The sequence below is a fragment of the Bradyrhizobium neotropicale genome (assembly GCF_001641695.1).
Classification (GTDB): domain Bacteria; phylum Pseudomonadota; class Alphaproteobacteria; order Rhizobiales; family Xanthobacteraceae; genus Bradyrhizobium; species Bradyrhizobium neotropicale.
Map to the genome: position 1 here is coordinate 1 of NZ_LSEF01000080.1, position 94,263 is coordinate 94,263.

At 64.7% G+C, this 94,263-nt stretch carries 91 protein-coding genes and 1 pseudogene; 40 read left to right on the forward strand and 52 right to left on the reverse strand.

What is annotated here, in order from left to right; genetic code table 11:
* Positions 1–11 precede the first annotated feature (11 nt).
* Positions 12–1,142 (reverse strand): IS630 family transposase, encoded by a 1,131-nt coding sequence (locus AXW67_RS25185; RefSeq protein ID WP_063675747.1) that lies wholly within the window; start codon positions 1,140–1,142, stop codon positions 12–14.
* A gap of 38 nt (positions 1,143–1,180) precedes the next feature.
* Here AXW67_RS25185 and AXW67_RS25190 point away from each other — a divergent pair, with 38 nt between their 5' ends.
* Entirely contained in the window at positions 1,181–1,462 is a 282-nt protein-coding gene (locus tag AXW67_RS25190) for a LexA family protein (protein ID WP_063675745.1), read from the forward strand.
* Between the two features lie 40 nt (positions 1,463–1,502).
* Positions 1,503–2,618, forward strand: a complete 1,116-nt coding sequence (locus AXW67_RS25195) for a DUF1311 domain-containing protein (RefSeq protein WP_063680042.1) — start codon at positions 1,503–1,505, stop codon at positions 2,616–2,618.
* Positions 2,619–3,134: 516 nt separating this feature from the next.
* Here the strand turns inward: AXW67_RS25195 and AXW67_RS25205 are convergent.
* From AXW67_RS25205 to AXW67_RS25235, 8 genes are all read right to left on the reverse strand, one after another.
* Positions 3,135–3,395, reverse strand: coding sequence for a hypothetical protein (locus tag AXW67_RS25205; RefSeq protein WP_245283824.1), 261 nt, complete (start codon positions 3,393–3,395; stop codon positions 3,135–3,137).
* Between the two features lie 442 nt (positions 3,396–3,837).
* Positions 3,838–4,068, reverse strand: coding sequence for a hypothetical protein (locus AXW67_RS42170; RefSeq protein ID WP_145927851.1), 231 nt, complete (start codon positions 4,066–4,068; stop codon positions 3,838–3,840).
* Between the two features lie 337 nt (positions 4,069–4,405).
* The gene (locus AXW67_RS25210; RefSeq protein WP_063680044.1) at positions 4,406–5,605 is read right to left on the reverse strand and encodes an ABC transporter substrate-binding protein; all 1,200 of its coding nucleotides are present in this window, start codon (positions 5,603–5,605) and stop codon (positions 4,406–4,408) included.
* 94 nt (positions 5,606–5,699) lie between these two features.
* Positions 5,700–7,538: an AMP-dependent synthetase/ligase gene (locus AXW67_RS25215; RefSeq protein WP_063680045.1), complete on the reverse strand. Its 1,839-nt coding sequence runs from the start codon at positions 7,536–7,538 to the stop codon at positions 5,700–5,702.
* Between the two features lie 76 nt (positions 7,539–7,614).
* On the reverse strand, positions 7,615–8,403 hold the full coding sequence (locus AXW67_RS25220; protein WP_027549631.1) for an ABC transporter ATP-binding protein: 789 nt from the start codon (positions 8,401–8,403) through the stop codon (positions 7,615–7,617).
* A 4-nt stretch (positions 8,404–8,407) separates the two neighbouring features.
* Positions 8,408–9,166 (reverse strand): ABC transporter ATP-binding protein, encoded by a 759-nt coding sequence (locus AXW67_RS25225; RefSeq protein ID WP_063680046.1) that lies wholly within the window; start codon positions 9,164–9,166, stop codon positions 8,408–8,410.
* Complete coding sequence (locus AXW67_RS25230) at positions 9,163–10,314, reverse strand: branched-chain amino acid ABC transporter permease (protein ID WP_063680047.1); 1,152 nt, start codon at positions 10,312–10,314, stop codon at positions 9,163–9,165. The genes AXW67_RS25225 and AXW67_RS25230 overlap by 4 nt, the downstream gene beginning before the upstream one ends.
* Before the next feature lie 5 nt (positions 10,315–10,319).
* On the reverse strand, positions 10,320–11,195 hold the full coding sequence (locus tag AXW67_RS25235) for a branched-chain amino acid ABC transporter permease (protein ID WP_027549634.1): 876 nt from the start codon (positions 11,193–11,195) through the stop codon (positions 10,320–10,322).
* Between the two features lie 260 nt (positions 11,196–11,455).
* Here AXW67_RS25235 and AXW67_RS25240 point away from each other — a divergent pair, with 260 nt between their 5' ends.
* On the forward strand, positions 11,456–12,205 hold the full coding sequence (locus AXW67_RS25240; protein ID WP_063680195.1) for an ABC transporter ATP-binding protein: 750 nt from the start codon (positions 11,456–11,458) through the stop codon (positions 12,203–12,205).
* Complete coding sequence (locus AXW67_RS25245; protein WP_063680048.1) at positions 12,202–13,725, forward strand: hypothetical protein; 1,524 nt, start codon at positions 12,202–12,204, stop codon at positions 13,723–13,725. The genes AXW67_RS25240 and AXW67_RS25245 overlap by 4 nt, the downstream gene beginning before the upstream one ends.
* Before the next feature lie 83 nt (positions 13,726–13,808).
* On the opposite strand, the gene AXW67_RS25250 is transcribed toward AXW67_RS25245, so the two are convergent.
* Positions 13,809–15,008: an acyltransferase family protein gene (locus tag AXW67_RS25250; RefSeq protein WP_245315723.1), complete on the reverse strand. Its 1,200-nt coding sequence runs from the start codon at positions 15,006–15,008 to the stop codon at positions 13,809–13,811.
* Positions 15,009–15,268: 260 nt separating this feature from the next.
* Between AXW67_RS25250 and AXW67_RS25255 the strand changes: the two genes are divergently transcribed.
* Complete coding sequence (locus AXW67_RS25255) at positions 15,269–16,084, forward strand: MBL fold metallo-hydrolase (RefSeq protein ID WP_063680050.1); 816 nt, start codon at positions 15,269–15,271, stop codon at positions 16,082–16,084.
* Positions 16,085–16,149: 65 nt separating this feature from the next.
* Positions 16,150–16,671: a hypothetical protein gene (locus tag AXW67_RS25260; RefSeq protein ID WP_063680051.1), complete on the forward strand. Its 522-nt coding sequence runs from the start codon at positions 16,150–16,152 to the stop codon at positions 16,669–16,671.
* A 247-nt stretch (positions 16,672–16,918) separates the two neighbouring features.
* On the opposite strand, the gene AXW67_RS25265 is transcribed toward AXW67_RS25260, so the two are convergent.
* Positions 16,919–17,374 carry a cupin domain-containing protein gene (locus tag AXW67_RS25265; protein ID WP_027549639.1) on the reverse strand — a complete coding sequence of 152 codons (456 nt, stop codon included), beginning with the start codon at positions 17,372–17,374 and terminating at the stop codon, positions 16,919–16,921.
* Positions 17,375–17,611: 237 nt separating this feature from the next.
* Between AXW67_RS25265 and AXW67_RS25270 the strand changes: the two genes are divergently transcribed.
* Entirely contained in the window at positions 17,612–18,166 is a 555-nt protein-coding gene (locus AXW67_RS25270; RefSeq protein WP_063680052.1) for a hypothetical protein, read from the forward strand.
* Positions 18,167–18,281: 115 nt separating this feature from the next.
* Here the strand turns inward: AXW67_RS25270 and AXW67_RS25275 are convergent, their stop codons facing one another.
* Together AXW67_RS25275 and pcaB are read right to left on the reverse strand one after the other, a co-directional pair.
* Positions 18,282–19,538, reverse strand: a complete 1,257-nt coding sequence (locus AXW67_RS25275) for an aminopeptidase (protein ID WP_063680053.1) — start codon at positions 19,536–19,538, stop codon at positions 18,282–18,284.
* 111 nt (positions 19,539–19,649) lie between these two features.
* On the reverse strand, positions 19,650–21,011 hold the full coding sequence (gene pcaB, locus AXW67_RS25280; RefSeq protein ID WP_063680054.1) for a 3-carboxy-cis,cis-muconate cycloisomerase: 1,362 nt from the start codon (positions 21,009–21,011) through the stop codon (positions 19,650–19,652).
* Positions 21,012–21,610: 599 nt separating this feature from the next.
* Here pcaB and AXW67_RS25285 point away from each other — a divergent pair.
* Positions 21,611–23,170 (forward strand): winged helix-turn-helix domain-containing protein, encoded by a 1,560-nt coding sequence (locus AXW67_RS25285; protein ID WP_063680055.1) that lies wholly within the window; start codon positions 21,611–21,613, stop codon positions 23,168–23,170.
* 186 nt (positions 23,171–23,356) lie between these two features.
* Here the strand turns inward: AXW67_RS25285 and AXW67_RS25290 are convergent, their stop codons facing one another.
* Together AXW67_RS25290 and mddA are read right to left on the reverse strand one after the other, a co-directional pair.
* Entirely contained in the window at positions 23,357–23,779 is a 423-nt protein-coding gene (locus tag AXW67_RS25290; protein WP_063680056.1) for a GFA family protein, read from the reverse strand.
* 267 nt (positions 23,780–24,046) lie between these two features.
* Positions 24,047–24,835 carry a methanethiol S-methyltransferase gene (mddA, locus tag AXW67_RS25295; RefSeq protein WP_063680057.1) on the reverse strand — a complete coding sequence of 263 codons (789 nt, stop codon included), beginning with the start codon at positions 24,833–24,835 and terminating at the stop codon, positions 24,047–24,049.
* A 133-nt stretch (positions 24,836–24,968) separates the two neighbouring features.
* Between mddA and AXW67_RS25300 the strand changes: the two genes are divergently transcribed.
* Positions 24,969–26,519 (forward strand): winged helix-turn-helix domain-containing tetratricopeptide repeat protein, encoded by a 1,551-nt coding sequence (locus tag AXW67_RS25300; RefSeq protein WP_063680058.1) that lies wholly within the window; start codon positions 24,969–24,971, stop codon positions 26,517–26,519.
* Positions 26,520–26,535: 16 nt separating this feature from the next.
* Here the strand turns inward: AXW67_RS25300 and irr are convergent, their stop codons facing one another.
* From irr to AXW67_RS25320, 4 genes are all read right to left on the reverse strand, one after another.
* On the reverse strand, positions 26,536–27,027 hold the full coding sequence (gene irr / locus AXW67_RS25305; RefSeq protein ID WP_063680059.1) for a Fur family transcriptional regulator Irr: 492 nt from the start codon (positions 27,025–27,027) through the stop codon (positions 26,536–26,538).
* Between the two features lie 216 nt (positions 27,028–27,243).
* Complete coding sequence (locus AXW67_RS25310; RefSeq protein ID WP_063680060.1) at positions 27,244–27,813, reverse strand: DUF2147 domain-containing protein; 570 nt, start codon at positions 27,811–27,813, stop codon at positions 27,244–27,246.
* A 31-nt stretch (positions 27,814–27,844) separates the two neighbouring features.
* The gene (locus tag AXW67_RS25315) at positions 27,845–28,507 is read right to left on the reverse strand and encodes a DUF3313 domain-containing protein (protein ID WP_063680061.1); all 663 of its coding nucleotides are present in this window, start codon (positions 28,505–28,507) and stop codon (positions 27,845–27,847) included.
* 245 nt (positions 28,508–28,752) lie between these two features.
* Positions 28,753–29,388 carry a TetR/AcrR family transcriptional regulator gene (locus AXW67_RS25320; RefSeq protein ID WP_027549651.1) on the reverse strand — a complete coding sequence of 212 codons (636 nt, stop codon included), beginning with the start codon at positions 29,386–29,388 and terminating at the stop codon, positions 28,753–28,755.
* A 198-nt stretch (positions 29,389–29,586) separates the two neighbouring features.
* Here AXW67_RS25320 and AXW67_RS25325 point away from each other — a divergent pair, with 198 nt between their 5' ends.
* From AXW67_RS25325 to AXW67_RS25340, 4 genes are all read left to right on the forward strand, one after another.
* Positions 29,587–31,137, forward strand: coding sequence for an ABC transporter substrate-binding protein (locus AXW67_RS25325; RefSeq protein WP_063680062.1), 1,551 nt, complete (start codon positions 29,587–29,589; stop codon positions 31,135–31,137).
* Between the two features lie 234 nt (positions 31,138–31,371).
* Positions 31,372–32,343, forward strand: a complete 972-nt coding sequence (locus tag AXW67_RS25330; RefSeq protein WP_063680063.1) for an ABC transporter permease — start codon at positions 31,372–31,374, stop codon at positions 32,341–32,343.
* Positions 32,340–33,179 carry an ABC transporter permease gene (locus AXW67_RS25335; RefSeq protein WP_063680064.1) on the forward strand — a complete coding sequence of 280 codons (840 nt, stop codon included), beginning with the start codon at positions 32,340–32,342 and terminating at the stop codon, positions 33,177–33,179. The genes AXW67_RS25330 and AXW67_RS25335 overlap by 4 nt, the downstream gene beginning before the upstream one ends.
* 2 nt (positions 33,180–33,181) lie before the next feature.
* Complete coding sequence (locus AXW67_RS25340) at positions 33,182–34,801, forward strand: ABC transporter ATP-binding protein (RefSeq protein WP_063680065.1); 1,620 nt, start codon at positions 33,182–33,184, stop codon at positions 34,799–34,801.
* 1 nt (position 34,802) lies between these two features.
* Here the strand turns inward: AXW67_RS25340 and AXW67_RS25345 are convergent, their stop codons facing one another.
* Genes AXW67_RS25345 through AXW67_RS25355 form a run of 3 tightly spaced genes read right to left on the reverse strand, consistent with a single transcriptional unit; the run spans position 34,803 to position 36,514 of the window.
* On the reverse strand, positions 34,803–35,582 hold the full coding sequence (locus AXW67_RS25345) for a sulfite exporter TauE/SafE family protein (RefSeq protein ID WP_063680066.1): 780 nt from the start codon (positions 35,580–35,582) through the stop codon (positions 34,803–34,805).
* Between the two features lie 29 nt (positions 35,583–35,611).
* Positions 35,612–36,160 carry a rhodanese family protein gene (locus AXW67_RS25350; protein WP_063680067.1) on the reverse strand — a complete coding sequence of 183 codons (549 nt, stop codon included), beginning with the start codon at positions 36,158–36,160 and terminating at the stop codon, positions 35,612–35,614.
* Between the two features lie 24 nt (positions 36,161–36,184).
* Positions 36,185–36,514, reverse strand: a complete 330-nt coding sequence (locus tag AXW67_RS25355; protein WP_063680068.1) for an ArsR/SmtB family transcription factor — start codon at positions 36,512–36,514, stop codon at positions 36,185–36,187.
* A 93-nt stretch (positions 36,515–36,607) separates the two neighbouring features.
* On the opposite strand from AXW67_RS25355, the gene AXW67_RS25360 reads away from it, so the two are divergent.
* The 4 genes from AXW67_RS25360 to AXW67_RS25375 all read left to right on the forward strand — a co-directional run bounded on the left by AXW67_RS25360 (position 36,608) and on the right by AXW67_RS25375 (position 39,192).
* Entirely contained in the window at positions 36,608–37,495 is an 888-nt protein-coding gene (locus AXW67_RS25360; protein ID WP_063680069.1) for an MBL fold metallo-hydrolase, read from the forward strand.
* A 204-nt stretch (positions 37,496–37,699) separates the two neighbouring features.
* Positions 37,700–37,876, forward strand: coding sequence for a hypothetical protein (locus AXW67_RS43285; RefSeq protein WP_201723714.1), 177 nt, complete (start codon positions 37,700–37,702; stop codon positions 37,874–37,876).
* On the forward strand, positions 37,873–38,082 hold the full coding sequence (locus tag AXW67_RS25370; protein ID WP_063680071.1) for a hypothetical protein: 210 nt from the start codon (positions 37,873–37,875) through the stop codon (positions 38,080–38,082). The genes AXW67_RS43285 and AXW67_RS25370 overlap by 4 nt, the downstream gene beginning before the upstream one ends.
* 168 nt (positions 38,083–38,250) lie before the next feature.
* The gene (locus AXW67_RS25375; RefSeq protein WP_063680072.1) at positions 38,251–39,192 is read left to right on the forward strand and encodes an AEC family transporter; all 942 of its coding nucleotides are present in this window, start codon (positions 38,251–38,253) and stop codon (positions 39,190–39,192) included.
* Here AXW67_RS25375 and AXW67_RS25380 read toward each other — a convergent pair.
* The 4 genes from AXW67_RS25380 to AXW67_RS25390 form a co-directional block, all read right to left on the reverse strand.
* On the reverse strand, positions 39,156–40,577 hold the full coding sequence (locus tag AXW67_RS25380) for a hypothetical protein (RefSeq protein ID WP_063680073.1): 1,422 nt from the start codon (positions 40,575–40,577) through the stop codon (positions 39,156–39,158). The two genes, AXW67_RS25375 and AXW67_RS25380, sit on opposite strands and share 37 nt — an antisense overlap.
* A 184-nt stretch (positions 40,578–40,761) precedes the next feature.
* Complete coding sequence (locus AXW67_RS40860) at positions 40,762–41,052, reverse strand: hypothetical protein (protein WP_082908046.1); 291 nt, start codon at positions 41,050–41,052, stop codon at positions 40,762–40,764.
* A 111-nt stretch (positions 41,053–41,163) separates the two neighbouring features.
* Positions 41,164–41,304 carry a hypothetical protein gene (locus AXW67_RS44305; protein ID WP_245315719.1) on the reverse strand — a complete coding sequence of 47 codons (141 nt, stop codon included), beginning with the start codon at positions 41,302–41,304 and terminating at the stop codon, positions 41,164–41,166.
* A gap of 104 nt (positions 41,305–41,408) precedes the next feature.
* Positions 41,409–42,137, reverse strand: coding sequence for an ArsR/SmtB family transcription factor (locus tag AXW67_RS25390; RefSeq protein WP_063680074.1), 729 nt, complete (start codon positions 42,135–42,137; stop codon positions 41,409–41,411).
* Between the two features lie 113 nt (positions 42,138–42,250).
* Here AXW67_RS25390 and AXW67_RS25395 point away from each other — a divergent pair, with 113 nt between their 5' ends.
* The 5 genes from AXW67_RS25395 (at position 42,251) to AXW67_RS25415 (ending at position 47,890) form a co-directional block, all read left to right on the forward strand.
* Positions 42,251–42,655, forward strand: a complete 405-nt coding sequence (locus tag AXW67_RS25395; RefSeq protein ID WP_063680075.1) for a RidA family protein — start codon at positions 42,251–42,253, stop codon at positions 42,653–42,655.
* Between the two features lie 74 nt (positions 42,656–42,729).
* Complete coding sequence (locus tag AXW67_RS25400) at positions 42,730–43,050, forward strand: helix-turn-helix domain-containing protein (RefSeq protein ID WP_063680196.1); 321 nt, start codon at positions 42,730–42,732, stop codon at positions 43,048–43,050.
* A gap of 223 nt (positions 43,051–43,273) precedes the next feature.
* Entirely contained in the window at positions 43,274–44,002 is a 729-nt protein-coding gene (locus tag AXW67_RS25405) for an outer membrane protein (protein WP_063680076.1), read from the forward strand.
* Between the two features lie 175 nt (positions 44,003–44,177).
* On the forward strand, positions 44,178–46,319 hold the full coding sequence (locus AXW67_RS25410; RefSeq protein WP_063680077.1) for a methyl-accepting chemotaxis protein: 2,142 nt from the start codon (positions 44,178–44,180) through the stop codon (positions 46,317–46,319).
* Positions 46,320–46,828: 509 nt separating this feature from the next.
* Entirely contained in the window at positions 46,829–47,890 is a 1,062-nt protein-coding gene (locus tag AXW67_RS25415; protein WP_063680078.1) for an MBL fold metallo-hydrolase, read from the forward strand.
* Between the two features lie 40 nt (positions 47,891–47,930).
* On the opposite strand, the gene aroQ is transcribed toward AXW67_RS25415, so the two are convergent.
* The gene (gene aroQ, locus AXW67_RS25420) at positions 47,931–48,362 is read right to left on the reverse strand and encodes a type II 3-dehydroquinate dehydratase (protein WP_063680079.1); all 432 of its coding nucleotides are present in this window, start codon (positions 48,360–48,362) and stop codon (positions 47,931–47,933) included.
* A 338-nt stretch (positions 48,363–48,700) separates the two neighbouring features.
* On the opposite strand from aroQ, the gene hemA reads away from it, so the two are divergent.
* Both hemA and AXW67_RS25430 read left to right on the forward strand, forming a co-directional pair.
* The gene (gene hemA, locus AXW67_RS25425) at positions 48,701–49,930 is read left to right on the forward strand and encodes a 5-aminolevulinate synthase (RefSeq protein WP_027549667.1); all 1,230 of its coding nucleotides are present in this window, start codon (positions 48,701–48,703) and stop codon (positions 49,928–49,930) included.
* A gap of 397 nt (positions 49,931–50,327) precedes the next feature.
* A complete protein-coding gene (locus AXW67_RS25430; RefSeq protein ID WP_063680080.1) occupies positions 50,328–53,840 on the forward strand; it encodes a PAS domain-containing hybrid sensor histidine kinase/response regulator in 3,513 nt (1,170 codons plus the stop codon).
* 134 nt (positions 53,841–53,974) lie between these two features.
* Here AXW67_RS25430 and AXW67_RS25435 read toward each other — a convergent pair whose 3' ends face one another.
* Positions 53,975–54,646, reverse strand: coding sequence for a response regulator (locus AXW67_RS25435; protein ID WP_063680081.1), 672 nt, complete (start codon positions 54,644–54,646; stop codon positions 53,975–53,977).
* Between the two features lie 329 nt (positions 54,647–54,975).
* Here AXW67_RS25435 and AXW67_RS25440 point away from each other — a divergent pair, with 329 nt between their 5' ends.
* The gene (locus AXW67_RS25440; protein ID WP_201723715.1) at positions 54,976–56,601 is read left to right on the forward strand and encodes an MFS transporter; all 1,626 of its coding nucleotides are present in this window, start codon (positions 54,976–54,978) and stop codon (positions 56,599–56,601) included.
* 68 nt (positions 56,602–56,669) lie between these two features.
* Here the strand turns inward: AXW67_RS25440 and AXW67_RS25445 are convergent, their stop codons facing one another.
* Both AXW67_RS25445 and AXW67_RS25450 read right to left on the reverse strand, forming a co-directional pair.
* A complete protein-coding gene (locus tag AXW67_RS25445; protein ID WP_063680083.1) occupies positions 56,670–57,134 on the reverse strand; it encodes a secondary thiamine-phosphate synthase enzyme YjbQ in 465 nt (154 codons plus the stop codon).
* 170 nt (positions 57,135–57,304) lie between these two features.
* Positions 57,305–57,838, reverse strand: coding sequence for a hypothetical protein (locus AXW67_RS25450; RefSeq protein ID WP_063680084.1), 534 nt, complete (start codon positions 57,836–57,838; stop codon positions 57,305–57,307).
* A 371-nt stretch (positions 57,839–58,209) separates the two neighbouring features.
* On the opposite strand from AXW67_RS25450, the gene AXW67_RS25455 reads away from it, so the two are divergent.
* The 5 genes from AXW67_RS25455 (at position 58,210) to AXW67_RS25475 (ending at position 60,847) form a co-directional block, all read left to right on the forward strand.
* The gene (locus AXW67_RS25455; RefSeq protein WP_063680085.1) at positions 58,210–58,584 is read left to right on the forward strand and encodes an AtpZ/AtpI family protein; all 375 of its coding nucleotides are present in this window, start codon (positions 58,210–58,212) and stop codon (positions 58,582–58,584) included.
* 104 nt (positions 58,585–58,688) lie between these two features.
* Positions 58,689–59,438 (forward strand): F0F1 ATP synthase subunit A, encoded by a 750-nt coding sequence (locus AXW67_RS25460; protein ID WP_027549674.1) that lies wholly within the window; start codon positions 58,689–58,691, stop codon positions 59,436–59,438.
* Positions 59,439–59,492: 54 nt separating this feature from the next.
* Complete coding sequence (locus AXW67_RS25465; RefSeq protein WP_007599451.1) at positions 59,493–59,723, forward strand: F0F1 ATP synthase subunit C; 231 nt, start codon at positions 59,493–59,495, stop codon at positions 59,721–59,723.
* Between the two features lie 66 nt (positions 59,724–59,789).
* Positions 59,790–60,356 carry a F0F1 ATP synthase subunit B gene (locus AXW67_RS25470; RefSeq protein ID WP_063680086.1) on the forward strand — a complete coding sequence of 189 codons (567 nt, stop codon included), beginning with the start codon at positions 59,790–59,792 and terminating at the stop codon, positions 60,354–60,356.
* A gap of 5 nt (positions 60,357–60,361) precedes the next feature.
* Positions 60,362–60,847, forward strand: a complete 486-nt coding sequence (locus AXW67_RS25475) for a F0F1 ATP synthase subunit B family protein (RefSeq protein ID WP_063680087.1) — start codon at positions 60,362–60,364, stop codon at positions 60,845–60,847.
* 208 nt (positions 60,848–61,055) lie between these two features.
* On the opposite strand, the gene AXW67_RS25480 is transcribed toward AXW67_RS25475, so the two are convergent.
* From AXW67_RS25480 to AXW67_RS25500, 5 genes are all read right to left on the reverse strand, one after another.
* On the reverse strand, positions 61,056–61,709 hold the full coding sequence (locus AXW67_RS25480; protein WP_063680088.1) for a hypothetical protein: 654 nt from the start codon (positions 61,707–61,709) through the stop codon (positions 61,056–61,058).
* A gap of 144 nt (positions 61,710–61,853) precedes the next feature.
* Entirely contained in the window at positions 61,854–62,441 is a 588-nt protein-coding gene (locus AXW67_RS25485) for a GNAT family N-acetyltransferase (protein ID WP_063680089.1), read from the reverse strand.
* A gap of 40 nt (positions 62,442–62,481) precedes the next feature.
* Positions 62,482–63,771, reverse strand: coding sequence for a M16 family metallopeptidase (locus AXW67_RS25490; protein ID WP_027549679.1), 1,290 nt, complete (start codon positions 63,769–63,771; stop codon positions 62,482–62,484).
* Positions 63,768–65,186 carry a threonine synthase gene (gene thrC, locus AXW67_RS25495; RefSeq protein WP_063680090.1) on the reverse strand — a complete coding sequence of 473 codons (1,419 nt, stop codon included), beginning with the start codon at positions 65,184–65,186 and terminating at the stop codon, positions 63,768–63,770. The genes AXW67_RS25490 and thrC overlap by 4 nt, the downstream gene beginning before the upstream one ends.
* A gap of 556 nt (positions 65,187–65,742) precedes the next feature.
* The gene (locus AXW67_RS25500) at positions 65,743–66,387 is read right to left on the reverse strand and encodes a response regulator transcription factor (protein WP_063680091.1); all 645 of its coding nucleotides are present in this window, start codon (positions 66,385–66,387) and stop codon (positions 65,743–65,745) included.
* An 85-nt stretch (positions 66,388–66,472) separates the two neighbouring features.
* Between AXW67_RS25500 and AXW67_RS25505 the strand changes: the two genes are divergently transcribed.
* Positions 66,473–67,816 carry an ATP-binding protein gene (locus AXW67_RS25505; RefSeq protein ID WP_063680092.1) on the forward strand — a complete coding sequence of 448 codons (1,344 nt, stop codon included), beginning with the start codon at positions 66,473–66,475 and terminating at the stop codon, positions 67,814–67,816.
* 124 nt (positions 67,817–67,940) lie between these two features.
* Here the strand turns inward: AXW67_RS25505 and AXW67_RS25510 are convergent, their stop codons facing one another.
* The 9 genes from AXW67_RS25510 to coxB all read right to left on the reverse strand — a co-directional run bounded on the left by AXW67_RS25510 (position 67,941) and on the right by coxB (position 75,021).
* Positions 67,941–68,306, reverse strand: coding sequence for a nuclear transport factor 2 family protein (locus AXW67_RS25510; protein WP_063680093.1), 366 nt, complete (start codon positions 68,304–68,306; stop codon positions 67,941–67,943).
* A 131-nt stretch (positions 68,307–68,437) separates the two neighbouring features.
* A complete protein-coding gene (locus AXW67_RS25515) occupies positions 68,438–69,190 on the reverse strand; it encodes an SURF1 family protein (RefSeq protein WP_063680094.1) in 753 nt (250 codons plus the stop codon).
* Positions 69,187–69,588 carry a DUF983 domain-containing protein gene (locus tag AXW67_RS25520; protein WP_063680095.1) on the reverse strand — a complete coding sequence of 134 codons (402 nt, stop codon included), beginning with the start codon at positions 69,586–69,588 and terminating at the stop codon, positions 69,187–69,189. The genes AXW67_RS25515 and AXW67_RS25520 overlap by 4 nt, the downstream gene beginning before the upstream one ends.
* 100 nt (positions 69,589–69,688) lie before the next feature.
* A complete protein-coding gene (locus AXW67_RS25525) occupies positions 69,689–70,585 on the reverse strand; it encodes a cytochrome c oxidase subunit 3 (protein ID WP_027549686.1) in 897 nt (298 codons plus the stop codon).
* Between the two features lie 78 nt (positions 70,586–70,663).
* Complete coding sequence (locus tag AXW67_RS25530; RefSeq protein ID WP_027549687.1) at positions 70,664–71,302, reverse strand: cytochrome c oxidase assembly protein; 639 nt, start codon at positions 71,300–71,302, stop codon at positions 70,664–70,666.
* A gap of 5 nt (positions 71,303–71,307) precedes the next feature.
* Entirely contained in the window at positions 71,308–71,472 is a 165-nt protein-coding gene (locus tag AXW67_RS25535) for a hypothetical protein (RefSeq protein WP_027549688.1), read from the reverse strand.
* 7 nt (positions 71,473–71,479) lie between these two features.
* Positions 71,480–72,424, reverse strand: a complete 945-nt coding sequence (locus AXW67_RS25540) for a heme o synthase (RefSeq protein ID WP_027549689.1) — start codon at positions 72,422–72,424, stop codon at positions 71,480–71,482.
* A 61-nt stretch (positions 72,425–72,485) separates the two neighbouring features.
* The gene (gene ctaD / locus AXW67_RS25545) at positions 72,486–74,099 is read right to left on the reverse strand and encodes a cytochrome c oxidase subunit I (RefSeq protein ID WP_027549690.1); all 1,614 of its coding nucleotides are present in this window, start codon (positions 74,097–74,099) and stop codon (positions 72,486–72,488) included.
* A gap of 82 nt (positions 74,100–74,181) precedes the next feature.
* Positions 74,182–75,021, reverse strand: a complete 840-nt coding sequence (gene coxB / locus AXW67_RS25550) for a cytochrome c oxidase subunit II (protein ID WP_063680096.1) — start codon at positions 75,019–75,021, stop codon at positions 74,182–74,184.
* A 448-nt stretch (positions 75,022–75,469) separates the two neighbouring features.
* Between coxB and AXW67_RS25555 the strand changes: the two genes are divergently transcribed.
* From AXW67_RS25555 to AXW67_RS25575, 5 genes are all read left to right on the forward strand, one after another.
* Complete coding sequence (locus AXW67_RS25555) at positions 75,470–76,003, forward strand: invasion associated locus B family protein (protein WP_027549692.1); 534 nt, start codon at positions 75,470–75,472, stop codon at positions 76,001–76,003.
* Between the two features lie 345 nt (positions 76,004–76,348).
* Positions 76,349–77,776 (forward strand): metalloprotease TldD, encoded by a 1,428-nt coding sequence (gene tldD, locus AXW67_RS25560; protein ID WP_063680198.1) that lies wholly within the window; start codon positions 76,349–76,351, stop codon positions 77,774–77,776.
* Entirely contained in the window at positions 77,773–78,582 is an 810-nt protein-coding gene (gene lepB / locus AXW67_RS25565) for a signal peptidase I (protein WP_063680097.1), read from the forward strand. Before tldD ends, lepB begins: the two co-directional genes overlap by 4 nt.
* A gap of 10 nt (positions 78,583–78,592) precedes the next feature.
* Positions 78,593–78,940 (forward strand): MmcQ/YjbR family DNA-binding protein, encoded by a 348-nt coding sequence (locus AXW67_RS25570; RefSeq protein WP_063680098.1) that lies wholly within the window; start codon positions 78,593–78,595, stop codon positions 78,938–78,940.
* An 8-nt stretch (positions 78,941–78,948) separates the two neighbouring features.
* Positions 78,949–79,515: a nucleotidyltransferase family protein gene (locus AXW67_RS25575; protein WP_063680099.1), complete on the forward strand. Its 567-nt coding sequence runs from the start codon at positions 78,949–78,951 to the stop codon at positions 79,513–79,515.
* A gap of 193 nt (positions 79,516–79,708) precedes the next feature.
* Here AXW67_RS25575 and AXW67_RS25580 read toward each other — a convergent pair whose 3' ends face one another.
* From AXW67_RS25580 to AXW67_RS25590, 3 genes are all read right to left on the reverse strand, one after another.
* Positions 79,709–80,272, reverse strand: coding sequence for a PAN domain-containing protein (locus AXW67_RS25580; protein WP_063680100.1), 564 nt, complete (start codon positions 80,270–80,272; stop codon positions 79,709–79,711).
* Between the two features lie 233 nt (positions 80,273–80,505).
* Positions 80,506–81,876, reverse strand: coding sequence for a glutamate--cysteine ligase (locus AXW67_RS25585; protein ID WP_063680101.1), 1,371 nt, complete (start codon positions 81,874–81,876; stop codon positions 80,506–80,508).
* Between the two features lie 99 nt (positions 81,877–81,975).
* Entirely contained in the window at positions 81,976–82,464 is a 489-nt protein-coding gene (locus AXW67_RS25590; protein WP_027549699.1) for a MarR family winged helix-turn-helix transcriptional regulator, read from the reverse strand.
* Between the two features lie 125 nt (positions 82,465–82,589).
* On the opposite strand from AXW67_RS25590, the gene gstA reads away from it, so the two are divergent.
* Positions 82,590–83,204, forward strand: a complete 615-nt coding sequence (gstA, locus tag AXW67_RS25595; protein WP_027549700.1) for a glutathione transferase GstA — start codon at positions 82,590–82,592, stop codon at positions 83,202–83,204.
* A 210-nt stretch (positions 83,205–83,414) separates the two neighbouring features.
* Positions 83,415–83,723, forward strand: coding sequence for a hypothetical protein (locus AXW67_RS25600; RefSeq protein WP_063680102.1), 309 nt, complete (start codon positions 83,415–83,417; stop codon positions 83,721–83,723).
* A 527-nt stretch (positions 83,724–84,250) separates the two neighbouring features.
* Here the strand turns inward: AXW67_RS25600 and AXW67_RS25605 are convergent.
* The 4 genes from AXW67_RS25605 to AXW67_RS25620 all read right to left on the reverse strand — a co-directional run bounded on the left by AXW67_RS25605 (position 84,251) and on the right by AXW67_RS25620 (position 90,161).
* The gene (locus AXW67_RS25605; protein WP_063680103.1) at positions 84,251–86,467 is read right to left on the reverse strand and encodes an FAD-dependent oxidoreductase; all 2,217 of its coding nucleotides are present in this window, start codon (positions 86,465–86,467) and stop codon (positions 84,251–84,253) included.
* A 145-nt stretch (positions 86,468–86,612) separates the two neighbouring features.
* Positions 86,613–87,821 (reverse strand): acetyl-CoA C-acetyltransferase, encoded by a 1,209-nt coding sequence (locus AXW67_RS25610; RefSeq protein ID WP_063680104.1) that lies wholly within the window; start codon positions 87,819–87,821, stop codon positions 86,613–86,615.
* 63 nt (positions 87,822–87,884) lie between these two features.
* Positions 87,885–89,675 carry an acyl-CoA dehydrogenase C-terminal domain-containing protein gene (locus tag AXW67_RS25615; protein WP_063680105.1) on the reverse strand — a complete coding sequence of 597 codons (1,791 nt, stop codon included), beginning with the start codon at positions 89,673–89,675 and terminating at the stop codon, positions 87,885–87,887.
* A 102-nt stretch (positions 89,676–89,777) separates the two neighbouring features.
* Positions 89,778–90,161 (reverse strand): nuclear transport factor 2 family protein, encoded by a 384-nt coding sequence (locus AXW67_RS25620; RefSeq protein WP_035683540.1) that lies wholly within the window; start codon positions 90,159–90,161, stop codon positions 89,778–89,780.
* 183 nt (positions 90,162–90,344) lie between these two features.
* Here AXW67_RS25620 and AXW67_RS25625 point away from each other — a divergent pair, with 183 nt between their 5' ends.
* On the forward strand, positions 90,345–90,935 hold the full coding sequence (locus AXW67_RS25625) for a PadR family transcriptional regulator (protein ID WP_063680106.1): 591 nt from the start codon (positions 90,345–90,347) through the stop codon (positions 90,933–90,935).
* A 9-nt stretch (positions 90,936–90,944) separates the two neighbouring features.
* Here AXW67_RS25625 and AXW67_RS25630 read toward each other — a convergent pair whose 3' ends face one another.
* Positions 90,945–91,703, reverse strand: coding sequence for an outer membrane protein (locus tag AXW67_RS25630; RefSeq protein ID WP_063680107.1), 759 nt, complete (start codon positions 91,701–91,703; stop codon positions 90,945–90,947).
* A 349-nt stretch (positions 91,704–92,052) separates the two neighbouring features.
* On the opposite strand from AXW67_RS25630, the pseudogene AXW67_RS44310 reads away from it, so the two are divergent.
* A pseudogene (locus AXW67_RS44310) lies at positions 92,053–94,263 on the forward strand (hypothetical protein); the annotation flags it as partial.

Consider the following 94,263-nt stretch of genomic DNA (forward strand, 5'->3'; position numbering starts at 1 on the left):
CTAGTGGTTCATCACAGTGGTTTTGACTCTTTGGCGGCAACTGGATAGGCGCGACCGAGTTTGGCGCGGGCTTTGTCGGTTGTGAACATCCATTTGATGCGGTCTCGCGCCTTGTTTCGCTGCCGTTGCCATGCTGCGATTTCTTTTCGAAGCCTTTTGGGATCGTCGATGCGACGGCCGAGACACTGGCGCTGCAGCACGCTGATCTCGCACTCGACCATATTGAGCCAGCTGGCGTGTTTCGGGGTGTAGTGGAACTCGAGGCGGCGCAGGATGCGACGGGCCTCGGCAGGCGCAAATGCCTGATATAGCGCGCCGGCCGTATGAATCGACAGATTGTCCTGCACCACACGGATGCAGGCGGCATTGGGATAGTGGACGTCGACGAGTTCGCGCATGCAGTGCGCGTAGTCGACCGCGGCGCGGTGGTCTGTAACCTTGACATTGCGCCAGCCGCGATGCGGATCGAAGGTGACGAAGAGATTGACGGTACCGTTGCGGCGATATTCGTAATCGTAGCGCTCGCGCTGTCCCGGTTGGGCAGGGATCGGCTGGCGTACCTCGCCGATCAGCTGGACTGGGGTCTCGTCGAAGCAAACCAGGGGCCGCTCGGGATCCGGCGCCTCGGCGTAGAGATCGAGCACATCCTCCATCCGGGCGACGTATTCGCCGTCGACATGAGGAATGCACCACATATCCCGGCGCCACGGCTTGAGGTCGTTGTCGGCCAGCCGGCGGCGCACGGTCTCGCCCGACAGGCTGGCGTGATCGGTGAGCTTGACCATCGCGTCGGCCAGCAATGTCAGCGTCCAGCGTTTGCGGCCGGCGGGCGGCTTGGCGCATGCCGTCGCCACCAGCAGGGCCTCTTCCTTGCCTGTCAGCTTGCGTTCCGCGCCCGGACGCGGCTCCTCACTCAAGGCCCGCTCCAGATTGCCTTCTACGAAACGGCGTTTGGTCCGGCCGACGGTGGAAAGGCTGACCCGGACGGTTCGGGCAATCTCCGCGTCGCAGCTGCCTGAATCGGCCGCCAGCACAATCTGAGCCCGTTTGAGTTTGCGGGCGGAATGCGTGCCGCCGCCGAGCATTGCCGTCAGTTCGTCCCGCTCGGCTTGGCTCAATTCGACCCGATAACGTACATTCATGCTTCGCCTCCTTGTCGGAGGCCGGGACGAATCCAGCTATGAGTCAAAAATCAGGCGCGCACTTCACCGAGAAGCAGGGACACTATCTCGCTTTCATCCATACCTACTCGTACATGTTCGGACAGCCGCCCGCCGAGGCCGACATCCAGCGGCATTTCCGCGTCAGCCCGCCGTCAGTCCACCAGATGATCCTCACCCTCGAACGCAACGGGTTCATTCGTCGCCAGCCCGGCGTCGCTCGAAGCATCGAGATCCTCTTGCCACCCGAAAAGTTGCCTATCCTCGGATGGCTCGGTATCAAAACGTCAAAATCACTGTGATGAACCACTAGCATGGTCCGACCATGCGGGGGCGAGTGGAATGCGACTCATCGTGCTGACTGTGCTTGCGCTGCTGGCGTCGCCGGCCTGCGCGCAATCCGGCAATTCCGACCGCTCCATCACCGACAAGCTGCCGCTGTTCGCCAAGAACAACTGCGCGCAGAATCGCGATCCCGCCAATCAGATGTTCTGCGGTGACGCCGAGCTCGCCGCCGCCGCCGAAAAATTGAGCGGAGCGATCGAAGCGCGGCTGGCCCGCCTGCCCGATCGCCTGCCGGCGATCGAGGAGAACGCGATCTGGATCCGGCAGCGCAGTCTCGGTTGCGGCATCATCGGCCAGGCCGCGGTCCGCTACGAGGATGTCGACCGGGTCAAGGCCTGTCTCCTCAAGGTGACCGAGGAGCGCACCGCCATCCTGCGCGATCCCGATTTCGATTGCCTCGCGGCCAACACGGCGGCGGGCGCGCTGATCTGTGCCGATCCGTCGCTGGCGCTGACCGAAACGGAGCTCAACGGCCAGGTCCTCGGCCTGATCAACAAGCTGAACCCGACCGAGGCGCGCTTTGCCTTCGCCGAATATGGCCGCTGGACCAGGGAGCGCGACCGCAAATGCAATCTGGTCGGCAAGGAGAACGTGCCGCTCCAGGAGCTTTCGCCTGCGGAAGACTGTCTGACCGAGTATCTGAACCGCAAGACCGCTGAGATCTTCGCCGCCAAGGGCGATCCGAAGAAGGTGTTCGGCCGGCAGGTCGCGGCGCGGCTGCCCGACACCGATGCCGTCGACTTCTGCGCCGCGCGAATTCATGCGGCCAATGCCTGCGGCAACTTCATCCGGATCAACCGCGTCTACGCGGTCGACAGCCAGGTGAGCGAGCAGGAGGCGCAGGTCATGGGCGAGATCGAAATGGTCGTGCTGGCCCCCTTCACCGCCTGCAGCAAGATTGCCTCGACCTGCACCGGCACCTGCTGGGACACCAGATCCGGCCGGCCGCAGCCGGGCGCCGCCAACAAAGAGCGCTCCGCAGAAGCCTTCAACGTGACACGCCGCTTGAGGATCCAGCGGACCTTCGCCTTCGTGAAAGCCGCCGACGGCTGGCGATGCCGGGAAGACGAACTCGCGCCGGTGAGCTCGGGCGTCGCCACGGGCGGGTCTTAGCCGTTTCCTCTTCCTTCTCCCCTTGTTGGCGGTGGGTCCGAAGGGGTTCACCGCCAAGTCTCATTGCCAAGTCTCATTCAGCGCGCAAATGCTCCAGCATCCGATTGCAGGCCTCCTCGGCCTCACCAAAGGTCTCGAATGGTGATCCGCTGATCTTGATCGCGCCTCTGGTCTCATAGAGGGGTCGCCAAGACGCGACATAGCCGGGGCTTCCGTGAAAGCCGGTCCCGGTCCGACTTTCGAAGCTGATTGCAAACGAAAAGCCGTCGCTGCTCGCGCTCCATACGTCCATGTGCTCGACGGCACGGTGGAATTGCAGAGACACGAGCCAGTCGCTCTCCTAAGGCCAACGCGCGACAATGCAGCCAATCATCTCCGCTCCCGCGCGGTGGCCCCTGCCGGGATGTTGAGTTGTCATTTCAAAGCATGACCTCACTCGGGACTAGTGTACTTTGGGGCATAAACGATCGCGATGGCGATACACTTTCGGGTAGCGGATGCGGTCGTTGCCCGCCACTACCGCATTTCGAGCTCCTTGATCGCCAAAGCCGCGATTTCGGCCGGGTGATGGACACCGCTTTGGGCGATCTCGATGATCTTCTTCGCGACCATCTCCGCAAGCGGGTCGTCGCGATCCTTCACGCAAAGTGTATGGAGCGCCTGGCCGTACGCTGCCGTGATGCGGCTGACCATTTCCGCGTCCAAATCGAGGGTGTGCGATCCCAGGTAGGTAGACATGTTCTTGGCCTCCCAAGCCCGCGCGGGTACCAAGGGCATGATATCACGGAACTCAGTTGGCGATCGGAGAACTACGGGCCCTCAGAGAGCCGCGTCAGCGCCAAGCCGGGGGCGGTCGCGCTTTTGGTCCTGCTCGCGATGGGCAGATTGCTCGCCCACGACCACGGGAATGAGAAGACCGCCAACTTGGGGCGGCCTAATTCTTACTTCGGCTGTAGGCCCGGCGTGGCCAGCCATTCTCTCAGGTGAGAAGCGGTCTTGGCTCGTCGAGCCTGGCGAACAAGCCGCTCTCTGCCAGGCGGAACGCCTTGAGCCTCTTCCCTCAGACGCTGCGCATCCTCTACGAGCAGTTCTTCCAAAGTGGTATTCTTGAAACGAAGTCTTCTCAGCATGGCCTTGCTCCCTGGAATGCAGCGCGATCGCTCTCTCAGCTACCGGCGCCTACAGAAAGTCGGTCTTGGCTGGTTCAGTCTTGGCTCGTTCAGTCTTGGCCGGTCATGCAGGGCAACGCCTCCACACGGCCAAGGTTGCTAAGCCGGCTCGAGCTGCACGCCGCCTTGAAGCGACGAGCAGCCACGATAAATTCACCGATGACAAAAGATTTCGGTTCCACCGGATCGGGATAAGTTCGATGCGCGTTGTCATGGCGGCGGCAGGAAGGCCGTGCACATGCAAGGAGGCTGTGCACATCAGGGCTAACGGTGGCAGCCATGGTGGACCCTCCTCCAACCCGTGCCCATGATCCATTCCCCGGTTTGGAGCCGGAGCACCGCCGAGCGATTTGCGACGAAATTGGCGGGCAACTTCGCGGCGCCCTCGCGGAGGATGCCGCGCCGTTACCATCACGACTGCAAGGACTGGTCGAGCGGCTTACCGAGGTGGACGGCACGCCCTCAATCGCTCCGGGCCGTCAAGACGATCCCGCATCCCTGCCGCTCTGGAAGCGGGTATTGAGATTTTGGCGGTTCACCTAGGGGCGATGCCGCGAAGACGAACTCGCACCGGTAAGCTCCGGCATCCCCCTCAAGGGCAGGGTGAACAACACCGCATCAGAACATCAGATTGTCCTTCACCAGAACCCAGCGACCGCCCTTGACCTGCTGCACCTGGGTAATGGTGTTGGCGAGGTGGTCGGTCTTGGAGAACTTGGTGGGCGGCGAGCTGAAGATGTCGAGGAATTTGTCGCCCGACTCCAGCGAGTCCAGCATCTTCTGGCCCGTGAGATCCTTGCCCGCCTTCTGCGCATAGAAGGCGAAGGTCATCACCGCGTTGTAGCCGATGATCGCCTGGGTATTGGCATCGGTGTTGAACATCTTCTTGTAGTTGACGAGCCAGTCGTGGACCTTGCCCTTGGCCGTGTCCTCGTACGGTATCTCGAATCCGCTCGCGGCATAGAGCCCTTCGACGGCCTCCTTGCCGAGGGTGGGCACTTCCAGCACGTTGGTCGGGGTGGCGCCGAGGAAGGTGACGTCCCAGCCGAGCTTCCTGGCTTCCGTCATCGCGCCGATGGTCTCGCGGATCACGGTGCCGAGCACGACGAGATCGCAGCCGTCGGACTTCATCTTGGCGACCTGCGCGCTGAAATCGGAGGCGCCGCGCTTGTAGCTCGTCACCGAAGCCGGCTGCACCTTCATGGCCGTGAGCTGCTGGTTGAAGCCGTCGAGCACGTTCTTCCCGTATTCGTCGTCCTGATGCATGATGCAGGGCTTCTTGAAGTTCTTCCACTCCATCATGTATTTGAGCGCGGCGCGCGTGCTCTCGACGTAAGGCAGGAGGTTGTTGAACTTCAGCCGCTCCTGCGGCTTGGCCGGATCGAACTTGAAGGTGAACTCGGCCGCCGTCAGAGGGAAGAGCTGTAACACGCCGGCGTCGAACAGCGTGTCCTGCGCCGCCAGCACGGTCGGCGAGCCCATCGGCCCGATCATCGCGAAGATCTTGTCGCGCTCGACCATCTTCTGCGTGGCGAGCACCGCCTTCTTCGGATCATAGCCGTTGTCCTCGAGGATCATCTTGATCTTGCGGCCATTGATGCCGCCGGCCGCGTTGACCTCCTCGACCGCCATCTTCATGCCGTTGGAGACCGGCACGCCCCAGACCTTGATCGGCCCCGATAGATCCTGATGGGTGCCGATGACGATCTCGGATCCCGAGATGCCCTCATTGGTGACCTTGGTTTGCGCCGCGGCCGGCAGACAGGTGAGCGCCACCGCGCCTACCGCAAGGCCGAACGCTCTCAACGATTTCGACATTGACGTCTCCTCTCCCTTAAGGCCCGTGTTGCGCGAAGGCGGGGCCACCGTTCCTTCTTCTTTTCTGCGCATGCCCCTTCGGGGACACGCGTCTTCACGCCACCGCGCGCTCGCGATACATCGCGTCGATCTCGGCGGCATAACGCTTGTTCACGAAGCTGCGCTTCAGCTTCATGGTGGGCGTCAGCTCCTCATCCTCGGGGGTGAGCTGACGCTCGATCAGGTAGAACTTCTTGATGGCCTCGACGCGGGCGAAGTTCACATTGACCTGCTCGATCTCGCGCCAGATCAGATCCTGGATCTCCATCGCCCGACACAGGCTCGCATAATTGGTGAAGGGGATGTCGTGGTCCTGGGCGAATTTCTCGACATTCTCCTGGTCGATCATGACGAGGCAGGTGAGGTATGGCCGCTTGTCGCCGATCACCACGGCGTCGGAGATGTAGGGCGAGAATTTGAGCTGGTTCTCGATCTCCGACGGCGTGATGTTTTTGCCGCCGGAGGTGATGATGATGTCCTTCATCCGGTCGGTGATCCTGACGAAGCCTTCGTTGTCGATGCTGCCGACGTCGCCAGTGTGCAGCCAGCCGCGCGCATCGATCGTCTCGGCCGTCTTCTCCGGCTGGTTCAGATAGCCCATGAACAGGAAGTCGCCCCGGATCAGGATCTCGCCCTCGGGCGAGAGCGACACCTCGCCCCAGGGCACCGCCTTGCCGACAGAGCCGAGCTTGATGTGCTCGCCCGGCATCATGGTCGCGACCCCGCAATTCTCGGTCTGGCCGTAGACCTCGTGCATGTCGATGCCGAGCGCGAGATACCATCGGATCAGGTCCGGCGCGATCGGCGCCGCACCGGTGAACGCGGTGTGGCAGCGATCCAGTCCGATCATGCGGCGGATGTTGCGGAACACCAGGCGATAGGCGATGCGGTTGGCAATCCGAAGCAGGAGCGGCGGCGCCTTTCCCTCGAGCCGGCAATCGGTCATGCGGAGGCCAACGTCGATGGCGCGGCGATAAACCCATTGCTGAAGCGGCGTCGCGTCCTTGAGCGCAATGGTGATGGCGGAGTAGAACTTCTCCCAGATGCGCGGCACCGCAAAGAAGACGGTGGGCTGCACCTCGCGCAGATTGTCCGGCACGGTCTCCGGGCTTTCCGCGAAATTCATCACCGAGCCGAGCGCGACCGAGATGTAGTAGCCGGCGACCCGCTCGGCGACATGGCAGAGCGGCAGGAAGATCAGCCGGTCCTCATCCTCCCGAGAAGGAATGAACTCGTTGGCGTGGCGCATCTGATGCGTCACGCTGCGGTTGGAATGCATCGCCCCCTTGGGCGGGCCGGTCGTGCCGGAGGTGTAGACGAGAATGACAAGATCGTCCGCGCTGCGGCTGTCAGTCATCTCCTGCCACAGCGCCTCGCGGCCGACCATGTGATTGCGGCCGAGCGCGCGAAACTCGTCCAGCGACATCACCATGTCGTCGACGAAGCCGCCGAGGCCCTCCATGTCGAACACGATGATCTTCTGCAAGCTCGGGCAGCGCGCACGGCAGGCGAGGATCTTGTCGAGCTGCTCCTCGTCCTCGGCGAAGATCACCTTCGTGCGGGAATCGTTCACGAGATATTCGACCTGGGCCGACGCGTCGGTCGGATAGATGCCCGAGGAGACGCCGCCGGCGCACAGGATGCCCATGTCGGCATAGACCCATTCCGGCACGGCGTTGGCGATGATGGAGGCGACGTCGCCGGGCCGGAAGCCAGTCGCATGAAGCGCGTAGGCGATCTCCTTGGAAATCGCGAGCCACTCGCGCCAGCTCGTCGGCTGCCAGATACCGAACTTCTTTTCGCGAATCGCAGGCCGGTCTCCGCGCGTCGCAACCGCGCGCAGAAAGCTCCTCGCGATCGTGTCAGCGACCGTCAGCACCGCCGGTCGGGCCATGCCATTCCCTCCTTGTCGCTTTCCCTCCGCTGCCTGCCTTGCCGGCGGTCTATGTCTTGCGGACGGGCAACCTCATTTAACGCCACGTTTTCTTCTTTTTCCAGCGCCGTTCGCCCCGCGCGCCCTGCTCTTTGGCGCCAAGGTAGAATTCCTGGATGTCCTGGGAATGCATCAAGCGGTCGCAGGTGTCGTTCATCACGACACGCCCGATCTCCAGCACATAGCCGTAATGCGCCGTCTCCAGCGCCACCTTGGCGTTCTGCTCGACCAGCAGGATCGACATGCCCTGCTCCTCGTTGACGCGGCGGATGATCGTGAAAATCTCCTTCACGAGGATCGGCGACAGCCCCAGCGACGGCTCGTCGAGCAGCAGCAGCGTCGGTCGGTTCATCAAGGCGCGCCCGATCGCAAGCATCTGCTGCTCGCCGCCGGAGAGCTGGCCGGCCGGCTGGTCGATGCGCTCCTTCAATCGCGGGAAATAGCCGTAGACCCGCTCCAGATCCTCCGCGACGCCGTCGCGATCCCTGCGCGGATAGGCCCCCATCATCAGGTTCTCGCGCACCGAGAGGAACGGGAACACCTCGCGCCCCTCCGGCACGTGGCTGAGGCCGAGGCGCACGATGCGGTCCGCCTCCATGCGCTGGATCGGCTTGCCCAGGAACTCGATCGTGCCCTTCTGCGGATCGAGAATGCCCGAGATGGTCTTCAGCACCGTGGTCTTGCCGGCGCCGTTGGCGCCGAGCAGCGCGACGATGCGGCCGCGGGGCACCTCCAGCGAGATGCCGCGGATCGCCATGATCGGCCCGTAATAGCTCTCGACGTTGGAGAGCTTCAGGATGATGTCGGGCGTCGCGGTCGCATCCATCGCGTCAGGCTCCGAGATACGCGGCGACGACGTCGGGATGCTGCTGTACCTCGGCGGGCGAGCCCATCGCCAGCACCCGGCCGTAGTTCAGCGCGATGACACGGTCGGAGACACGGTTGACCAGCGTCATGTCGTGCTCGACCATCAGCACGGTAATGCCGAGCTCGCTCTTCATGTCGCGGATCCAGAACGACATGTCGTCGGTCTCCTCCACGTTCAACCCCGAGGACGGCTCGTCCAGCAAAATCAATTTCGGTTCGGAGCACAGCGCACGCGCGAGCTCGATCACCTTGCGCACGCCGTAAGGCAGGCCCGAAATCAGCTTGTCGCGATAGGGCTCGAGATCGAGGAATTCGATGACCTGCTCGACGCGGCGGCGATGCACCTTCTCATTGGCCCGCACGCTCGGCAGGAACAGCAATTCCTGCCATAGCTGCGTGGTCGAATGCCGGTGGCGTCCGACCAGGAGGTTGGAGAGCACGGTCGCATTCTCGAACAGTTCGATGTTCTGGAAGGTGCGGGCGATTCCGAGTTTTGCGATGTCGTAGGGCGGCTGCTCGGTGATGTCCTGGTCCTCGAAGAAGATCCGGCCCGAGGTCGGCCGGTAGATCCGCGAGATCAGGTTGAAGATCGAGCTCTTGCCGGCGCCGTTCGGCCCGATGATCGAGAGGATCTCGCCCTTCTCGACCGCGAACGAGACCGCATCGACCGCCTTCAGTCCGCCGAAGTGCAGCGACAGGTTCTCGGCGCGGAAATAGCTCATCGGTTCCGCTCCGATTTGACGTAGATCTTCTGCCGCTTGAAGGTGGCGCGCTTGTAGAGCGGGAAGAGCTGGAAGAAGAGCTTGATCTTGAGCCAGCGGCCGTAGAGCCCGAGCGGCTCGAACAAGACGAACAGCATGATGATGATGCCGTAGATCGCGCCTTTGAGGCCGTTCAGCGAGGCGAAGGCCGCAACCTTGGACTGGATGTTTCCGGCCGTCTCCGTGCCCGCCCCGAGCGTCGCGGCAACGCCGGCGATGATGCCGGGCATGTCGTCCTTGAGGTAGGTCAGGAACGGGTCGATCATCACGATGAAGATCGCCCCCAACACCGCGCCGTGCAGGCTGAAAGTGCCGCCGATCAGGATCACGATGATGAACTCGATCGAGAGCTGGAGCGTGAACATCTCCGGCGAGATGAAGGAGAGCTTGTGCGCGAACAGCACGCCGGCAAATCCGGTGATCGCCGCCGAGATCGCGAAGGATTTCACCTTGTAGAGCGCGACATTGACGCCCATGCTGCGCGCCGCCGTCTCGCTGTCGCGGATCGCGACGAAGGCGCGCCCCGTCGGCGAGCGCAGCAGATTGAGCGTGCCGACGATGGTCAGCACCAGCACCCCAAGGCAGAGGAAATAGAACATCGGGCTGTCCCGCGGCACCGCGACGCCGAAGAGCGACAGCGTCTTGATCCGCATGCCCTCATTGCCGTTGGTGACGCTTTCCCAGCGCGCCAGGATCTCCTCGACGATGAAGGCGAAGGAAATGGTGGCTATGACCAGATAGATGCCCTGGAGCCGCAGCGCCGGAAAGCCGACCAGCGCGCCGATCAGGCCGGTCAGGGCGCCGGCGGCGAGGAAGTAGATCGGGAACGGCACGTTGTATTTCTGCAGGTAGGCCGCCGTGTAGGCCCCGATCGCAAGGAACGCGGCATGGCCGAGCGAGGCCTGCCCGGTGAAGCCGGTCAGGATCAACAGCGCCACGCCGACGGTCGCATAGATGCAGACGAAGACGAGCTGGCTCATCAGATAGCTGGAGAGCACGTAGGGCGCGATCAGCAGCACAGCGATCAGCAGGCCATACGAGACTGCGTAGCCCGAATGCGGAAAAAGCCTGATGTCGTCCTCATAGTCGGTCTTGAACAAAAAGCGCATGGCGTTCAGACCTTCTTGCGGACGTGAAGGCCGAACAGGCCTTCGGGCTTGAGCAGCAGCACGGCGAGCAGCACGATGTAGGGCGCGACGTCCTTCCATCCCTCGGGCAGATAGAAGCCGGCCATGCTCTCGATCACGCCGATCAGCACGCCACCGACGACCGCGCCGGGAATCGAGCCGAAGCCGCCGAGCACGGCGGCGGGAAACGCCTTGAGGCCGAGCACGAGGCCGACATTGGAGTGGATGAAGGTGATCGGTGCCAGCAGCACGCCGGCGCAGGTCGCAACCGCGGCGCTGATCGCCCAGACGATCGACACGACGCGCTTGACCGGGATACCCATGTAGTAGGCGGCCAGCATGTTCTCGGAGCTGGCGCGCATCGCGGTGCCGAGCGTCGTCTTGTTGAAGAAGAGATAGAGCAGCGTGCAGAGGATGATCGTCGCGGCGATCACCGAGAGCTTGTCATAGGCGAGCACCAGCGAGCCGATACGCAGCACGCCCTGGCTGAACGGGGTGTCAATCTTGAAATCGTCGGTGCCCCAGATCATGCCGGCGACCGAGCGCAAGAAATAGCCGAGCCCGATGGTCGCCATGATGATGGAGAATTGCGGATAGCCGAGGATCGGCCGCACCACCACGCGCTCGGCCAGCATGCCGAACAGCGCCATCGCCGCAACCGCGCCGGCGAAGCCGACCCAGTAGTTCAGGCCCATCATGCCGATGAAGGTGAAGGCGAAGAAGCCGCCCAGCATCATCAGGTCGCCCTGGGCGAAATTGACGACCTCGGTGGCCTTGTAGACGAGCACGAAGCCAAGCGCGATCAGGCCGTAGACGCAGCCGAGCGCAACGCCGCTGACCAGCTGCTGAACGAAGTCCAGCATCGCCGTGCATCCTCCCGATGCAACCAGCGGTTCTTTTGACCGCCTCGTCGCATCTTGTGTCCAGTCGCTACGCAGTCGTTTCACCGCGTTAGCGCCACTTGTCCCTGCGCCAATTCAGCCTGAACCGTCCAGCGCTGTCAACAAACGGTGACTTGCCTTTAGTCGATACCGGATGACGAAATTTGCGGCCGTAGATTCACGGTGCCGAAACATCTTCGGGCCATGGTCGCGGCAGTGCAAAACCGGATGGTATGGCCGTCATGAAGCCGGACAACTCGGCACTGGAAGTCCGAGGGTTAACGAAGCGTTTTGACCGTTTGGCGGTCGATAGCCTCGATCTCACCATCCATGCCGGTGAATTCTATGCGCTGGTCGGCCCCAACGGCGCCGGCAAGACCACCACCCTGCGCATGGTTGCGGGCCTGCTCAGGCCCGATGCCGGCGCGGTGTCGATCTTCGGTATCGATGCGCTCGCAAGTCCCGTCGCCGCCAAGCAGGTGATGGCGTGGGTGTCCGACGAGCCCATGATTTATGACAAGCTGACGCCGCTCGAATATCTCGAATTCGTCGCCGGCCTCTGGGGCATCGCCCCGTCGGTCTCGGAACCGGTCGCGCAGGAGCTGTTGAGCTCGCTCGGTCTCGACGCGCACCGGCACGAGCGCTGCGAGGGCTTTTCCAAGGGCATGCGCCAGAAGGTGGCGCTCGCCGGCGCGCTGGTGCACGATCCCCGCCTCATCATCCTCGACGAGCCGCTGACCGGATTGGACGCCGTCTCCGCCCGCCACGTGAAGGGGCTGCTGAGCGAGCGCGTCCGCGCCGGCTGCACCGTCATCATGACCACGCATATTCTCGAGGTCGCCGAGCGCATGGCCGACCGCATCGGCGTGATCGCGTCCGGCCGTCTGGTCGCCGAGGGCACGCTTGCCGACCTGCGCCGGCAGAACGGTCATGCCGATACCAGCCTCGAGGAGCTCTTCATCGCGCTGGTGACGCTCCAGGCTGCGGCATGAGCTCGGCGACGGCCCTCTCCTGGTTCGCGCGCCACGAGCTCCGGCTCGCCTGGCGCGAATGGCTCGCGATGATGACGGGCGGGCGCAAGCGCCGGCGCGCCGCGGTCATCGGCCTCATCCTCTTCGCCGCATTGCTGCATGTGCCGGCCTGGGCAGTGATCGGCCGCTTCGCCGACCTGCAACTGCCCCTCGACAAGTCGTCGCTGATCGTGATCACGACGACGATCGTGCTGGCCTGGACGTTGATGCTGTCGCAGGCCATCGAATCGGTGACGCGGGTGTTTTACGCCCGCGCCGACCTCGATCTCATCATGTCCTCGCCGGCGACGCTCACCAATTTGTTCTCGGTGCGCATCGCCGCGATCGCGCTGGCGATCACGGTGATGGCGCTCTTGTTCTCGACGCCGTTCATCGACGTGTTGGTGTTCGGCGGCGGCGTGCGCTGGCTTACGGCGTTCGGCGTGGTCATTGCCATGGGCCTGTCGGCCGCGGCGATCGCGATCGCCGTCACCATCCTCCTGTTCCGGCTGATCGGGCCGGCGCGGACGCGGTTCGTTGCCCAGATCCTGGCCGCGATCATCGGCGCGGGCTTCGTGATTGCGCTCCAGATCGCCGCGATCATGAACTACGGCACGCTGTCGCGCTTCACCATATTGACGTCCGATGCCAGCGCCGCCTACGCGCCCGATGTCGACAGCATATTGTGGTGGCCGGCGCGCGCGACCATGGGCGACAGCGCGGCGCTATTGTCTCTGCTTGCCCTCGGGCTGGTGCTGCTCGGAAGCGTGATGGCGCTGTTCTCGGGCCGCTTCGCCGACACCGCGATCGACGCCGCCGGCTACGGCACCGCCGGCCGCCGGCGTGCCACGGAGCGTCCCTTCCGCGCCGGATCGCGCCAGCAGGCGCTGCGGCGCAAGGAGTTCCTGCTGCTCTGGCGCGATCCCTGGCTGATCTCGCAGACCTTGATGCAGTTGCTCTATCTCGTGCCGCCGGCGCTGCTGCTCTGGCGCAGCTTTTCCGACAGTTCGGCCGCGCTGACGCTGATCGCGCCGGTGATGGTGATGGCGGCCGGCCAGCTCGCCGGCGGGCTCGCCTGGCTGACCATTTCGGGCGAGGATGCGCCGGACCTGGTTGCGACCGCACCGCTGTCGCCGGCGCGCGTAATCCGCGCCAAGATCGAAGTGGTCCTGATCGCGATCGCCGTCATCTTCACGCCGCTGGTCGCAGCGCTCGCCTTCGCATCACTGTTCCAGGCTGCGATCACCGCTGGAGCCATCATCGTCGGCGCGGCCTCCGCCACCGCGATCCAGCTCTGGTTCCGCGTGCAGGCCCGGCGCAGCCAGTTCCGCCGCCGCCAGACCTCCTCGCGGCTTGCGACCTTCGCGGAAGCCTTCTCGTCGATCGGCTGGGCCGCCACCGCCGCGCTCCTGCTCGCCTTGCCCATTGCGGGCCTCGTCAGCGGACTGATCACCGCGGGCCTCGTCGCCATCACCTGGAAGTTCAGCCCGCGCAGGGAGTGAGAGCTCATGCTCCAGAGCGCGATGAGCCTGGAATGAATCGTCGTCGCGCTATGGGTTGTTGGTTGAGCATGATCTTTCGGACGTTAGGTATCGAAAGCCGGTTGTGCACTGCGTACCGCGCCGACCTTCCGCCGATCCATCAAGCGCCTGACCCAGTTACGTCCGGGCTCTTCGACAAATCGATACGTTGCTACCGACAGCAGGACGGTCAACAGCAGCATCGCAATTTGCAGGAGATCACCGAGCCAAAGCGATCCATTTATGGAGACCACTTTCGTCGGTTCATGGCCCGAGCTCAACGCATAAGAGACAAACAGGTCCATATGTCCGTGGCGCTCGACGACCATGAGGACTGCCCGCGCAACCGCCCTGACGAGCGGATGCAGCATGTAGATCGAATAGGTCAGCGTCCCGATCATGAGCATGAATGGCACCGTCAACCGGCGGCTGACCGCGCCAGCTTCACGCGCGAACACCAGAACGACCAGCGTAAACACCAGTGGCGATGCCACCTGTAGAGTGACGCTGCTTCCGGCGACCGAAACATAGCCCACGACGAGCATGAAACTCGCAGTCTCCAGCCATGTCTCGTCGGACGGCACTAGGCGTGCGCGCAACACCGGAAAGCGCTCTCGTAAATCGAAGGAGACAACGCCAAGCGCGAAACCATAAAGGCAGCGCACGAGGCCATAGTCATAAGTCGCATTCATCCCATCCGGGCTGATGGTGGCGAGCACGGCCGGCCCGGCAATGATCGGGAGCAGCCAAGGCCAGATCGTCGGCCCGATCCTGCTTACGACCGCGGCGAAGATCACATAGGCTGAGAACTCGGCGCTGATGCTCCAGCTCGCAAAGTTCAGCCAGTTCTGCGGATTAACGCCGAGTCCCTGGAGGAGAAGAATGTTGGTGACGATGGCCTGCAGGAGGTTCGGGCCGATACCGTCCTTCGCAGCGTCGATAGGAATGAACAGCAGCAACGTCAAGAGATGCAGCGGATAGATCCGCCCAAGCCGCAGGGCGAGGAAACGGCCCGTGCCGAAGCCCTCGGCAAGACGCGAACGATAGTTCGACGCAATGACAAAGCCGCTCAACACGAAGAAGAAATCTACGAACAGGTACGCATTCCTGGTGAGCGGCAGGAAGGACAGATGGCTGATCACGTCGAAGTGAAACATCGCGACCATGCAAGCGCAAATGCCACGCCAACTGTCGAGTGCATGATATCGGGTGATATTTTCAGCCGAGTCCATTGCGAACGGGTAGGCAAGATACCCCACCGTCACAAGCAACGGTTGAATCTATGCTTAATGTGGGACGCGATCCCGGCACCAAGCAGCACTCCTCGTGGCTGGGCCAGCATCGCTCCCGATGTCTCGACCTATACGTTGAGCATCCAGAACACCAGCGCCGCGATCCACTGTGTCACCGCCCAACTCTCTTGAGCTGGCCTCACTTTTCCGGATCATGCACTCGACGGCATGACGCCAGAACAATTCGAAGATACACTGACTGGATTGTCGACTGAACGGCGGGCGGATCTGTGATGTCGCGACTGTTGCTGACGGCTTTTGCGTTCCTCGGTTGGCTGCTGGCACCTGCCCTCGCCCAACAGCAGCCGCAGCGCAGCGAGTGCCTGGCGATGGCGAACGCGGCGCCGCGCCCGGTGCCGGTCGCGTTTCGGCAGGCGGCGAATGTGGCCGAGGTCGAGATCACCTATGCCGGTCACTCCACCTATTTCATCGACACGCCGGCCGGCCTGCGCATCGCGACCGACTATAGCGGCGCCTATCAGGTCGGCCGCCTGCCCGATGTCGTCACCATGAACCGGGCCCACAGCACCCACTACAGCCTATTCCCCGACAGGCGCATCCCGCATGTGCTGCATGGCTGGGGCGAGGACGGCAAGCCGGCGCTGATCTCGGAGCGTATCGGCGACACCTTCATCCGCAACGTCACGACCGACATCCGCCGCTATTTCGGCGACGATATCGGCGCCGACATGATCCGCGACGGCAATTCGATCTTCATCTTCGAGGTCGCGGGCCTCTGCATCGGCCATCTCGGCCATCTCCACCACAAGCTCGACGACAGCCATTTCGCCCAGATCGGCCGGCTCGACATCGTGATGGTGCCGATCGACGGCACCTACACCATGTCGCTGGAAGGCATCTCGGAGATCACCAAACGGTTGCGCGCCTCCGTGGTGCTGCCGATGCACCGCTTCGCCACCCCGCTCGACGACTTCATGCGCCGGATCGGCAAGGAGTTCGAGATCGACCGGCGGCTCGAGCGCAGCTTCCGCATGTCGCGCGATGCGCTGCCGGCGACGCCGACGGTGATCATCCTCGACGGGGTCTGACGCGCAATTTTCTCCAAGTCGCCGGCCATCCGTTCGTGCTGATCTGCCCTTGACGGGAGATCATCATGAGCGACTTTGCGCGATTTCTGCACGCGGACGGACCGCACCCCGAGCACGCCGCTGCACTCCAGCTTTACGGACAGTTCGTCGGCGACTGGGTCGCCGAGATCACCGCCCATGGGCCCGACGGCACCACGCACACCGCGCCCGGCGAAATCCATTTCGGCTGGGTGCTCGAAGGGCGCGCCGTCCAGGACGTCTGGATGATTCCGCGCCCGGCGGGCGCGCCGGCCTTTCCGATCGCCGGCAACTGGTACGGCACGACGCTGCGGGTCTACGATCCCTCGATCACGGCCTGGCGGATCTCCTGGTTCGATCCCGGCCGCAGCGTGTTCCGCCAGCAGATCGGCCGTCCCCGAGGGCCGGATATCGTGCAGGAAGGCACGACAGACTCCGGTGACCTGACGCGCTGGAGCTTCACCGAGATCACCGAGGATTCCTTCCACTGGCTCGGCGAAGCCAAGCCCGCCACGGCGCCGGGCTGGCGGCTGCTCGTCGACGTCCGGGCGCGGCGCCGCAAGGACTGACGAAGGCGGCCGCATGGTTCGGGACGCGCCGCAGGGCGGCGCTCGTCGCCATGAGAGCCTAGGATTTCATCGCGCAACAAGACCTCGTCCGGAGGAGCCCGTCTACTGAAGGCGTCTCGAAGGATGAACCGCAACGAGGCTGCCTGCTAAACTTCCTTTCATTTGCGATTGCCCTGACGTGAAGAGGGGCCGGGATGAATTCCCGGCCCCTCTTCCGTCGCGGTCGCTGGGAAGCGTCTCGGAGAGACTAGCTGGCCCCCATGAGAGTCGCGGGGCGACGCTCACCGGGCGAGAGGAACATCTTCTTGAGCCTGTTGATGACGCGGACCATGAAGCCGATCAGCACCGGGTTGGTCTTGCGGCAGAAGGCGATCTTCTTGACGTGGCCTTCGACATGCCATTTGGCGTGGGCGCCCTCGCGGAAGAACACCACGTCGCCGACGCCGTAGCGCTTCGGCGGCATGCCTTCGCTCTCGAGCACGATCGATCCTTCCAGGATCATGATCGTCTCGTCGATATCGTAGTACCAGTTGAAGCGCCCTTCGGTGCACGACCAGATGATGGTCGAAGCGGTGCCGTCGCTGCTGATCGACAGCATGTGCGAGCGCGACACCGGATTGCCCTCGATGATCCAGGCCGGCTCGATCGGCCGCAGCTCCAGATCCACATTACAGCTTCCAGTTTCAATCAACGCGCGCGACATCGGCTTCCTCAATAGATACACTATGGTGGCCGGGTCGTTAGGCCCGGACGTTTCAAAAGATGTCCGAGACGCTAGTCGGGGGCTTTTAATTCTTCCTTACGCGAGCACCGACAATCAGCCGTAAGTTGCATGTGCGAAGCGCCTAACGTGCAGATTTGCCTGCAGATTCGCGCATATGAACCCGTCTTTTCCAGGGTGCGACAAAATGCGCGGAACAATAGAGACGGAGCGACGCCGATGCCCCTGAGTCCCGAGGTCCTGAGCAGCAACAGCGAAGCCGTCGCGTGGCTCAGGGCTTTCGATCTCTCGCTCGAGCCGGACGACGAGCCGTGGTTCTCCGTCGACGGCGTCGAAAAGCCCCGGCAGATCGGCAGCGACGGGGCCGGCGGCGCGTTCGTGCTGCTGCCCTCGCAGAATGTGCTCTACGTCTCATCGGGAGGCCGCGCCGGGATCATCGCAGGTACCTTCGAGGCATTCGTCCAGCTCGTCGTCGCCTGCCCCTATTGGCTCGATATCCTCAAATTCTCCGCGGGCGGCGACCTCGTCGAGATGCGGCGCGCGGCGATGGCGCTGGAGGCGACGCTCGACGACGAAGACGACATCAATGGCGCGCGCGACGGGGTCCGCGCCGCGCTCGACCTCTCCGAACTCGATGATCCGGTCGGCGCCCTGTACGACGCGGTCGCGGCTTCCGACACCATCGTGCGAGCCACCGATGGCAGCCCGTTCACGACGCTGTTCAACCGCTTCAGCGTCGACAGCAATCCGATGCTGCGCGACGCCGCGGCCTGAGGCGATACGCTCGATGTGAAGAAGTCAAGCAGTGCCCTTCGCCGGGAGTTTACCTCTCCCCAGCGGGGAGAGATGGAACGCGTTCCTTGGCTCGCACCCACGAATTCATCGCGCGTTACTTCGCCCACTCGCCCTTGCGGAACACCGGCTCCTTGCTGCCGTCGGAGAGGATGCCGTCGATGTCGGTCTCGGCCGAGCCGATCATCCAGTCGATGTGGATCAGGCTCTGGTTGCCGCCCTGCGCCGCGATCTGCTGCGGCGTGAGCTTGGCGCCGTTGACGAAGCATTTCGAGTAGCACTGGCCGAGCGCGATGTGCGAGGCCGCGTTCTCGTCGAACAGCGTGTTGAAGAACAACAGCCCGCTCTGCGAGATCGGCGAGGAATGCGGCACCAGCGCCACCTCGCCGAGACGCCGCGCGCCCTCGTCGGTGTCGAGCACCTTGTTCAGCACCTCCTCGCCGCGCGAGGCCCTGGCGTCGACGATCTTGCCGTCCTCGAAACGCACCGCGATGTTGTCGATCAGCGTGCCTTGATAGGACAGCGGCTTCGAGCTCACGACATGACCATAGACCCGCCGGCAATGCGGCGTGGTGAAGACTTCCTCGGTGGGGATGTTGGCGTTGCAGCTGATGCCGTTCTTGGCGAGTGAGGCGCCGCCTTCCCACTCATGTCCATCGGCGAGGCCGATGGTGAGATCGGTGCCCGGCCCGGTGTATTGCAGCGCGCGGAAACGCTTGCCGTTGAGCCAGTTGGTGCGCTCGCGCAGCACCGCATTGTGGCTCGCCCAGTTCGCGATCGCATCCTCGCGGTCGACGCGGGACGCCGCGAAGATCGCATCCGCCAGCTTGCCGATCGCGACCTCCTCGGCATCGCCGGGGAATACCTGCTTGGCCCAGGACGGGCTCGGATAGGCAATGATGTTCCAGTTGGTGTCGAAATTGACGATTTTCTCCAGCGCCGGCTGATAGGCCATGGAGTTGGCCTTGCTGGCGCGTGCGACTTTCGTCGGGTCCTCGCCCGAGAGCAGCATCGGATTGTCGCCGACGATGGCGAGCCGCGCGGTATTGTCCGAGAATGCCTTGGCCATGCCCTCATAGAGCCAGCCGGCGGCGCGATCGAAGCTGCTGTCGTGGCCGTTGCGATAGCGCGCCAGCGTCATCTCTTCATCCGACAGGATCGGCGTGACGATGCCCGCGCCCGCCTTGTAGGCATGCACGGCGATCCGCCGCACCAGGGGCAGCGCGATCGCCGGCGCCGTCAAAAGAAGGTCCTGTCCAGGCCGCAAGCCCAGGCCCACCTTCACCGCCACCTCGGCCAGCCGGTCGAGTTTTGCGGGATCGATGGGAGTGGCGGAATTGCGGTGATCGGTCATGCGTGGTCCTCTGTCAGAGTCTCTGTCTCATCTAAGTCTAGCATCGCGAGGCGCAATAGCGCGAGCGTCTTGCGACACCTGGAAGATACGGAGTTTCACGCATCCTGGTTTTCAACGCATTGACGATTTCAGCACCCGATCGACCATGGCCGGAGCAAGACCAAGGTAATTTTTCGGTGAAATGAGCGCCTCGATGGTGGCACGATCGATTCTGCTCGAAACGCGCGGGTCGGCCGAGAGCGCGTCCGCGAGGCTCAGGCCCTTGTCGTTGGCAAGCCGGCAGGCGTCGTAGACGACGTCATGTGCCTCCTGCCGGCCGATCTGCGGCGCCAGTCCCATCATCACCGCCTCCGCCACGATCAGGCCGCGGCTGATGGCAAGATTGTCATCCATCTTCTTTTCGTCCACGATCAGGCCCGCGAGCGCGAACTTCGCCTGATGCAGCGCACCGGCGGTCAGCACGAAGCTGTCCGGGATCGCCATCCACTCGGCATGCCACGGACCGGTGGCGCGCTCGAAATCCTGCACCATCGCATCCAGCATCAGGCCGGCATGCTGGCGCACCGCCTTGGAGGCGGCGAGCATCAGTTCGGAGGAGATCGGGTTGCGCTTCTGCGGCATGGTCGAGGACGCGCCGCGCCCCTTGACGAAGGGCTCGTAGACCTCCGCGAACTCGGTCGAGGCCATGATCATGATGTCGAGCGCGATCTTGCCGAGCGAGCCGGTGACGAGCGCGAGGAAGTTCACGGCCTCCGCAAAACCGTCGCGGGCGACGTGCCAGGTCGAGGCCGGAACGCCGAGCTTCAGCTCGGCGCAAAGCGCCTCCTGCACCTCGAACCCCTTGTCGCCGAGCGAGGCCAGCGTGCCGGCGGCGCCGGCGAACTGGCCGACCAGGACGCGCGGCTTCAGTTGCGCGAGCCGCTCGGCGTGGCGGTCGAACATCGCAAGCCAGATCGCGGTCTTGTAGCCGAACGTCACCGGCAGCGCCTGCTGCAGATGGGTGCGGCCGGCCATCGGCGTGTCGCGGTAGCGCTTCGACAGATTCGCGAGGATGCCGCGGAGTTCGGTGATGTCGCGTTCGATGATCTCGAGCGCCGCGCGCAATTGCAGCACCACGGCGGTGTCCATGATGTCCTGAGTGGTCGCGCCCCAATGCACATAGCGGCCGGCATCGCCGCATTGTTTCACCATCTGATGCACCAGCGGCAGGATCGGATAGCCGACGATGTCGGTTTCCTGGCGCAGGAGATCGAAATCGAGCGCGGCAACATCGGTCCGCGCCGCGATCGCCTCGGCCGCATCTTGCGGAATCACGCCGCATCTGGCTTCCGCCTTCGCCAGCGCCACCTCGACCTCGGCATAGCGCGAGACCAGCGCCAGATCCGAAAACACCTCGCGCATGGCCGGCGTGCCGAAGGCGTCGCGGAACAGGATGGAATCGAGCACGGTCGTGGAGGTCGGAAAGGCGGGCATGGGGCGTTTTCTTCGCGGTTGGTGTGCTTTGTCCGGGACAGCTTACGCAGGCCGCGCTGTTCGGCAATGGACATTCGCCGTTCGCCCCGTGTTCGATGTCGTCCTGGAAACAGCCTGGCCCCGTCATCCCGAGGGCTCGCGAAGGATGAACGGCCGAGAGCCGGGCCGTCGCCCTTCGAGGCCTCCGCTTCGGTCCGGCGCCTCCAGCGACGATGGCTTCGCCATTGCGCGCGGGTGACGGTGATGGATTGATGTTCGCGGCAATGTCCAGGTGATTGCGCGCCCAGACTTGTGGCCCGCAGCCCGCATGAGCGAAGCGATATCCGCACATCTACGAGTTCATCGCCGCGCAGATCGCATGCAGTGCGCGACCACATCACCGCGATCTGACGTTCGCGTGATTGACGCGGCGTCTCCCGACAATTCGCGCAGAACCGCCACATTCTCTTCGAGGTTGAATTCCTATCCGCAAATGGCATGGCAGGCATCCCTCAATAGGATGAACCAGGCATGCCCTCCAATGGACTCACAGACTTCAAGCCGGAATCCATTTTGACATTTCATTTGCGTGACTTTGTCGTGAGGCCAGAGATTTCGACGTGCAGTTTGTGTTCAGGGACCACCTTCTCGATACCGACCGGCGTGAGCTGAGCCGCGAGCAGGTTCCTGTTTCCGTGGAGCCGCAGGTTTTCGACCTCGTCGTCCACCTCATGGAAAATCGTGACCGGGTCGTCAGCAAGGACGAGCTGATCGACAAGATCTGGCATGGGCGCATCGTCTCGGAATCCACCCTGACCAGCCGGATCAACGCGGCCCGCAAGGCGATCGGCGATGACGGCGCGAGTCAGGCGCTGATCCGCACCGTCGCGCGCAAGGGCTTTCGCTTCGTCGGCGACGTCGCGATGAAGGCGGGCACGATGACCTTGGAACCCGGCCGGGAACCCGGACAAGCGCAGGCCGCGCCGGCGCTGCCCGACCGGCCCGCGATAGCCGTGCTGCCCTTCACCAACATGAGCGGGGATCGCGAACAGGACTATTTCTCCGACGGGATCAGCGAGGACATTATCACCGCGCTGTCGAAGCTACGCTGGTTCTTCGTCGTCGCGCGCAACTCGTCCTTCGTCTACAAGGGCCGCGCCGTGCACATCCACGAGATCGCACGCGAGCTCGGCGTACGCTACGTGGTCGAAGGCAGCGTGCGCCGGAGCGGCGAGCGCTTGCGGATCTCGGCGCAGCTCAACGACGTCTCGACCGGGAGCCATCTCTGGGCCGAGCGCTACGACCGCGGCCTTGCCGACGTCTTCGCCGTCCAGGACGAGATCACCGAGGCGATCGTTTCGGCGATCGAGCCTCAGCTCTACGCCGCCGAAAGCTTTCGCGCACAGCAGAAGCCGCCGGGCAGCCTGGATGCCTGGGACCTCTTGATGCGTGCGCTGTCGCACTATTGGCGCATCACGCGCGAGGACAATGCGGTTGCGCAGACGCTGCTCGCGGACGCGATCGCGATCGACCCCGCCTATGGCAAGGCGCTCGGCCTGCTCGCGACCAGCCACATGTTCGGCGCGCATATGGGCTGGGCCGACATGGACGCGACCATCCCGATCGCCGAACGCGCCGCGCTGGCGGCGGTCGCGGCCGACCGCGACGATCCCTGGGCCCATCACGGCCTCGCCTACACCTACCTGTTCCGCCGCCGCTTCGACGACGCGCTGGCCGAATTCGAGCTGGCGCTGCGGCTCAACCCGAATTTCGCGATGTCGCACGCGTTCTACGGCGTCACGCTGTGCTACGCCGGCCGCTGGCAGGACGGCGATGCCGCAGCCCGCCGCGCACTGCGGCTGAGCCCGCGCGACCCGTTCGCGGCGATCTATTGCGGTGTTGCCGCCTACGCCCAGTTCATCGGCCGCAACTATGACGAGGCCATTCAAATGGCGCGCGAGTCGCTCAGGCAGCGCAGCGATTTCGTCGGCGCGCATCGCGTGCTCACGGCCTCGGCCGGCATGCTCGGCAATCGCGAGCTCGCCGCCTCCGCGCTGCAGGGCTTGCGCCGCGCCCAGCCGAACATCTCGCTCGGCTGGATCATGAACGAGCTCCCGATGCAGCAGGAGAAGGACCGCAAGCACTATCTCGAGGGATTCCGGCGCGCGGGATTGAGGTAGGTGTTGGTGCTTGGTTCACCCTCCCCTGGAGGGGGAGGGTCGTTGCGCATGAAGCGAAGCGGAATGCGTAACGGGGCGGGGTGACGGTCCCCCCGCATCGAACACTGCCGACGTGGAGAGATCACCCCACCCCGCCCGCGCTTCGCGCGGTCGACCCTCCCCCTCCAGGGGAGGGTGAGAGCGCCCCTACTCCTGCATCGTCTCGCCGCTGCCGCCGAACTCGGCGGGAAAATCCTTCAGCTTGGGCAGGCCGTCGCGCATCGGGAGCACGGCCTCGGCATAATTGACGTGGACGCCGGGCGCGAAGGCGAGCGTGGGAATGGTGGCGGCGAACACGTCGATCATGTCGAGCGGCGGATGGTTGGCCATGAGATGACCGCCGCACTTCCTGCACCATTTGCGCTGGCTGAGCGGCGTCTTGGCGTAGGTCTCGACGTTCTCGGCGCCGGCCGTGATGCGCACGGCTTCCGGCTTCCACAGGCTGAAGGCGTTGACCGGCCCACCCGACCACGAGCGGCAGGAGCGGCAATGGCAATAGCCCATCGCCTCCGGCGCGCCCGTGACCTCGACCGTAACAGCGCCGCAGAAGCAATTTCCGACATGTTTCATCTTTATCTTCTCCTTGGGTGAAACTGAAATTCGTGAGGCGAGCAATCTGCTTCTAGCCCTCTCCCCGTCCTTACGGGGCCGCGACGAGCTTCGCTCGCGCTGAGAGCGTCGGGGCGAGGGCCTGCTTCCGCAGTGACGGGGGCAGAGGAACTCGCGGTGGCTCCCCCTCACCCGCCGCGCTCCGGACGATGCTTCGCATCGCTCGGCGCGCGTCGGCCTCTCCCCGCAGGCGGGGAGAGGCGAAGTGGCGCCGCCCGCATCTCAAGCTTACGCCGATCTGCGCCAGGGAATAAGCATCGACACGCGTTGTTTGTACTGCCGGTACTCGTCGCCGAAGAGGGCGACGAGGTCGCGCTCCTCCAGCGCGATGCCGACGAGGATGTAGAGCGTGGTCACGGCCGCGAACAGCAGATGGCCCACGGTCATGGTCGGCGCCGCCCAGAACGCGATGATGAAGCCGAGGTAGATCGGATGGCGGACGAATTTGTAGAACAGCGGGGTCCGGAAGCGCGGCGGCGGCGCTTCCTTGTCGAGCAGATGATTGGTCACCTGGTGCAGCCCGAACAGCTCGAAATGATTGATCACGAAAGTCGACGTGAACACTAGCACCCAGCCTGCGAACGAGACCGTGACCAGCGTCACGGCGAGATCGGGATCCTGGACATCCCATACGATCGCGGGCAGCGGACGCCACTGCCAGAACAGAAGGAGCAACGACAGGCTCGCCAGCAGCACATAGGTGCTGCGCTCGACGGCCTTCGGGATCACCTGCGTCCACCACGCCTTGAAGCGCTGGCGCGCCATCACGCTGTGTTGAACGGCGAATAGCGCCATCAGGAGGAGATTGATGATGACGGCCTCTGCCGCGGACGCGTCGGTTCCGGTGTCGATGCTCTTGGGCACCACCAGCCCCATGACGAAGCCGATGGCATAGAGAATGGTCACGAAAAACACGAGATAGGCCGCAATTCCGTACAGAAAGGCGAAGAATTTGAATATCCGCGGGCCCGCAATCTCCGGGCCGATAGAATGCACCTGGTGATCAATTTGGGTCATAGACAGCTCCGTTGTGCCGGGTTGCCGGCACTATTTGGTCGCTGCACCATGCCGCATTGGACGGGTCTAAGCTTTTGCGGACGATTGATTTTAGCCTGAGACGACTTTGATTTTTGCTTGAGACGACAGAGCCGTGCGATTTCGCCTCGAAAACAATGTCCTCGATGCTGACCGTCGCGAGTTGACCTGCGACGGCGCCGCCGTGCCGCTGCAGCCGCAGGTGTTCGATCTGCTGCTCTATCTCGTCACTGAGCGCGCGCGCGTGGTCAGCAAGGATGACCTGATCCGGCATGTCTGGGACGACCGCGTCGTCTCGGATTCCGCCCTGAACAGCCGCATCAACGCCGCGCGGAAGGCGCTTGGTGACGATGGCGCGGCGCAACGGCTGATCAAGACGGTTCCGCGCAAGGGCTTTCGCTTCATCGGCGACGTCGTGGAGGAAACCGCGCCCTCGCCCGCGCCGGCCGAGGCGCGATCCGCATCCGCGCGGCCGGCGCCCGGCCGCCCGGCGATCGCGGTGCTCGCCTTCGAGAACATGAGCGGCGACCCCGAGCAGGAATATTTCGGCGACGGCATCAGCGAGGACATCCTCACCGCGCTGTCCAAGCAGCGCTGGTTCCTGGTGATCGCCCGCAATTCGTCCTTCACCTACAAGGGGCGCGCGGTCCATATCCGGCAGATCGCCGCGGAGCTCGGCGTCCGTTACGTCGTCGAAGGCAGCGTGCGCAAGGCGGACAACCGCGTGCGGATCACCGCGCAGCTCAATGACACCACCACCGGCAGCCATCTCTGGGCCGAGCGCTACGACCGCGAGCTCGTCGACGTCTTCGCCGTGCAGGACGAGATCACCAATGCGATTGTCGCGGCGATCGAGCCGCAGATCCATGCGGCGGAGAATTTTCGCGCGCATCGCAAGCCGCCGGCCAGCCTCGATGCCTGGGACCTGGTGATGCGGGCGCTGTCGCACTACTGGCGCGTGACGCGGCAGGACCACATCGCGGCGCAGGCGCTGCTCGAACGCGCGATCGCGATCGACCCGGCTTACGGCCAGGCGCTGTCGGTGCTGGCGGCGAGCCACATGTTCGGCGTGCATCTCGGCTGGGCCGAGCTCGCCAAGGCGGCACCGGTCGCGGAAGCCGCCGCGCTCGCCGCGGTGCGCTGCGACCATGAGGATGCCTGGGCGCATACCGCGCTCGGCAGCGTCTTCTTCTCGACGCGCAGGCTCGCTGACGCGCTGTCCGAGTTCGAGCAGGCGCTCACGCTCAATCCGAACTTCTCGCTGGCGCAGGGCTATTACGCGCTGGCGCTGTCCTATGCCGGCCGTTCCGGCGATTCATTCGAGGCCGCGCAGAAGGCGATCAGGCTCTCACCGCGCGATCCATCGCTGGCGATCTATCACGGCATCGCCGGCTATGCGCGCTTCACCGAGCGGCGTTATGACGAGGCCATCGCGCTTGCGCGCGAGGCGATCCGCCATCGCGGCGACCTCACCGGCGCCTATCGCGTGCTCGCGGTCTCCGCCGGCATGACCGGCGATGTCGCGCTCGCGGAGGTGGCGCTGCGCGAGCTCCGCCGCACCCAGCCCAACATTTCGCTCGACTGGATCGCGACGCAGCTGCCATGGAGGAACGCGGCCGACCGCGAGCACTATCTGGAAGGGTTTCGGCGCGCGGGGTTGACGTGAGGTGCGGCCGACACCGCTACGCGGTCTTCCTGCGCAGATGGACGATGACGTCGAGCCGCGCGATCTCGTGGCCGGGAAGCGGCTCCGGCACTCGCGTGAAAGTGAGCCCGCCGGGGACATCCACCAGCATGTCCTCACCCTCCAGATAGAAATGCGGATGTACGCTGATATTGGTGTCGAAGAACGACTTGATGCCGTCGGCCGCGATCCGGCGCAACAGGCCCGCATCGGTGAACTGATTCAGCGTGTTGTAGACGGTCGCCAGCGACAGTCGCATATCGGAGGCGACAGCTTCCTCATAAAGCTGTTCCGCGGTGACGTGACGATGGCCGCCGAGAAACAGCAGACGCCCGAGCAGCAGACGCTGGCGCGTCAGACGCAGGCCCGCATCGCACAGCAATTGCGCGCAGCGCGTCATGCCGTCATCCGCGGGCAGGTGCAGGCCGGACGCCTCAATCTCGACGTCGCTGGCATCGCCCGCAGGCGTAGTTGTCGCGTGATTGTCCATCGATCGTCTCAGGGCCGGGGACCGGACGCGCAGCTCCTCGTCCGCCAGTTGCCAGTGGATCGCAAAAGCGGCGGGTTGGCTTTGATCCCGATCAAATCCGGACCCGCTTCTGACCTATCGCGAATCGGGCACGTTTATTCCCGGCCGGAATGCACAGACATCGATGATGTTCACGTCAGGCGCTGAAGGCGCCTGAAGATGGCGGCTACTTCGCCTCTACTTCGCTTTGGCCTGGGTCGGCTTCGGGGCCGGCATGGCCGCCCATTCCTTGTCTGCGCGGGGGCCGTTGAGATCGCCGGTCAGGCCGACGAGCTGGCCGGGCAGCACGTCGAGGGTCTGCCGCCAGGTCTGGGTCTGGCACAACAGCCTGATCAGGCAGCCCTTGAGCTTGAGGCGGTCGGTGGCGTCGCGCCACAGCGAGACCGAATAGAGCTTGCCGTCCTCGGCGTTGTAGATGTCGCCGGCAAACCGACCCTCGGGCGTCTGCTGCAGTCCCATGATGAGCTGGTGACCGAGCAGCGCGCGGGCGCGCTTTTCGGTATCTGGATTTTCGCTGTCACGATAAGGCTGGCCGCGCTTGTCGACCGGTTCCTTCATCCAGACGATGAAGCCACAGATGCGATCGCGCGATGCGCCGCAGCGTTCGAGCCTGACGCGTGCGCGACCGTCTTCGACGAGCCATGTGCCCGTGGGATCGGCAAGCGTCGCCGCTCCCGCGCGGCCGCCAAAGCTCATCATGATGATGGTGATCGCGACGCGCAGGGCGAAGCGAAGGAGGAAGTTCATCTGCGACACCTTTCGTTGGAGGGATTGCGCGTCAGTTCAACTGCGCGAGCAGCGCATCGGCGCCCTTGTCGACGCCGGCGGTGGCGGCCGCGAGCGAGCCGACGCTGGCCTTGATGTCGTAGGCGGCCGGATATTGCTTGGTGACGTAGGCGCTGAGCAGGCGCGAGGTCGTCGCGTCGAAGATCTCGACACCGTAGACGACCGAGCCGGTCATCATCCCCTCGCCGTCGCGCGCGGCCTGCACGCCGTTATAGACGGCGCCGGCGAGATCGAAGCGGGAGAGCGTGCCGAGCACCGGCGTATTGGCGACGGCACCGGTGAGCGTCAGCCTGATCCGCAGCGTGCCCGGGCCGCGCTCGCGCACGAGCGCGAAGCGGCCGCGCAGCCGGTCGGCGAAGCGGGTCTGCATGTAGGCGGCGAGTGTCGCCTTGTCCTTGTCGGACATGTCGCCGAACTGATGATCCCTGCCGCGGTAGATCACGACGGGTTCGAGGATGACCTTGTTGTAAGCGCGCCAGTCGGCCGCGGTGGAATAGCGGTAGGGCACGCGGCCGGAGGCGTCCGACTTGTCCGGCGCCATGTAGGCCGATGATGCCATCTCCGAATAGGGCACGGGCGCGACCGAAGCGCAGCCGACCACGACGGCGCACAGCAGCAGCATTCCCAGACCGCGCAGGGCGATCGAGCGATCCATTCTAGACTCCTCTTGCGGCTTTTCGGGTCAGGCGATGGCGACCGCAGCCGCGTACGGGACCAGACGCGGCTGCGGGGCTCACCATCGCCGGCCCGAAGGCATCGTCCGGGGCCATCTCGGATGCCTTGGGCCGCCTCAGTGCCCCTGTCTATAAAACCGACCAGTTGGTTTGTAATAAAGGCCTGGCGCATTTGGCCGCAGGCGCGGATTTGGGCAGTGACCGGTGGACGATCGTTAACGACGAATCAGGCGCGCTTGCGCGCCGTCGCGCGCTTCAGCGCCGGGGCGCCGGCCTTGGCGGTGCGTGATTTCGCGGGCTTTTCCAGCGCGCCCCACTGGCTGTCGTCGAGCAGGCGCGCGAAAAGGCGCTGATGCTCGTCCTTGCTGAGCGGCGACATACCGAACAACGAACTCAGCAGCAGTCCCATCGCTCCGGCCCAGCGCAGCATCGCGAGATCCGGGTCGGCGGCCTCTTCCCTGATCGCCGCCATCCTCTCCATCTCGCGCTCGCGCGGCAGCGCCATCAGGCGGGGATTCTCGACCATGGCGGCAACCAGTGCCAGCGCGGCGGAATTCGGCGAGGTTGCCGCTTCGCGCACGGTCGCGAGCTGAGTCGCCAAATTGGGATTCGCGGAGGTCTCACTCACCTTCGCCATGTAGCCGGTCGAGAACTCCTCGAAATACGCCATCTGCCGCTCCAGCAGTGCCTTCAGCACCGCTTCCTTGGTGCGGAACTGATGCATTACGCCGCCCTTGCTGAGGCCACTCTCGCGCGCGATGGCATCGAGCGTCAGCCGGCCGGGCCCGTCGCGCGCGATGATCGCGATCGCCGCTTCGAGCGCAGCATTGCGGGATCGTTCGGAGCGCGTCGCATTGTCCATGGCCGACTTGTCTCCGTGACAAGCGAATGAATCAAGTGAAAACAGGACGCGCTGTACATTTTTTGTGCGATCGCTGTCGCGACTTTCATCTTGCGGCGCCGAACGGGACCATGTGAGCCTCGATATCGGATGGGGACTGGGATGGGCCGGCCGTAGCTTTGCGCGTCTACGGCTGGTCTCGCTTGAGAAAGATACGACATGCCGAAACGAGTGTTGCTTGGTCTCCTCCTGGCTTGCGGCCTGACGGCCTCGGCGCTGGCGCAAGAGCCGAAGACGGGAGGCGTGATCAATGCGGTGATCCAGCCCGAGCCGCCCGGCCTGATGCTTGCGATGATCCAGAACGGCCCGACCCAGATGGTGTCGGGCAATATCTTCGAAGGCCTGCTCCGCTACGGCCCCAAGCTCGAGCCGCAGCCGGAGCTCGCCGAAAGCTGGAGCGTCAGCGAGGACGCCAAGACCTACACCTTCAGGCTCAGGAAGGGCGTGACCTGGCATGACGGAAAGCCCTTCACCTCCGCCGACGTGCTGTTCTCGGTCGAGATGCTGAAACAGACGCATGCCCGCGCCCGCAACAATCTCGGGCAGGTCGACAAGGTCGAGGCGCCCGACGACACCACGGTGGTGTTCACGCTGAAGCAGCCGTTCGGTCCGTTCCTCGGCATCTTCGAGGTCGGCTCGATGCCGATGGTGCCAAAACATCTCTATGAAGGCACCGACTGGAAGACCAATCCCTACAACAACGCGCCGGTCGGCACCGGCCCCTTCATGTTCAAGGAGTGGCAGAAGGGCTCGTTCATTCGCCTGGTCAGGAATCCGAACTACTACGAGAAGGGCAAGCCCCATCTCGACGAGATCTACTGGCAGATCATCCCGGACGCCGCCGCGCGCTCGGTGGCGTTCGAGACCGGCAAGGTCGACGTGCTGCCCGGTGGCTCGGTCGAGAATTTCGACGTGCCGCGGCTGTCCAAGCTGAAGGACACCTGCGTCACCGGCGCCGGCTGGGAGTTCTTCTCGCCGCTGGCCTGGCTGTGGCTCAACAACCGCCAGGGTCCGCTCGCCGACAAGCGGGTGCGGCAGGCGATCCTGTATGCGATCGATCGTGACTTTGCGAAGGACGTGATCTGGAACGGGCTGGGCAAGGTTGCCACTGGGCCGTCGGCCTCGACCATCAGGTTCTACACCGACGACGTGCCGAAATATCCATATGACCCGGCGAAGGCCAAGGCGCTGCTGAAGGAGGCCGGCTACAAGGGCGAGAAGATCCGCCTGCTCCCCCTCGCCTACGGCGAGACCTGGCAGCGCTGGGGTGAGGCCGTGAAGCAGAATCTCCAGGACGTCGGCATGAACATCGAGACGATCGCAACCGATGTTGCCGGCGGCAACCAGAAGATCGGCGACTGGGATTACGACATCGCCTTCACCTATCTCTACCAGTACGGCGATCCCGCGCTCGGGGTGGGGCGCAACTACGTCTCCAGCGCGATTGCCAAGGGCCAGGTGTTCAACAATGTCGAAGGGTACTCCAATCCGGAGATCGACAAGCTCTTCGCCGACGGCGCGGTCGCGACGCCCGACGCCAAGCGCAAGGAGATTTACGAGAAGGCGCAGAAGATCCTGGTCGAGGACGTGCCGGTGGCCTGGATGCTCGAGCTGCAATTCCCGACCATCACGCACTGCAAGGTCAAGAACCTGATCACCACCGCCATCGGCGTCAATGACGGCTTCAAGGACGCATGGCTCGACAAGTGAGGGCGCACTCGACTTCACCTCTCCCCGCTCTTGTCCCCCGAAGCTTAAGCGAAGGCGGATGCGGGGAGAGGTCGACGCGCTCGGAGAGCGCGGCGGGTGAGGGGGTACAGGTCCATCAGCATTCTCATGCGTGGAGAGAGGCCCCTCTCCCCAACCCTCTCCCCGCAAGAGCGGGGCGAGGGAGCGCACCGCATCAATGGCTAAAGGTCACGTCACCCCATAAGATTCTCTAAGATGCTCTCCTTCATCGCTCAGCGTGTCCTCAAGGGCGTGATCGTCCTGCTTGCGATCGTCGTCCTCAATTTCGTCCTGATCCGGCTTGCGCCCGGTGACCCCGCGGTCGTGATGGCGGGCGAGGCTGGGGCCAGCGACCAGGTCTTCGTCAAGCAGCTCAGGGAGAAATTCGGCCTCGACAAGCCGCTGCCCGAGCAGCTCTTCATCTACGTCAAGGGCATCGTCACCCTCGACCTTGGCTTCTCCTTCCGCCAGCAGGCGCCGGTGTCGAAGCTGATCCTCGAGCGGCTGCCGGCGACGCTGCTGCTGACCCTGACGGCGTTCGCGATCTCGCTCACGCTCGGCATCCTGTTCGGCACTTGCGCCGCGCGCTTCGCCGGCACCTGGCTCGATACCGCCGTCACGATCTTCGCGCTGATCTTCTACGCCATGCCGCTGTTCTGGGTGGCGCTGATGGGCATCCTGCTGTTCTCCGTCACGGTCGATTGGCTGCCGAGCTTCGGCTACGAGACGGTCGGCGGCAACTACACCGGCTTTGCCCGTGTGATCGACGTCGCAAAGCACCTGATCATGCCGGCGATGACGCTCGGCCTGTTCTTCATGGCGACCTACACCCGCATGACGCGGGCCTCGATGTTGGAAGTGAAGCGGCTCGACTTCGTCAAGACCGCGCGCGCCAAGGGCCTCTCCGACGCCGTGATCCAGCGCCGCCACGTGCTGCGCAACGCGCTGCTTCCCGTCGTGACGCTCGCCGGCGTGCATTCCGGCACGCTGATCGGCGGCGCCGTCATCACCGAGACCGTGTTCGCCTGGCCCGGCATCGGGCGGCTGATGTACGACGCGCTCCTCCAGCGCGACTACAACCTGCTGCTCGGCGTCTTCGTGATCTGCTCCGCCATGGTGCTGATCTTCAATCTCATCACTGACCTGGTCTATCGACTGGTCGACCCGCGCATCGAATTCGCCTCATGAAACAGTTCTGGACATCGATGCTGCGCAGCCCGAGCGGCGTCATCGGGCTCATTATCCTTCTGCTCGCGATCTCGATCGCCGTGTTCGGGCCGATGCTGTTCCCGAATTCGCCCTGGCGCATGGTGCAGCGGCCGTTCCTGCCACCCTTCACGCTCTCGGCCGTGCCGCTCGGCACCGACGCGCTCGGCCGCGACGTGTTCGCCGGCATGATCTTTGGCGCACGCGTCTCTCTGCTGGTCGGTCTGGTTTCCACGTTCGTCGCGCTGGTCCTCGGCGTGCCGATCGGCGCCATGGCCGGCTATTTCGGCGGCAAGGTCGACGACGCCCTGATGCGCTTCACCGAATTCTTCCAGACCATTCCGAGCTTCGCGCTCGCAATCGTGCTGGTCGCGATCCTGCAGCCCTCGATCTATTCGATCGTGGCCTCGATCGCGGTGGTGAGCTGGCCGCCGGTGGCGCGCCTCGTGCGCGGCGAGGTGCTGTCGCTGCGCACACGCGAATATGTCCAGGCCGCCGTGGTCACAGGCCAGAGCAACACCTGGATCATCCTGCGCGAGATCCTGCCCAATGCGCTGTCGCCGGTGATCGTGCTGGCCTCGCTGATGGTGGCGACCGCGATCCTGCTGGAATCCTCGTTGTCCTTCCTCGGCCTCGGCGATCCCAATCTGATCTCCTGGGGCTACATGGTCGGCGCGGGCCGCACCGTGATCCGCCAGGCCTGGTGGATCACCGTGTTCCCCGGCGTCGCCATCCTGATCTCGGTGCTCGGCCTCAACCTGATCGGCGAAGGCCTCAACGACGCGCTCAATCCGCGCCTGTCGCGGGAGGGACGCTGACGATGACCGCGCTGGCCGTCGTCTCCATCAGGAACCTCAAGATCGCGCTGCCCAAGGGCGCCGAGCGGCCGTTCGCGGTCGACGGCGTCTCGCTGGATCTGAAGCCCGGCAAGATCGTCTGCGTCGTCGGCGAATCCGGCTCCGGCAAGTCGATGTGCGCGCATGCGCTGATGGGCCTATTGCCGGACACGGTCAGCGTCACCTCCGGCGAGATCCAGTTCGAAGGCCGCGATTTGCTCAAGCTCGACGACGATGCCTGGCGCGACCTGCGCGGCCGCAGGCTCGCGATGATTTTTCAGGAGCCGATGACCGCGCTCAATCCGTTGATGCGGATCGGCGACCAGATGACGGAGATGTTCGAGGCGCACGGCCTGCTCACGCCGAAGGAACGGCGCGCCAAGGCGCTGGCGCTGGCGCGCGAGGTCGGCCTGCCCGACCCCGAGCGCATCGTGCGCGCCTATCCGCATCAGCTCTCGGGCGGCCAGCGCCAGCGCGCGATGATCGCGATGGCGCTCGCGCTGGAGCCCGCGGTGCTGGTCGCGGACGAGCCGACCACCGCGCTCGACGTCACCACCCAGGCGCAGATCCTGAAGCTGATCCGCAACCTCCAGCGCAATCGCAACATGGCGGTGATGTTCATCACCCATGATTTCGGCGTGGTCGCAGACATCGCCGACCAGGTCGTGGTGCTCAGGCATGGCAAGGTGGTGGAGGAAGGCCCCGCCGCGGTCGTGTTCAATGAGCCCCAGCACGACTACACCAAGGCGCTGCTCGCCGCCGTGCCGTCGATGGATCCGCCGGCGCGCAGCCCCCTCGACGATCAGGCCAGGGCCGTCGAGGTGATCGGCCTGGACAAGACCTATGTCACCTCGGGCGGCTGGTTTCGCGAGGACCGCCGCGTCGAGGCCGCGCGCGCGGTCAACTTCACCATCCTGAAGGGCGAGACACTCGGCCTCGTCGGCGAGTCCGGCTCCGGCAAATCCTCGGTGGCTCGCCTCGTGATGCGGCTAGTCGAAGCCGATCGCGGCACGGTGCGGATCGGTGAGACCGATCTCACCTCGCTGTCCGGCAAGGCGCTACGCGCCGAGCGCCATCGCATCCAGATGATCTTCCAGGATCCGTTCGCCTCGCTCAATCCGCGCCGCAAGATCGGCCACATCATCGCCGACGGCCCGATCGCGGCCGGGACCGCGCCGAAGGTGGCGTTCGATCGTGCCCGCGATCTCCTCAAGATGGTCGGGCTGGATGCCGGCGCGCTCGAGCGCTATCCGCACGAATTCTCCGGCGGCCAGCGCCAGCGCATCGGCATTGCACGCGCGCTTGCGCTCGAGCCCGAGATCATCGTCGCCGACGAGGCCGTCTCCGCGCTTGACGTCTCGGTGCAGGCCCAGGTCTTGAGGCTGCTCGAAGACCTCAAGGCGCGGCTCGGCCTGTCGATGCTGTTCATCACCCACGACTTGCGCGTCGCCGCGCAAATCTGCGACCGCATCGCGGTGATGCAGCGCGGCGCGATCGTCGAGCTGAAGCCGACGGCACAGCTCTTCGCCGCGCCCGAGCACGCCTATACGCGCGAGTTGCTGGCCGCGGTGCCGGGGCGGAAGGAACGCGTGCCGGCGGCCTGAATCACGTCAGGCCGAGGTTGCGGACCAGCATATAGATCGCCACCGCGAATATGAGCGCAGCGAACACGGTGTTCAACGCACCTTTGCGCTCGGCGAGCAAGCTGGCGGAGCGGGCGCCAAAGAGCCCGCCGAGAACTCCGCCGGAGACAAACAACGCGGCAAGATACCAATCCACGAGACCGGACAGAGCGTAGTTGGCCGCCGTCGTCAGCCCGAAGGCGGTCACCGCTACAAGAGAGGAGCCGACCGCATAGAGGATCGGCATGCCGGTGGCCGCGATGAGCGCCGGCACGATCAGGAAACCGCCGCCTATGCCGAAGAAGCCGGACAAAGCTCCCGTGGCAAGCCCCAAGGCAAGAAGCTTCGGCAGATTTCCGCGGTTGAGCCGGACCGATGGCTCGCCCTCGCCGGAGCGGCCCTTCAGCATCAGTGCGCCCACGACCATCATGACAATGGCGAACAACGCCAGCAGCTTCTGGCCCTCGACGATCTTGCCGAGGGTGGAGCCGAGAAAGGCACCGGCCACGCCTGCGGATGCGAACACGGAGGCGCAGCGCCACTTCACGTTGCCGGCGCGGGCGTGGTTGACGAGGTTCGCGGCGGCGTTCGCCGCGACGGCGATCGCGCTGGTGCCGATCGCCACGTGCGGATCCGACACGCCGACCAGATAGACGAGGAGCGGCACGGCCAAAATCGAGCCGCCGCCGCCAACCAGCCCTAACGAAAATCCGACCAACGAGCCGGAGGCGAGGCCGAGCGCACCTTGGGTCAGCGCCAGCATAGTGGACGACTCCTGATTTTAAGCCCCGCTCACGCGGCCCGCGCGGGCGAGCCGTACACGCTGCGGTTCCAGGGCGCCCGCATGAGAATACGGGCCATGCCGCAAAAGCCGGTGACACCGGCTGTGATCAGCCCGGCGCCGACGAAGGCCGGCACCGCGAAGAACCACGGCGACACGAAGAGGCCGAGCAGCGTACCCATGACAGCAAGACTGCCGGCGCCGATCTGCACCTGGCGCTGAAGCTCCAGCGGCTGGCGCCGATCGGTCACGACCGGCAGGCCCGCCTTGCGCCAGGCGTCGAGCCCGCCTTCGACGATGAAGGCTTCACGGGCGTCGCCGAGCTTCCGGGCGAGCCGCGGCGCGTTGGCCTGAGTGCGGGCGCCGCTTTTACAGTGGAAGATGACCGGCTTGCCCTGATGCACGGCGAGGTCGATCTCGTCGAGCTTCGACAGGGGGAGATGCCGCGCGCCTGGGATCTTCTCGCGGGCGTGCTCATCGGCTTCGCGGATGTCGATCAGGAGGGCGCCGCTGTCGAGAAGGCGGCGCGCGTCGGCTGGCTTGATTGCGGGTAGTGACATGATTAGCTCCTCTACTTTCCTGAATTAGTTCTTCGCCTTGGTGGGCTTGCAAAAGAGCCTGTGCAGCGTGGCAAAGAGTTGCTCGATGCGCGGATCGGCGATGCGATACCAGAGCGTCTGGCTTTCGCGCCGAAAGGTGACGAGGCCCTCCTCGCGCATCCTTGCGAGGTGCTGCGACAGGGCCGATTGCGACAGACCCACGGCTTCCGCGAGGGCACCCACGTTGCTCTCGCCGCATTCGACGAGTTGGCACAGGATCATCAGCCGACGCTCGTTGGCGAGCGCGCGCAGAATGCCGGCGACCTCAACCGCCTGCTTTTCGAAAGTCTCCAGATCGAAGGCCTGGGAGGCCATTGGCCGATTCCTTATTTTAGACATTGCTTATTTAGTGGCTGCTAATATATCCGTCAAGACCGACCGAACCGGTGGCATCAGGAGGTTCAAGCCATGTCAAGACAACCCATCATCCGTGCGTTCTTCGACGAGCCGACCAACACGGTGAGCTATCTGGTCGCCGATCCGGCGACCAAGAAGGCCGCCATCATCGACCCGGTATTTGACTACGACCACAACTCGGGCGAGGTGGACACGCGCTCGGTCGAGGCGATGTTGAAGGCCGCGGAAGCAGCAGGCTACACGATCGAATGGGTGCTCGAGACGCATGCCCATGCCGACCACCTCTCGGGCGCCCCTTTCATCAAGGCGAAAACCGGCGCCCAAATCGGCATCGGCGAGCACATCAAGGACGTGCAGCGCATCTTCCGGCCGATATTCAACGCCACCGACCTGAAGACCGACGGCAGCGACTTCGACCGCCTCTTCCGGGACGGCGAGCGCTTCAAGATCGGCCAACTCGACGTCGAGGTGATCTACACGCCAGGGCACACGCCTGCCGACGTCTCTTACAAGATCGACGATGCCGTGTTCGTCGGCGATACCCTGTTCATGCCGGACTACGGCACGGCTCGCGCCGACTTCCCCGGCGGCGACGCGCACCAGCTTTACCGGTCGATACGGCGGCTCCTGGCGCTGCCGCCCGAGACGCGGCTGTTCATGTGTCACGACTATAAGGCTCCCGGCCGCGACACTTACGCCTGGGAGACGACGGTGCGCGAGGAGCGCGAGAAGAACGTCCAGGTCAGGGAGGGCGTCACGGAGGATGAGTTTGTGGCCCTGCGCCAGGCGCGCGACGCCAAGCTCTCGGCGCCGCGATTGCTGCTGCCCTCCATCCAGGTCAACATTCGCGCCGGCAAATTCCCGCCGGCCGAAGCCAACGGAGTACGCTATCTCACCATTCCCGTGACGCTGAAGGGAGGAGCGGAGACCTGCGTCTAAGCGCAGGCCAGTCGGTATCGCCTGCGCGGCGCTTTGACCCGGAACCGAGATGGGACCGAATCGGACCGGGCGCACCGGCGCAGTCACGGGCTTTTTATCCTTCGTGACCGCCGCACAGCTTCAAAGCCGCAAGCGACACCCCACTTCAACATCGAATGATATCCATCATCTCATGATGGACGTCAGCTAATGTTTGGAGTCGACATGGGCGAAGTTATTCAGTTTGTCTCGCGGTCCGAGCGCGAGCGGCTGCGCCTCATCAAGGAGGCGCGCGCGATCTACGACAGCATCTTCCCGCCGGCTGATCCGGCGAGCGCGCAGCAGGGCAGCGCAACGATCACTCGGGCGGTCAGCGGCAACGACGGGGGCAACCTCGCGTGATCAAGATCATCGCCGTGCTTTGCAGTCTCTCCTCTCCGGCAAACTGCCACGAGCAGATTGTCACCACCTCGGACTTCGCCAACGTCTCGGTGCAGTCCTGCCTGATGGGCGCACCACAGCTCGCCGAATGGATGAACCAGCATCCGGCCGAGCGCCTCGCGGCATGGCGCTGCGTGATCGGTCAACAGAACGGCAGGGGAATTTAGGGTCGCGCGGCCGCTTTCCCTGGGCGATTCGATCCGCTTCGTCGCAACAGCCGTGGTGACTGACGAGGACCTATCGAGCCAAGACCGGCTCAAGCAAATCGAACGGTGACGACAATCCATCATCGGAGTAACCTGCCGTGCAGCCGTTTGGCAGCAGGGGGAAACCGGATGGAAGTCGCCAGCCTCGTCCTTCCCGTGTTCGCGATCATCGTCACCGGCTGGCTCGCCGGGGAGCTCGACTATCTCTCGCGCTCGCTTGCCGACGCGCTGGTGCATTTTGCCTACAACGTGGCAATGCCGGCGCTGCTGATCGTCACGATCGCGCAGGAGCCGGCACGCAATCTCCTCGAATGGCGCTTTCTGCTCGCCTTCGGCGGCGGCTCGCTGCTCTGCTTCGCGCTGGTCTTCCTGACGGTTCGCGCCGGATCAGAGCATGATCTCGCCAGCAGCACGATCCATGGAATGGCCGCGGCGATGACCAATACCGGGTTCGTGGCGCTGCCGATCCTGCACGCCATCTACGGCCAGCCTGCCGTCCTGCCCGCCGCGGTAGCGACCGTGTTCGTGGCAGCCGTGATGTTTCCGATCACGGTCATCCTGCTTGAACGGCAGAACGCGCACGGGCGATCTTCGCACCCCGCCGGATTGGCGAAGCAGATCCTGCTCAATCCGATGGTGCTGTCGACCCTCATCGGTCTCGTGTGGGCAATCACAGGCTTGCCGATTCCGAAGCCGGTCGCAGCTTACCTGAACATGATCGCGGCCGCGCTCACGCCCTGCGCGCTGTTTGCCATCGGACTTGGTCTGTCGGTCGAAGGCCTGCGTTCCAACCTCAGGGCATCGTTCGCGCTCGCGGCCGTGAAGCTGGTGATCATGCCGCTGATCGTCTACGGACTTTGCGTCGTCTCAGGCCTCAATCCACTCTACACCGTCGCCGCAGTCGTCTGCGCGGCCGTGCCGACGGCAAAGACCGTGTACGTCCTGGCCCACGAGCATAAGGTCGAGGAGAAACTGGTCGCGGCCACGGTTTCGATCACGACGATGCTGTCGGTCGGGACATTGCTGGTCGCGCTCTACCTGCTTTCCGGACTGGCGACGGTCGCGAGCTGACGCGCACGCCAATCGCCCAAAGACGGGACCTCCTCTGGCGCGAGACAGGCATCATCGCAGGATGCGGCCAGCGATCTCGGCGCGAGCCGGTCGCCAGAACTCGCGGCCTGCACAGCGCCGAAATCAAGCAACATGGTGCCGTAGCAAATGACGGCGGCGCTCAGGGGCCCGAAACTGTCCATGAAGGCGTATCCGAACAGGGAGGCTGACGCAGGAAGGCCGATGGCACAGACCAGAATGATCGCGATCGATGCCGGCCTGAGACCCGCAATCAACACTGCGGCGTAGATCGCCAATTCGAAGAAGGCATATTCCTTGAGGCGCGGCGAACACAGATAGAGGGCGTACATCGCGATCGCTGTCAGCCGCGCTGCCTGACGCGGGTGTTCGATCAGCCAGCAATCAAGCCGCATCAGGAAGAAGATGCGGCGGGACTTCCCGTAGTCTCCCATCGATCGCACCACCGTCATGACGAGAGGCGCGACAACGCCCAGTACGCAGGCCGCATACAAGGCGAAAACGACCGGTCGTTGATCGGCCAACCCGAGACGCGTGGCCAGATCCATAGCCAGGACGAAGAAGGACGGATTTCTCTCGCCCAGGGCGACGCTATGTTGCCCCTGTATTTGACCCGAGATCGCGCTGAGCCAGCTGTGGAACAGATCGGCGTACAGAGTCATGGAGATGACAATGGGGAGCGCGAACATTGCCGAAGCCGTCGCGATCAAGGTGACCTTCCTGGCGCGAGACAACGGCAGCAGGTAAAGGGCAGCCACGACCGGAAAGAAGACGAGCTTGAACGACAGGAGCAGGCCCAGCAGCGCCGCACCGAGCAGACGGAATGGGAAGTCGAGCTCGCTCTCGCCTGCCGGACGTTCGGAAGGCAGGAGGAGCGCAAGCGATACTGCGGTCAGGAGCCCGGTGAAGATAACGAAGTTCCCGGAGGCCCAAGTCCATTCGAAGCCGAGGAAGCCGCCGATACAGAGTACGCGCAGAGACACATCCCGAACAGTCGAGCGACCGGAAGCGACGCCGGGCAGGAGCAGACCGCAGAGAAGTGCGATCGCCAGGAACAGACCTCGGTAGTGCGTTAAAAGGAGTCCGCCGGCGCAGATCGGGCGAAAGGCATCGAGCGTTACCGGCAGGTAGGGATAGGAGAGCTTCGTATCCTTCAGATTATTGACGTAGTACGGATCCAGGCCCGCGGCATGTGCATCGACGGCCGCGCAGTTGACCCGGGTATCCCAGCCGTACTGCGCATCCAGGCTAGCGTCGGAGACGAGGCTTCCCAAAAGGAGCGCGGCGACGACACCGATCAAGAATGTCAGCCAGATCTTGGATGGCTGTCGGGCAAGCGGGTGCGCCGAGAAGTTTCTTTCGGCCATGAGACTGCCTTCGCGCGAGAGCGTCGCGCACCCGCGTCAGGAGGATCGTCGGCAGGCGTGATGACAGCGATTAGAGCAACACGATCTAAAGTGGAGTAAAGGGCGGCTGCGCAAGCATCTTTTCGCGATCGAAAAGCAGCCGTGGTTAACGGCCAGTTGCCAGTTGGCGCGCCGGGCTGAGCCTCTACCTGATCGGCGGGTTGGTGTTGCTCCAGGTGGGGACGGCGTTGGTCACGCCGACCGACGGCCAATTGTATGTGCCGATCGATGGCGCCGTGACCGTCCCGATCGCCGGTCCGGAGCTGCCGTAGGTCCTGGGTTGCGCTGCTGCGGACACTCCGACGCTCCCGTAGCTCGGAGCCACCACACGCGTGGCATGGTGTCGGACAGACCTGCTCTTCGCCTCGGCGGCGAAGGGTGCCGCAAGCAGCCCGACAGTGATGATTGCGGTAATGGCGAGTCTGGTGCTTGTCATGGCTGATCCTTTCGTCGGCGCGCCTGCCGCTCATCGATGCAATGGATGCGTGCAGGCCAGACTTACAACGCCGCGCAACTCGAAATGTGCCGGAGTGCAACGACGTTGTGATCAGCGGCGCTTGGGGCGGCACGGCTTGCGGTTATGCCGCTCCTTCACGGTCGCGACCGCATGCATCATATCCTTGAGGGCCGCGACCGCCTTGCCGTCGCCGATCACGTTGTCGGGATGCGTTTCCAGACGCTCGATCACGGCGAGCAACGCGTCGGCGATCTGGCCGATCTGCTTTCCATAGCTGGCGACATCCGACAGGACGTCGCGCTCGACTTCCGGCGGCGAGAGATCAGCACGCGAATTCAGGGGCGCGCATTCGACAAGCCGCGCCGATTGCCATCGCCCAGATCAATGCCGAATGTCCTGCGCAAGCCGATTTGGCCGGCCGGCGTGATGCGCACGATCCGCGTGTCGCGATCCCGCCTCAGCCAGCCACGCTCCAGGCAGCACCGGTGAATTTCCGCACCGACGTGACCGGCGACGTGATAGCGGCGCTCGCTCCAATCCAGGCATGGTCGGCAGAAGATGCGCCTGCTCCCGGGCTTCGGCGCCAGCTCGGCACCAAACGCGGTGAGGAAACGTGCCCCCGAAACCGTCAGCTCGCCGCCGTCATCGGTGAGGACGACGTGCCCCTTGGCAAGGAGGCCGTCGGCGATGGCGACGCCCAGATAGCCGGCCAGATGGTCATAGCAGGTGCGCGCGAAACGGAGCCGGTCGTCGGCGATCGAGCGCGGCTGGTGGCGCTGCGGGACTTCGATCGCGGCAACGGCCTTGATGCCCTCCAGCATCCTGGCGACCAGGGGCGAGGCAATGCGGTAATAGCGGTTGCGGCGCTTCTGCGTCACGTGAAGCAGCCGCGCGCCGACCAGCTTGCCGAGATGTCCGCTCGCAGTGGATCTCGATATTCGTGCGCGCGCGGCGAGCTCGCTCGCAGTCAGCGCCTGTCCGCCCATCAGCGCCGCCAGCATGGTGGCGCGGGCGGTGTCGCCAACCAGCGCCGCCACCTCGACCATGTTTGCCGCCGCGACCATGGAGAAATCGTATCGCGGCGATCCCGGCGCGACAACGGGAATGGTTTGGCGCCGGCCGAACCATTCGGTGCTGAGCGCGCCCTATCGTAGCCTTCCAAATCCGGAGGAGCCGCATGAAACGAATCCGCGTGGAGCCGCTGTCGACCTATCTGGAGCGTCGCCGCAAAGGCCCGATCTATCCGGTCGTCGTCGCCGAGGGCCTAGTCTATCTGTCCGGCCTGCCGCCGTTCGACCCTGATACAGGCGACATCAAGCGGTTGCCGTTCGAGCGACAAGTCGAGATCGTGTTCGATCAGATGAAGCGCTGCCTGGAAGCGGCGGGGTCCTCGCTGGCACGGGTCATCAAGTGCAATGTCTATTGCACGCCAGATCCGGCGCACTTCATCGCATTCAACGAGGTCTACGCCCGCTACTTCCAGGAGGAATCGCCCGCGCGCATCTTCGTGCATGTCCCGTCATGGCCCGGACCGTTCGACGTGGAGGTCGACTGCGTCGCGCTGGCAGGTCCCGGCGGCTGAGACCGGCCGCCTTCGGATGGACCCGAATCAGCGCTAGTGCATTGCCTTCAGCGACTTCCCTGGACGCGATGGACATGACAGGCCCCGAACTGAAGCAACTCCGCACCGACCTCTCCGACGCCATCGAGCGGAAGCTGACCGCGGCCGACATGGCAAAACTGTGCGGATTGCCGGAGAAGGGCGGCGCCGACACGATCCGGCGCTGGGAGGTGAGCGGCCCGACGCCGTCCGCGACCAAGGTGCTGCGCGTGCTCGCGATGGCGAGCGAGCGCCATCCGATCCTGGACAACTTCAACGTCTTCGATCGGCACGACGTGCGCGAGGAAGACCGCCCGGCGCGGCGCGCGGCATTCCGCGCGCAGATGTGCGACGAGGTGCGGCGCCGTCTTGGTTAACGAAAGGCGCACACCAGCTGCTCGAGGCTTGCAATCTTAAGCCTTCCTTCATCACTTCTTAAGTCGCCATTAAGCACGAAAAGCATTTACAGCCCAATAAGTTACGTTGGCTGCTGCTGTGCCACGGATGTGACAGCATTTTCTTCAAAAGCAAGCTATCTGCGAAAGCAACGACGGCGCGGCAAGCGCGCCTGCCGGGAATGAAGTGTTGGAGTTTAGGACGATGAAGAAGATTCTGTTTGCGACCGTGGCGCTGCTCGTGGTGGGCGCGGCCGCGCCGGCCGTCGGTGCCGATCTGGGCGCCCGCAACTATTACAAGTCAGCCGCGCCGGCCTATGTCGCGCCGATCTACAACTGGACGGGATTCTATATCGGCGGGCATGTCGGCGGCGCATTCTCCAGCGACAACAATTTCAACGGCCTCTCCACCGGCAACAACGGCAATGGCCGTTTCCTCGGCGGCGTGCAGGTCGGCGCCGACTGGCAGCTCAACCCGAATTTCGTTGTCGGCCTCGAAGGCCAGTATTCCTGGCTCTCCGGCAATGTCGGCGCGGTGTTCCCCGGTGGCTTTGCCTACACCAACGACCAGCGCGGGCTCGGCTCGATCACCGGTCGCGTCGGCTACACCTGGGGTCCGGGCCTCGTCTACGTGAAGGGCGGCTACGCCTATTCCGACAACAACGAGAAGGTGACGCTCGTCGGCACGCCGGTCGGCTTCCTCATCGATGGCGATCACCGCAACGGCTACACCGTCGGCGCCGGCATCGAATACATGTTCGCGCCGAACTGGTCGGCCAAGGCCGAGTACCAGTACTACAATTTCGGCGACGCGCATTTCGTCGCACCCGCGGGTCCGCTCGTTGCGGCCGGCAACTTCACGACCGACGACCACACCGTCAAGGCGGGCGTCAACTACCGCTTCAACTGGGCAAGCCCGGTCGCGCGCTACTGATCGGTTAGCAAAACCTTACCGTATTGAAGGGCCGGCAATATTGCCGGCCTTTCTTTTTCGCCCTGCTTTTTTCGCTCTGCGGAACGCGCGCAAGCAATTGCGCAAATTGCGATTTTTTAACCGGCCCCGTCGATACTGCGCCCCGAAAACAAGCAAGAGCGTTGGGGGAATATCGATGGCGATCCGTCTGGGCCTTGGCCGTTTCCGGCCTCGTTTCTCGTTGCCGAAATGGGGCGTGCGCTTCAGCCTGTTCGCCGCCTTCGCGGTGATCGCGGGCATGGGCCTCGTGATCTCGGCCGGCGCCGGCTTCGTGCTGCAGAATCTCGGCGGACGCATGACCGAGCTGAGCGGGCGGGACATTCCACGCCTTGCCGCAAGCCTGCAATTGTCGGCACTGAGCGCGAGTCTCGCGGCACAGGGACCGGCGCTGCTTGCAGCTCAAAGCGAGGACGCCCTGAACGAGCGCACCAGGAAGCTCAGGGAATTGCAGGAGCAGACACAGCAGAAGCTTGGCGAGATCATCGAGCTCGGCGCCGACAAGAGCGTCGTCTCCGGGCTCAGCGAGACCATCAAGAGCATCAACGAGGCGGCCCAGAGCCTGGCCAAGGCCGCCCGCGAGCGGCTGGATATCGCCGCCCTCCATGACAAGCAATATGACGCCCTGCGCAGCGCGCAGAGCGAGTTCGTCGGCGCGGCCAGTCCGGCGATGCTGAACGCTCAGACCCAGGTCAACGCCATTCTCGGGTCGGCCAACCTCTCCGCCGAAGATGCCACCGAAGCCGCGCAGACCGTCGGCCAGCTCGGCAACGTCGTCGCCAGCGGCAATCTCGCAGCCGCCGACATGAGCGCGGCCCTGTCGGCGAACACGAGCGACAAGCTCGACGACATCCAGAAGGAATTCAAGACGGCACAGGGGCGCCTGCGGTCCAACCTCGATCTGTTGCCGAACAATCAGGGCACCAAGATGCTGCGCGAGACGGCCGAAAAGCTGCTCGCGCTCGGCACCGGCAAGACCGGCGTGTTCAACCTGCGTGAGAAGGAGCTCGATTCCGTCGACTACGGCCAGACCATTCTGGACGAGACGCGCAAGCTCAATGTCGGCCTCAGCATCAGCGTGCAGCAGCTCGTCGACGGCGTGCAGAAGGAGACCAACGTGTCGACCTTCCAGGCGCGCCAGGAGATCTCGCTCGCCACCGCCGTCATGCTGGCGCTCGGCGCGCTGACGCTGGTCGGCTCGGCCCTGTTCGTCTGGCTTTATGTCGGCCGCAACATCCTGCGCCGGATCGGCTCCCTGCAGCGCGCGATGCAGCTGCTTTCCGCCGGCGATCTCGACACCGAGATCGCGCGCTCGAAACACAATGACGAGATCGGCGCGATGACCGATACGCTCCAGGTGTTCCGCGAAAGCATGCTCGAGGCCCGCGCGCTGTCGGGCGAGCAGGACAAGGATCGGGTCGCCAAGGCCGAGCGTGCCGCACGCATGGAGGCGAAGATCGCGGAGTTCGAGGGCACGGTGCGAACCGCGCTCGACAACCTCGCGCTGTCAGCCAATTCGATGCAGGCGACTGCGCAGAGCATGTCGAACACGGCCGACCAGTCAAGCGCGCTGGTGAACGCGGTCGCGTCCGCGGCCGAGGAGACCTCGGTCAACGTACAGACCGTGTCCGCCGGCACCGAGCAGCTGTCGTCCTCGATCCAGGAGATCAGCCGCCAGGTGGTCACCTCGTCCGAGATCGCCAGGAAGGCCGTCAGCGAAGCCGGCGCGACCGACACCACCGTGCAGGGCCTCGCCGACAGCGCGAGCCGCATCAGCGTCGTGGTCGACCTGATCCAGACCATCGCCTCGCAGACCAACCTGCTCGCGCTCAACGCCACCATCGAGGCGGCGCGCGCGGGCGAGGCCGGCCGCGGCTTCGCCGTGGTCGCCTCGGAGGTGAAGAGCCTGGCAAGCCAGACCGCGAAGGCGACGGAGGAGATCCGCACCCAGATCGCCAGCATGCAGTCAGTCACGACCTCCGCGGTCGGTGCCATCAGGGACATCGGCCAGACCATCGGCGAGATCAACGACGTGACCACGGCGATCGCGGCTGCGGTCGAGCAACAGGGCGCGGCAACCCGCGAGATCGCCCGCAACATCCAGCATGCGGCCGGCGGCACCAGCGAGGTCTCCAGCAACATCGTCGGCGTCTCCACCGCCTCGGCCGAAGCCGGCGCCGCCGCCACCGAGGTGCTGAGCGCCTCCGACGCGCTCCGCCGCGAAGCCGACACGCTGCGCTCGGAGATCGACGCGTTCCTCAACAACATGCGGGCGGCGTAAGGCGCCTACCGCAAAAGGACTGCCCCCTCCTCTCCCGCTTGCGGGTAGGGCAATCGCATATGAGAGAGAGTTTGGCAGGTAGGCTCCTTGCGGCCCATCCTTCGAGACGCCCGCTTTTGGCGGGCTCCGCAGGATGAGGTCTTGTTTTGCGGCAAAATCTTAGACCCTCATGGTGAGGAGCGCCGCCTTACGGCGCGTCTCGAACCATGAAGGCCCGAGCGCGTTCGCGCTACAAGGGCATATGCGATAGCCCTGCGCTTGCGGGGAAGGGCCGGGGTGGAGATGCCTCCGCATAGGAATTGTCGGAGATTCTCGGAGAAAATCACTGTGGGGAGAGAACCCCCACCCGGCGCTTCGCGCCGACCTCCCCCGCAAGCGGGAGAGGTAAGCGAATTCGCGGCACGCCATCCCATACGACGGAAAAATCAGGCCCGGTATGACGACCATGCACGCCGCCCAGTGCCCTTTTTCGGCTGGCGCGGCGTCCCCGGTGGGTTTAAGCCGGTAGCATGCATACGAAGACCGACAGCGTGCAGTCCTCGGCCGAGGCGCTGCGTTATCCCTGGGAACAGCATCCCGGCCCCGAAGAGGTCGTGGAGGTGCGATCCGGTGTGTTGTGGGTGCGGCTGACACTGCCGTTCCGCCTCAACCACGTGAACATCTACCTGCTCGCCGACGGCGACGGTTACGCCATGGTGGATACCGGCTTCGGCAACGAAGAGACGATCGAAGCCTGGACGAAACTGTTCGAGGGTCCGCTGAAGGGCGTCAACATCACCCGGCTCATCGTCACTCATTCGCACCCTGATCATGTCGGGCTCGCGGGCTGGATCGTCGAGCGGTTCAACTGCCCGCTGGTGATGTCGCAGGTCGAATATCTCCAATCGGTCTATCACCAGAACCGCGGCACCGAGGAGCGGCGCAACGCGCAGCGGCTGTTCTTCCGCCGTCACGGCATGGACGAGTCGCTCACCGAAAAACTGCTCGGCCGCGGCCAGGATTATCTCAAGCGCGTCTCGGTGCTGCCACCATCCTATCGCCGCATCTCGCATGGCGACGAGGTCGTGATCGGCACCCGCCGGTTCAAGGTGATCACCGGCGGCGGGCACGCGCTCGACCAGGTGATGCTCTATTGCGCCGACGACAAGCTGTTCCTGTCCGCCGACCAGGTGCTGAGCAAGATCTCGCCGAACGTCAGCGTCTGGGCGGTCGAGCCCGACCAGAACTCGCTCGGCGAATATCTGGCCTCGCTGGCGAGCCTCACCACCACCCTGCCCTATGACGTGCTGGTGCTGCCCGGCCACGGTGTGCCGTTCTACGGCCTGAAGACTCGCATCAAGCAGCTCGCCGATCACCACGAGGAGCGCTGCCGGCTGATCGCGGATGCCTGCCGCGAGGTGCCGAAGACCTCGCGGGAGTTGGTGCCCGTGGTGTTCAACAAGCACGTGCTGGACGAACACCAGATGGGCTTTGCCTCCGGCGAACTGGTCGCCCACGTCAACTACATGCTGGTCGAGGGCCGGCTGACGGCCGAGACGCAGGACGGCGTGCTCCAGTTCAGGACGACGTGAGCGCCACCTCGCCCCGCTTGCGGGGAGAGGGAGCAGACTTTCATTTCATGTTCGCGATCGCGTGCATCGCCGCGATGTAGCCGTAGGGCCCGAGGCCGCAGATGACGCCGGTGGCCACGAACGAGATCTTCGAGTGGCGGTGATATTCGTCGCGGGCGTGGATGTTGGAGATGTGGACCTCCAGCACCGGGCCCTCGAACACCTTGATCGCATCCATGATCGCGACCGAGGTGAAGGAGAAGCCGGCCGGATTGAGGATGATGGCATCCGCATCCTGCCGCGCCGACTGGATCAGGTCGACGATGACGCCTTCATGGTTGGACTGGTGGAAGACGACGGAAAGCCCGAGCTTTGCGGCATTCTCCTCGCAGTTCGCCCTGATCTGGTCGAGCGTCGTCGTGCCGTAGATATGCGGCTCACGGATACCCAGGAGATTCAGATTGGGACCGTTGAGGATCATCACGCGCTTCATGGGCCATCCTTTCGCATGGAATATCTGGAGCTGACGCCCTGATCCCGCTTGAAAGAGGGATCGCGGCGGCTCAGCCCGCTCAGGCAATCATGAACGGATGGGCGCCATGGACAAAATGTCCATGCCAGGCTTGGCGGCGCCGTCGTCTGTTCGATCCGGCCTCAGGCGCGGCAGGCCTGCGCTAGCCGGTTGATCCAAATCAACAATTACGGCTGGCTGGCTGTTATCAATTTGCCCGGTCGCCGCGCCCGAAATGTGGGCCGGCACATGGACATTGGAGCTGGAAAAGCTCTAAAAATGAGCGGCCGCATTGGCCGGGTTCCGCTGCAGGTCTGTCGATGGATTACAACCACTTCTTCAATTCCGCCCTCGATCGTCTCCACACCGAGCGCCGCTACCGCGTTTTCGCCGACCTCGAGCGCATGGCCGGCCGGTTCCCGCATGCGGTCTGGCACTCGCCGAAGGGCAAGCGCGACGTCGTGATCTGGTGCTCCAACGACTATCTCGGAATGGGCCAGCACCCGAAGGTCGTGGGCGCCATGGTCGAGACCGCGACCCGCGTCGGCACCGGCGCCGGGGGAACGCGCAACATCGCCGGCACGCACCATCCGCTGGTGCAGCTCGAGGCCGAGCTCGCCGATCTCCACGGCAAGGAAGCCGCGCTGCTGTTCACCTCCGGCTACGTCTCGAACCAGACCGGCATCGCAACCATCGCCAAGCTCATTCCGAACTGCCTGATCCTGTCGGACGAGCTCAACCACAATTCGATGATCGAGGGCATCCGCCAGTCCGGCTGCGAGCGGATCGTGTTCCGCCACAACGATCTCGCCGATCTCGAAGAGCTGTTGAAGGCCGCCGGTCCGAACCGGCCGAAGCTGATCGCCTGCGAGAGCCTCTATTCCATGGACGGCGACGTGGCTCCACTCGCAAAAATCTGCGATCTCGCCGAGAAGTATGGCGCGATGACCTATGTCGACGAGGTCCACGCGGTCGGCATGTACGGCCCGCGCGGCGGCGGCATCGCCGAGCGTGACGGCGTGATGCATCGCATCGACATCCTCGAAGGCACGCTGGCAAAAGCGTTCGGCTGCCTCGGCGGCTACATCGCCGCCAACGGCCAGATCATCGACGCCGTGCGCTCCTACGCGCCGGGCTTCATCTTCACCACCGCGCTGCCGCCGGCGATCTGCTCGGCCGCGACCGCCGCGATCAAGCATCTGAAGACCTCGAACTGGGAGCGCGAGCGCCACCAGGACCGCGCCGCCCGCGTCAAGGCGATCCTCAACGCCGCCGGCCTGCCGGTGATGTCGAGCGACACCCACATCGTGCCGCTGTTCGTCGGCGATCCCGAGAAGTGCAAGCAGGCCTCCGACCTGCTGCTGGAAAACCACGGCATCTACATCCAGCCGATCAACTATCCGACCGTCGCCAAGGGCACCGAGCGGCTGCGCATCACGCCCTCGCCCTATCACGACGACGGCCTGATCGATCAGCTCGCCGAAGCCCTGCTGCAAGTCTGGGACCGCCTCGGCCTGCCGCTCCGCGAGAAGTCGCTGGCGGCGGAGTAGGCTGCTTCACTCTCCCCTGGAGGGGAGGGCAATCGCATATGCCCTTGTGGCGCCCGCTCGGCCTTCATGGTTCGAGACGCGCCGTAAGGCGGCGCTCCTCACCATGAGGGTCTAAGATTTTGCCGCAAACCAAGACCTCATCCTGAGGAGCCCGCCAAAAGCGGGCGTCTCGAAGGATGGGCCGCACGGAGGCTGCCTGCCAAACTCTCTCCATATGCGATAGCCCTGCCCTGGAGGGGGAGGGTAAGTGCGAGCAGCGCGCCCGCGGCTTAACCTCGATGATAGTTCCTAAACGCCCCGGGAAAATCGCTGTCGCTTGCGGCGGCTTAACGCGCTAAATTTGCTCGGAAAATGAGATCGGGCGCGAGGTTTCGCGCCCAGGGAGAGCGCGCTCGCCATGCTGCACGACTGGGGCGTGATCGCTGCCGCCTTCGGCTACATCGGGTTCCTGTTCCTGGTGGCGAGCCATGGCGACCGCCGCTCGCCGGCCAAGCCCGGCCGTGCCTCCGGGCTGATCTATCCGCTGTCGCTGGCGATCTACTGCACCTCCTGGACCTTCTTCGGCTCGGTCGGCTTCGCCACCCGCACCTCGACCGACTTCCTCGCGATCTATGTCGGCCCTGTCCTGATGATCGGGCTCGGCACCGGCGTGCTGCGCCGCGTGATCCAGCTCGCCAAAACCCACAACATCACCTCGACCGCCGACTTCATCGGCGCGCGCTACGGCAAGAGCCAGGCGGTGGCCGCGACCGTGGCGCTGATCGCGATCATCGGCTCGGTGCCCTACATCGCGCTCCAGCTCAAGGCAGTGGCCTCCTCGCTGGAGACGATCTTGAGCGAGGACCAGGCCTTCTCCCACATCCCGATCCTCGGCGACATGGCGCTGATGGTGACGCTGGCGATGGCGGCCTTCGCCGTGCTGTTCGGCACGCGGCAGACCGACGCGACCGAGCACCAGCACGGCCTGATGCTCGCGATCGCGACCGAATCCATCGTCAAGCTGGTCGCCTTCCTCGCCGCCGGCATCTTCGTCACGTTCTGGATGTTCTCGCCGCACGAGCTGATCGAGCGCGCCATGAAGACGCCGGAGGCGGTGCGCACGATCAACTATTCGCCGTCGATCGGCAACTTCCTCACCATGACGCTGCTGTCGTTCTGCGCGATCATGCTGCTGCCGCGCCAGTTCCACGTCAGCGTGGTGGAGAATTCGTCCGATGCCGAGGTCGGTCGCGCGCGCTGGCTGTTCCCGCTTTATCTCGTCGCCATCAATTTGTTCGTGATCCCGATCGCCCTCGCCGGCCTCGTCAGCTTCCCGTTCGGCGCCGTCGATCCCGACATGTATGTGCTGGCGTTGCCGATGGAGGGCGGCGCGGAGCTGCTCAGCGTCGCGATCTTCGTCGGCGGCCTGTCGGCGGCAACCGCGATGGTCATCGTCGAATGCGTCGCGCTCTCGATCATGGTCTCGAACGACCTCGTGGTGCCGCTGGTGCTGCAGCGCCGGCCCGAGGGGCGCACCGGCGGGGCCGATTTCAGCGACTTCCTGCTGCGCTCGCGGCGGCTTGCGATCTTCGCCATCATGGTGATGGCCTATTTCTACTATCGCGCGCTCGGCAACACCCAGCTCGCGGCGATCGGCCTGCTCTCCTTCGCCGCCATCGCCCAACTCGCACCCAGCTTCTTCGGCGGGCTGCTCTGGCGGCGCGCGACCGCGCGCGGCGCGATCGGCGGCATGCTGGTCGGATTCGCGGTGTGGGTCTACACGCTGTTCCTGCCGAGCTTCATGGACTCCTCGACGTCAGGCATCCTGCTGCTGCAGCACGGCCCGTTCGGCATCGAGGCGCTGCGGCCGCAGGCACTGTTCGGTGCCGACCTCCCGCCGCTGCTGCACGGTGTCGCCTGGTCGCTGTCGCTCAACATCCTCACCTATGTCGTGTTGTCGCTGGCACGGCAGCCGACCTCGATCGAGCTTGTCCAGGCCGACCTGTTCGTGCCGAACACGCTCGCGCCGATCGCCCCGAACTTCCGCCGCTGGCGCACCACGATCACGGTGCAGGACATCCAGAGCACGGTCGCGCAATATCTCGGGCCCGACCGCGCGCGGCACTCCTTCGAGGCCTTCGCGGCCCGGCGCAACATGCGGCTGGAGCCCGGCGCGCCCGCCGATTTCGAGCTGTTGCAGCACGCCGAGCATTTGATTGCCTCCTCGATTGGCGCGGCCTCCTCGCGGCTCGTGATGTCGCTCTTGCTGCGCAAGCGGACGGTCTCGGCGAAGGCCGCGCTGAAACTGCTCGATGATTCCCATGCAGCGCTGCATTTCAACCGCGAGATCCTGCAGACCGCGCTCAACCATGTGCGCCAGGGCATCGCGGTGTTCGACGCCGACCTGCAGCTGATCTGCTCCAACCGCCAGTTCGGCGATCTCCTCAACGTGCCGCCGCATTTCATCCAGTTCGGCACGCCTTTGCGCGAGATCCTGGAATTCATGGGAGCGAGCAATCCCACCGACCCGGCCGAGCGCGAAACCCTGCTGGAGGTACGCCTCGCGGCCTACACCACCGACAGCGAGCCCTATCTGGAGCGCCTGCCGGACCGGCACATGGTGATCGAGGTGCTGACCAACCGCATGCCCGGCGGCGGCTTCGTCATCACCTTCACCGACGTCACGCCGACCTTCGAAGCGGCCGAAGCGCTGGAGCGCGCCAATGCGACGCTGGAGAAGCGCGTGCGCGACCGCACCGAGGAGCTGACGCTGCTGAACTCGGAGCTGGCGCTCGCCAAGAGCACGGCGGAAGACGCCAACATCTCCAAGACGCGATTCCTCGCCGCCGCCAGCCACGACATTCTCCAACCGCTGAACGCGGCACGGCTTTATGTCACGAGCCTCGTCGAGCGCCAGCACAGTGGCGAGGAGACGCGGCTGGTCGAGAACATCGACGAGTCGCTGCAGGCGATCGAGGAGATCCTCGGCGCGCTGCTCGACATCTCGCGGCTCGATGCCGGCGCGATGACGACCTCGATCTCGAGCTTCAGGATGGCCGATCTGATGCGCTCGCTGGAGATCGAGTTCGCTCCGATCGCGCGCGCCAAGGGCCTCGAGCTTGTCTTCGTGCCCTCCTCGCTGCCGGTGAAGTCGGACAGGCTTCTGCTGCGGCGGTTGCTTCAGAACCTGATCTCCAATGCGATCAAATACACCCCGCGCGGCCGCGTGCTGGTCGGCTGCCGCCGCCGCGGCGAATCGCTCAAGATCTGTGTCTACGACACCGGCGTCGGCATCCCCGCCGTCAAGCGCGGCGAGATCTTCAAGGAATTCCACCGCCTCGAGCAGGGTGCGCGAATTGCGCGCGGCCTGGGGCTCGGGCTGTCGATCGTCGAGCGGCTGGCGCGCGTGCTCAAGCACGGCATCGCGATCGACGCCAATGCCAGCGGCGGCTCGGTATTCTCCGTGACCGTGCCGACGGCAAAGGCGGTGACCCACACCGCTGCGGTCACCAGCGCGACGCCGCTGGCGCGCACGCCGATCGCGGGCGCGCTGATCGTCTGCATCGAGAACGATGCGGCGATCCTCGACGGCATGCGCACGCTGCTGAAGGCCTGGGACGCCGAGGTCATCGCGGTGGCCGATCCGGAAGCCGCGATCGCGGCGATCGAGGTCACCGGCCGCCGCGTCACCGGCCTCCTGGTCGACTACCATCTCGACCGCGGCAACGGTATCGCCGCCATCCGCGACATCCGCCGCCGCTTCGGCGACCGCATTCCCGCGATCCTGATCACCGCCGACCGCAGTCCTGCCGTGCAGGTCGCCGCGCGCGAGGAAAACATCGCGGTGCTGAACAAGCCGGTAAAGCCCGCCTCGCTCCGCGCTTTGCTCGGGCAGTGGCGCACGCAGCAGATGGTGGCGGCGGCGGAGTGAGCGGCGGAACGGAAGCAGGACGTGCTTTCACGCGTCCCGTCATCCTTCGAGGCCTCCGCTACGCTCCGGCACCTCCAGCGACAATGGCTTCGCCATTGCGCGGGGATGACGGGTCTAATAGCAGCGAACGGCTCTTACCCCGTCGGCGAGCCCTGTTTCCACTGGCCGCCGGCGATCTTGGCGGCGGCGATCACGGCCTGGGTGCGGCTCTCGACGCCGAGCTTTTGCAGGATCGCAGAGACATGCGCCTTGATGGTCGCCTCGGAGACACCGAGCTCGTAGGCGATCTGCTTGTTGAGCAGCCCTTCCGACAGCATCATCAGGACCCGCACCTGCTGCGGGGTCAGCGTCACCAGGCGGTCGCGCAGGCGGGTCATGTCGGGATCGGCCACGGCCGACAGGTCGGTGTCGGCGGGAACCCAGACGTCGCCGTCCATGATCTTGAGGATGGCGTCGCGCAGCGTCTCGACGCCGAAGCGCTTGGGGATGAAGCCGGAGGCGCCGAAATCGAGCGAGCGGCGGATGGTGGCGCTGTCGTCCGAGGCCGAGACGATCACCACCGGGATCGCAGGATATTGCGCTCGCAGATAGATCAGGCCGGAAAAGCCCGAGATCCCGGGCATCGAGAGGTCGAGCAGGATCAGGTCGACGTCGGGGGTCTGCTCCAGGAGTTTCGTCAGATCCTCGAACGATCCCGCCTCGTCGATCTTGGCCGAGGTCAGGACGCCCGCCACGGCCTGCCGTAGCGCGTCGCGGAACAGGGGATGATCATCGGCGATGACGAGATGGGTGGAGGGAGCGTTCATCGATCTCTTCTGTGGTTCGACGGGCCGGTTAGCTGGACCCGCGCCTCGGTCAATTCTTTCCCGGCCGGCTGTGGCATGCAAGTACACATTATCCCTTTGCTGCAAAGGGGTTAATCCGCAAAGCGTGGCCCCGGGTACCCGTGGCGTCAGGCCAATGTCAGTGCGCAAGGCCGAAAGTCGTATTGGGGCGAGTTTCACGCCGATGTTACCTTAACCGCAAGACCCAGGTTGATCCGGCTCGTCCGGACAACCCGGGACGCGAGGAAACGCATTTCGGGGAGCGACCCAACATGTCGACAGTTGCTGTGTCTCAAGCGGGCGCGGGGGGGATGACGAAGGACGAACGGTTCGTCATTCTCGCCTCTTCGCTCGGTACCGTCTTCGAGTGGTACGATTTCTACCTCTACGGCTCGCTGGCCGGCATCATCGGCGCGCAGTTCTTCTCGGATTATCCGCCCGCCACCCGCGACATCTTCGCGCTGCTCGCCTTCGCGGCCGGCTTCCTGGTGCGTCCGTTCGGCGCGATCGTGTTCGGGCGCGTCGGCGACATCGTCGGCCGCAAATACACCTTCCTCGTCACCATCCTCATCATGGGTATGTCGACCTTCATCGTCGGCCTGCTGCCGAACGCGGCAACCATCGGCATCGCGGCCCCGATCATCCTGATCGCGCTGCGCCTCGCCCAGGGTCTGGCACTCGGCGGCGAATATGGCGGTGCGGCGACCTACGTTGCCGAGCATGCCCCGAACGGCAGGCGCGGCTACTACACCTCCTTCATCCAGACCACTGCCACGCTCGGCCTGTTCCTGTCGCTGCTGGTGATCCTGTTCACCCGCACCGCGACGGGCGAAGCCGACTTCGCGAAGTGGGGCTGGCGCATCCCGTTCCTGGTCTCGGTGCTGCTGCTCGGCATCTCGGTCTGGATCCGGCTGCGGCTCAATGAATCGCCGATCTTCCAGAAGATGAAGGACGAGGGGAAGAGCTCGAAGGCGCCGCTGACGGAAGCCTTCGCGAACTGGCAGAACGGCAAGCTCGTCCTGCTCGCTTTGCTCGGTGGCACGATGGGCCAGGGCGTGGTCTGGTACACCGGCCAGTTCTACGCGCTGTTCTTCCTGCAATCGATCCTCAAGGTCGACGGCTACACCGCGAACCTGTTGATCGCCTGGTCGCTGCTGTTCGGCACCGGCTTCTTCGTCGTGTTCGGCGCACTCTCCGACAGGATCGGCCGCAAGCCGATCATCCTCGGCGGCTGCCTGATCGCGGCGCTGACCTTCTTCCCGATCTTCAAGATGATCACCACCAACGCCAACCCGGCGCTGGAGAAGGCGATCGAATCAACGAAGGTCGAGGTGGTGGCCGATCCCCTGACCTGCGGCGATCTGTTCAACCCGGTCGGCACCCGCATCTTCAGTGCGCCTTGCGACATCGTGCGCGCCTTCCTGTCGCAATCGTCGGTCAGGTACACGACGGCCGCCGGCCCGGCAGGCTCGGGGGTCAAGGTCGTCGTCAACGGCAAGGAAGTGCCCTACGCGAACGCCAAGGACGGCAACCCGGCGGTCCTCGCCGCGGTGCAGGCGGCCGGCTATCCCAAGGCGGGCGACGCCGGCATCGTGAAGATGTCGAACCCGTTCGACATCTTCCGTCCGCAGGTGGCTGCGATCATCGGCTTGCTCTTCATCCTGGTGATCTTCGTCACCATGGTGTACGGGCCGATCGCGGCGATGCTTGTCGAGCTGTTCCCGACCCGCATCCGCTACACCTCGATGTCGCTGCCCTATCACATCGGTAACGGCTGGTTCGGCGGTCTCCTGCCCGCGACCGCGTTCGCGATCGTGGCCTCAACCGGCGACATCTATGCCGGCCTGTGGTACCCGATCGTGTTCGCGGTGATTACCGCGGTGGTCGGCTTCCTGTTCCTGCCCGAGACGAAGGACGTCGATATCAAGACGACCTGATCGGACAAGCCGATCCCTGCCAAATACAAGCCGGCCGCGGATCCCGCGGCCGGTTTTGTTTTGGGCGGCTACCGATTGCCGCCGATGAACTGCAGCACGACCTCGCGCTGGTGCGGGCGCCTGCGGTGCTCGATGAGATAGATCGCCTGCCACGTGCCAAGTGCGAGCCTGCCGTTCAGGACCGGCACGTTGAGCGAGGTCTGCGTCAGCATCGTCTTGACGTGCCCGGGCATGTCGTCGGGCCCTTCGGCATCATGCGTCCAGGGCGCATCCTCCGGCGCGAGCCGCGCCAGCGCGGTGGTGAGATCGACCAGCACGGAAGGGTCGGCGTTTTCCTGGATCGTCAGCGAGGCCGAGGTGTGACGGATGAACAGCGTCAACGCGCCGGTCCCGGCGCCGGCCTCCGCGATGAACTTCGCAGCTTCACTGGTGAGATCGGTGAAGCCGCGACCTTGCGTCTGCACCGTGAGCAGCGACGAGGTGATGGTGATGGCCTGCGCCGTTGATGGCGCTGATCGCGTAGTCGATGTCATAAAGGGTCTCGTTGTCTCGAACGCTCTTGTAGGGTGGGCAAAGGCGCGTCAGCGCCGTGCCCACCTCTTCTGCCGCAATCGTGAAAAAGGTGGTGGGCACGGCGCAAGGACGCCTTTGCCCACCCTACGAAGAACGCGTTTGCGGGCCATCCGTTCGCGAATGCTCCGCGTCAAATCTTCCCCGACACGTCCTTCTGCACCCGGTTGGCCATCTCGATCAGCCGCCGCCATGTCCGCTCGAGGAACGACATCACGCGATCCACGTCCTGGTCGCTGGGCAGCGGGATCTCGATCCTGCGGTCGCCTTCGGCGGCCTTCGGCGGCCCCTTCTTCAACTGATCGGATTTCGGCAGAGCCTCCTCGACCTTGCCCGACACGGTCGGCCCGGCCGCGAGGTCAGCCTTCAACTTCTCGACCTCGGCCTGCAGGCGGCCGATTTCGGCGTCGAGCGCGGAACGTTCGTCAGGCACCGCATAGCAGGCCCAGCCGGCATCATTCTTGGTGCATGTCGAGACCGTGCCGGTGCGGGTGTCGAGCCGAAGCACGCCCTCGGGAATTGGCGTCATTGTGTAGCGGCCGTTTTCAGTGTCGGGCGCGGATTGCGCCACCACCCCGCCGCCGCCGATCGCGAGCAGTGTGACGGCCGCCGCCAAAGACCATTTCAAGGACCATGACCTCAACAATGACGTCGCTGCTGGTTTCATTGCGCTGCTCCGCCACGACGCGCCTGTGGATAGCTGCAATCCTACACCCGCCCGGACGACGCCGCACGGCTTCCCGTGGAAAACCCGCCTGCGACATCAACGATCGCGGCGGCCGGTTTGATCCTGGNNNNATGGCGGCTGAAGCGCGGCCGTATCGGCGGATCGCGCGGAGAGCTGCTGCGGTGCGGCGTCACGCTGTGTGCAGCGCTGAAGCGCACGGCAATATCGCTAGTCAAATCAACATCATAGAAGAACAAGACGCAATCGTGACTTGGCTTGACTTGATTATGTGCCATCAGTATGGTCCGCGCGGCTTTTGAGGGTGTTGGGCGTAATTTCCATTCAGCCGCGGCGTTTCGGGTCTTCGTTGCATGACACAGGGCACGGGACACGGCGAGAATGGAAATGGCGATAGATCGCCCGAGGAAGCTGCGCTTTCCGAACGGCTCGGAAATCTTAATCAGCGGTTGTCCGAAATTCGCGACCGCAAGATCAAGACCGAGCAACCCGCAGGTGACGGTGGAGACGGAGCGGCCAGAGCCTCGGCGATGGCGCTTGGTTTCCGGTTATCCTCCGAGTTGATCGCCGGTGTCATTGTCGGAGCGGGGATTGGCTGGGGGTTCGACCGCTTGCTGTCGACGTCGCCTTTCGGATTTATCGTGTTCACGCTGCTGGGCTTCGTGGCCGGCGTGGTGAATGTGGTGAGGTCGGCGGGCGCGGGTCAAAACAGACGCGGTGGTTCGTAGCCCGGCCTGAGGAATTGATCGCGCCGGCCTCGCCGGTGCGGGCCGGCCCGGCCGGCAGACCGAGACCAGCCGGCTAGCCCGGCAGACCGAGAGATGCCGCGCGGATGACAATCGACCCGATCCATCAGTTCAACATCGAGCCTCTCTTCACGATCGGCCATATCGGCAATCACACGATCGCCTTCACCAATTCGTCGCTCTACATGCTGGTGGCGGTAGCGGTGATCTCGATCCTGATGCTCGCCAGCGGCACGCAGCTCGTTCCCGGCCGCCTGCAGTCGATCGCCGAGATTTCCTACGAATTCGTCGCCACCATGATCCGCAGCAACGCCGGCGCGGAAGGCATGAAGTTCTTCCCGCTGATCTTCTCGCTGTTCATGTTCATCTGCGTCTCGAACCTCGTAGGCATCATCCCCTACACCTTCACGGTCTCGAGCCATCTGATCGTCACCGCGGCGCTCGCGCTGCTGGTCTTCTTCACCGTCCTGATCTACGGCGTCTACAAGAACGGCCTGAAATTCTTCAAGATTTTCGTTCCGCACGGCGTCCCCGGCTACATCCTGCCGCTGGTCATGTTCATCGAGATCCTGTCGTTCTTCCTGCGGCCGGTCTCGCACAGCGTTCGTCTGTTCGCCAACATGCTGGCCGGCCACATCGCGCTGAAGGTGTTCGCAGGCTTCGTCGCCATGCTCGGCGTCTCGCTCGGCGCCGTCGGCTGGATCGGCGGCGTGATGCCGCTGGCCCTCACGGTCGCACTGACCGCGCTGGAGCTCCTGGTCGCGTTCCTCCAGGCCTACGTGTTCGCGATCCTGACCTGCATCTACCTCAACGACGCCCTTCATCCCGGACACTGAGCGGTCCGGGGGAGTTTCCACCCACAACCCAATCTTTCTTCCAAGGAGTCTAAAATGGATCCGGCAGCAGCAAAACTTATCGGCGCGGGCATCGCGTGCATCGGCATGGGCGGTGCGGGCGTCGGCGTGGGCGTGATCTTCGGCAACTACCTCGCCGCGGCCGTTCGCAACCCGTCGGCCGCTCAGGGCCAGTTCGGCAACCTGATCTTCGGCTTCGCCGTGACCGAAGCGCTCGGCATCTTCTCGCTGCTGATCGCGCTGCTCTTGCTGTTCGTTCCGCTCTGAGGACGACGTTTTTCGCGCCGTTCCATGCTTTTGGGACGGCGCGCGTGACAGCAACAGGAGATCTCCATGGCTGAGAGTCATGGCGGCGCAAAAGGTCCGGCGGCGGGCGCTCACACCGAGGCTGACGGTGGTCACCACGGTGGCGGCTTTCCGCCGTTCGAGAGCAGCACCTATGCTTCGCAGCTGGTGTCGCTCGCGATCTTCTTCGTCGTGCTTTATGTGATCGTGTCCAAGCTCGCTCTGCCGCGTGTCGGCGGTGCGATCGAGGCGCGTCAGAACAAGATCGAGGGCGACCTCGCCGAAGCGCAGAAGCTGAAGGACCAGTCCGACGCGGCGCTGAAGGCCTATGAGAGCGAGCTCGCTTCGGCGCGCGCGCGGGCACAGGCGATCGGCAACGAGACCCGCGAGAAGCTCAACGCGCAGGCGGAAGCCGAGCGCAAGGCGCTGGAAGAGCAGTTGGCGGCCAAGCTCGCCGGGGCGGAGAAGACCATCGCCTCGACCCGCGCGACCGCCATGAGCAACGTCCGCGGCATCGCGGCCGATGCGGCCGGCACGATCGTGCAGCGGCTCACGGGCGTCGTGCCCGACGCGGCCTCGGTCAATGCCGCAGTCGATGCGTCCCTGAAAGGTTAGTCGATATGTTCCTCGAACCTGAGTTTTGGGTCGCCGTCGCCTTCGTGGTCCTGATGGTGATTTTCGGCTATCTCGGGATCTTCAAGACCGTGCTGACGACGCTCGATCATCGCGCCGACCGCATCAAGGCCGAGCTCGACGACGCCCAGCGTCTCAAGGAAGAGGCCGCCAAGGTGCTTGCCGACTACAAGGCGCGCAGCGCCACGGCCGAGCGCGAGGCAGCCGACATCATCGCCAACGCCAAGGCCGAAGCCGAGCGCATCGCGTCCGACGCCAAGGCGAAGATGGAAGACTTCGTCGCCCGCAGAACCAAGACCGCGGAGAGCAAGATCGCGCTCGCCGAGGCCCAGGCGCTGGCCGATGTCCGCGCCGCGGCCGCGGAAGCCGCCGTCCAGGCCGCTTCGACCATCCTGTCGCAGTCGGTCAAGGGCCAGGTCGCCGACGACCTGCTCGCCAAGAGCATCACCGAGGTCCGGCAGAAGCTGAACTAACGGCTTCCGCCCTCACCAATCAAAAAGCCGGCGCGAAAGCGCCGGCTTTTTTGTTGGCGATGCGTGATAGCCTGAACTGCTCTCGTGTCCCGGATGCGGCGCGGCATGAAATGACGCGACGCAGAGCCGGACCCATCGGCTCGCGATGGATAGGCCCCGGCTCTGCGGAGCACCGCTACGCGTTGCACCGCGTCGGAGCATGAGAGACCTACTTCTTCTTCCCGCGCGCCTTCGGCTCGGGCGCCAGCGCCTGCGGGTCGAATCCGACGTAAAAGACATAGGCATCGGCGACCGCGACCGAGGGCACCGGATAGACCAGGTCCTCGGCGACGAAGGTAAAGGGCACGCTGCCGCCTTCCGGCAGCGACACCGTGATCCGGTAGGCCTTCGAGGCGATCACCTTCTCGCCGACGCCGCCCTGCACCACGGCGACGCGCAAGGGGACCTCGATCGAGCTCGGCGCGCCGGCAGGGCCCGCGATGACGCGGCCCTGGACGCCGATGCGCGCGGTGATCTCGCCGCCGTTGCGGACGCATTCGCGCGCCATCTTGGTGACCGTGGCCTGGAAGCGCACGTCATTGCCGATCGCCTGCTTGCCGGGGGCTGCGGCGGCGTAGGTGGACGCGCCGGCGCGCACCGTGACCTGGGGACAATCGACGTCGTCGGCCGGCGGCTGGCCCGGCGCAGGCGCCGGATTGGTCTGGGCCGGCTCGTCGGACTTGCCCCCGAACAGGCTCTTGAAGCGGTCGGAAAGCGACTGCGCCGCCACCGGCGAGACGGAAGCGAGCGCAACCGACAGCGCCAGCGCGATCACCGGACCCCGGCGCAACGCATTTCGCGATGATCGAAGCTGCTTCACCATGAACGCCTGTACTCCATGAAAAAGGTTCCGGCGAATGGCCGGCTGACCCGCGCGTTATATCGTCAAAATCGGCGAACCCAAGGCAGGAAACAAGGCAGGATGGACGGCCCAAGCCCAGACTTTGGCTGCATGGACGGATCAGGTTCAGCCGCGGAAATCCTCGTGCAGCAGGCCGAACAGCAGATGGTCCTGCCAGACCCCGTTGATGCAGAGATAGCGCCGCGCCAACCCCTCCCGGGAGAAGCCGCATTTCTCCAGCACCCGGATCGACGGCACGTTGGTGGGGATGCAGGCGGCTTCGACCCGGTGCAGGTTGAGCTCGCCGAACAGCGTCGGGAGCAGCACCCGCAGCGCCGCCGTCATGTAACCACGATGGGCATGGGGCTGGCCGACCCAGTAACCGATGGTGCCGGCCTGCACGATGCCGCGCCGGACATTGGCGAGCGTGATGCCGCCGACCATGGCGCTGTCGAGTTCGCGGAAGATCAGGAAGGGGTAGGAGCGATCCGCGGCAATATCCTCGGCATAGCGGCGCAGGCGGCGGCGGAAGCCGGACCGGGTGAGATCGTCCGACGGCCAGATCGGCTCCCAGGGCGTGAGATAGTCGCGGCTGGTCTCGCGCAGATGTGCCCATTGCAGGAAGTCCGACATCTGCGGGGCGCGCAGCAACAGCCCGTTGCCGCGTGGCGCGAGGGCGGCGGGTCCACTGGATGGCAGGCGAAAAAGAGCCATGGTGATGCTTCCGGGGGGGGCGTCGGCCCTTGCGCAGCTCCTAGTGGAGCCGCGCCTTGGCGCGCGCCCGGGTCAATCCTTCCGCAAAAGACACCGCCGTGTCCAGACCCCTGCCGCTGCCCAATGCAACCACCGCAGGTCGGCTGCGCGAAAGCAGCGCACGCGCCGCGTCGCGGGTCGATTCGACACTGACGGCGTCGATCCGGGCCACCAGCTCCTGCACCGTCTGCGGCCGCCCATAGGCGAGCACGTGCCGGGCGAGCTGCTCGGCCCGGGAGCTGCAGCTCTCCAGCGCCATCAGGAGGCCGGCCTTCATCTGCGCCTTGGCGCGCGCAACTTCGGCTTCGGTCAGCGTCTCCACCGATTCGTTCATGATGTCGACGACGACCTCCATCATCTCGGGCGCGTCGGCGGGATCGGTGCCGGTGTAGAGTCCGAAGAAGCCGGTATCGCTATAGGGCGCGTGGAAGGTGTAGATCGAGTAGCAGAGGCCGCGCTTCTCACGCACCTCCTGGAACAGCCGCGACGACATTCCGCCGCCGAGGATGTTGGTGAAGACCTGGAGCGAGAACAGCGACGGCTCGATCTGCGGCACGCCTTCCAGCGCCAGCGTCAGATGCGCCTGCTCGAGCTCGCGATGCACCACCTTGGCGCCGCCCTGGCCGAAGGTCGCAGCCTGCGGCTTCGGGCCCGGCGCCGCCTCGAAGCTCGCAAACCGGTTCTCGACCTCGGCGACGACCTGCCTGTGATCGACGGCGCCGGCGGCCGCCACCACCATGTCGGGGCCGCGATAATGCGTCGAGAGATAGCCGCGGAGCATGTCGCGGTTGAAGCCGCGCAGCGTCTTCGCCGTGCCGAGCAGCGAGCGGCCCATCGGCTGGTCGGGATAGCAGAGCTCGTTGAGATGTTCGAACACGACGTCGTCGGGCGTGTCCTGCGCGGCGCCGATCTCCTGCACGATGACGTTCTTCTCGCGCTCGAGCTCTTCCGGCTCGAAGGCGGGATTGGCGAGGATGTCGGCGAGCACGTCGAGAGCGAGCGGCACGTCGGCCTTCATCACCCGCGCGTAATAGGATGTCGTCTCGGTCGAGGTGCCGGCATTGAGGTCGCCGCCGACCGCCTCGATCTCCTCGACGATCTCACGCGAGGAGCGCCGCGTCGTGCCCTTGAATGCCATGTGCTCGAGCAGATGCGAGATGCCATGCTCGTTCGGCCTCTCGTCGCGGCCGCCGACGCCGGCCCAGACGCCGAGCGCGGCGGTCTCGACGTGAGGCATGTTGTCGGTGACGATGGTGAGGCCGGATGCAAGCTTGGAAATCTCGACGCTCATCCGGCTACTCCCTGTTTTGCGGCGCGGCTGACCGACAGCACGAACCGCTCCACCTCGCTCTGGTCGTTCTTCATCACCTTCATGTGTTCGGATTTGGTCATCAGACCATCCAGCCATGCTGGCAGTTGCGGCCGCTGGCCGCAGGCCGCCTCCACCGCATCGGGGAATTTGGCCGGATGCGCGGTGGAGAGCACGATGCCGGGCACCGTCGTATCGGTGGTGTCGCGGTCGGCCACCGCCAGCGCCACCGCGGTGTGGGGGTCGACGAGCTCGCCAGCTTCCCGCCAGGCGGCGCGGATCGCCGCTGCGGTCTCGGTCTCGTCGGCACGGCCGGCGTCGAACTCCTCGCGGATCGCCGCGAGCATGGCGTCGGGCAGCACGAAGCGCCCGGACTGCTTCAGCGAGTCCATCAGCCGGCGCACGACAGGCGCATCACGCCGGCTCGCCTCGAACAGCAGCCGCTCGAAATTCGAGGAGATCTGGATGTCCATCGATGGCGAGGCCGTGGCGTGCACCTCACGCACCTCGTAGATCCCGGTCTTGAGCGTGCGCGCCAGGATGTCGTTGACGTTGGCGGCGATGTGCAGGGTCCGCACCGGCAGGCCCATGCGCTTGGCAACGTAGCCGGCAAAGATGTCGCCAAAATTGCCGGTCGGCACCACGAAATCCACCGCACGCGCCGGCGCGCCGACCGCAACCGCGGAGCTGAAGTAGTAGACCACCTGGGCGACGATGCGCGCCCAATTGATGGAGTTGACGCCGGACAGTGCGGTCGCATCGCGGAAGCGGTGATTGTTGAACATCCCCTTCACGAGCGCCTGGCAGTCGTCGAACGTGCCTTCGATGGCGAGCGCGTGGACGTTGGCCGCCCCCGTCGTCGTCATCATCCGCTGCTGCACCTCGGAGATGCGCCCGTGCGGGAACAGCACGATGAGATCGACATTCTCAAGGCCCGCGAACGCCTCGACCGCCGCGCCGCCGGTGTCGCCGGAGGTCGCGACCACGATGGTGGTGCGCTGGCCGCGCTTGGCGAGCACATGATCCATCAGCCGCGAGATCAGCTGCATCGCGACGTCCTTGAAGGCGAGCGTTGGACCGTGGAACAGCTCCAGCACGAACTGGTGCGGCGACATCTGCCGCAACGGCACCACCGCCGGATGGCGGAAGGTGGCATAGGCCTCATTCGCCATGCGGCCGAGCTCGGCGTCCGAAATCTCACCGCCGGTGAAGGGGCGGATGACGTCGACCGCGACCTCCCAATAGGGGCGGCCGAAGAAGCTCGCGATCGTCGCAGCCGAGAGTTGCGGCCAGGTCACCGGAACGTAGAGGCCGCCGTCGCGGGCAAGCCCGGTCAGCATCACGTCGCAGAAGCCGAGTTCGGGGGCCTCGCCCCTGGTCGAGATATAACGAGTCAAAACCGCCCTCCAAAGGCCGGCCCAAGCCCAAGCTTGCACCTTAAGCCTTTGATTTCATGATGTTCCTAGTTCTTTCGCCACAAGCTCACCGGCACCATAAAGTGTTTTGCGGCCTCGGGAAACCGCTTCCCGCTCCGCTTAGCGCCCCACGAAAAAGGGCTGCGGCGATGCCGCAGCCCTCTCTTGGAAGGTCTGTCGTTGTTTCTTGCAGACCCGTTTGCCTCGTTTGGGACGCCTACCCGTTGAATTGCTCGCGCGAGCTTTCCCCGCGTGTCATCAAATCGTCAAGGGCAAAAACGACGTACCTCTGCAAATGTTCCGATTCTTCCCGATGCAGATTTAGCCGCGCTCAACGCAAGCGAGCGCGGCACTCCCTTTTCTTGCCATTTTTTCCCGATCGTCGGGCAATGCCAGGAACAACGGCGGCGTCCGCCGATTGTGTCGGCGGACGGTGTCCGCCTTGTCCACGCATTGCCCAACCCAGAGACGGCACCGATCCCCGCCGGCCGGACCGGCTGCAGCCCCGAGCAGCCCGGTCCGGTCCCTGCCGGGACAATCAGCTCATACCGATTTCGACGGCGATCCGGATCAGGTCGGAATGGCTCTTGGCGCCGAGCTTCTGCTTGAGCAGGGACGTGGTGTTGGCGACCGTCTTGTAGGAGATGCCGAGCGCCTCGGCGACCTCGACGATCTTGTCGCCGCGGCCAAGCAGGCGGAGAATTTCGAGTTCGCGCGGTGTCATCTGCGACGCCGGATTGGCCTTGATCGCCGCGCCCGAGAACGTCACGGCCTCAGCGAGCTGCGGCGAGATGAAGTTGTCGCCCGCGACCACCTTGCGCACCGCCTTCAGCAGGATCCTGGGATCGTCGCCCTTGGAGACGTAGCCCTGCGCACCCAGCTCGACCGCCCGCACCACGAAGGCCGGGTCGTCGTTCATGCTGAACATGATGATCTTGGCGTCCGGGTCGTCCTTGCGAATCCGCCGCATCAGCTCGAAGCCCGACACGTCCGGCAGGCTGATGTCGATGACCGTCACGTCCGGACGCTTGCTGATAAAGGCGCGGTGACCGGATTTGGCGTCGCTCGCCTCGTCGATGCGGATCGACTGGTCGGAGGCGAACAGGGTCCGGCAACCGGACAGAACCACCGGATGGTCGTCGACGATCAGCACCCGGGTAGCGGCTTTGGCACTATCTTGCATCGCGCACTCTCGTTTGACGAAGTCATAGACCGACGGGAACAAATGGAAAGAGAGAATTCCGCCAATACGCGTTAGAATTGACCTAATGTGGCAGCGGCTCTCCTTCAGGACCCAATTATTCCTCCCGCTCGGCGTGATGTTCATCATAGCGCTGATCATGGGCGGCGCACTGCTGCACGAGTTTGCGACCGGCCAGTTGGCCGACGAGAACGAACCGGGACGGCGCTCGGCTGTTATCGTCGCTGCGGCTCTGAACGAGGCGCTGCGCGCCTCCGACAACCCGCGGCAGACGCTGGATGCATTTGTGCATTCTCTCGGCGCGCCTTCCGATATCCAATTCCGCTCTGTGGAATCGGGTCAATCGCCCTCCCCGAAGGATGCGTTGCGCGACACGCATAGCATCCCGCAATGGTTCGCCGACCTGCTCGCCATTCCAGACGTGAGTGCCGCGTCGCCTGTCCTGATTGACGGCAAGCATGTCGGCGACATCCTATTCCAGCCCGACCTGTCGGCAGACCTGTTCGAAAAATGGGTCGGCTTCCTGGCACTCACCTGCTTCATCGTCGCGCTCACCGGGATGACGGCAATCATCGCATACGGATTCGCTGGATCAGCGCTACGTCCTCTTGAAAACCTCGGCCGGGGCCTGACGCGGATGCGGCGCGGCGACTACGCAAAACCGATTCCTGTCGGCGGGCCGCCGGAAATCAGGCAAAGCTGCGAGGAAGCCAATGCGCTGGCGCGCACGCTCGAACGATTGAGCCGGGACAATCGCCAGCTGCTGCACCGCCTGGTGTCGCTCCAGGACGACGAACGGCGCGATCTCGCGCGCGAGCTGCACGACGAGCTCGGGCCGCTTCTGTTCGGCATCCGCGCCGGTGCGATCGCATTGCTCGAGGCCGCGCCGAACGATGCGGGAAATCCCGGAAATCCGACGCAACAGGTGCTGCTGTCGGTCGAGGCGCTGCAGCAGGCCAACCGCCGTATCCTCGACCGGCTGCGGCCGCTCTACATTTCGGATCTCGGGCTTAGAACCAGCGTGCAGACGCTGCTCCAGAATTTCCGCAAGCAGGCGCCAAACATCGAGCTGACGGCAACCCTCGATCCGGTGCTCGATCAAATCGAGGGGCCGCCGGCGCAGACCGTCTATCGCGTGATCCAGGAGGCGCTCACCAACGTTCTGCGCCACGCCAGGGCGAGCAGCGCCCATGTGCAGGCGACCGTCGATGGCGGCGCGCTCGCCATCGAGATTTCCGACGACGGCTGCGGCTTTCCGGCCGAGAACGTGTTCGGGCGCGGCCTGACCGGCATGCACGAGCGGGTGCGCGCGCTCAGCGGATCGCTGTCCGTGCTGCGCGCGGACGAGCGCACTTATGTGCGTTGCCGCCTGCCGGTCGAACCGGCACGGGACGCGCCAGCATCCGGCTAGAGCATGATCCGGAAAAGTGTGCAGCGGTTTTCCCTCGCGACAAACGCGGAACGCGTTTGCGCGGAGATCATGCTCCAACAATAAACTGAAGCGCGATGACGATTCATCCCAATCTCATCGCGCTTTAGCATGCACAGCCGTCGCGCGCGGCCTGCCATGCGGGCTTGCAGAGCATGCTGTGGATCTTGCCGTCCGGACTGAAGTGAAACGAGACGCGGACGCACAGGGAGCGCGCCACCGAATATTCGAGATCGACTCCGTACGGCCGTGGGCTGATCTCCTCCAGGCCGAAACCCGCCGACGAGAAGGCGTTCAGCTGCGCCCCCCAATAGGCTTCGAGCTCGCCGCGGCCGCGATAGCGACGCGTGTCGTTGCATGTGCATTCGAGCTCGGCGTCATCGGCATAGAGGTCGAGCAGCGTCGCAAGGTCGCCCTTCCGGCAGGCATCCACCCAGTCGACGACGATTCCCATCTGATCAAAATCGCTCACGTCGCAATCCTCTCTGCCGAGGAAAATTTCCGGGCGGCTTAGGGCTAGCCTCGTGAATATCGGCTTAATAATAAACCCCGGAAAATACGGGGTTCCTTCGAAGAATCCCCGCGGCGCACCTGGTCTTGCCCCTAACCTTGCCGCCGTCCTCGCACCCAGACGCCGAAGGCGATCAGCACGGCCAGCGCGAGCGCGAACCAGGTGATGGCGTATTGCAGGTGATCATCCTTCAGATGCACGTCGAGCGGGCCCGGCCGCGGAACGCCGTTCTGGGGCACCGGCTGCTCCAGGTCGACGTAGAACGGCGCGACCGCGCCCCAGCCGAGTGAGCTTGCGATCGCCAGATGATCGCGCACGAACCACAGCCGCTTGTCGCGATTTTCCGCCGGCGTCAGTAGGCCGGGCGGCTCGGGGAACCGCAAATAACCGGTGAGCGCGACGGGCTCGCCGGTGACGAGCTTCTTCACCGCGCGGTCCTCGATGGCGCGATCCTGCATCGTGTTCTCGACGAAACCTGCATCGATCACGACCATCTCGCCGGTCGGCAGGCGCGCCGGCAGTAAGGCCCAGGTACCGGGGCCGGAGGCATCCTTGCGCACGGCGGAGCCGGACGAATAGACCATCGCATCCGGAAGCGGCGCGTAGGTCGCGGTGAAGCTGACGCGGCGGAATTCGTCGCTTGCGGCATTGAGCGCAGCCCATTGCGCCGGCGGCGGCAGCGCGATCGGCGCGGCCGCGAGCCGTTCGGTGAGCGCGTCGATCAACTCATGCTTGGCGGCGCGGCGCTGCAACTGCCAGACGCCCAGCGCGACGAAGAATGCCATCATCATCAGCGTGAACAGCGCGAAGCCGGCCACGCGAGGCTTGCGCGCAGTCCCGTTCATTTCGCGCGGTCGATCAACCGGCCGGGCGCCGCCTTGTGGTGGAACTGCAGGGCGATCAAAAGTGACTTCATCGCGCGCAGCGGCAACAGCGTGGTCGCGAGGATCAGCGGCAGCCAAAGCACGGCGTGAAGCCAGAATGGCGGTTGATACTTGACCTCGACGACGAGCGCGCAGCCGACCACGATCGCGCCGGCCAGCATGATGATGAAGATCGCGGGGCCGTCGCCGGAATCGATGAAGGCGTAGTCGAGGCCACAATGGTCGCACCGCGGGGCGAGCGTCAGGAAGCCCGCATAGAGCTTGCCCTCGCCGCAGCGTGGGCATTTGCAGGCGAGCCCGCGCAGCGCGCTTTGCAGGACGCTGGTCTGGGACTCGGGGGGGCCGGCCGTATCGTTCATGATGAAGGAGCCTATCACAGTTTCTGCCGAAACTCCGGCAGCCGGAAAGCGAAAGGGCGGCCTTCCCGGCCGCCCTTTCCAAGATCGATCCGTCGCGGCGTCAGTGGGCGCCGTGGGCCATGGTCTCAGCGCCGCGTCCCCAGACATAGATGCAGAGGAACAGGAACAGCCAGACCACGTCGACAAAGTGCCAGTACCAGGCGGCGAACTCGAAGCCGAGGTGCTGCTTCGGCGTGAAGTGGCCGGCATAGGCGCGCGCCAGGCAGACGATCAGGAACACGGTGCCGACCAGCACGTGGAAGCCGTGGAAGCCGGTCGCCATGAAGAAGGTCGCGCCGTAGACGTTGCCGGCGAACGAGAACGCCGCGTGGCTGTACTCGTAGGCCTGCACGCAGGTGAAGGTCGCACCGAGCAGGATGGTGAGGATCAGGCCGTACTTCAGGCCCTGACGGTCATTCTCGAGCAGCGCGTGGTGCGCCCAGGTCACCGTGGTGCCGGAGGTCAGCAGGATCAGCGTGTTGAGCAGCGGCAGGTGCCAGGGATCGAAGGTCTCGATGCCGTGGGGCGGCCAGGTGCCCGGCACGGAGCAGGCGCCGGCCTGGGTGCCGAGGCCGCAACCGAACACCGCATCGCGGGTGGCGTGGACGGCATCGGCCGGGAACAGCGCGGCGTTGAAATAGGCCCAGAACCAGGCGACGAAGAACATCACCTCGGAGGCGATGAACAGGATCATGCCGTAGCGGTGATGGAGCTGCACGACGCGGGTATGGTCGCCCTTGTACTGGGCTTCCTTGATCACGTCGGCCCACCAGCTCGCCATGGTGTAGAGCACGCCGACGGTGCCGACACCGAAGATGATCGGCGCGGCAGCGAACATGTGGTGCATCCAGGCGATCGCACCGAACGCCATGACGAAGGCCGAGATCGAGCCGACCGCCGGCCACGGCGAGGGATCGACGAGGTGATAGTCGTGATGCTTGCCTTGCGCTGTGGCCATTGCCGTCTGTCTCCTCAATCCCGTGCCTGTCCGGCACTTATCCCCTTAGATCCAACCCCCGGTACGTGCGCCCGGCAATCAGAGATTTCCCTTGCGTTTGTCACCGTCGCCCGAGGCGAGCGGCTTCACCACCGGCTCGCGCACCGGATAGAACGTATAGGACAGCGTGATCGTGTTCAGCCCGTCATTTTCGGGGTCGTCGACGATCGACGGGTCGACGTAGAACACCACCGGCATCTCGCGCTTCTCGCCGGGCGCCATGGTCTGCTCGGTGAAGCAGAAGCAGTTGATCTTCTGGAAATAGGATCCGACCGTCAGCGGCGCGACGTTGTAGGCGGCCTGGCCTGCGGTGGTACGCGCGGCCTGGTTGGTCACCGTATAGTAGACGGTCGTGACCTGGCCGATATTGACCTCGACCTCGCTCTGCTCCGGCTCGAACTTCCAGGGCAGGCCGGGCGCGACGTTGGAGTCGAAGCGCACCGAGATCTTGCGCGCGATCGGTCCGGTGGCTGGCGCCGAGGTCGCGACCTGCGTCGTGCCGTTGAAGCCGGTGGCGCGGCAGAACCAGTTATAGAACGGCACCGCGGCGTAGGATGCGCCGACCATCAGCGCGACCACGCCGCCGCAGATCGAGGCGACCAGCGCATCGCGACCAAGGCCACGGCGCTTTCCCGCCGTCCGGCTCTCATCCCGCGATATGGTCGGTTGCTGATCCATCTTTCCTACAACGGCCGAACTAGCACTGCCGGTCCCTTGACCATGGTGACGGCGAAGAACAGCACCACGAGCACGCCGAGCGCGAGCGCGATCGCGATCGAGCGCTGACGACGGCTCCTTTTCTGTGCCTCGGTGAGGACGATTCCATCTGGATCTTGCTTGTCGGCCATTCCGTTATCATGCGCCCCCTGCCATCGGAGCAAGCGCTCGGAACACGACCTCGGCGAGCAGGGTCGCAAACAGCGCGAACAGATAAAGGATGGAAAAAGCAAACAGCTTGCGGGTCGCGCGCAGCGACTGGCTGCGCTCGCGACGCATATAGACGTTGATCGCGAGCACCAGCATGCCGGCACCGAGGATCAGCGAGGTGACGCCGTAAATGGCGTCGAAATAGCCGAGCGCCCAGGGCGCTGCGGCCACCGCGATCAGAACGATCGTGTAGAGCAGGATCTGGAGCCGCGTCGCATCGGGACCGGCGACGTTGGGCAGCATCGGAATGCCGGCGCGGGCATAGTCATCGGACCGGAATAGCGCCAGCGCCCAGAAATGCGGCGGGGTCCAGAAGAAGATGATGGCGAACAGCAGCAGAGGCTCGACGTCCACCGTGCCGGTCACGGCGGCCCAGGCCACCACCGGCGGCAACGCGCCGGCGGCGCCGCCGATCACGATGTTCTGCGCGGTCCAGCGCTTCAGGAGCATCGTATAGATCACGACGTAGAAGAAGATCGTGAAGGCGAGCAGCGCGCCCGCAATCCAGTTGACGAGGATGCCGAGCGTCATCACCGAGAAGAAGGCGAGCGTCATGCCGAACGTCATCGCCTCGGGCCGGGTGATGCGGCCGCGCGGGATCGGCCGGTTCGCCGTGCGCGACATCTTGGCGTCGACATCGCCCTCGAGCGCCATGTTGAGCGCGCCGGACGCGCCGGCGCCGACGGCGATGCAGAGCAGCGAGGTGATCGCCAGCACGGGGTGGAAATGCCCCGGCGCCATCGCCATCCCGACCAGCGCCGTGAAGATCACGAGCGACATCACCCGCGGCTTGAGCAGCGCGATATAATCACCAACCTCCGCCTCGGAGATCCGGGGACCGATGTCGATGGCGTTATGATCGAGGACGGACACTTAATTCTACTCGCTTCGCTATAGAGCCGCGGCGCCCATGACAGGCGCCGCGGGCGTTTGCTTACTGCACGCGCGGCAGCACTTCGAACTGGTGGAAGGGCGGCGGCGAGGACAGCGTCCACTCCAGCGTGGTCGCGCCCGCACCCCAGGGATTGTTGCCCGCCGGAACCTTCTTCATGAAGGCGTCGAACACGCAGTAGAGAAAGATCAGGACGCCGAAGCCGGAGATGTAGGAGCCGAGCGACGAGATGTAGTTCCAGCCTGCGAAGGCATCGGGATAGTCGACATAGCGGCGCGGCATGCCCGACAGGCCGAGGAAGTGCTGCGGGAAGAACACCAGATTGACGCCGATGAAGGTGACCCAGAAGTGCAACTTCGCGAGTGCCTCGTTGTACATGTAACCCGACATCTTCGGGAACCAGTAGTACCAGCCGGCGAAGATCGCGAACACGGCGCCGAGCGACAGCACGTAGTGGAAGTGCGCGACGACGTAGTAGGTCTCCTGCAGCACGCGGTCGACGCCGGCATTCGCCAGCACGACGCCGGTGACGCCGCCGACCGTGAACAGGAAGATGAAGCCGATCGCCCAGATCATCGGGGCGCGGAATTCGATCGAGCCGCCCCACATCGTGGCGATCCAGGAGAAGATCTTCACGCCGGTCGGAACCGCGATCACCATCGTGGCGGCGACGAAATAGGCCTGCGTCGCCGAAGACATGCCGACCGTGTACATGTGGTGCGCCCACACCACGAAGCCGATGCCGCCGATCGCGACCATGGCGTAGGCCATGCCGAGATAGCCGAACACGGGCTTGCGCGAGAAGGTCGACACGATCTGGCTGATCATGCCGAAGCCGGGCAGGATCAGGATGTAGACCTCGGGGTGACCGAAGAACCAGAACAGGTGCTGGAACAGCACGGGATCACCGCCGCCATCGGGCGCGAAGAAGGTGGTGCCGAAGTTGCGATCGGTGAGCAGCATGGTGATCGCACCGGCGAGCACCGGCAGCGACAACAGCAGCAGGAACACGGTCACCAGGATCGACCACACGAACAGGGGCATCTTGTGCAGGGTCATGCCCGGCGCGCGCATGTTGAAGATCGTGGTGATGAAGTTGATGGCGCCAAGGATCGACGAGGCACCGGCAAGGTGCAGCGACAGGATCGCGAAGTCGACGGCCGGACCCGGATGGCCCGAGGTCGACAGCGGCGCATACATGGTCCAGCCGGCGCCGACGCCGTTGGCGCCCGGCTCACCCTCGACGAAGGTGGAGCACAGCAGCAGCGCGAAGGAGGCCGGCAGCAGCCAGAACGAGATGTTGTTCATGCGCGGGAACGCCATGTCCGGCGCGCCGATCATCAGCGGCACGAACCAGTTGCCGAAGCCGCCGATCATCGCCGGCATGACCATGAAGAAGATCATGATCAGGCCGTGGCTGGTCACGAAGACGTTGTAGGTGTGCGTCTCGTGGAAGATCTGCACGCCCGGATACATCAGCTCGGCACGGATCGCGATCGACATCGCGGCACCGATGATGCCGGCGATGACCGCGAAGATCAGGTACATCGTGCCGATGTCCTTGTGGTTGGTCGAATAGACGTAGCGCCGCCATCCGGTCGGATGGGCGTGCTCGTCATGCGCGTGATCGCCGTGTGCCGCTGCGCTCGTTGCCATTTTCAAATCCTGCCTTGCGTCCCATTCGGACCTTGTTGCGGTCCCGCCCTTCAAGTCGCGTTCAGTCGCCTTAGCCCTTCGCTTACTGCGTCGGGCCGGCGGCGGAGGCGAAAGTGCTGGCGCCGCCGCTCGCAAATTTCTTCTTGGCCGATTCAACCCAGGAGGCGAACTCCTGGTCGGAGACCACGCGAACCGCGATCGGCATGAAGGCGTGATCCTTGCCGCACAGCTCCGAGCACTGGCCGTAGTACATGCCGGTCTTGGTGGCCTTGAACCAGGTCTCGTTCAGCCGGCCGGGGATGGCGTCGATCTTGACGCCAAAGGACGGCACCGCGAAGGCGTGGATGACGTCGGCGCCGGTGGTCTGGACGCGAATCACCTTGTTGACGGGCACCACCATCTCGTTGTCGACGCCGAGCAGCCGCGGCTGCTTGTCCTGCGCCATCAGCGAGTCGAACTCGAACTTGCCGTTGTCCGGATAGGCGTAGGACCAGTACCACTGCTTGCCGGTGGCCTTGATGGTGAGGTCCGCCTTCGGCACGTCCAACTGGAGGAACAGCAGGCGGAACGACGGCACCGCGATGCCGACCAGGATCAGCACCGGCACCAGCGTCCAGACCACCTCGATCAGCGTGTTGTGGGTGGTCCGCGACGGCACCGGATTGGCCCTCGCGTTGAACTTGATGACCACGATCACCAGCAGCGCCAGGACGAACAGCGTGATGGCGGCGATCAGGACGAACAGGAAATTGTGGAACCAGACGATGTTGTCCATCACTGGCGAGCCGGAGGCCTGCAGAGTCCATTCCCACGGCTGCGGCTGGCCCAGCTCGGCAAATGCCGCACCGCCCGTCGCCAGCGTCAGGCCAGCTACGGCCACTCCCAGCAAGTGCCGGCCCACCCGGCCCATCGACATCCTCATGCCGTCGCGCTCCCCTTACGAAATCACCCCAAGTGCGCCCCCCTCTTGATGGGAAACGCTTATTCGATTCGTCCGTCTGACAAACCGCCGCGCAAGAATACCTCTAAGAGGAATTGGGGCCAGATCGCTAGAACGCCGAAATCAAGCCTCTCAAACCATAATTCTTGATCTATCGCAATGCAGTCTTGAGCCCTGTCTGTCAGTCGTCACCCGCAAGATATTTCCTAGTAAGTTCAGACAAAAATACCGTTTCCCGGGATGCCGCGGCTTGACAGCGGGATTGCCCGCGGTAGGCACTGGTCAACTGCCGCGCCGGAACCTGATTCGGATCGGGGCGAGACGGCTGGCGCGGCGCGAGATTTGCTTGGGAAGCGCCTTCAAGCCGCCCTCATTCCCGTATCAGTCCTGAAGGGACCAGCGACCCAAGCGATTAAAGGGACCGACCCCGATGGGGCTTTCGACATGCATGGCAAGGCCGGCTAACAGCCTCAGGACCCTCGCAGCCCTGCTGGCTGCGGTTCTGCTCCTCGCCCTGCCCGGTCTCGCCCATGCGCAGGGCGCGGTGCGCTCCGTCCATGGCGACTGGCAGATCCGCTGCGACACCCCGCCGGGCGCCCAGACCGAGCAATGCGCCCTGATCCAGAGCGTGGTCGCCGAGGACCGCTCCAATGCCGGCCTGACCGTGATCGTGCTGAAGACCGCCGACCAGAAGAGCCGGCTGATGCGGGTGGTCGCCCCGCTCGGCGTGCTGCTGCCCTCCGGCCTCGGTCTCAAGCTCGACAACCAGGACGTCGGCCGCGCCGGCTTCGTCCGCTGCCTGCCCAATGGCTGCGTCGCCGAGGTCGTCATGGACGACAAGCTGCTCGGCCAGCTCCGCAGCGCCAAGACCGCCACCTTCATCATCTTCGAGACCCCCGAGGAAGGCATCGGCTTCCCGCTCAGCCTGAACGGGCTGGGCGAGGGATATGACAAGTTGCCGTAGGGCGCCACACGCCCCGCGCCTCCTTTTCTCTCCCACCATCAGCGCCGTCATGGCCGGGCTTGTCCCGGCCATCCACGCACCACCGCGATCGAGGACGGACGTGGATGCCCGGGACAAGCCCGGGCATGACGACTGAAAAGGTGGCGCGCGCCTTTGCCCCGATTGTCATTGCGAGCGCAGCGAAGCAATCCAGGCTGTCTCCGCGGAGGGATTCTGGATTGCTTCGCTGCGCTCGCAATGACGGAGAGCCGTACCTATCGTTTCCGTAATGTGACGGTGCGCCCCCTCGCGGAATGCACCCGAAACCATTATCTTGCCTCACATCCCCCGATAATGGACGGACAGATGACCAACCCTGCCACGACCTCCCTGCTCGACCGCGCCAATCTCGATCGCGACCAGGTTCGCAACGAGGTCGCGCGCGGGCTTTCGGGCGCCGACGACGGCGAACTGTTCCTGGAATACAGCCAGACCGAAGCGCTGATGTTCGACAATGGGCGGCTCAAGCAGGCGACCTATGACACCTCGCAGGGTTTCGGCCTGCGCGCCGTCAAGGACGATGCGGTCGGCTACGCGCATTCCTCCGACGTGTCGCTGCCGGCGCTGATTCGCGCCGCCGATGCAGTCGCCGCCGTGCGCGGCGGCTATTCCGGCAGCTTCGCAAGCCCCCCGCCACACACCAATGTGCGGCTCTATGCCGATGACAATCCGCTCGATGCCCCGGGCTTCGAGACCAAGGTCAAGCTGCTCGCCGAGATCGACGCTTATTTGCGCGACAAGGATCCGCGGGTGCGGCAGGTCAGCGTCAGCCTCGGCGCGACCTGGCAGGTCGTCGAGATCCTGCGTCCCGATGGCGAGAGCTATCGCGACATCCGTCCGCTCGTGCGCGTGAACGTCTCCGTCGTCGCCGGCCAGGGCGACCGTCAGGAGAGCGGCAGCAAGGGCTATGGCGGCCGCGCCGGCTATGCCGAATTCATCGAGTCCAGGAACTGGCGCGAAGCCGCCGATGGCGCGCTGCGCGAGGCGCTGGTCAATCTGGAATCGATTCCGGCGCCCGCCGGCGAGATGGACGTCGTGCTCGGGGCCGGCTGGCCCGGCGTGATGCTGCATGAAGCGGTCGGCCATGGCCTCGAAGGCGACTTCAACCGCAAGAAGACCTCGGCCTTCGCCGGCCTGATGGGCCAGCAGGTCGCGGCCAAGGGCGTCACCGTGGTCGACGACGGCACGATTGCCTCGCGACGCGGCTCGCTGTCGATCGACGACGAAGGCACGCCGACCAACCGGACCGTGCTGATCGAGGACGGCATTCTGGTCGGCTACATGCAGGACCGCCAGAACGCGCGTCTGATGAACATGAAGCCGACCGGCAACGGACGCCGCCAGGGCTATGCCCATGTCCCGATGCCGCGCATGACCAACACTTACATGCTCGCGGGCGACCGCGAGCCGGGCGAGATCATCGCCTCGGTCAAGAACGGCGTGTTCGCCGCGAATTTCGGCGGCGGCCAGGTCGACATCACCTCGGGCAAATACGTGTTCCAGTGCACCGAGGCCTACAAGATCGAGAACGGCAAGATCGGCGCGCCCCTGAAGGGCGCCATGCTGATCGGCAACGGTCCGACCGACCTGCACCGCATCCGCGCGATCGGCAACGATCTCGCGCTCGACACCGGCATCGGCACCTGCGGCAAGAACGGCCAGGGCGTGCCGGTCGGCGTCGGCCAGCCGACGCTGTTGATGGAACGCATTACGGTCGGAGGCACCGGCGCATGAGCGCGGAGAAAATGAGCGCGACCACCACCGAGCCGAAGACCAGCCAGCCGAAGACAAGCAAGCCGAAGTCCAGCACCTGGCGCGGGCAGTTCGTGCAGCTCGCCGGCATCGTCGCCGCCGTGTTCATCGCCAAGGGCGCGCTGGCCGAGCCGTTCTACGTGCCGTCGGGCTCGATGGAGCCGACGCTGCTGATCGGCGATGCGCTGCTCGCTTCGAAATTCCCCTATGGCTACGGCACCTCGTCGCTGCCGATTCAGATCAACCTGCCCGAAACCGGCCGCGTGTTCGCCGAGACGCCGAAGCGCGGCGACGTCGTGGTGTTCCGCTGGCCCGGCGACCGCTCGCAGGCCTGGGTCAAGCGCGTCGTTGGTCTGCCCGGCGACCGCATCCAGATGCGCCAGGGTCAGCTCTTCATCAATGACCGCCCCGCCGAGCTGAAGCCGGACGGCGTCGGCTCGGCCGAGGACGACAATGGCGGCAGCGAGCCCGCCTATCGCTATGTCGAGACACTGCCGAACGGGGTGTCGCATCTGATCTTCAAGATGCGCGACAACGGTCCGCTCGACAACACGCCGGAGGTGACGGTGCCTGCCGGCCATCTCTTCGTGCTCGGCGACAACCGGGACAATTCCGCCGACAGCCGCGTGCCGCTGCGCTCTGGCGGCGTCGGCCTCTTGCCGATCGACAATCTGGTCGGCCGTGCCGACGCCGTGCTCGGCTCCTGGGACCTCGGCATGCGCGGCCAGCCGGTGTGGACCTGGCTCTCCGGCTTCCGCCTTGCGCGGTTCTTCACCGCCGTGCACTGAGCCACTCCTCATGACCTTCGACGACGTCAGAAAATTTGCGCTGACGTGGCCGGAGGTCGAGGACGGCAGCTCCTACGGCACGCCGGCGCTGAAGGTGCGCAAGAAGATGCTCGCGCGGCTGAAGGAGGACGGCGACAGCCTGGTGATGCCGGATGTCCCCGTCGACGAGCGCGCCATGCTGGTCGAAGGCCAGCCGAACATCTTTTATTTCACCGATCACTACGCCGCCTACCCGATCGTGCTGATCCGCCTGTCCAAGGCGAAGCGCGCGATTATCGAGCCGTTCCTGCGGCGGCGCTGGCGTGCGCTCGCGTCGAAGGCGGCGTGCGCGAAATACGATTCGGGTGAGAACGCGTGAGCGAAGCGATGGACTCGGCGCGTTTCCTCGCCCTGGCGCTGAAGAATCCAGTCAATGTTGCCATCATCGATGAATTGGCGCAGCTCGCGCTGCCGGATGCGTGGCTGGTGTCGGGATGCCTGGTGCAGACGGTGTGGAATGTGCTTACGGGCCGCGCAGTCGATCACGGCATCGCCGATTATGACGTGTTCTATTTCGATCCCGACACCTCATGGGAGGCCGAGGACGCGGTGATCCGCACGCTGCAGGCGCGGCTCGCGCATCTCGGGGTCAAGGTCGAGGCGCGCAACCAGGCGCGCGTGCATCTATGGTACCCCGGCAAGCATGGCCTGCCCTATCCGCCACTGACCTGTTCGACCGAAGGGATCGACCGCTTTCTGACGCAGAACACGCAAGTCGGTGTCAGGCGCGTCGGCGGGGATTTCGATGTCTATGCGCCGCACGGCTTCGACGATGTCGCAGGATTGATCGCGCGCCCCAATCCGGGCCCGAATTTCTCCGCCGCGAACTACGCCGTGAAAGCCGCGCGATGGAAGGCGCTGTGGCCGGAGATTACGGTGATAAAGGCGGAGTGAGGACGCCGCAGGGTAGGCAAAGGCGCGCTCTTCGCGCGCCGTGCCCACCACGACCAACCGTAGTCGCTGTGACATGGTGGGCACGGCGCAAACGCGCCTTTGCCCACCCTACGGCCCAGAATATTTGGTGCACGATACATCCTCGTCGTCATTGCGAGCGCAACTCGCAATGACGACGTTGAGAGCTTGCGCTTTACCGCACCACACCCGACGTGAACCCCGCCTTGCGGCGCGGCGGCTTGATCTCCTTTTTCAGGAAGCAGCGCGCCTCCCGGCCGGTATAGCCGGGACGGGCATAGGTGAAGGCGCGGCATTTGTTGTCGGCGGTGCAGGCGGCCTTGCAGGCCTCCTCGCCCTCGCCGACCTTGAGCTCGAAACTGCGCAGGTCGCCGCCGGGACGGTCGATCGACGTCTCCACGCCCTCGATGCGCGGCTCGATCACGCCGGCGCCGCGCACACCGGAGATGCAGCAATTTTCCGGCACGCGCGGCGGCACGGTGTTCTTGAGCCAGCACACAGCCGACCCGCCTTCGACGTCGGGATAGCTGAAGCTCCAGGAGTGGCAGCGCCGGTCGCGCTCGCAGAGCAGTGCACAATCCGCCGGATCGCCAGAGGCGACCGGTGTGCTGAAATAGTCGCCGCCGGGTCGGTCGAATGCGGTCTGGGCGCGCACCGGCGTCCACGCAAGCGCGAGCGCCAGCGTGACGCATGCCACGACGCTTGCCACGACGGCCCCAGGCAGGCGGCCCTTCCCCATCCGAACAGCTCTCGAGTTATTGACGATGCTTGCGTTTTTCAGCCGGTCATTTGATCGCCGCAAACCTGTATGGGCGATGAACGGCCTTGAGACCTGCTGTCGCCGGTCAGGCCAAAGCGCGATGAGATCGGGATGAATCGTCATCGCGCTTTAGGTTATTGCTTGAGCATGATCTTTTCGGAGACCCGCCGCGCACTTTGCGCGAACGCGGCCGTTCGGGTCCGGATCATGCTCTAGAAAGCGCATTCCTCGTAGGCCGGTTCCACCGAGCCGTTCCAGGGGCCGTTGAACTTGTCCAGCATCTCCTCGGCCGGCGTCCGGCCGGCATCGATGATGCGATCGAGCGGCTCGAGATGACGGGTCTCGTCGCGGCCGAGATGGTCGATCCGGCCACGCCGGCGCAGACCCGCATGTGCCAGAACGAGGCACTCCTTGGCGATCTCGAAGAGATAGCGGTCCCTGATCCGCGACTTGAAGCCGAAGCGGGGCACGTCGTCGCGCAGCGCCTGGCGCTCATGCGCGCTCCAGTGCTTCACGATGTCCCAGGCGGCATCGAGCGACACGTCGTCGTAGAGCAGCCCGACCCAGAACGCTGGCAGTGCCGGCAGCCGGCCCCACGGGCCGCCGTCGGAGCCGCGCATCTCGAGATAGCGCTTCAGCCGCACCTCGGGGAAGATCGTGGAGAGATGGTTGGCCCAGTCCGACAGCGTCGGACGCTCGCCGGGCAAATTGTTGTTGCGGCCGTCGAAGAAGGCGCGGAACGAGGAGCCGGCGACGTCGATGTAGTCGTCGCCGCGCTTGACGAAATACATGGGCACGTCGAGCGCGTAGTCGACATAGCGCTCGAACCCCATGCCGTCCTCGAACGCCCACGGCATCATGCCCGAGCGCGCATTGTCGGTGTCGCGCCAGATCTCGGAGCGGAAGGAGAGGAAGCCGTTGGGCTTGCCTTCGGTGAACGGCGAGTTGGCGAACAGCGCGGTCGCGACCGGCTGGAGCGCGAGCGACACCCGCAGCTTCTTGACCATGTCGGCTTCCGAGGAGAAGTCGAGATTGGTCTGCACCGTGCAGGTCCGAAACATCATGTCGAGGCCGTATTGGCCGACCTTCGGCATGTAGTTGCTCATGATCTTGTAGCGGCCCTTCGGCATCACCGGGATGTCGGCGCGCGACCAGGACGGCGTCATGCCGAGCCCAAGGAAGCCGATGCCGAGCGGGGCTGCGATCTCGCGCACCTGCGCCAGATGCGCCATCAGCTCGGCCTGGGTCTGGTGCACGGTCTCGACCGGCGCGCCGGACAGCTCGAACTGGCCGCCCGGCTCGAGCGAGATCGCACCGCCGCCGGTGACGTCGTAGAGCCCGATGATGTTACCCTTCTCCATGATCGGCTCCCAGCCGAGCAGGACCTTCATGCCTTCGAGCAGCGCGCCGATGCCGCGCGCGCCCTCGTAAGGAACCGGCCGGTGCTCGTCGAGCGTGAACGGCGTCTTCTCATGCTCGGTGCCGAGGCGGAATTCGGACGGGGCCTTGCAGCCGTCCTCGAACCACGTGACGAGCTCGTCACGCGATTGCAGCGGCGTCATATCGATCTGGTCTCGCGCCATTTCAAACTCTAATCAAAAGCGCTTCGACCGAACGCGCGCGGGTGACAGGGATGGTCCGCGAACCCACCGGGTGCGCGGCCGTGTTGGTTTGCCGCGGGATCATCGCGACGGCGTGCTTTCGTGAACGGGCGGCAGTTTCATCTCGCCGCATGAGCAACCCAGGCGGTCGAGCAGGGCACTGAGCTTGACGGCGTCGGTATCCGACAGTTTCGAGCCGACATATTTCTCGATCGCGGTGGAGTATGCACCCCACATCCGCTTCTGCAACTCGCGGCCCGCCTCCGTTATCTCGACAAACTGGCCGCGCTTGTCGATCTTGCATTCGCGGCGGGAGGCGAGCCCTTCGTCGACCAGGCGGTCGATCAGGCGCGAGGTGGAATATTGCGGGATCAGCATCTGCCGTTCGAGCTCCACCGGGCGCAGCTCGCCGGCCGGCGCGCGCGACAGTTCCAGGAGCGCGTCATACCAGGCCAGGGGCGGAAAGCCGGCCTTCTTGAGGTCCTGCTCGACGCAGTCGAGCACACGGCTCTGCACCCGCATCAGACGGATCCAGGCACCAGTTGCCTCGGTCGATGGTTTACGTTTCATGGTCAAGCTCAAACTCGTCGCCCGTTCTTACCCCACTCGATGCACCTGCATCAATCTTGACTATTACATGCAAATGCATGTAGGCGTTCCTTCGCCCCAACCAAGCGTCAAGAGGAGGAAATTCCATGAAACTGTATTATTCACCCGGCGCCTGCTCACTCTCCCCCCACATCGCGCTGCTCGAAGCCGACCTGCCCTACGAGCTGGTCAAGGTCGATATCCGCGCCAAGAAGCTCGAAAATGGTGAGGATTATCTGAAGGTGAATCCGAAGGGCCAGGTGCCCGCGTTGGGCCTTCCCAGCGGCGAGATCGTGACCGAAGGGCCGGTCATTGTCCAGATGATCGCCGACCAGGCGTCAAGCAAGGCACTGGCGCCGACCCGCGACAGTTCCGACCGCTACAAGCTGCTGGAGTGGCTGAACTTCCTCACCTCCGAGGTGCACAAGAGCTTCGGTCCGCTGTTCGCGCCGGCGCTGAACGACGAGGCCAAGGCGTTCTTCAAGGACCGCGTCATGGGCAAGCTGAAATACATCGACAGCCAGCTCGCCGGCCGCGACTATCTCATGGGCAAGCAGTTCACGGTGGCCGACGGCTATCTCTTCACGATGCTGACCTGGGCCGACAAGATGAAGTTCGACCTCTCCGCGATGCCGAACCTCACCGCCTACAAGGCCCGCGTCGCTGCACGGCCGAAGGTGCAGGAAGCCCTGAAGAAGGAGGGGCTGGCGCAGGCCGCGTGAGGCGCCGCGTATCGAATGCCGAAAGGCCGGATCAATGATCCGGCCTTTCTGTTATCGCGATCGGCAACGAGGTCAGGATTATCGAACCTCTCCTTAGACTTATGAACACTGTTCGCCGAATGTCAGTAATGCTGTCTTGTTACTACCTGCGAAGCGGGCAAGCTTGGCGGCATTGATTGAGGATTATTTGTATTCTCGTCGGAGTGGAACTTGGCGGTTGCGTTCATCCTGATCGTTGCTAGCGCGTTGGTGGGCGCGGCGAGCGGCTTCGTTTTCAGGATCTGGGCGCTGGTCTTGATCGCACCGGTGGTCGCAATCTTCTCTGCAATCGTTCTCCGGTCCTACGAGTTCGGCCTCGTCGCAGGCGTGACCACCATTGCCACCTGTCTTGCCATCTGCCAGCTGGCTTATCTCGCCGCGACCTATCTGCTGCACGCGCCGGACGTTTCAGCTCATCACGAAATCGACGGCGAGCCAGGTGAAGAGCGCGAGCAGAAAATCCGCCGCCAGCACAAGTAACGCCGCGACTGCCCAGAACACCGGCCCTTTGCGGCGCAGACGCACAGGCCTCTGCCGCGGCGAAGGCGCGGCAGCATGTTTCGGGGCGAGCTCACGATCGAGCGCAGTCTTCTGGAACACCAGAGAGTTCATTGCGGAACACTTTCTTCATTGATTTTCAACTTGCCGGCAGATCGGCAAGGGTCCCAACAAGGTCGATTTGCAAGTTCATGACCGGTTCGGGAGCAAGAGTAGTGCCAAGGAGTAGTACCAAGGCCGAGCAAAAGAACGGCGCCGCTTTGGCGCGCAGATAAACTCTGCGCGACGCCGCAACGTTCCAACCATGCATGCTTTTCTTGGCGAGCTCTGTGACGGGTTCCACAAACCTAACAGAAAAGCCAGATGCGCGTTTGCGGCTATCGGCCGCGCCGCATTCACCGCGTGCATCGCGCCGCCTCAGATCTTCGTGTGCTGAATACGCCCGCACACAAAAAAAGCCGGATCGATGATCCGGCCTTCTTGATTCACAATCTCGGCTACAAGTGCGCCTAGGCTGCAGCCGACTTCTTCGGCGCGAAGCGGCCGTAGAAGGTTTCGCCCTTCGCCGCCATCTCCTCGAGCAGCTTCGGCGGGGTGAAGCGCGAGCCGTATTTGGCTTCGAGCTTGTGGCAGAGCTCGACGAACTTCTTCGTGCCCATGAAGTCGATGTAGGACAGCGTGCCGCCGGTGAACGGCGCGAAGCCGAAGCCGAGGATCGAGCCGACATCCGCCTCGCGCGGATCGGTGATGACGTGATCCTCAACCGTGCGCGCGGCCTCCACCGCCTGCACCACCAGGAAGCGCTGCTTCAATTCCTCGACGTCCAGCGTATCGGGGTCGAGCTGCTTGGGCTGAAGCGCCGAGAGACCGGGCCACAGGCTCTTCTGGCCCTTGCCCTTCTCCGGATAGTCATAGAAGCCCTTGCTGTTCTTGCGGCCGAGCCGGCCCTGCTTCTCGACCATCTCCACCATCAGCTTCTTCTGATCGGGGTTGATGGCGTTCGGACCGAGGTCGGCTTCGGTCGCCTTCATGATCTTCAGGCCGAGGTCGAGCGCGACTTCGTCCGACAGCGAGAGCGGGCCGACCGGCATGCCGGCCATCTTGGCGCAATTCTCGATCATCGCCGGCGGCACGCCCTCGAGGAACATCTCGTTGCCTTCGGCCACGTAGCGGCCGACGCAGCGATTGGCGAAGAAGCCGCGGCTGTCGTTGACCACGATCGGCGTCTTGCCGATGGTGCGGACATAGTCGAGCGCGGTTGCGAGTGCGACGTCGCCGGTGTTCTTGCCGAGGATGATCTCGACCAGCATCATCTTCTCGACCGGCGAGAAGAAGTGAATGCCGACGAACTTGCCCTGGTCCTTGAATCCTTCCGCGAGCGAGGTGATCGGCAGCGTCGAGGTGTTCGACGCGAAGATCACGTCGGGCTTCAGATATTCCTGCGCCTTGGCGAAGGTCTCGGCCTTGACCTTGCGATCCTCGAACACGGCCTCGATGACGAGGTCGACGTCCTTCAGCGCGGCATAGTCAGGGGTCGCCGTGATGCGCGCGAGCAGCGCATCGGCATCGGCGGGCTTGGCGCGGCCCTTCTTGATCTGATCCTCGACCACCTTCTGCGCATGCGCCTTGCCCTTGTCGGCGCTCTCCTGGTCGCGGTCGATCAGGACGACGTCGAGGCCGGCGCGGGCCGAGACGTAGCCGACGCTCGCGCCCATGAAGCCGGCGCCGATCACGGCGATCTTCTTCACCTTGGTCGGCGGCACGTCCTTCGGACGGCGCGCGCCCTTGTTCAGCTCCTGCATCGACAGGAACAGGCTGCGGATCATCGCGGCCGCTTCCTTCGAGCGCAGCACCGAGGTGAAGTAGCGCGATTCGACGCGCAGCGCCGCGTCGATCGGCAACTGCAGCCCCTCATAGACGCAGCTCATGATCGCGCGCGCGGCCGGATAGTTGTCGTAGGTCTCGCGGCGATAGATCGCGTTGCCGGCCGGGAACATCATCATGCCGGCCTTGGAGAACACCGGGCCGCCGGGCAGCTTGAATCCCTTCTCGTCCCAGGGCGCGACTGCCTTGCCGCCACCCTTGATCCAGTCCTTCGCCGCCTTGATGAGGTCGCCGGCCGGCACGATGGCGTGAATCAGATTCAGCGCCTTGGCCTTCTCGATGGTGACCGGATCGCCCTTGAGCAGGATCGTCATCGCATCCTGCGGCGGCACCAGCCGCGGCACGCGCTGCGTGCCACCGGCGCCCGGGAACAGGCCGACCTTGACCTCGGGCAGGCCGAGCCGCGTCTTGGGATTCTCCGCCGCCACGCGATAGTGGCAGCACAGCGTGATCTCGAAGCCGCCACCGAGCGCGAGGCCGTTGATCGCGGCCGCCCACGGCTTGCCGGAAGTCTCGATCGAGCGCAGCACCTGCGAGAAGCGCCGGCTCTGCTCGAACAGCATCTGGTTCGCCGCGGTCTCGCCCTGCTCCTTGAAGACCTTGGCGTAGGCCTGGTTCATGCCCTCGAGCATCGACAGGTCGGCGCCGGCGCAGAACGCCTCCTTGGCCGAGGTGATGACGACGCCCTTCACCGCGGCGTCAGCCGTCGTGTCCTTGACGATCGCGTCGAGCTCGTTGGTCGAGGTCTCGTCGAGCACGTTCATCGAACGGCCCGGGATGTCCCAGGTGACGAGCGCAATGCCCTCGGCGTCGGTCTCAACCTTGAAATTCTTGTAAGCCATGTTGGTTGCTCCTCGGTGCCGCAGCCGATCTCAGGCGCGGCGGTTTGACTTGAGATCTCGTAGGGTGGATTAGCCGAAGGCGTAATCCACCAGTCCACGGCGAAAGAAGTGGTGGGTTACGCTTCGCTAACCCACCCTACGGCAGTTACACGCGCTCGATGATGGTGGCGGTGCCCATGCCGCCGCCGATGCACAGCGTCACCAGCGCGGTGGACTTGTCGGTACGCTCGAGCTCGTCGAGCACGGTGCCGAGGATCATCGCACCGGTTGCGCCGAGGGGATGGCCGAGCGCGATGGCACCGCCATTGACGTTGATCTTGGCGTTGTCGATATCGAAGGCCTGGATATAGCGCAGCACCACCGAGGCGAAGGCCTCGTTGAGCTCGAACAGGTCGATGTCCGACTTCTTCATGCCTGAGCGCGCGAACAGCTTCTCGGTGACGTCGACCGGACCGGTCAGCATCATCGCGGGCTCCGAGCCGATATTGGCGAAGGCGCGAATCTTTGCGCGCGGCTTCATGCCGTATTTCGCACCCGCTTCCTTGCTGCCGAGCAGGACCGCGCCAGCGCCGTCCACGATGCCCGAGGAGTTGCCGGCATGGTGCACGTAGTTGACGCGCTCGATCTCCGGATGCGACTGCACCGCGACGCCGTCGAAGCCGCCCATCTGCGCCATCATCGTGAACGACGGCTGCAGCTGTGCCAGCGACTGCATCGTGGTCGAGGGACGCATGTGCTCGTCCTTGGCCAGGATGGTGAGGCCGTTGATGTCCTTCACCGGCACCACGGACCTGTTGAAGCGGCCCTCGTCCCAGGCCTTGCCGGCGCGCTGCTGGCTCTGCACCGCATAGGCGTCGACGTCGTCGCGCGAGAAGCCGTACTTGGTCGCGATCAGGTCGGCCGAGACGCCCTGCGGCATGAAGTAGGCCGGCACCGCCATCGACGGATCCATCGGCCAGGCACCGCCGGAGGCGCCGATGCCGACGCGGCTCATCGATTCGGCGCCGCCGCCGATCACGAGCTCATGCTGGCCGCTCATCACTTGCGCCGCGGCAAAATTCACGGCGTCGAGACCAGAGGCGCAGAAGCGGCTGATCTGCACGCCGGGCACAGCCTCGCCGAGACCCGCTTTGAGCGCCGCGAAGCGCGCGATGTCGGAGCCCGCTTCGCCGACGGGATCGACCACGCCGAGCACGACGTCGTCGACGGAATCCACCGGCAGGTTGTTGCGGTCCTTCAGAGCCTTCAACGGCACGGTGGCGAGCGCAAGCGCCGTCACCTCGTGCAGCGCGCCGTCCGGCTTGCCGCGGCCGCGGGGAGTCCGGACGTGGTCGTAGATGAATGCCTCAGGCATGACGCCCTCCTGATGTGATGTTCGGAATCTGACAGTTGTTGGGAGCAGGCAGCGGAAGCAGGCTCAGAACGCTTCCGCGGGCAGTTCCATGATGGTTGCGCAGCCGGACTGGATGCGGGCGAGATTGGCGGCCGTCTCCGGCAGCATCCGCTCCATGAAGAAGCGGCCGGTGACGAGCTTGGTCGAGAGATAGGGCGTGGGTCCGCTCTCGGCAATCTTGGCTTGGGTCACTTTGGCCATCCGCGCCCACATGTAGCCGAGCGCGACGAAACCGAAGAGATGCATGTAGTCGGTCGCGGCGGCGCCGGCATTGTCCGGCTTCATCATCGCGTTCTGCATCAGCCAGGTGGTGGCCTGCTGGAGATGGCCGAGCGCGGTCGACAGCGGCGCGATATAGGGCTTGAGCGCCTCGTCGCCGCCATTCTCCTTGGCGAAGGCCATCACCTCGCCGAAGAACGTCATGATGGCGCGGCCGCCGTCGCGCGGCAGCTTGCGACCGACGAGGTCGAGCGCCTGGATGCCGTTGGCGCCTTCATAGATCATGGCGATGCGTGCGTCGCGCACGAACTGCTCCATGCCCTGCTCGGCGATGTAGCCGTGACCGCCATACATCTGCTGCGCCTGCACCGCGTTGGCGAAGCCGTAGTCGGTGAGGAAGCCCTTCAGCACCGGCGTCATCAGGCCCATGTGATCGTCGGCGGCCTGGCGGTCCTTGGCATCTTCGGAGCGATGCGCGACATCGCTCTTCAGCGCGGTCCAAATTACGAAGGCGCGCGCGGCCTCGTTGAAGGCGCGGATCGAGAGCAGCGTGCGGCGCACGTCGGGATGCACGATGATCGGGTCGGCCGGCTTGTCCGGCGCCTTGACGCCGGTGAGCGCGCGGCCCTGGATGCGCTCGCGGGCATAGGCGACGGCGTTCTGATAGGCGACCTCGGACTGCGCGAGGCCCTGCACGGCGACGCCGAGGCGGGCCTCGTTCATCATCACGAACATGCCCTGCATGCCCTTGTTCTCTTCGCCGATCAGCCAGCCGGTGGCGCTGTCGTAGTTCATCACGCAGGTGGAATTGCCGTGGATGCCCATCTTGTGCTCGATCGAGCCGCAGACCACGCCATTGCGGGCGCCGATCGAACCGTCGGCGTTGACCAGGAACTTCGGCACCACGAACAGCGAGACACCCTTGATGCCGGCGGGCGCACCCTCGATACGGGCGAGCACGAGGTGGATGATGTTGTCGGCGAGATCGTGCTCGCCGGCCGAGATGAAGATCTTGGTGCCCGTGATCTTGAAGCTGCCGTCGGCCTGGCGCACCGCCTTGGTGCGGAGCATGCCGAGGTCGGTGCCGCAATGCGGCTCGGTGAGGTTCATGGTGCCGGTCCACTCGCCTGCCACCATCTTCGGCACGTAGGTCTTCTTCTGCTCCGGCGTGCCGTGCACCAGCAGCGCGGCGGTCGCGCCCATGGTGAGGCCGCCATACATCGAGAACGCCATGTTGGCGGAGATCTGGAATTCGTTGACGGCCTGGCTCAGCGTCACCGGCAGACCCTGGCCGCCGAACTCCTGCGGCGCCGACAGGCCTAGCCAGCCGCCCTCGGCGACCTGCTTGAACGCGTCCTTGAAGCCCTTCGGCGTGGTGACGCTGCCGTCGTCAGCGCGCTTGCAGCCCTCGAGATCGCCGACGCGGTTGAGCGGCTGCAGCACCTCTTCGGCAAGCTTGGCGGCCTCGCCGAGGATCGCCTCGCGCACGTCGCTCGACGCATCGGAGAAGCCCGGCAGATTGTCGTAGCGGTCGATCTGGAAGACGTCGTTGAAGAGGAAGTTCACGTCTTCGATTGGAGCTTTATAGATCGGCATGGCGTTCTCCCGGCATGGGGCCGTTCGTGGTGATATTTGCTTGATACCTGCGGCGCAGCGTTTGCCCGCGAGCTTAGCGGGTTCTGCAACCTCAGGGCAGGGTCATGATTGGGCGGCGAGCTGCTCCGCCATCAGGCGATGCAGCATGTTGATGGCCTTGAGCGGACGCACCATCACCTTGAAATGGGTGATGCGGCCGTCAGTGTCGAAGGTGATGATGTCGACGCCGTTGATCTCGATGCCGTCGATGACGTTCTTGAATTCGAGCACGGCGCCGTTGGCGCTCTTCCACTCGCCGACATAGGTGAAGCCGGGACCGCCGAGCACCTTCTCGGCGCTGGAGAGATATTTGAAGGTGATGTCGCGCCCGCGCTGCGGCGTGTGCACGACGGGGCTTTCGAAGACGGCGTCAGGATGCAGCAGGTCCCAGAGCGCGGCGCGGTCATGAGACTTCATGTAGCCGTACCAGGAGTCGAGGCCGGTCATTGTCAGGGTGCCTCCCATGATTAAAGGGCCATGGCAAAAAACGTGAAAACAACCCCATGCAAAGTAGCCCGAAGGCCGACGCCGGCCGGCAAACGGCCTGCGGTCATATGCACATTGACGCATATGCGCCGATATGCATAAAGTCAAGTCAATTGGTCGGGACCTCATAAGGGAGCCGGTGTCATGGCGCTGGGCGACGCAATTCTCGCATGCCTGACGGAACGTCCGATGACGGGCTACGAGCTCGCCAAGACATTCGACTCCTCGATCGGCTTCTTCTGGAAGGCCGACCACCAGCAGATCTATCGCGAACTCTCCAAGCTGCGCGACCGCGGCTACATCCAGGGCCGCGAGGTCGTACAATCCGGCAAGCCCAATAAACTCATCTATACGCTCACTCCGGAAGGGCGAACAGCGCTGCGGCACTGGGCCGCGCGGCCAAGCACACCGCCCTCGATCAAGGACGACCTCCTGGTCCGGCTGCATGCGCTCGACAGCATCGACATCGAGCCGTTGCGCACCGACTTGATGGATCGGCTGGAGCACCACCGCGACCGCCACGCCAATTACGAGCGCATCCTGAAGAAGCGTTTTCCGGAGGGGACGGCGGAGGGCGTGCTCGACCTCGGCAATCTGCTGCTGCTTCGCCTCGGCGCCCGGCACGAGCAGATGGTGGCCGATTTCTGCGAGGAGGCGCTCGAGACGCTGTCGGCGATGAGCGGCAAGGGCACGGTGGTACCGCTGGACGACGGCAAGCGCGAAGGAAAAGGCTGAGCCGCCGGTTTAGTTTTTGGTGACGACAGGGCTATCCCAGTTGAACCGGACATTCACACCGGCACGGACGATATCGTCGGTTAGCCGGACATCGCGTGTAGCAACTAGAGCATCTCCAAGCGGGGGCCTCGCCTCGAAATATCGCTTACTGCCGAAATCGGTGTGAACATATTCGAGCTTGAAGCTCACGGCGCCCCAGGTGTCTGTCCAGGCAGCCCATTCAGCACCGAGTCCGGCCGCCAGACCGGTCCGCGTCCTGGACTCGGTCACGGCCCCGGCTGGATCGGACACAGTGACGTCGGTGCCGGCGAAGGCGACGCCGGCGGTGCCATAGATCAGAAACTGATCGAGCGCGTAGCCGATGCGGCCGCGAAACATGTCGATCCACTTCTCGCGGGTGCTGCTCGTCGCCGCGACGTTGAAGGGGGGCTGGTCCTGCGCGCTGCCATGCTTGTTCGTCCATGAGGCGTCGTTCTCGAAACCCAGCACCGTCTTCTCGATCTGGAAATCGCAGCCGAAGGCCCCGCCCGCAACGGCGCCGGTGAGATTGAACGTGCCTGATATCGTGGGGCCGGAAGCGTTGCCGGCGCGGGCGACGTGCTCGCTCCTGCCCCAGGCGCCGCCGCCCTGGACGCCGGCATAGCAGCTGGTCCAGTTGAAGCCGGCAGGCACGGGCGCCTTGACCGCAGGCTTTGCCGCCGGGGCATCGGCGGCAAAGACATGCGATGCCAGTCCGGCGGCCATCGCGGCCACGAGCAACCTTTTCATCTCAGCCAACATTCCAGTCGCGCAAGACAGCGCCCGTCGATCGGGCCGCTCTCTAATTATTGAGACGCGCGGACCGTGGCAGTTGCGAAATTTTAGGGGCGGCGAAGCTTCCACGCCTTCATGGCCGGGCTAAGCACTTCGCGGGGCATGACACCGGAGAAGGTGCGGTTCCCGCCGCCCAACTTTAAGACACCGGCGACGCATTCCTTAACCCGTTATTTACCGTAACAGGAAAAAGTCGGTTTTCGAGGCAGACGACCCGCGCCAAATTCGATTGTCTTTGCAACCGGCACGCGTGGGAAGGCTGGAGGCGCCGGGTGGGGCGCCGGAGTCGGAACCGGACAGAGTCATGAATTCGCGCGTATCGTGGAGTGTTGACGGCATCGATCCATCCGTCAGGGAGCGGGCCGAGGCTGCTGCGCGTCGTGCCGGCATGTCACTCAACGATTGGCTGAACTCCACGCTCGGCGAATCTGCTCCGCCAAATTTTCGCGGACCTTACGATCAGCGTCACGATCCGCGCTCGCAGCAAATGCCTGGCCAAGTCCCGAGCCAAGTCCCGAGTCAGGAAAGCCGCGAAGTCGCCGACATTCACCAGCGGCTCGACGCGATCACCCAGCAGATCGAACGGATTTCAAAGCCCGTACCACGCCAGGACGTCTCGCGCGAGCAGGGTGTTGCGCGGCAGCTCAACGACGCGATCTCGCGCCTCGATGCGCGGCTGTCGCAGATCTCGCGGCCCCAGCAGCCGCAGCAACCGCAGCAGCCCCAACCGCCGCGCACCCCATCGTTCGACGCGCGCCAGCGCCAGGACGCGGTCGAGCGCGCGGCAGCGCAGGTCTACCGGAGCTCGCCGCCCCTGAGCCCCGCCTCGCTCGACGTCGCCGTCGCCGAAATCTCGGCGCGGCAGAACGAGCTCGACGGCTTCGTGCCGCGGCAGATGCCGCCACGCGCCGCGCCACCGATTGCGCCCATGGCAGCTCCGATGGCCTCTCACATGGCTGCACCGATGGCGCCGCCCGCGCCTGCCTATGCCCCGCCGCCACCACCGCCGGGGCCGGATTTTTCTGCGCTCGAACGTCATTTGCTCAAGATCACCAGCCAGATCGAGGCGCTGCACCGTCCCGATCACATCGAGCAGTCGATCTCGGCCTTCCGCAACGAGCTTGCGGAGATTCGCCACGCCATCACCGAGGCGATGCCGCGGCGCGCGATCGAATCGATCGAGAACGAGATCCGATCGCTGCACCGTCGCATCGACGAAACCCGCTCAACGGGCACTGACGGCCAGATGCTCGCCGGCATCGAGCGCGCGCTGTCCGAGATCAAGCAGGTGCTGCGCACGCTGACGCCGGCCGAGCAGCTCACCGGCTATGACGAGGCGATCCGCAATCTCGGCGCCAAGCTCGATCTGATCCTGCGCGCCAATGACGATCCTTCCACGGTGCACCAGCTTGAAGGCGCGATCTCGGCGCTGCGTGGCATCGTCTCCAACGTTGCCTCCAACGAAGCGCTGGCACGGCTCTCCGAGGACGTGCAGCTGTTGTCGTCCAAGGTCGACCAGATCACCCGCTCGTCCGGCCACAGCGACAGCTTTGCGGTGCTGGAGCAGCGCATCGCCGCGCTCACCGCCGCGCTGGAAACGCGTGAGCGGCCGGTCGCACACGAAAGCACCGAGCATCTGGAAGCCGCCATCCGCGCGCTGTCCGATCGTTTCGACCGCATGCAGGTCGGCAACGACTCGGCATCGACCTTCGCGCATCTCGAACAGCGGGTCTCGTATCTTCTTGAACGGATCGAGGCCGCCTCGGATCCGCGCGGCGGCAACTTAAGTCGCGTCGAGGACGGGCTGCACGACATCCTGCGGCATCTGGAACGGCAGCAGGCAACCTACGCCGCGCTCGCCGAGAGCCGCAGCGCGGCGCCGCCGTCCGACTCCGGCGTCGTCGACCTCGTCAAGCGCGAGCTCTCCGACATCCGCTTCAGCCAGGCGGAAACCACCCGGCATACGCAGGATTCGCTCGAAGTCGTCCACAACACGCTCGGCCATGTCGTCGACCGCCTCACCATGATCGAGGGCGATCTGCGCGCGGTGCGCGCTGCGCCGCCGGCGCCACAGCCGATGCCGATGGCGGCGGCTCAGATGCCGATGGCCGCTCCGATCGAGCCCGCGCCGATGGCGCGCGAGCCGCGGCCACAGCCGCAGCCCAAATCCGATCCGAAGCCCGAGCTGCCGAACCCAGCCGCCGCACAGGCGGCGCACGCCGCATTCGCGGCCGCACCGCGCGAATTCCACGCCGCCACGCCGGCCGCACCGCCGCCGATGCCAGTGGCATCGCCGATTCCGCCGCGCGCGATCAGCGAGATCCTGGAGCCGCACACGGCACCGGCGCGCGCCGCGATTGCGCCGGAATTGCCGCCGGATCATCCGCTCGAACCGGGCACGCGCCCGGGCGGGCGCGTCCCCACGCCGTCGGAGCGCATCGCTGCGTCCGAAAGCGCGATCAGCGAAATTCCCGCCGCGCCGAAGGAGCCGGTGTCGTCGTCGAGCTTCATCGCG

Excerpts from the sequence above, each read along its gene's own strand:
- AXW67_RS25255 (WP_063680050.1), top strand. The coding sequence starts at position 15,269 with ATGTCGCGACTGTTGCTGACGGCTTTTGCGTTCCTCGGTTGGCTGCTG.
- AXW67_RS40860 (WP_082908046.1), bottom strand. The coding sequence starts at position 41,052 with ATGACAAGCACCAGACTCGCCATTACCGCAATCATCACTGTCGGGCTG.
- AXW67_RS25515 (WP_063680094.1), bottom strand. The coding sequence starts at position 69,190 with ATGAACGGGACTGCGCGCAAGCCTCGCGTGGCCGGCTTCGCGCTGTTC.
- AXW67_RS25270 (WP_063680052.1), top strand. The coding sequence starts at position 17,612 with ATGCCCCTGAGTCCCGAGGTCCTGAGCAGCAACAGCGAAGCCGTCGCG.
- AXW67_RS25450 (WP_063680084.1), bottom strand. The coding sequence starts at position 57,838 with ATGAAACCAGCAGCGACGTCATTGTTGAGGTCATGGTCCTTGAAATGG.
- AXW67_RS25350 (WP_063680067.1), bottom strand. The coding sequence starts at position 36,160 with ATGTCACTACCCGCAATCAAGCCAGCCGACGCGCGCCGCCTTCTCGAC.
- aroQ (WP_063680079.1), bottom strand. The coding sequence starts at position 48,362 with ATGAAGCGCGTGATGATCCTCAACGGTCCCAATCTGAATCTCCTGGGT.
- AXW67_RS25240 (WP_063680195.1), top strand. The coding sequence starts at position 11,456 with ATGAAGCCGGACAACTCGGCACTGGAAGTCCGAGGGTTAACGAAGCGT.
- AXW67_RS25525 (WP_027549686.1), bottom strand. The coding sequence starts at position 70,585 with ATGGCCACAGCGCAAGGCAAGCATCACGACTATCACCTCGTCGATCCC.
- AXW67_RS25380 (WP_063680073.1), bottom strand. The coding sequence starts at position 40,577 with ATGGCCGAAAGAAACTTCTCGGCGCACCCGCTTGCCCGACAGCCATCC.
- AXW67_RS25605 (WP_063680103.1), bottom strand. The coding sequence starts at position 86,467 with ATGGCTTACAAGAATTTCAAGGTTGAGACCGACGCCGAGGGCATTGCG.
- AXW67_RS25310 (WP_063680060.1), bottom strand. The coding sequence starts at position 27,813 with ATGAACTTCCTCCTTCGCTTCGCCCTGCGCGTCGCGATCACCATCATC.
- AXW67_RS25320 (WP_027549651.1), bottom strand. The coding sequence starts at position 29,388 with ATGGACAATGCGACGCGCTCCGAACGATCCCGCAATGCTGCGCTCGAA.
- AXW67_RS25535 (WP_027549688.1), bottom strand. The coding sequence starts at position 71,472 with ATGGCCGACAAGCAAGATCCAGATGGAATCGTCCTCACCGAGGCACAG.
- mddA (WP_063680057.1), bottom strand. The coding sequence starts at position 24,835 with ATGACCCAAATTGATCACCAGGTGCATTCTATCGGCCCGGAGATTGCG.
- AXW67_RS25570 (WP_063680098.1), top strand. The coding sequence starts at position 78,593 with ATGACCTTCGACGACGTCAGAAAATTTGCGCTGACGTGGCCGGAGGTC.
- coxB (WP_063680096.1), bottom strand. The coding sequence starts at position 75,021 with ATGAGGATGTCGATGGGCCGGGTGGGCCGGCACTTGCTGGGAGTGGCC.
- AXW67_RS25410 (WP_063680077.1), top strand. The coding sequence starts at position 44,178 with ATGGCGATCCGTCTGGGCCTTGGCCGTTTCCGGCCTCGTTTCTCGTTG.
- gstA (WP_027549700.1), top strand. The coding sequence starts at position 82,590 with ATGAAACTGTATTATTCACCCGGCGCCTGCTCACTCTCCCCCCACATC.
- AXW67_RS25465 (WP_007599451.1), top strand. The coding sequence starts at position 59,493 with ATGGATCCGGCAGCAGCAAAACTTATCGGCGCGGGCATCGCGTGCATC.
- AXW67_RS25345 (WP_063680066.1), bottom strand. The coding sequence starts at position 35,582 with ATGCTGGCGCTGACCCAAGGTGCGCTCGGCCTCGCCTCCGGCTCGTTG.
- tldD (WP_063680198.1), top strand. The coding sequence starts at position 76,349 with ATGACCAACCCTGCCACGACCTCCCTGCTCGACCGCGCCAATCTCGAT.
- AXW67_RS25230 (WP_063680047.1), bottom strand. The coding sequence starts at position 10,314 with ATGCGCTTTTTGTTCAAGACCGACTATGAGGACGACATCAGGCTTTTT.
- AXW67_RS25590 (WP_027549699.1), bottom strand. The coding sequence starts at position 82,464 with ATGAAACGTAAACCATCGACCGAGGCAACTGGTGCCTGGATCCGTCTG.
- AXW67_RS25210 (WP_063680044.1), bottom strand. The coding sequence starts at position 5,605 with ATGTCGAAATCGTTGAGAGCGTTCGGCCTTGCGGTAGGCGCGGTGGCG.
- AXW67_RS25475 (WP_063680087.1), top strand. The coding sequence starts at position 60,362 with ATGTTCCTCGAACCTGAGTTTTGGGTCGCCGTCGCCTTCGTGGTCCTG.
- AXW67_RS25405 (WP_063680076.1), top strand. The coding sequence starts at position 43,274 with ATGAAGAAGATTCTGTTTGCGACCGTGGCGCTGCTCGTGGTGGGCGCG.
- AXW67_RS25355 (WP_063680068.1), bottom strand. The coding sequence starts at position 36,514 with ATGGCCTCCCAGGCCTTCGATCTGGAGACTTTCGAAAAGCAGGCGGTT.
- AXW67_RS25580 (WP_063680100.1), bottom strand. The coding sequence starts at position 80,272 with ATGGGGAAGGGCCGCCTGCCTGGGGCCGTCGTGGCAAGCGTCGTGGCA.
- AXW67_RS25625 (WP_063680106.1), top strand. The coding sequence starts at position 90,345 with ATGGCGCTGGGCGACGCAATTCTCGCATGCCTGACGGAACGTCCGATG.
- AXW67_RS25435 (WP_063680081.1), bottom strand. The coding sequence starts at position 54,646 with ATGAACGCTCCCTCCACCCATCTCGTCATCGCCGATGATCATCCCCTG.
- AXW67_RS25325 (WP_063680062.1), top strand. The coding sequence starts at position 29,587 with ATGCCGAAACGAGTGTTGCTTGGTCTCCTCCTGGCTTGCGGCCTGACG.
- AXW67_RS25390 (WP_063680074.1), bottom strand. The coding sequence starts at position 42,137 with ATGGTCGCGGCGGCAAACATGGTCGAGGTGGCGGCGCTGGTTGGCGAC.
- hemA (WP_027549667.1), top strand. The coding sequence starts at position 48,701 with ATGGATTACAACCACTTCTTCAATTCCGCCCTCGATCGTCTCCACACC.
- AXW67_RS25330 (WP_063680063.1), top strand. The coding sequence starts at position 31,372 with ATGCTCTCCTTCATCGCTCAGCGTGTCCTCAAGGGCGTGATCGTCCTG.
- AXW67_RS25290 (WP_063680056.1), bottom strand. The coding sequence starts at position 23,779 with ATGAAACATGTCGGAAATTGCTTCTGCGGCGCTGTTACGGTCGAGGTC.
- AXW67_RS25620 (WP_035683540.1), bottom strand. The coding sequence starts at position 90,161 with ATGACCGGCCTCGACTCCTGGTACGGCTACATGAAGTCTCATGACCGC.
- AXW67_RS25480 (WP_063680088.1), bottom strand. The coding sequence starts at position 61,709 with ATGGTGAAGCAGCTTCGATCATCGCGAAATGCGTTGCGCCGGGGTCCG.
- AXW67_RS25505 (WP_063680092.1), top strand. The coding sequence starts at position 66,473 with ATGTGGCAGCGGCTCTCCTTCAGGACCCAATTATTCCTCCCGCTCGGC.
- AXW67_RS25225 (WP_063680046.1), bottom strand. The coding sequence starts at position 9,166 with ATGAGCTATTTCCGCGCCGAGAACCTGTCGCTGCACTTCGGCGGACTG.
- AXW67_RS25415 (WP_063680078.1), top strand. The coding sequence starts at position 46,829 with ATGCATACGAAGACCGACAGCGTGCAGTCCTCGGCCGAGGCGCTGCGT.
- AXW67_RS25520 (WP_063680095.1), bottom strand. The coding sequence starts at position 69,588 with ATGAACGATACGGCCGGCCCCCCCGAGTCCCAGACCAGCGTCCTGCAA.
- AXW67_RS25430 (WP_063680080.1), top strand. The coding sequence starts at position 50,328 with ATGCTGCACGACTGGGGCGTGATCGCTGCCGCCTTCGGCTACATCGGG.
- AXW67_RS25395 (WP_063680075.1), top strand. The coding sequence starts at position 42,251 with ATGAAACGAATCCGCGTGGAGCCGCTGTCGACCTATCTGGAGCGTCGC.
- AXW67_RS25190 (WP_063675745.1), top strand. The coding sequence starts at position 1,181 with ATGAGTCAAAAATCAGGCGCGCACTTCACCGAGAAGCAGGGACACTAT.
- AXW67_RS25275 (WP_063680053.1), bottom strand. The coding sequence starts at position 19,538 with ATGACCGATCACCGCAATTCCGCCACTCCCATCGATCCCGCAAAACTC.
- AXW67_RS25585 (WP_063680101.1), bottom strand. The coding sequence starts at position 81,876 with ATGGCGCGAGACCAGATCGATATGACGCCGCTGCAATCGCGTGACGAG.
- AXW67_RS25260 (WP_063680051.1), top strand. The coding sequence starts at position 16,150 with ATGAGCGACTTTGCGCGATTTCTGCACGCGGACGGACCGCACCCCGAG.
- AXW67_RS25400 (WP_063680196.1), top strand. The coding sequence starts at position 42,730 with ATGACAGGCCCCGAACTGAAGCAACTCCGCACCGACCTCTCCGACGCC.
- pcaB (WP_063680054.1), bottom strand. The coding sequence starts at position 21,011 with ATGCCCGCCTTTCCGACCTCCACGACCGTGCTCGATTCCATCCTGTTC.
- lepB (WP_063680097.1), top strand. The coding sequence starts at position 77,773 with ATGAGCGCGGAGAAAATGAGCGCGACCACCACCGAGCCGAAGACCAGC.
- AXW67_RS25455 (WP_063680085.1), top strand. The coding sequence starts at position 58,210 with ATGACACAGGGCACGGGACACGGCGAGAATGGAAATGGCGATAGATCG.
- AXW67_RS25460 (WP_027549674.1), top strand. The coding sequence starts at position 58,689 with ATGACAATCGACCCGATCCATCAGTTCAACATCGAGCCTCTCTTCACG.
- AXW67_RS25215 (WP_063680045.1), bottom strand. The coding sequence starts at position 7,538 with ATGGCCCGACCGGCGGTGCTGACGGTCGCTGACACGATCGCGAGGAGC.
- AXW67_RS25615 (WP_063680105.1), bottom strand. The coding sequence starts at position 89,675 with ATGCCGATCTATAAAGCTCCAATCGAAGACGTGAACTTCCTCTTCAAC.
- AXW67_RS25335 (WP_063680064.1), top strand. The coding sequence starts at position 32,340 with ATGAAACAGTTCTGGACATCGATGCTGCGCAGCCCGAGCGGCGTCATC.
- AXW67_RS25340 (WP_063680065.1), top strand. The coding sequence starts at position 33,182 with ATGACCGCGCTGGCCGTCGTCTCCATCAGGAACCTCAAGATCGCGCTG.
- AXW67_RS25220 (WP_027549631.1), bottom strand. The coding sequence starts at position 8,403 with ATGGATGCGACCGCGACGCCCGACATCATCCTGAAGCTCTCCAACGTC.
- AXW67_RS43285 (WP_201723714.1), top strand. The coding sequence starts at position 37,700 with ATGGGCGAAGTTATTCAGTTTGTCTCGCGGTCCGAGCGCGAGCGGCTG.
- AXW67_RS25490 (WP_027549679.1), bottom strand. The coding sequence starts at position 63,771 with ATGAGCGTCGAGATTTCCAAGCTTGCATCCGGCCTCACCATCGTCACC.
- AXW67_RS25485 (WP_063680089.1), bottom strand. The coding sequence starts at position 62,441 with ATGGCTCTTTTTCGCCTGCCATCCAGTGGACCCGCCGCCCTCGCGCCA.
- AXW67_RS25610 (WP_063680104.1), bottom strand. The coding sequence starts at position 87,821 with ATGCCTGAGGCATTCATCTACGACCACGTCCGGACTCCCCGCGGCCGC.
- AXW67_RS25575 (WP_063680099.1), top strand. The coding sequence starts at position 78,949 with ATGGACTCGGCGCGTTTCCTCGCCCTGGCGCTGAAGAATCCAGTCAAT.
- AXW67_RS25245 (WP_063680048.1), top strand. The coding sequence starts at position 12,202 with ATGAGCTCGGCGACGGCCCTCTCCTGGTTCGCGCGCCACGAGCTCCGG.
- AXW67_RS25440 (WP_201723715.1), top strand. The coding sequence starts at position 54,976 with ATGACGAAGGACGAACGGTTCGTCATTCTCGCCTCTTCGCTCGGTACC.
- AXW67_RS25195 (WP_063680042.1), top strand. The coding sequence starts at position 1,503 with ATGCGACTCATCGTGCTGACTGTGCTTGCGCTGCTGGCGTCGCCGGCC.
- AXW67_RS25445 (WP_063680083.1), bottom strand. The coding sequence starts at position 57,134 with ATGACATCGACTACGCGATCAGCGCCATCAACGGCGCAGGCCATCACC.
- AXW67_RS25205 (WP_245283824.1), bottom strand. The coding sequence starts at position 3,395 with ATGCCCTTGGTACCCGCGCGGGCTTGGGAGGCCAAGAACATGTCTACC.
- AXW67_RS25470 (WP_063680086.1), top strand. The coding sequence starts at position 59,790 with ATGGCTGAGAGTCATGGCGGCGCAAAAGGTCCGGCGGCGGGCGCTCAC.
- AXW67_RS25630 (WP_063680107.1), bottom strand. The coding sequence starts at position 91,703 with ATGAAAAGGTTGCTCGTGGCCGCGATGGCCGCCGGACTGGCATCGCAT.
- ctaD (WP_027549690.1), bottom strand. The coding sequence starts at position 74,099 with ATGGCAACGAGCGCAGCGGCACACGGCGATCACGCGCATGACGAGCAC.
- AXW67_RS25265 (WP_027549639.1), bottom strand. The coding sequence starts at position 17,374 with ATGTCGCGCGCGTTGATTGAAACTGGAAGCTGTAATGTGGATCTGGAG.
- AXW67_RS25530 (WP_027549687.1), bottom strand. The coding sequence starts at position 71,302 with ATGGATCAGCAACCGACCATATCGCGGGATGAGAGCCGGACGGCGGGA.
- irr (WP_063680059.1), bottom strand. The coding sequence starts at position 27,027 with ATGGACAATCACGCGACAACTACGCCTGCGGGCGATGCCAGCGACGTC.
- AXW67_RS25555 (WP_027549692.1), top strand. The coding sequence starts at position 75,470 with ATGGGGCTTTCGACATGCATGGCAAGGCCGGCTAACAGCCTCAGGACC.
- AXW67_RS25315 (WP_063680061.1), bottom strand. The coding sequence starts at position 28,507 with ATGGATCGCTCGATCGCCCTGCGCGGTCTGGGAATGCTGCTGCTGTGC.
- AXW67_RS25500 (WP_063680091.1), bottom strand. The coding sequence starts at position 66,387 with ATGCAAGATAGTGCCAAAGCCGCTACCCGGGTGCTGATCGTCGACGAC.
- AXW67_RS25375 (WP_063680072.1), top strand. The coding sequence starts at position 38,251 with ATGGAAGTCGCCAGCCTCGTCCTTCCCGTGTTCGCGATCATCGTCACC.
- AXW67_RS42170 (WP_145927851.1), bottom strand. The coding sequence starts at position 4,068 with ATGGCTGCCACCGTTAGCCCTGATGTGCACAGCCTCCTTGCATGTGCA.
- AXW67_RS25360 (WP_063680069.1), top strand. The coding sequence starts at position 36,608 with ATGTCAAGACAACCCATCATCCGTGCGTTCTTCGACGAGCCGACCAAC.
- AXW67_RS25235 (WP_027549634.1), bottom strand. The coding sequence starts at position 11,195 with ATGCTGGACTTCGTTCAGCAGCTGGTCAGCGGCGTTGCGCTCGGCTGC.
- AXW67_RS25185 (WP_063675747.1), bottom strand. The coding sequence starts at position 1,142 with ATGAATGTACGTTATCGGGTCGAATTGAGCCAAGCCGAGCGGGACGAA.